The organism is Phyllobacterium sp. GQ127, assembly GCF_059758635.1.
In genome coordinates this window covers 1-111,774 of sequence record NZ_JCAXDZ010000001.1, presented here as the reverse complement: position 1 = coordinate 111,774, position 111,774 = coordinate 1, and the positions used below count along the sequence as shown (strand labels likewise).

Annotated in this window: 116 protein-coding genes and 1 tRNA gene (1 of these 117 only partly in view); 54 read left to right on the top strand and 63 right to left on the bottom strand. The window is 52.9% G+C overall.

What is annotated here, in order from left to right; translation table 11 throughout:
• From AC6CHM_RS00585 to AC6CHM_RS00575, 3 genes are all read right to left on the bottom strand, one after another.
• Positions 1–57: the 5' end (the start) of an ABCB family ABC transporter ATP-binding protein/permease gene (locus AC6CHM_RS00585; protein ID WP_370878861.1), read on the bottom strand. It extends 1,761 nt beyond the left edge of the window; the window shows 57 of its 1,818 coding nt (coding positions 1–57); the start codon lies at positions 55–57; the stop codon falls past the left edge of the window.
• A 71-nt stretch (positions 58–128) separates the two neighbouring features.
• Positions 129–488, bottom strand: a complete 360-nt coding sequence (locus AC6CHM_RS00580; protein WP_115051811.1) for an ArsR/SmtB family transcription factor — start codon at positions 486–488, stop codon at positions 129–131.
• A gap of 89 nt (positions 489–577) precedes the next feature.
• Complete coding sequence (locus AC6CHM_RS00575; protein ID WP_336440998.1) at positions 578–1,810, bottom strand: LysM peptidoglycan-binding domain-containing protein; 1,233 nt, start codon at positions 1,808–1,810, stop codon at positions 578–580.
• Positions 1,811–1,972: 162 nt separating this feature from the next.
• On the opposite strand from AC6CHM_RS00575, the gene AC6CHM_RS00570 reads away from it, so the two are divergent.
• A complete protein-coding gene (locus tag AC6CHM_RS00570) occupies positions 1,973–2,578 on the top strand; it encodes a TIGR00730 family Rossman fold protein (protein WP_115051813.1) in 606 nt (201 codons plus the stop codon).
• A 120-nt stretch (positions 2,579–2,698) separates the two neighbouring features.
• Positions 2,699–3,589 (top strand): CorA family divalent cation transporter, encoded by an 891-nt coding sequence (locus AC6CHM_RS00565; RefSeq protein ID WP_162802415.1) that lies wholly within the window; start codon positions 2,699–2,701, stop codon positions 3,587–3,589.
• Here the strand turns inward: AC6CHM_RS00565 and rarD are convergent.
• From rarD to cysS, 4 genes are all read right to left on the bottom strand, one after another.
• Entirely contained in the window at positions 3,586–4,536 is a 951-nt protein-coding gene (gene rarD, locus AC6CHM_RS00560) for an EamA family transporter RarD (protein WP_115051815.1), read from the bottom strand. The genes AC6CHM_RS00565 and rarD overlap by 4 nt on opposite strands.
• A gap of 101 nt (positions 4,537–4,637) precedes the next feature.
• Positions 4,638–6,275: a citramalate synthase gene (gene cimA / locus AC6CHM_RS00555; RefSeq protein ID WP_498171572.1), complete on the bottom strand. Its 1,638-nt coding sequence runs from the start codon at positions 6,273–6,275 to the stop codon at positions 4,638–4,640.
• On the bottom strand, positions 6,248–6,742 hold the full coding sequence (locus tag AC6CHM_RS00550) for a GFA family protein (protein ID WP_115051817.1): 495 nt from the start codon (positions 6,740–6,742) through the stop codon (positions 6,248–6,250). Before AC6CHM_RS00550 ends, cimA begins: the two co-directional genes overlap by 28 nt.
• On the bottom strand, positions 6,739–8,193 hold the full coding sequence (gene cysS / locus AC6CHM_RS00545; protein ID WP_115051818.1) for a cysteine--tRNA ligase: 1,455 nt from the start codon (positions 8,191–8,193) through the stop codon (positions 6,739–6,741). Before cysS ends, AC6CHM_RS00550 begins: the two co-directional genes overlap by 4 nt.
• Positions 8,194–8,575: 382 nt before the next feature.
• On the opposite strand from cysS, the gene AC6CHM_RS00540 reads away from it, so the two are divergent.
• On the top strand, positions 8,576–8,743 hold the full coding sequence (locus AC6CHM_RS00540; protein ID WP_162802416.1) for a hypothetical protein: 168 nt from the start codon (positions 8,576–8,578) through the stop codon (positions 8,741–8,743).
• Here AC6CHM_RS00540 and AC6CHM_RS00535 read toward each other — a convergent pair.
• The gene (locus AC6CHM_RS00535) at positions 8,720–9,334 is read right to left on the bottom strand and encodes a LysE/ArgO family amino acid transporter (protein ID WP_115051819.1); all 615 of its coding nucleotides are present in this window, start codon (positions 9,332–9,334) and stop codon (positions 8,720–8,722) included. The two genes, AC6CHM_RS00540 and AC6CHM_RS00535, sit on opposite strands and share 24 nt — an antisense overlap.
• A gap of 29 nt (positions 9,335–9,363) precedes the next feature.
• Complete coding sequence (locus tag AC6CHM_RS00530) at positions 9,364–10,128, bottom strand: SOS response-associated peptidase (protein WP_307283913.1); 765 nt, start codon at positions 10,126–10,128, stop codon at positions 9,364–9,366.
• Positions 10,129–10,226: 98 nt separating this feature from the next.
• On the opposite strand from AC6CHM_RS00530, the gene AC6CHM_RS00525 reads away from it, so the two are divergent.
• The 7 genes from AC6CHM_RS00525 (at position 10,227) to AC6CHM_RS00495 (ending at position 14,523) form a co-directional block, all read left to right on the top strand.
• Positions 10,227–10,658, top strand: a complete 432-nt coding sequence (locus AC6CHM_RS00525; RefSeq protein ID WP_336441014.1) for an NUDIX hydrolase — start codon at positions 10,227–10,229, stop codon at positions 10,656–10,658.
• A gap of 112 nt (positions 10,659–10,770) precedes the next feature.
• Positions 10,771–11,106: a TIGR02301 family protein gene (locus AC6CHM_RS00520; RefSeq protein ID WP_115052189.1), complete on the top strand. Its 336-nt coding sequence runs from the start codon at positions 10,771–10,773 to the stop codon at positions 11,104–11,106.
• Between the two features lie 102 nt (positions 11,107–11,208).
• Positions 11,209–11,466, top strand: coding sequence for a hypothetical protein (locus AC6CHM_RS00515; protein WP_115051821.1), 258 nt, complete (start codon positions 11,209–11,211; stop codon positions 11,464–11,466).
• A 20-nt stretch (positions 11,467–11,486) separates the two neighbouring features.
• Positions 11,487–12,281 carry a hypothetical protein gene (locus tag AC6CHM_RS00510; protein WP_307283906.1) on the top strand — a complete coding sequence of 265 codons (795 nt, stop codon included), beginning with the start codon at positions 11,487–11,489 and terminating at the stop codon, positions 12,279–12,281.
• Between the two features lie 90 nt (positions 12,282–12,371).
• Positions 12,372–12,827: a carboxymuconolactone decarboxylase family protein gene (locus AC6CHM_RS00505; protein ID WP_354345055.1), complete on the top strand. Its 456-nt coding sequence runs from the start codon at positions 12,372–12,374 to the stop codon at positions 12,825–12,827.
• Positions 12,814–13,704, top strand: a complete 891-nt coding sequence (locus AC6CHM_RS00500) for a sigma-70 family RNA polymerase sigma factor (protein ID WP_354344946.1) — start codon at positions 12,814–12,816, stop codon at positions 13,702–13,704. Before AC6CHM_RS00505 ends, AC6CHM_RS00500 begins: the two co-directional genes overlap by 14 nt.
• 30 nt (positions 13,705–13,734) lie before the next feature.
• The gene (locus AC6CHM_RS00495) at positions 13,735–14,523 is read left to right on the top strand and encodes a PhzF family phenazine biosynthesis protein (protein WP_354344948.1); all 789 of its coding nucleotides are present in this window, start codon (positions 13,735–13,737) and stop codon (positions 14,521–14,523) included.
• On the opposite strand, the gene AC6CHM_RS00490 is transcribed toward AC6CHM_RS00495, so the two are convergent.
• Positions 14,511–15,845, bottom strand: a complete 1,335-nt coding sequence (locus tag AC6CHM_RS00490; protein ID WP_354344950.1) for a dihydroorotase — start codon at positions 15,843–15,845, stop codon at positions 14,511–14,513. The two genes, AC6CHM_RS00495 and AC6CHM_RS00490, sit on opposite strands and share 13 nt — an antisense overlap.
• A gap of 74 nt (positions 15,846–15,919) precedes the next feature.
• Between AC6CHM_RS00490 and ygfZ the strand changes: the two genes are divergently transcribed.
• From ygfZ to AC6CHM_RS00465, 5 genes are read left to right on the top strand one after another with little or no spacing between them, the layout of a single operon-like run.
• A complete protein-coding gene (gene ygfZ, locus AC6CHM_RS00485; RefSeq protein ID WP_498171569.1) occupies positions 15,920–16,768 on the top strand; it encodes a CAF17-like 4Fe-4S cluster assembly/insertion protein YgfZ in 849 nt (282 codons plus the stop codon).
• A gap of 13 nt (positions 16,769–16,781) precedes the next feature.
• Positions 16,782–17,420, top strand: coding sequence for an HD domain-containing protein (locus AC6CHM_RS00480; protein ID WP_307283892.1), 639 nt, complete (start codon positions 16,782–16,784; stop codon positions 17,418–17,420).
• 3 nt (positions 17,421–17,423) lie between these two features.
• Positions 17,424–17,945, top strand: a complete 522-nt coding sequence (locus AC6CHM_RS00475) for a tyrosine phosphatase family protein (protein ID WP_498171568.1) — start codon at positions 17,424–17,426, stop codon at positions 17,943–17,945.
• Positions 17,942–18,901, top strand: a complete 960-nt coding sequence (locus tag AC6CHM_RS00470) for an NUDIX hydrolase (protein ID WP_336440987.1) — start codon at positions 17,942–17,944, stop codon at positions 18,899–18,901. Before AC6CHM_RS00475 ends, AC6CHM_RS00470 begins: the two co-directional genes overlap by 4 nt.
• A gap of 9 nt (positions 18,902–18,910) precedes the next feature.
• A complete protein-coding gene (locus AC6CHM_RS00465; protein WP_498171565.1) occupies positions 18,911–19,417 on the top strand; it encodes a cupin domain-containing protein in 507 nt (168 codons plus the stop codon).
• On the opposite strand, the gene AC6CHM_RS00460 is transcribed toward AC6CHM_RS00465, so the two are convergent.
• Positions 19,414–20,298, bottom strand: coding sequence for a VOC family protein (locus AC6CHM_RS00460; protein WP_498172623.1), 885 nt, complete (start codon positions 20,296–20,298; stop codon positions 19,414–19,416). The two genes, AC6CHM_RS00465 and AC6CHM_RS00460, sit on opposite strands and share 4 nt — an antisense overlap.
• A gap of 186 nt (positions 20,299–20,484) precedes the next feature.
• Here AC6CHM_RS00460 and AC6CHM_RS00455 point away from each other — a divergent pair, with 186 nt between their 5' ends.
• Positions 20,485–21,033 (top strand): RBBP9/YdeN family alpha/beta hydrolase, encoded by a 549-nt coding sequence (locus tag AC6CHM_RS00455; RefSeq protein ID WP_354344955.1) that lies wholly within the window; start codon positions 20,485–20,487, stop codon positions 21,031–21,033.
• A 23-nt stretch (positions 21,034–21,056) separates the two neighbouring features.
• Here the strand turns inward: AC6CHM_RS00455 and AC6CHM_RS00450 are convergent, their stop codons facing one another.
• The 3 genes from AC6CHM_RS00450 to AC6CHM_RS00440 all read right to left on the bottom strand — a co-directional run bounded on the left by AC6CHM_RS00450 (position 21,057) and on the right by AC6CHM_RS00440 (position 22,758).
• Positions 21,057–21,506 (bottom strand): thiol-disulfide oxidoreductase DCC family protein, encoded by a 450-nt coding sequence (locus AC6CHM_RS00450; protein WP_498171562.1) that lies wholly within the window; start codon positions 21,504–21,506, stop codon positions 21,057–21,059.
• A gap of 8 nt (positions 21,507–21,514) precedes the next feature.
• Positions 21,515–22,279: an aldolase/citrate lyase family protein gene (locus AC6CHM_RS00445; RefSeq protein ID WP_115051834.1), complete on the bottom strand. Its 765-nt coding sequence runs from the start codon at positions 22,277–22,279 to the stop codon at positions 21,515–21,517.
• A 158-nt stretch (positions 22,280–22,437) separates the two neighbouring features.
• Positions 22,438–22,758, bottom strand: a complete 321-nt coding sequence (locus tag AC6CHM_RS00440; protein WP_115051835.1) for a DUF1476 domain-containing protein — start codon at positions 22,756–22,758, stop codon at positions 22,438–22,440.
• A gap of 292 nt (positions 22,759–23,050) precedes the next feature.
• On the opposite strand from AC6CHM_RS00440, the gene purC reads away from it, so the two are divergent.
• The 5 genes from purC to AC6CHM_RS00415 all read left to right on the top strand — a co-directional run bounded on the left by purC (position 23,051) and on the right by AC6CHM_RS00415 (position 25,971).
• A complete protein-coding gene (purC, locus tag AC6CHM_RS00435; protein WP_307283868.1) occupies positions 23,051–23,815 on the top strand; it encodes a phosphoribosylaminoimidazolesuccinocarboxamide synthase in 765 nt (254 codons plus the stop codon).
• A 21-nt stretch (positions 23,816–23,836) separates the two neighbouring features.
• Entirely contained in the window at positions 23,837–24,076 is a 240-nt protein-coding gene (purS, locus tag AC6CHM_RS00430; RefSeq protein ID WP_115051837.1) for a phosphoribosylformylglycinamidine synthase subunit PurS, read from the top strand.
• Positions 24,076–24,744: a phosphoribosylformylglycinamidine synthase subunit PurQ gene (purQ, locus tag AC6CHM_RS00425; protein ID WP_115051838.1), complete on the top strand. Its 669-nt coding sequence runs from the start codon at positions 24,076–24,078 to the stop codon at positions 24,742–24,744. The genes purS and purQ overlap by 1 nt, the downstream gene beginning before the upstream one ends.
• A gap of 78 nt (positions 24,745–24,822) precedes the next feature.
• Entirely contained in the window at positions 24,823–25,482 is a 660-nt protein-coding gene (locus AC6CHM_RS00420; RefSeq protein ID WP_498171557.1) for a glutathione S-transferase family protein, read from the top strand.
• A gap of 72 nt (positions 25,483–25,554) precedes the next feature.
• Entirely contained in the window at positions 25,555–25,971 is a 417-nt protein-coding gene (locus AC6CHM_RS00415; RefSeq protein WP_440806577.1) for a hypothetical protein, read from the top strand.
• A 5-nt stretch (positions 25,972–25,976) separates the two neighbouring features.
• Here AC6CHM_RS00415 and panB read toward each other — a convergent pair whose 3' ends face one another.
• The 20 genes from panB to rpoZ all read right to left on the bottom strand — a co-directional run bounded on the left by panB (position 25,977) and on the right by rpoZ (position 43,644).
• A complete protein-coding gene (gene panB / locus AC6CHM_RS00410; protein WP_498171556.1) occupies positions 25,977–26,792 on the bottom strand; it encodes a 3-methyl-2-oxobutanoate hydroxymethyltransferase in 816 nt (271 codons plus the stop codon).
• Between the two features lie 21 nt (positions 26,793–26,813).
• A complete protein-coding gene (gene panC / locus AC6CHM_RS00405) occupies positions 26,814–27,659 on the bottom strand; it encodes a pantoate--beta-alanine ligase (RefSeq protein ID WP_115051842.1) in 846 nt (281 codons plus the stop codon).
• Positions 27,656–28,525, bottom strand: a complete 870-nt coding sequence (gene nadC, locus AC6CHM_RS00400) for a carboxylating nicotinate-nucleotide diphosphorylase (RefSeq protein WP_115051843.1) — start codon at positions 28,523–28,525, stop codon at positions 27,656–27,658. The genes panC and nadC overlap by 4 nt, the downstream gene beginning before the upstream one ends.
• Positions 28,525–30,084 carry an L-aspartate oxidase gene (locus tag AC6CHM_RS00395; protein WP_336440978.1) on the bottom strand — a complete coding sequence of 520 codons (1,560 nt, stop codon included), beginning with the start codon at positions 30,082–30,084 and terminating at the stop codon, positions 28,525–28,527. Before AC6CHM_RS00395 ends, nadC begins: the two co-directional genes overlap by 1 nt.
• 17 nt (positions 30,085–30,101) lie before the next feature.
• Entirely contained in the window at positions 30,102–31,181 is a 1,080-nt protein-coding gene (nadA, locus tag AC6CHM_RS00390) for a quinolinate synthase NadA (protein ID WP_115052192.1), read from the bottom strand.
• 226 nt (positions 31,182–31,407) lie between these two features.
• A complete protein-coding gene (locus AC6CHM_RS00385) occupies positions 31,408–31,629 on the bottom strand; it encodes a hypothetical protein (protein WP_162802417.1) in 222 nt (73 codons plus the stop codon).
• A gap of 108 nt (positions 31,630–31,737) precedes the next feature.
• Positions 31,738–32,916, bottom strand: coding sequence for a glycoside hydrolase family 5 protein (locus tag AC6CHM_RS00380; RefSeq protein ID WP_337353784.1), 1,179 nt, complete (start codon positions 32,914–32,916; stop codon positions 31,738–31,740).
• Positions 32,917–33,034: 118 nt separating this feature from the next.
• Positions 33,035–33,322 carry a PTS sugar transporter subunit IIB gene (locus tag AC6CHM_RS00375; RefSeq protein ID WP_115051846.1) on the bottom strand — a complete coding sequence of 96 codons (288 nt, stop codon included), beginning with the start codon at positions 33,320–33,322 and terminating at the stop codon, positions 33,035–33,037.
• Between the two features lie 27 nt (positions 33,323–33,349).
• Positions 33,350–33,811 (bottom strand): PTS sugar transporter subunit IIA, encoded by a 462-nt coding sequence (locus AC6CHM_RS00370; protein WP_307283839.1) that lies wholly within the window; start codon positions 33,809–33,811, stop codon positions 33,350–33,352.
• Between the two features lie 23 nt (positions 33,812–33,834).
• Positions 33,835–35,238: a PTS galactitol transporter subunit IIC gene (locus AC6CHM_RS00365; RefSeq protein ID WP_115051848.1), complete on the bottom strand. Its 1,404-nt coding sequence runs from the start codon at positions 35,236–35,238 to the stop codon at positions 33,835–33,837.
• A 183-nt stretch (positions 35,239–35,421) separates the two neighbouring features.
• The gene (locus AC6CHM_RS00360; protein ID WP_498171549.1) at positions 35,422–35,925 is read right to left on the bottom strand and encodes a PaaI family thioesterase; all 504 of its coding nucleotides are present in this window, start codon (positions 35,923–35,925) and stop codon (positions 35,422–35,424) included.
• A 4-nt stretch (positions 35,926–35,929) separates the two neighbouring features.
• Positions 35,930–36,712 (bottom strand): DNA repair protein RecO, encoded by a 783-nt coding sequence (gene recO, locus AC6CHM_RS00355; protein WP_115051850.1) that lies wholly within the window; start codon positions 36,710–36,712, stop codon positions 35,930–35,932.
• An 18-nt stretch (positions 36,713–36,730) separates the two neighbouring features.
• Positions 36,731–37,669: a GTPase Era gene (gene era / locus AC6CHM_RS00350; protein ID WP_115051851.1), complete on the bottom strand. Its 939-nt coding sequence runs from the start codon at positions 37,667–37,669 to the stop codon at positions 36,731–36,733.
• Entirely contained in the window at positions 37,662–38,378 is a 717-nt protein-coding gene (gene rnc / locus AC6CHM_RS00345) for a ribonuclease III (protein WP_498171541.1), read from the bottom strand. The genes era and rnc overlap by 8 nt, the downstream gene beginning before the upstream one ends.
• 7 nt (positions 38,379–38,385) lie before the next feature.
• Entirely contained in the window at positions 38,386–39,168 is a 783-nt protein-coding gene (lepB, locus tag AC6CHM_RS00340; RefSeq protein ID WP_115051853.1) for a signal peptidase I, read from the bottom strand.
• Between the two features lie 78 nt (positions 39,169–39,246).
• Positions 39,247–39,651, bottom strand: coding sequence for a holo-ACP synthase (gene acpS, locus AC6CHM_RS00335; RefSeq protein WP_115051854.1), 405 nt, complete (start codon positions 39,649–39,651; stop codon positions 39,247–39,249).
• Positions 39,648–40,205 carry a DUF2062 domain-containing protein gene (locus AC6CHM_RS00330; RefSeq protein ID WP_307283822.1) on the bottom strand — a complete coding sequence of 186 codons (558 nt, stop codon included), beginning with the start codon at positions 40,203–40,205 and terminating at the stop codon, positions 39,648–39,650. Before AC6CHM_RS00330 ends, acpS begins: the two co-directional genes overlap by 4 nt.
• Before the next feature lie 61 nt (positions 40,206–40,266).
• The gene (pyrE, locus tag AC6CHM_RS00325; RefSeq protein ID WP_115051856.1) at positions 40,267–40,845 is read right to left on the bottom strand and encodes an orotate phosphoribosyltransferase; all 579 of its coding nucleotides are present in this window, start codon (positions 40,843–40,845) and stop codon (positions 40,267–40,269) included.
• Between the two features lie 37 nt (positions 40,846–40,882).
• Positions 40,883–43,087 (bottom strand): RelA/SpoT family protein, encoded by a 2,205-nt coding sequence (locus AC6CHM_RS00320; protein WP_307283817.1) that lies wholly within the window; start codon positions 43,085–43,087, stop codon positions 40,883–40,885.
• Positions 43,088–43,245: 158 nt separating this feature from the next.
• Positions 43,246–43,644: a DNA-directed RNA polymerase subunit omega gene (rpoZ, locus tag AC6CHM_RS00315; RefSeq protein ID WP_115051858.1), complete on the bottom strand. Its 399-nt coding sequence runs from the start codon at positions 43,642–43,644 to the stop codon at positions 43,246–43,248.
• Positions 43,645–43,935: 291 nt separating this feature from the next.
• On the opposite strand from rpoZ, the gene AC6CHM_RS00310 reads away from it, so the two are divergent.
• Both AC6CHM_RS00310 and AC6CHM_RS00305 read left to right on the top strand, forming a co-directional pair.
• Entirely contained in the window at positions 43,936–44,511 is a 576-nt protein-coding gene (locus tag AC6CHM_RS00310; RefSeq protein ID WP_115051859.1) for a LabA-like NYN domain-containing protein, read from the top strand.
• A gap of 66 nt (positions 44,512–44,577) precedes the next feature.
• Positions 44,578–45,231, top strand: a complete 654-nt coding sequence (locus tag AC6CHM_RS00305) for a uracil-DNA glycosylase (RefSeq protein WP_498172622.1) — start codon at positions 44,578–44,580, stop codon at positions 45,229–45,231.
• A 12-nt stretch (positions 45,232–45,243) separates the two neighbouring features.
• Here AC6CHM_RS00305 and smpB read toward each other — a convergent pair whose 3' ends face one another.
• Positions 45,244–45,732, bottom strand: a complete 489-nt coding sequence (gene smpB, locus AC6CHM_RS00300) for an SsrA-binding protein SmpB (protein ID WP_115051860.1) — start codon at positions 45,730–45,732, stop codon at positions 45,244–45,246.
• A 24-nt stretch (positions 45,733–45,756) separates the two neighbouring features.
• A complete protein-coding gene (gene dapA / locus AC6CHM_RS00295) occupies positions 45,757–46,638 on the bottom strand; it encodes a 4-hydroxy-tetrahydrodipicolinate synthase (RefSeq protein WP_115051861.1) in 882 nt (293 codons plus the stop codon).
• Between the two features lie 553 nt (positions 46,639–47,191).
• Between dapA and AC6CHM_RS00290 the strand changes: the two genes are divergently transcribed.
• Both AC6CHM_RS00290 and AC6CHM_RS00285 read left to right on the top strand, forming a co-directional pair.
• Positions 47,192–49,285 (top strand): lytic transglycosylase domain-containing protein, encoded by a 2,094-nt coding sequence (locus tag AC6CHM_RS00290; RefSeq protein WP_354344974.1) that lies wholly within the window; start codon positions 47,192–47,194, stop codon positions 49,283–49,285.
• 181 nt (positions 49,286–49,466) lie between these two features.
• Positions 49,467–50,357 carry an alpha/beta fold hydrolase gene (locus AC6CHM_RS00285; RefSeq protein ID WP_498171538.1) on the top strand — a complete coding sequence of 297 codons (891 nt, stop codon included), beginning with the start codon at positions 49,467–49,469 and terminating at the stop codon, positions 50,355–50,357.
• Between the two features lie 153 nt (positions 50,358–50,510).
• Here AC6CHM_RS00285 and AC6CHM_RS00280 read toward each other — a convergent pair whose 3' ends face one another.
• The 3 genes from AC6CHM_RS00280 to AC6CHM_RS00270 form a co-directional block, all read right to left on the bottom strand.
• Positions 50,511–51,119 (bottom strand): helix-hairpin-helix domain-containing protein, encoded by a 609-nt coding sequence (locus AC6CHM_RS00280; RefSeq protein WP_498171536.1) that lies wholly within the window; start codon positions 51,117–51,119, stop codon positions 50,511–50,513.
• A gap of 159 nt (positions 51,120–51,278) precedes the next feature.
• On the bottom strand, positions 51,279–51,941 hold the full coding sequence (locus AC6CHM_RS00275) for a BON domain-containing protein (RefSeq protein ID WP_115051865.1): 663 nt from the start codon (positions 51,939–51,941) through the stop codon (positions 51,279–51,281).
• Positions 51,942–52,097: 156 nt separating this feature from the next.
• Entirely contained in the window at positions 52,098–53,171 is a 1,074-nt protein-coding gene (locus tag AC6CHM_RS00270; RefSeq protein ID WP_337353781.1) for a porin, read from the bottom strand.
• A 464-nt stretch (positions 53,172–53,635) separates the two neighbouring features.
• Here AC6CHM_RS00270 and AC6CHM_RS00265 point away from each other — a divergent pair, with 464 nt between their 5' ends.
• The 3 genes from AC6CHM_RS00265 (at position 53,636) to AC6CHM_RS00255 (ending at position 56,372) form a co-directional block, all read left to right on the top strand.
• Positions 53,636–53,965, top strand: a complete 330-nt coding sequence (locus AC6CHM_RS00265; protein ID WP_115052194.1) for a DMT family transporter — start codon at positions 53,636–53,638, stop codon at positions 53,963–53,965.
• A gap of 59 nt (positions 53,966–54,024) precedes the next feature.
• The gene (locus tag AC6CHM_RS00260; protein WP_354344982.1) at positions 54,025–55,041 is read left to right on the top strand and encodes a porin; all 1,017 of its coding nucleotides are present in this window, start codon (positions 54,025–54,027) and stop codon (positions 55,039–55,041) included.
• Between the two features lie 386 nt (positions 55,042–55,427).
• A complete protein-coding gene (locus AC6CHM_RS00255) occupies positions 55,428–56,372 on the top strand; it encodes a tyrosine-type recombinase/integrase (protein ID WP_307283787.1) in 945 nt (314 codons plus the stop codon).
• Positions 56,373–56,601: 229 nt separating this feature from the next.
• On the opposite strand, the gene AC6CHM_RS00250 is transcribed toward AC6CHM_RS00255, so the two are convergent.
• Positions 56,602–57,351: a L,D-transpeptidase gene (locus AC6CHM_RS00250; RefSeq protein WP_115051868.1), complete on the bottom strand. Its 750-nt coding sequence runs from the start codon at positions 57,349–57,351 to the stop codon at positions 56,602–56,604.
• 195 nt (positions 57,352–57,546) lie between these two features.
• Between AC6CHM_RS00250 and AC6CHM_RS00245 the strand changes: the two genes are divergently transcribed.
• Complete coding sequence (locus AC6CHM_RS00245) at positions 57,547–57,705, top strand: hypothetical protein (RefSeq protein ID WP_498171534.1); 159 nt, start codon at positions 57,547–57,549, stop codon at positions 57,703–57,705.
• 129 nt (positions 57,706–57,834) lie between these two features.
• On the opposite strand, the gene AC6CHM_RS00240 is transcribed toward AC6CHM_RS00245, so the two are convergent.
• On the bottom strand, positions 57,835–58,536 hold the full coding sequence (locus tag AC6CHM_RS00240; protein WP_115051869.1) for a glycosyltransferase: 702 nt from the start codon (positions 58,534–58,536) through the stop codon (positions 57,835–57,837).
• Positions 58,537–58,719: 183 nt separating this feature from the next.
• On the opposite strand from AC6CHM_RS00240, the gene AC6CHM_RS00235 reads away from it, so the two are divergent.
• Positions 58,720–59,277, top strand: a complete 558-nt coding sequence (locus AC6CHM_RS00235) for an AAA family ATPase (RefSeq protein WP_498171532.1) — start codon at positions 58,720–58,722, stop codon at positions 59,275–59,277.
• On the opposite strand, the gene ampC is transcribed toward AC6CHM_RS00235, so the two are convergent.
• Entirely contained in the window at positions 59,244–60,407 is a 1,164-nt protein-coding gene (gene ampC, locus AC6CHM_RS00230) for a class C beta-lactamase (RefSeq protein WP_498171529.1), read from the bottom strand. The genes AC6CHM_RS00235 and ampC overlap by 34 nt on opposite strands.
• Positions 60,408–60,517: 110 nt before the next feature.
• Here ampC and AC6CHM_RS00225 point away from each other — a divergent pair, with 110 nt between their 5' ends.
• On the top strand, positions 60,518–61,387 hold the full coding sequence (locus AC6CHM_RS00225; RefSeq protein WP_498171528.1) for a LysR family transcriptional regulator: 870 nt from the start codon (positions 60,518–60,520) through the stop codon (positions 61,385–61,387).
• 114 nt (positions 61,388–61,501) lie between these two features.
• Here the strand turns inward: AC6CHM_RS00225 and AC6CHM_RS00220 are convergent, their stop codons facing one another.
• Together AC6CHM_RS00220 and AC6CHM_RS00215 are read right to left on the bottom strand one after the other, a co-directional pair.
• A complete protein-coding gene (locus AC6CHM_RS00220) occupies positions 61,502–62,026 on the bottom strand; it encodes a GNAT family N-acetyltransferase (protein ID WP_498171526.1) in 525 nt (174 codons plus the stop codon).
• 11 nt (positions 62,027–62,037) lie between these two features.
• Positions 62,038–62,598, bottom strand: a complete 561-nt coding sequence (locus AC6CHM_RS00215; RefSeq protein WP_498171523.1) for a helix-turn-helix domain-containing protein — start codon at positions 62,596–62,598, stop codon at positions 62,038–62,040.
• A gap of 180 nt (positions 62,599–62,778) precedes the next feature.
• On the opposite strand from AC6CHM_RS00215, the gene AC6CHM_RS00210 reads away from it, so the two are divergent.
• Entirely contained in the window at positions 62,779–64,185 is a 1,407-nt protein-coding gene (locus AC6CHM_RS00210) for an adenylate/guanylate cyclase domain-containing protein (RefSeq protein ID WP_498171520.1), read from the top strand.
• A 43-nt stretch (positions 64,186–64,228) separates the two neighbouring features.
• Here the strand turns inward: AC6CHM_RS00210 and AC6CHM_RS00205 are convergent.
• Positions 64,229–64,320, bottom strand: a tRNA-Ser gene (locus AC6CHM_RS00205).
• Between the two features lie 17 nt (positions 64,321–64,337).
• Between AC6CHM_RS00205 and AC6CHM_RS00200 the strand changes: the two genes are divergently transcribed.
• The gene (locus tag AC6CHM_RS00200; RefSeq protein ID WP_337353776.1) at positions 64,338–64,862 is read left to right on the top strand and encodes a hypothetical protein; all 525 of its coding nucleotides are present in this window, start codon (positions 64,338–64,340) and stop codon (positions 64,860–64,862) included.
• Positions 64,863–65,032: 170 nt separating this feature from the next.
• A complete protein-coding gene (locus AC6CHM_RS00195; RefSeq protein ID WP_162802421.1) occupies positions 65,033–65,197 on the top strand; it encodes a hypothetical protein in 165 nt (54 codons plus the stop codon).
• A gap of 139 nt (positions 65,198–65,336) precedes the next feature.
• Here AC6CHM_RS00195 and AC6CHM_RS00190 read toward each other — a convergent pair whose 3' ends face one another.
• Positions 65,337–65,924 (bottom strand): TetR/AcrR family transcriptional regulator, encoded by a 588-nt coding sequence (locus AC6CHM_RS00190; RefSeq protein WP_115051894.1) that lies wholly within the window; start codon positions 65,922–65,924, stop codon positions 65,337–65,339.
• Between the two features lie 180 nt (positions 65,925–66,104).
• Here AC6CHM_RS00190 and AC6CHM_RS00185 point away from each other — a divergent pair, with 180 nt between their 5' ends.
• From AC6CHM_RS00185 to AC6CHM_RS00175, 3 genes are all read left to right on the top strand, one after another.
• On the top strand, positions 66,105–67,325 hold the full coding sequence (locus AC6CHM_RS00185; RefSeq protein WP_307283750.1) for an efflux RND transporter periplasmic adaptor subunit: 1,221 nt from the start codon (positions 66,105–66,107) through the stop codon (positions 67,323–67,325).
• A 122-nt stretch (positions 67,326–67,447) separates the two neighbouring features.
• Complete coding sequence (locus AC6CHM_RS00180) at positions 67,448–70,666, top strand: efflux RND transporter permease subunit (protein WP_498171516.1); 3,219 nt, start codon at positions 67,448–67,450, stop codon at positions 70,664–70,666.
• A 571-nt stretch (positions 70,667–71,237) separates the two neighbouring features.
• On the top strand, positions 71,238–71,501 hold the full coding sequence (locus tag AC6CHM_RS00175; RefSeq protein WP_115051897.1) for a hypothetical protein: 264 nt from the start codon (positions 71,238–71,240) through the stop codon (positions 71,499–71,501).
• A 53-nt stretch (positions 71,502–71,554) separates the two neighbouring features.
• Here AC6CHM_RS00175 and AC6CHM_RS00170 read toward each other — a convergent pair whose 3' ends face one another.
• Positions 71,555–72,073 carry a DUF1236 domain-containing protein gene (locus AC6CHM_RS00170; RefSeq protein WP_115051898.1) on the bottom strand — a complete coding sequence of 173 codons (519 nt, stop codon included), beginning with the start codon at positions 72,071–72,073 and terminating at the stop codon, positions 71,555–71,557.
• Between the two features lie 211 nt (positions 72,074–72,284).
• Between AC6CHM_RS00170 and AC6CHM_RS00165 the strand changes: the two genes are divergently transcribed.
• Together AC6CHM_RS00165 and AC6CHM_RS00160 are read left to right on the top strand one after the other, a co-directional pair.
• A complete protein-coding gene (locus AC6CHM_RS00165) occupies positions 72,285–73,385 on the top strand; it encodes a pyridoxal phosphate-dependent aminotransferase (RefSeq protein ID WP_498171515.1) in 1,101 nt (366 codons plus the stop codon).
• 14 nt (positions 73,386–73,399) lie between these two features.
• Complete coding sequence (locus AC6CHM_RS00160; RefSeq protein ID WP_115051900.1) at positions 73,400–73,765, top strand: DUF423 domain-containing protein; 366 nt, start codon at positions 73,400–73,402, stop codon at positions 73,763–73,765.
• 63 nt (positions 73,766–73,828) lie between these two features.
• Here AC6CHM_RS00160 and AC6CHM_RS00155 read toward each other — a convergent pair whose 3' ends face one another.
• On the bottom strand, positions 73,829–74,404 hold the full coding sequence (locus AC6CHM_RS00155; RefSeq protein ID WP_498171513.1) for a hypothetical protein: 576 nt from the start codon (positions 74,402–74,404) through the stop codon (positions 73,829–73,831).
• Entirely contained in the window at positions 74,401–74,883 is a 483-nt protein-coding gene (locus tag AC6CHM_RS00150; RefSeq protein WP_498171512.1) for a hypothetical protein, read from the bottom strand. The genes AC6CHM_RS00155 and AC6CHM_RS00150 overlap by 4 nt, the downstream gene beginning before the upstream one ends.
• Positions 74,884–75,018: 135 nt before the next feature.
• Here AC6CHM_RS00150 and AC6CHM_RS00145 point away from each other — a divergent pair, with 135 nt between their 5' ends.
• From AC6CHM_RS00145 to AC6CHM_RS00125, 5 genes are all read left to right on the top strand, one after another.
• Positions 75,019–75,675: a TetR/AcrR family transcriptional regulator gene (locus tag AC6CHM_RS00145; RefSeq protein WP_498171510.1), complete on the top strand. Its 657-nt coding sequence runs from the start codon at positions 75,019–75,021 to the stop codon at positions 75,673–75,675.
• A complete protein-coding gene (locus tag AC6CHM_RS00140) occupies positions 75,641–76,804 on the top strand; it encodes an isovaleryl-CoA dehydrogenase (protein WP_498171508.1) in 1,164 nt (387 codons plus the stop codon). Before AC6CHM_RS00145 ends, AC6CHM_RS00140 begins: the two co-directional genes overlap by 35 nt.
• A gap of 194 nt (positions 76,805–76,998) precedes the next feature.
• Positions 76,999–77,871, top strand: coding sequence for a hypothetical protein (locus tag AC6CHM_RS00135; protein WP_498171505.1), 873 nt, complete (start codon positions 76,999–77,001; stop codon positions 77,869–77,871).
• A 17-nt stretch (positions 77,872–77,888) separates the two neighbouring features.
• A complete protein-coding gene (locus tag AC6CHM_RS00130) occupies positions 77,889–79,496 on the top strand; it encodes a carboxyl transferase domain-containing protein (protein ID WP_498171504.1) in 1,608 nt (535 codons plus the stop codon).
• A 207-nt stretch (positions 79,497–79,703) separates the two neighbouring features.
• Positions 79,704–81,692: an acetyl-CoA carboxylase biotin carboxylase subunit gene (locus AC6CHM_RS00125; RefSeq protein WP_498172620.1), complete on the top strand. Its 1,989-nt coding sequence runs from the start codon at positions 79,704–79,706 to the stop codon at positions 81,690–81,692.
• Between the two features lie 30 nt (positions 81,693–81,722).
• Here the strand turns inward: AC6CHM_RS00125 and AC6CHM_RS00120 are convergent, their stop codons facing one another.
• Both AC6CHM_RS00120 and AC6CHM_RS00115 read right to left on the bottom strand, forming a co-directional pair.
• Positions 81,723–81,959, bottom strand: a complete 237-nt coding sequence (locus AC6CHM_RS00120) for a hypothetical protein (protein ID WP_354345011.1) — start codon at positions 81,957–81,959, stop codon at positions 81,723–81,725.
• A 194-nt stretch (positions 81,960–82,153) separates the two neighbouring features.
• On the bottom strand, positions 82,154–82,420 hold the full coding sequence (locus tag AC6CHM_RS00115) for a tetratricopeptide repeat protein (RefSeq protein WP_115051908.1): 267 nt from the start codon (positions 82,418–82,420) through the stop codon (positions 82,154–82,156).
• A 479-nt stretch (positions 82,421–82,899) separates the two neighbouring features.
• Between AC6CHM_RS00115 and AC6CHM_RS00110 the strand changes: the two genes are divergently transcribed.
• Positions 82,900–83,247, top strand: a complete 348-nt coding sequence (locus AC6CHM_RS00110; protein ID WP_307283717.1) for a DUF2147 domain-containing protein — start codon at positions 82,900–82,902, stop codon at positions 83,245–83,247.
• A gap of 92 nt (positions 83,248–83,339) precedes the next feature.
• On the opposite strand, the gene AC6CHM_RS00105 is transcribed toward AC6CHM_RS00110, so the two are convergent.
• Together AC6CHM_RS00105 and AC6CHM_RS00100 are read right to left on the bottom strand one after the other, a co-directional pair.
• Positions 83,340–84,461, bottom strand: a complete 1,122-nt coding sequence (locus AC6CHM_RS00105; protein WP_337353767.1) for an ABC transporter substrate-binding protein — start codon at positions 84,459–84,461, stop codon at positions 83,340–83,342.
• A 918-nt stretch (positions 84,462–85,379) separates the two neighbouring features.
• Complete coding sequence (locus AC6CHM_RS00100; RefSeq protein WP_498171501.1) at positions 85,380–86,081, bottom strand: glutathione S-transferase N-terminal domain-containing protein; 702 nt, start codon at positions 86,079–86,081, stop codon at positions 85,380–85,382.
• A 180-nt stretch (positions 86,082–86,261) separates the two neighbouring features.
• Between AC6CHM_RS00100 and AC6CHM_RS00095 the strand changes: the two genes are divergently transcribed.
• Positions 86,262–86,426 (top strand): hypothetical protein, encoded by a 165-nt coding sequence (locus AC6CHM_RS00095; RefSeq protein WP_162802424.1) that lies wholly within the window; start codon positions 86,262–86,264, stop codon positions 86,424–86,426.
• Positions 86,427–86,470: 44 nt separating this feature from the next.
• Positions 86,471–87,979: an AMP nucleosidase gene (locus AC6CHM_RS00090; RefSeq protein WP_336440951.1), complete on the top strand. Its 1,509-nt coding sequence runs from the start codon at positions 86,471–86,473 to the stop codon at positions 87,977–87,979.
• Positions 87,980–87,982: 3 nt separating this feature from the next.
• On the opposite strand, the gene AC6CHM_RS00085 is transcribed toward AC6CHM_RS00090, so the two are convergent.
• Positions 87,983–88,744, bottom strand: coding sequence for a VOC family protein (locus tag AC6CHM_RS00085; protein ID WP_498171499.1), 762 nt, complete (start codon positions 88,742–88,744; stop codon positions 87,983–87,985).
• Positions 88,745–88,812: 68 nt separating this feature from the next.
• Here AC6CHM_RS00085 and AC6CHM_RS00080 point away from each other — a divergent pair, with 68 nt between their 5' ends.
• The gene (locus AC6CHM_RS00080) at positions 88,813–89,259 is read left to right on the top strand and encodes a MarR family winged helix-turn-helix transcriptional regulator (protein ID WP_307283700.1); all 447 of its coding nucleotides are present in this window, start codon (positions 88,813–88,815) and stop codon (positions 89,257–89,259) included.
• A 14-nt stretch (positions 89,260–89,273) separates the two neighbouring features.
• On the opposite strand, the gene AC6CHM_RS00075 is transcribed toward AC6CHM_RS00080, so the two are convergent.
• On the bottom strand, positions 89,274–89,624 hold the full coding sequence (locus AC6CHM_RS00075) for a VOC family protein (RefSeq protein WP_307283696.1): 351 nt from the start codon (positions 89,622–89,624) through the stop codon (positions 89,274–89,276).
• A 467-nt stretch (positions 89,625–90,091) separates the two neighbouring features.
• Between AC6CHM_RS00075 and AC6CHM_RS00070 the strand changes: the two genes are divergently transcribed.
• Entirely contained in the window at positions 90,092–91,099 is a 1,008-nt protein-coding gene (locus AC6CHM_RS00070) for an endonuclease/exonuclease/phosphatase family protein (protein WP_498171492.1), read from the top strand.
• Between the two features lie 36 nt (positions 91,100–91,135).
• Here the strand turns inward: AC6CHM_RS00070 and AC6CHM_RS00065 are convergent, their stop codons facing one another.
• A complete protein-coding gene (locus AC6CHM_RS00065) occupies positions 91,136–92,803 on the bottom strand; it encodes an electron transfer flavoprotein-ubiquinone oxidoreductase (protein WP_498171487.1) in 1,668 nt (555 codons plus the stop codon).
• A 300-nt stretch (positions 92,804–93,103) separates the two neighbouring features.
• Here AC6CHM_RS00065 and AC6CHM_RS00060 point away from each other — a divergent pair, with 300 nt between their 5' ends.
• The 3 genes from AC6CHM_RS00060 to AC6CHM_RS00050 all read left to right on the top strand — a co-directional run bounded on the left by AC6CHM_RS00060 (position 93,104) and on the right by AC6CHM_RS00050 (position 95,937).
• Positions 93,104–93,697, top strand: a complete 594-nt coding sequence (locus AC6CHM_RS00060; protein ID WP_498171483.1) for a hypothetical protein — start codon at positions 93,104–93,106, stop codon at positions 93,695–93,697.
• A 16-nt stretch (positions 93,698–93,713) separates the two neighbouring features.
• Positions 93,714–94,598 (top strand): uracil-DNA glycosylase, encoded by an 885-nt coding sequence (locus AC6CHM_RS00055; protein WP_498171479.1) that lies wholly within the window; start codon positions 93,714–93,716, stop codon positions 94,596–94,598.
• 91 nt (positions 94,599–94,689) lie between these two features.
• Positions 94,690–95,937, top strand: a complete 1,248-nt coding sequence (locus tag AC6CHM_RS00050; RefSeq protein WP_115051922.1) for an MFS transporter — start codon at positions 94,690–94,692, stop codon at positions 95,935–95,937.
• 3 nt (positions 95,938–95,940) lie between these two features.
• Here AC6CHM_RS00050 and AC6CHM_RS00045 read toward each other — a convergent pair whose 3' ends face one another.
• Positions 95,941–96,864, bottom strand: a complete 924-nt coding sequence (locus AC6CHM_RS00045; protein ID WP_498172619.1) for a DMT family transporter — start codon at positions 96,862–96,864, stop codon at positions 95,941–95,943.
• A 366-nt stretch (positions 96,865–97,230) separates the two neighbouring features.
• On the opposite strand from AC6CHM_RS00045, the gene pepN reads away from it, so the two are divergent.
• Complete coding sequence (gene pepN, locus AC6CHM_RS00040) at positions 97,231–99,876, top strand: aminopeptidase N (protein ID WP_498171474.1); 2,646 nt, start codon at positions 97,231–97,233, stop codon at positions 99,874–99,876.
• Positions 99,877–100,126: 250 nt separating this feature from the next.
• On the top strand, positions 100,127–102,460 hold the full coding sequence (locus AC6CHM_RS00035; protein ID WP_115051925.1) for an ATP-binding protein: 2,334 nt from the start codon (positions 100,127–100,129) through the stop codon (positions 102,458–102,460).
• A 10-nt stretch (positions 102,461–102,470) separates the two neighbouring features.
• On the opposite strand, the gene AC6CHM_RS00030 is transcribed toward AC6CHM_RS00035, so the two are convergent.
• From AC6CHM_RS00030 to AC6CHM_RS00005, 6 genes are all read right to left on the bottom strand, one after another.
• Positions 102,471–105,446: a bifunctional [glutamine synthetase] adenylyltransferase/[glutamine synthetase]-adenylyl-L-tyrosine phosphorylase gene (locus AC6CHM_RS00030; RefSeq protein ID WP_498171471.1), complete on the bottom strand. Its 2,976-nt coding sequence runs from the start codon at positions 105,444–105,446 to the stop codon at positions 102,471–102,473.
• On the bottom strand, positions 105,443–106,840 hold the full coding sequence (locus AC6CHM_RS00025; protein WP_307283673.1) for a sensor histidine kinase: 1,398 nt from the start codon (positions 106,838–106,840) through the stop codon (positions 105,443–105,445). The genes AC6CHM_RS00030 and AC6CHM_RS00025 overlap by 4 nt, the downstream gene beginning before the upstream one ends.
• Positions 106,837–107,541, bottom strand: a complete 705-nt coding sequence (locus AC6CHM_RS00020) for a response regulator transcription factor (protein WP_115051928.1) — start codon at positions 107,539–107,541, stop codon at positions 106,837–106,839. Before AC6CHM_RS00020 ends, AC6CHM_RS00025 begins: the two co-directional genes overlap by 4 nt.
• Positions 107,542–107,669: 128 nt before the next feature.
• Positions 107,670–109,205 carry a Do family serine endopeptidase gene (locus AC6CHM_RS00015; RefSeq protein WP_440806664.1) on the bottom strand — a complete coding sequence of 512 codons (1,536 nt, stop codon included), beginning with the start codon at positions 109,203–109,205 and terminating at the stop codon, positions 107,670–107,672.
• A 261-nt stretch (positions 109,206–109,466) separates the two neighbouring features.
• Entirely contained in the window at positions 109,467–110,033 is a 567-nt protein-coding gene (locus AC6CHM_RS00010) for an invasion associated locus B family protein (protein WP_498171464.1), read from the bottom strand.
• 8 nt (positions 110,034–110,041) lie between these two features.
• Positions 110,042–111,774, bottom strand: a 1,733-nt coding sequence (locus AC6CHM_RS00005) for a YadA-like family protein (RefSeq protein ID WP_498171463.1), incomplete at its 5' end; no start/stop codon positions are given.

Sequence of the window (111,774 nt, the reverse complement as noted above, 5' to 3'; positions counted from 1 at the left end):
GTAGACCGTAGCCCATACGACCCGCATGCGCAGATCTGGACGTTCAACCGGCCACATATAGGGCCAAAGGTTGCGGATTGTCTGGAAAGTTTTTCCAGACTCGGATGATACGGTCTTTTCGGGCACGTCTAATCCTCAAGCATGTTTTCGCGCCAGACTTGCGGCTGCGGTGGAATGATTTTTTGTGGTGGACAGCAGAGCTCTGCCATTTTGTTTACAAGCATTGCAACGTGAGCGAATGCTGCCGGGTCAATGCTGTAATGCGAGCTTTGACCGGACTGGCGATAACGAACCAATCCAGCTTCAACCAAAATCTTGAGATGCTGCGAAACCGTCGATTGAGCAAGGTCGAGACCAGCGACAATATCCTTGCAGCACGATGCATCCAGACATGACAGTTGACGGACAATGCGCAGACGAGCCGGATGGGCAAGCGCGGCCAGGATACGGGCGTTCTCAATGTCTTCAAAAGATTTTTGGCAAGTCATCGTATATCGTCGATAAACGATATATATCGCAAACGCAATCCTACCCGCAAATCTTTTGCGTAAAACCGCCGGAATACAGCAGATATTTTCTATTGGACGGCGGGTTTATCCGTTTCAGGCAAGGCGAACACTTGTCCAGGAAAAATCCGGTTTGGATTGCGTATCTGCTCTTTATTGGCAAGATAGATGGTGGTGTAACGCATTCCCTCGCCATAGGTCCGGCGCGAAATCCGCCACAGATTATCACCCCGGCGAATAATGACCGAGCCCTCAACACTTTGCAGTGGTGCGGCAGCATCACCTGTTGCAGCTTGCGCTGTCGCGCTCTCGGCCTGTACAGGCTCATCGGCTTTCGGCGCAGCTGCGACGGCCGATACTCGCTCGCCTGCCTCACGTTTGAAAGGTACGGCAGATCTGGCAAGAACGGTAACACCGTCAGCCGCAAGCATATCGGCGCGAACGATATAGTCGCCAACTGCCAGCTCCTTTACGGTCTGAACAAGAAAACGCCCTTCCGGCGTTGTCATTGTTGATCCCAGCAAATCGCTGTTTGCGTAAACCTTCACGGTCAAGCCTGCTTCGGCAGTGCCAGCGATGAAGAGCTTGTTGCCTTCGATCTCGACAGCTTCCACAGCAATACGGGCTTTAACGGCTGGCTGAACAACGGGCTTGTCGCCCTTCGGGGCAGCAGTGACCACTGCCTGTGCGGCATCGGGCGCGGGCGTGGCCGCTGGTGTCGTGATCATGCGGCTTGGCTGGCCCGATTGCTCGACAAGAGCCAACACCTGTCCGGTTTTGGATTCAGGAATTGATACGATTGCGGTTTCAATCGAAGTCATGGCTGTCCCGCTGGCTCCGGTTGAACGCAGCACAAGCTGATAATCGCCGGGCTTCAACGGATCTTCGAGAACAATAACAAAGTCGCCACTTTCATTGGATTTTGTAGTGCCAATGACTTTAGAGCGTGAGAGCAGATCAACAGTGGCATTGGCCGACGCCTTGCCCGCAATGACAATCGACCCGGTCGGCTCGACACGCAATACATCAAAAGTGGGTGCGCCAGAGCTTGGTGGAACTGTTGTCAATTCCGGTTGCGGCATTGCTGCTTGCTGTGTCGGGGCAGTGCCCGTGGAAGGCACCGAAGCAGCCGGTTCGGCGGCTGGCTCTGTTGGTGCGGCAGGCTTCACCGAAGTGTCAATATTAGCAATTGCGGCTGGTTTATCAGCGTCTGTCTTACCCGAAATATCTGCCAGATAAAGCGCAACCAACCCCGCGGCAACAACGGCGCTGACCCCCAATAATGCAATTCGTGTGCTGAGCATTGTTTTTCTACCCTCTTGTTCTTTTTTGCTCTAGCGCCTTTTATGCTCCTCTACAAGAAACGACGCAAATCCGGCCTACTATACTTTTAATTCAGCCAAAGCGGTAGGGTGTCCCGATTTGTCGCGCTTGACTGTCAGCAAAGCAAAAGGCACCAAGAATATATGAGCAAGATTCGATCCATTTGTGTTTACTGCGGTTCCTCGCCGGGCCGTGATCCAATTTACAAACAAAGCGGCAAGCTGCTTGGAAACTCTATAGCCGAGCATGGCCTTGAGTTGATCTATGGCGGCGGCACAAAAGGTATTATGGGTGCAGTCGCCGATGGCGTCATGTCGGCAGGCGGCAAAGTGACAGGCATTATTCCGAAATTCCTTATGAACAAGGAAGCCACCGAGCATTCACTGCAGCAGCTGTCAGAGTTGATCGTCACTGAGGACATGCACCAGCGCAAACACAAGATGTTCGAGCGTTCCGATGCTTTTGTCACCCTCCCCGGTGGTATTGGAACTGTCGAAGAAATTGTCGAGATCATGACCTGGGCGCAGCTTGGCCGTCACAAAAAGCCGATGGTTTTTGCGAACATCAATGGATTCTGGAATCCGATGCTGGCTCTACTTGATCACATGAAAGCCGAGGGGTTCGTACACACGTCACATTTGGTCAATCCAATTGTAGTAGACAGGCCCGAAGATATTGTACCCGCAATCCTCAGCGCTGCGTCGAGGGGGGATCGGGAAGGCAATGAAGCGATCATCGAACGCCTCTGACGGAATGAAAGGGTCAGCATCATCGACACGCTCGATCCCAAACATTTATCGCCTCGAACCGACGATTTTGTCATAGTCCATGATTTTGATACCGGCGGCTGCCTGATTACGAAATCTGCTGTGGATAGTAGCTGGTCATGGAAAAGTTACGCGCTGGTAGATGTACGCGCCAAACGTAACCTGGAAAACGACGACGACCTCCCGGAAGCGGTCAAGGAAACCTTGCTCGCTGCGGGCGACCAATATCAGATAAGCTATGAAGACGGCTGGCTTTTCGGCGAACTTCCCGACCTGCAGCACGAGCATTATGGCGATGCACGCAAACTGGGTTATTTCCGCTTCGCTTTAAACGAGAAACTATTCATTAGCGGGCGCAGATACCCTCTGCAGTCGGTCGATGATGTCCGGCAGTTCATATTGCGGGACAAGATCAGACTTGAAACTCCGCTGGATCTGTTCCATGCCATATTTCGGCGTTTTCTTGAATTGTTGAAAGCAGAAATAGCAAAGCTTGCCGAGACGCTCGACTCAATCGAAGATCATATCGTCGGCGATAATTGGCAGGGCGAACGGGAGCGGCTTGTACCCGTAAGGCGCCAGATCGTACTGTTTCATCGCCATTTAACCGCGGCCACCGGCATTTTTCGCCATATCGACCATGCTGACCGGCGTGCATTTCCCGAGAACCTCGATGACCTGATCGAAGGCCTGTCTCGCAGAGCCGAAACGCTGCATGCAGAGGGAGAGCAATTGCAACAGCGGGCTCGGCTTTTACAGGACGAACTCATGGCAAAGCTATCCGACCAGTCCAACCAGTTTCTCTATATTTTGTCGATCATGACCGCCGTCCTGTTGCCCACAACAGTGATCAGCGGCTTGTTCGGCATGAATACCGGTGGATTGCCATTTCTGGAAAGTCCGCACGGTTTCTGGATCGTGGCTTTTGTAGCGCTGTTTATTTCAGTGATGGTTTATCTGTTTGTTCGCAAGATTGGCGGTTCGCGGCGCTAGGCCGCCGTAGCCGGGCGAGCTTTGCGCGCTTCGTGCAACATGGACCACGTATAGATGGCCAAAGCCGACCAGATCAAAGCAAAAGCGATGAACTGGATGTGTGAAAATGGTTCGCCAAATACAAAGATTGCACTCAGAAACACAATAGTCGGCGCAATATATTGCATCAGGCCAATCGTGGTGTATCGGAGCAGTTTCGCACCAAAGGCATAAAGGATCAGTGGAACGGCGGTTGCCGGACCGGCGAAAAGCAACAGGGCGATATCATGCGTATTGCCCTGCATGAAATGGCTGGTGCCCTGAATGATAGTCCAGCCGATCAGAGCAAGCGATGGGATCGACAAGATCAAAACTTCCAGCATGAATCCCTGCGTCGGGCCAATAGGTAGAGTTTTGCGGAAGAACCCATAGAATCCGAAGCTGAATGCCAGGACCAGCGATATCCACGGCAAGCCACCTGAATAAATGGTGAGGAGCAGCACGGCGCAAGCCGCCAGCGCAACGGCCACCATTTGGGGCTTGGATAGACGTTCGCCGAGAAACACTGCACCCAGAACGACATTGACCAGCGGATTTATATAGTAACCCAAGGCCGTATCGATCGCATGGCCAGAGCCGATGGCCCAGACATAAGTGCCCCAGTTAACAGTGATCAGACTGGCGGTTAGTGTAGCCATCGCCAGCATGCGCGGAGTTGTCAAAGCGACCTTGAGATCGCCAAACAGGCCAAGCCACCAGAGCAGGATACCGGCAATTGGCACAGACCAGACAATACGATGTGCGACCACTTCCAGCGCAGGAATATGAGCGACGGTCTTCAGATAAAACGGAAGGACGCCCCAAAGAAGATATGCTGAGAGAGCAAAAAGAAAGCCTTTCTTGCCATCGGACATTCCCGGCAAAGGCACGGATTGCATTGCATCATTCATTTTTGCTTGTTCGCTCATGGAGCGAAGTCCTAGACTTCAGCCTGCACTGCGTCCATTGAATTCGAATGATCGTAACATCAACCCATTTGATGTTTTGGCTCTTTTCTAGTCAAATCAATCTATTCCGCGGCAATTTTTCCTGCAAGATCGCGATTTTTCATCAATTTATAGACCACAGAGTCCATTAATGCCTGAAAAGACGCATCTATGATGTTGTCGGAAACCCCGACTGTCCACCATCTGACATTGGTGGAATCTGTCGATTCTATCAAAACCCGGGTAATCGCTTCCGTACCACCATTGAGAATACGGACCTTGAAGTCCGCCAATACGAGATCGTTGATCTCATGCTGATAGCTGCCCATGTCCTTGCGCAAGGCAAGATCGAGAGCGTTGACCGGCCCGTGCCCTTCGGCCACCGACATACGCATTTCGCCGTCGACTTCCATGCGAACCACAGCTTCGGAGACAGTTTTTATATTTCCATTGGCATCGAAGCGGCGCTCGACCATACAGCGGAAGGAATCCACTTTGAAAAACTCAGGCACTGTGCCAAGCGTGCGCCGGGCCAATAGCTCGAAGCTGGCATCGGCACCCTCATAGGCATAACCTTCAGCTTCGTGTTCTTTGACGAGCGAAATCAGCGTATCAAGACGCGGATCGGTTTTGCTGACAGAAATGCCGCGCCGCTCCAGTTCGTTGATGAAATTGGACTTGCCGCCTTGGTCGGAAACCATGACCTTGCGGCGATTCCCCACCGTTTCCGGCGGAACATGTTCGTAGGTCGCTGGCTCTTTGATCAGGGCAGAAGCGTGAATTCCCGCCTTTGTGGCGAAGGCGGAAGAGCCTACGAAAGCGCCCTGCGCGTTTGGCGCACGGTTAAGCAGTTCGTCGAAACTGCGCGACAAGCGCGACAGCCCCTTCAGCTTTTCGAGGCTGATACCGGTCTCGAAGCGATCCGCCCATGCGGGCTTGAGCATCAATGTCGGGATGATGGTGATTAGATTGGCATTGCCGCAGCGCTCTCCGATACCGTTAAGCGTGCCCTGCACGTGGCGGACGCCAGCATCAATGGCAGCGAGCGAGTTTGCGACAGCTTGTTCCGTATCATTATGCGCGTGAATGCCCAAATGGTCACCCGGAATGATTTTCGTGACCGCCTTGACGATCGCCGTCACTTCAGCAGGTTGCGTACCGCCATTGGTATCGCAAAGAACCACCCAGCGAGCACCAGCATCATAGGCGGTCTTGGCACAAGCCAACGCATAGTCAGGATTTGCCTTGTAACCATCAAAGAAATGTTCACAGTCGACAATGGCTTCCTTGCCCGCGCTGACAGCGGCTTTCACTGACGCGTCGATGGACTCGAGATTTTCTTCGTTCGTGCAGCCGAGCGCAACGCGAACGTGATAATCCCAACTCTTGCCAACGAAACAAACCGTATCAGCCGAAGAGCCAATCAGCGCTGTGACACCAGGATCATTTGAAACAGAAACGCCGGCGCGTTTTGTCATGCCGAATGCGGCAAACTTTGCATGGTTTGTGCGTTTTTCGGCAAAGAATGCTGTGTCAGTCGGATTCGCTCCGGGATAGCCGCCTTCAACATAGTCGAAGCCAAACTCGTCCAGCATAGCCGCGATTACTTTCTTGTCTTCCACCGAGAAATCAATGCCAGGTGTCTGCTGGCCATCGCGCAAGGTGGTGTCGAAAAGGTAGATGCGTTCTTTGCTCACTTGTGCGTCTCTTCCGCGGGCCATCTGTCTGTATCGAAATCCGGATGCTGATACGAAATCATGGTTTTCAGGAAATCGATGGATTCCGGATCACCTTCGGACGTATATCCGGGCAAAGACGAGAGATCATCGACATAAGGCAATTTGCCTTCGAGTCCCCATTGAACAGTCGGCGCTAGTTCTTCCGGCTCATCAAAGGCACCGATGGCAAGAGCTATACCATCGGGCGCTTCATAGGTCAGCGGTGTTCCGCAGTCGGCGCAGAATCCCCGCTTGACGTGGTTGGACGACTGAAACCGTTTTGGTTCGCCTCGCGTCCATGTCAGATCGGTATCCGTTACCGAAACCAGCGGCGCAAAGAAATTGCCGAATGCTTTCTGGCACATGCGGCAATGACAGATCGATGGGCTCCCCAACGCGCCAGTAGCGCGAAACCGTACGGCCCCGCATTGACAGCCTCCGGTGTAGACTGGCTTGTTATCCAAACTCACCGCTTCACCTCCCAGCTTGTCACACGTTCACCCGTGACCGCATCCTTGCCATCTTTGAGCTGAATGCCCTTTTCCAGCAATTCATAACGGATAGCGTCTGCTTCAGCAAAATCGCGTGCACCGAGCAGTTCTAGCCGTTGCATTACCTTAGCTTCAATCTCTGCGGCGAATTCAGACGACACTTCGTCGGCATCACTACTCAAATCAATGCCGAGTAATGCAAATATTGCCTTGTAAGCTGCGGGATCCAGTGACCGGGATTTGCGGACTGTAGCCAGCCAGTTGATGAGGCCCGGTGTTGCAAGATCATCAGACAATATCTCCAAAGCCTCATCGGGCACCCATCCGACAGCGGCAGAGCCTGCATATTCCCGCGCTTTGGCGAGGATATTCTCAGCTTCTTCTAGCCGATTGATGGTGAAATCAATCGGCTCGCGATAATTGGTCATGAGCATAGCCAATCTCAAAACATCACCCGGCCATTTGCGATCGCCAAATGTCGTCGTCTCCAGCAATTCGTTGATGGTGAAAAAATTTCCGACGCTTTTCGCCATCTTCTGGCCCTCAACCTGGAGGAAACCATTATGCATCCAGATATTGGCCATCCGATCCGTGCCGAATGCGCAGCATGACTGGGCGATTTCGTTTTCATGATGAGGGAAAACGAGATCAATGCCACCTCCGTGAATATCAAAGATATTCTTCATCGGATCATCGCAGCGCAACCCACCGCCGAAGGGCTCAAGCAGCTTGGCCATAGCCATGGCAGAGCACTCTATATGCCAGCCGGGACGACCGAGACCATCAATTCCCGCCGGTGACGGCCAACCGGGCTCACCTTCCCTGGAAGGCTTCCACAAAACAAAGTCCATCTCGTCGCGCTTATACGACGCAACGTCGACGCGGGCACCTGCGAGCATGTCATCTGCGGAGCGCCGTGCCAAAAGCCCATAGCGCGGGCCCCTCGCCGCATTCATCGCAGAGGGTGAGAACAGCACATGTCCGTCAGCAACATAGGCAACGCCGCGCTCTACCAGCCGGTCGATCATCGCCACCATTTCGGCAATATACTCGGTCGCCCGCGGCTGCGCCGATGGCTCCAGATTGCCAAGCGCTGTCACATCGGCCTGAAACTGAGCGTTCGTAGCTTCCGTCACCTTTCGAATAGCTTCGTTCAGTGGCAGATTCGGAAAATCCCGGGCGGCACGCGCGTTAATCTTATCGTCGATATCCGTGATATTGCGAACGTAAGTGACATGATTTTCGCCGTAAGTGTGGCGCAAAAGCCGAAACAGCACATCAAAGACAATGACAGGTCTGGCATTGCCGATATGGGCGTAGTCATAGACTGTCGGGCCGCAGACATACATGCGCACATTTTTAACGTCGATTGGCTCGAACTTCTCCTTCGAGCGTGTCAGCGTATTGTAGAGGCTAATGTCATGCGGCATGGGTCATCTCAATTTCAGGTTCAAGGATGTACAGAATATCAACAGACGGGTCGCTTGACCGGCATATTTGCATCTTTGGTACTGGAAATTTGAGATGAAAACGACCGGGCCAGCAGGAGCTAGCTGATAATGGTCCGACAGGTGATAATAATCGTAACTGACAACGTTTTCATGATGTCTTTATGATTGAGCGCAAGCCAATCGTCAAGCACCGGCAATCGGAAGCTGGTGTGGCAAATTTGTCGGGATCACATTGGTTAATGCAAATTAACCGGAAAGCCTAAAATCCTCCCGGAAAGTGCCTTTTTTCCGGCCAATTTGAACGGGATTCCTGTCTCTCATGCGAAAAGGGGAATAGGCCCCGCCCAAAAGGACCAGACCCATGATACCGACACAACAGACTGCAAAGCCGCGAGAGAGTATCTTTGCCGACCACCTTGCCCTGCAATACCGCGCCATCGGCCCGGCAGCCATTCAAGCCGCAGTACTCAACACTGTCCGTCAGCGTCCGCCTTTGAAGCTCGCTTCAATTGTTCAGGAAACGGACTAAAAGACTAAGCGCGATCCCCGCCATGACAAGGCCGATGATAACATCGAGCACGCGCCAGGCAGCCGGACGGGCGAACACCGGTTGCAGCAGCCTCGCACCATAGCCGAGGCCGAAAAACCAGACGAAGGATGCAATCGCCGCGCCAGCGCCATAAGCCGCGCGGTTAGCCCCTTCGAAGCGGGCCGAGAGGCCCCCAAGCAAGACAACTGTATCCAGATAGACGTGCGGATTGAGGAATGTTAGCGCCAGTACGGTGCCAATAGCAGCCTTCAGCGAGCTACTGCCAAACCGTGCAGCCTGCATTGCCTCTGGGTGCAATGCACGCCGGAATGCTACCGAGGCATACCAGAACAGGAACAGAGCGCCTCCAAGCGTTACAAATGAAATGAGTTTGGGCGACTGGGCGATCAACGTGCCAAGACCCGCAACACCTGCGGCAATGAGCAACGCATCGGACAATGCACAGATCAGGCTGAGAATAAACACATGCTCGCGCAACAATCCCTGACGCAGTATGAAGGCATTTTGAGCGCCGATGGCAATGATCAGCGATCCGCCAAGAAGAAAACCGGAAAGTGCGGCTGAAAGCATTCGAAGATATCCTGATAAACCTGGGCGAATTAAAAAAGCTTCATCTGCGTATCAGGTTCTTCGGGTTTGTTGCGAGCGGATTTTTTGGGCTCGCTCAAATTTTCAAGCACCCTTTCCTGAATATCCGGCCCGGTATTGGCAACCTTGTTGACCTTGTCGGATACGGGAATGGCTTCAAAAAAGTCCGCTTGCGCTGGCTTCAATAAATCCGAAACATGGCGTGGCTCCTGTGTCTTGCAATCGAGCCAGCGAGCAAAATCCTTTTGCTCGATGATCACAGGCATACGATCGTGAATGTGACGAATATCGTCATTGGCACGCGTCGTAAGTATGGCTCCAGTGTCCATTTCCGAGCCTTCGGCATTAGCCCAAGGCTCATAAAGTCCGGCAAAGGCAATGATGCCGCCATTGCGCGGTCTGATCCAGTAAGCTTGGGATTTTTTGTCCCCGCTGCGACGCCACTCATAAAAACCTGATGCCGGAATGAGAGCCCGGCGATGGCGCATAGCGGTCTTGAAAGAGGCCTTCTCGATTGCAGTTTCCGACCTCGCATTGATCATCAATGGGTAATCGGCAGTATTTTTCACCCAGCCCGGAATAAAACCCCAGCGGACAAGCAGCGCTTTGCGATCCGAACGATTGCTGCCAGGGGGCGGAGTTTCGCCGCTTATCACCATGAGAATTGGCTGCGTCGGGGCAATATTGAAACGTGGCGGAAAATCTTCAAGCTCCATGAGCGCAAGATAGGCCGCTATTTCTTCAGGTGTCCCAAGGAGTGAAAAACGTCCGCACATATTAACCTGCTTCCACGCTGCCGCGACCTTCGTCAATGCACCACTTGCTCAACTACCGCCATCTTGTCAAACGGACTTGCAAGGCTTACCGCTTGGATATGGACCAAATTCCACTTTCCCCAACTGTCGATGGCGTATCGGTCGTATGCATCCGCGACGGTGCATTTCTCCTGGTTGAGCGTGGGCGCGATCCTTCCAAGGGCTGGCTCGCCTTTCCCGGCGGAAGACGAGAGGATGGTGAGACGCCGCAGGAGGCGGCAATTAGAGAATTGCACGAGGAAACCGGCCTCGCTGCGGCGATGGTCACCTATCTTACGACAGTGACATTCGATTACTCCACGCCTGAATTTCCCTCCCCCAGACCATTCCGCCTTGCTGTTTTTCGAGCCCATGATGTTCTTGGGGAAGCAATTGCTGCCGATGACGCGGCAGCAGTTCATTGGTTGCGGTATGAAGAAATGACCGGATTTGACGTTACGGAAAGTGTGCTTGACGTTGCACGGGAACTTGCACGAGACTTCGAAAGCTGAGGGTATCCCACCAAACTGCCTTGAAGATGCCTTGCTTTCAGGACACAAGGGTTTGGGGAATTCAGCTCAAGGCAATTTTGTGCGTCGAACAGCGTTTATCATATTGGCATTGATGGGAATTTCGTGCGCTGTTCCAGCCTATGCAGTCGATCCTCTTTATGAAACCAAATTGATAAGACTGGCGGAAGTGCTGGGCTCGATCCACTCTTTGCGCAATATATGCGGCGAGAACAGCAGCCAATGGCGCGACAGAATGGATGCACTGCTTCTGGCCGAAAATCCAGATCCAGTGCGAAAGGCGCGTTTGATTGCCAGTTTTAACCGGGGATACAGGACCTTTAACGAGACCTATTCGACCTGTACAAGCCAGGCGATTGCGGCGATTGACCGCTATGAACAGGAAGGAACAAAGCTTTCTTCCGAAATCGTATCGGGATATGGAAATTAACCAGGCTTTAACTGTTGAAGCCAATGAACCGCATTTTAAGCAAAACCTATGGTATTGTTTAGTGGCACTTTAAGAATTGGCTTCGGCCAAGGATGGTACATCATGAACATGACCTCGACAGATATTGATAAATTGGTTGCTGAAGAGAAAAAACTCGTAGCGATCGAATATCAGAATGAAGTCTGGGCTGATGGCACGCTTGAAGGTATCGAACCGGAGATCATGGCTGAAGCAGCATTTGCCACCGCGCTGATCGAACTTATCCGCGATAACGGGGAAGTGTCCGCGTTGGCCTTGCTCGAAGCCTTGCGCGAACGTATCTCTGCTGGCGAGTTTTCGACGAATCGCATTCTGCAGTAGTTAAATTCCGGGTGACATTCATGCTTGAAAAGCATCTTTCCGCTTATCCTTTCGCCAGAACCATCATGCTGGCGACAGCGGTATGCGCATTGAGCCTACCTGCATGGTCTGCAAATTCAGGTGCGCCGGTGCAACTTGCATTGAGCGAAATCAAAAAGGAAGAACTGCCCAAGGCGGCAGAGCCTGCAAAGCCTGACGCGAGCCAGCCGACTGGCGAAACACAGACACCCCCGCCCGCATCATCAGATACGCCAGGTGCAGCGCCCACCGAGCCTACGGCGGAAGATGGCGCCGAGGGTGCCAAGGCTACCAATCCAGCAATGCCCAATGCGAAGGATGGAGCGGAAACACCAGAGGTCCAGTACGATCTCACCAAGCTACCCTTCCCCGTACAAAAGATGCATCAGCTTATTCTCGAGGCTGCGAAATCGGGCAATATTGAAGCGCTGCGGCCACTTATCGGGTCTGGTGACGATGTAACCATGCTTTCGCTGGCCGAAGTCGACGGCGACCCGCTGGCCTATCTGAAAAGTCAGGCAGGCGATCCGGATGGGCAGGAAATACTTGCAATTTTGGTTGATGTGCTGGAATCCGGCTTCGTGCACATCGATGCAGGCACAGCAGACGAATTATACGTTTGGCCCTATTTCTTTGCCTATCCGTTGGATAAGCTGGATGCAAAACAAAAAGTTGAGCTCTTTCAAATCGTTACTGCTGGCGACTATGATGAAATGAAGCAGTTCGGCACGTATGTATTTTATCGTCTGGGTATCACTCCGAAAGGCCGCTGGCGCTTTTTCGTGACCGGCGACTGATTTTTCAGATTTATTTTCATTGGATGTCACATCCGGCAATGCTGTCTCGTCTCGTATTCAGGCAACTGAATGCCACACAGGAGACAGATGATGAAAGCCAGATTAAATCCTATAAGTTTTGACGCTCTCAAGCCGATGCTTGTCATGAGTGAAGGCGTCGAAGGTAATGGCCTTGAAAAAAGCCTGCAAGAACTCGTCAAGATGCGTGCATCCCAGATCAATGGTTGCGCCTATTGCCTCGATATGCATTCCAAGGATGCGCGTAAGCATGGCGAAACCGAGCAACGCATTTATTTGCTGAACGGCTGGAGAGAATCTCCATTATATAGCGATCGGGAAAGGGCTGCCTTGGCCTGGACAGAGGCGTTGACTCTGGTCTCGCAAACCCATGCGCCCGATAGTGATTATGAAGCCCTGAAGCTGCACTTCACTGACGAGGAAATTGTGAAATTGACGATGCTCATTGTCACCATCAACGGTTGGAACCGTATTGCCATCGGGTTCCGCTCCATACATCCGGTAGCAAAATCCAGTGTCGCAGCCTGACGACACGCTAGAAGCGTTCAACCGCCTGAGGCCTCGACTGACCCGGATTGCGTATCGCATGCTCGGGTCGGTCGCAGAGGCAGAGGATATTGTTCAAGAGGGCTTCATTCGCTGGCACAAGACCGACAAGTCGAGTGTTCGCAGTGAAGAAGCTTTCCTTGTCAGCATAATTACGCGCCTTTGCCTTGATCATCTGAAATCGGCGCGTGTGCGCAGGGAAAGATATGTAGGAGATTGGCTGCCGGAACCGATATTCAATCCGCTCGAAGAAGAGACCGAAGGTGACATTACGCTAACCCTTATGATGGCACTAGAACGGCTGTCGCCCCTCGAACGTGCCGCTTTTTTGCTGCATGACGTGTTCGGCCAGGATTTCAAGCAGATTGCCCAGACTATCAATCGGGATGCTGCGACTTGCAGGCAGCTCGCAAACCGGGCGCGCAATCATATACAAAAGGCCAAGCCGCGGTTTCCAGTTTCGGATGAACAAGGCAGTAGAATTGCCGCCGCGTTTTTTAATGCGTCACGCACTGGCAACACACAGACACTTCAAACCCTTCTGGCAGATGACGTTGTTATGTATGCTGACGGCGGCGGAGTTAGGCTTTCGGTGGTCAAGCCAATTTACACAGCTGAGAACATAATGCGCTTTTTCGAGGGCGTTTCACGCCGTGCAGATTTCGAGCTTCCAACTCTGCTATTTGAAGGCCTGATTGATGGCTTGCATGGCTTTGCTACGATGGAGTCTGATGACCTGCCACAAACAACCGCTCTGGAAATCGAGAACGGGAAGATCAAGGCCATCTATGTCATGCGCAACCCGGAAAAACTTGGACATTTGCAGTTTGCGAAATTCCCGGCAAAGGGTACAGCTTGAGGCCACTCTTTTTGAATTCACAGGTGCCCAATGAAGACGCTGACAATGTACCAGGTGGATGCATTCACCACCGAGCTTTTTCGCGGCAATCCGGCAGCAGTGCTTGTTCTTGACGAATGGCTGCCGGTTGAAACCATGCAGAACATTGCCGCCGAGAATAATCTTGCAGAAACTGCCTTTGTCAAACGCAACGCAACTGGCTGGGATTTACGCTGGTTTACGCCAGTTCATGAAGTGAATTTCTGTGGTCATGCCACCCTTGCCTCATCCCATGTGCTGCTGCATGAGCTGGGCATAAAAGGCGAATTGGTTTTTGAGACAAGGGTCGGAGCCCTGCGCGTCAACAAAAAGCAATCAGTCTATCAGCTCGATTTTCCAAGCTTTCCGCCAGAGCCAGTGACCAATCTCCTCCCCGCGCTAAAAGATATTACCGCACGGGAAAATATCACGGCATTTCAGAATTTCGAGAATGTCTTCATTGAGCTTGAAAATGAGCAGGCGGTGCTTGATTTTGTTCCCGACCTGCCGAAAATTACAGAACTTGACCCGTTCGGACTGGTGATTACCGGCAAAGGTGAAGAGCATGATTTCGTATCGCGCTATTTTGTACCCCATGCCGGCATTCCGGAAGATCCGGTAACCGGATCAATACATTCAACGCTTGTGCCGTATTGGGCCGCGAAGCTTGGCAAAAATCATTTGTCCGCGTTTCAACGCTCAACGCGTGGCGGACACTTGCTCTGCGAGCTTGCTGATGATCGTGTACTGATCAGCGGTGCAGCGGTGACGTTCATGAAGGCAGAGATTTATCTGCCTTGAAGTGCCTCACCAAATAGCACCGGCTCGCCTTGTGAGGGAGTGACGATCTCCCCCTCCCACATGACTTTAATGCCGCGCACAATAGTGCCTACAGGCCAGCCTGTGACGATCTTGCCGTCATAAGGAGTCCAGCCAGCCTTTGAACCCACCTGCTCATTGGTAATAGTCTCGCGGCGCTTCATATCGACAATTGTCAAATCCGCATCATAGCCTACGGAGATGCGACCCTTGCGAGCCATACCGAACAGGCGATTTGGACCATGCGAGCTAAGATCGACAAAGCGTTCAATGGAAAGGCGTCCGGCATTTACATGATCCAGCATGATTGGAACAAGTGTCTGCACGCCGGTCATGCCGGATGGTGACGCAGGATAGGGTTTGGACTTTTCTTCCAATGTGTGGGGCGCATGATCTGAGCCAAGCACGTCAACGATTCCCTGCCCTATACCTCTCCAGACACCATCGCGATGACGGGCGTCGCGCACTGGCGGATTCATCTGAAGCAAGGTTCCAAGCGTTGCATATTGGCTGGCATCAAGCGTCAGATGATGCGGCGTTGCTTCACAGCTCGCCACATCCTTGTGTTGAGCAAGGAATTCAATTTCCTCAGCGGTGGAGATATGCAAAACATGGATACGGGCACCGGTTTCACGGGCAATCCGTACCAGACGCTCGGTGCATTGAAGAGCTGCAATCTCATCGCGCCAGACCGGATGCGAGGACGGATCATTCGGGACGCGGAAGCTTTCGCGCTCACGCAGCCGGAATTCGTCCTCGGAATGGAATGCAGCGCGGCGGCGGGTATTTCTGAGGATTGAACGAACACCCTCATCGTCTTCAACAAGAAGATCACCGGTAGAGGAACCCATGAAAACCTTGATGCCTGCGGCACCTGGCAGACGCTCCAGTTCAGGAACATCATGCGCATTGTCACGCGTACCGCCAACCCAAAAGGCGAAATCGCAATGCATGCGATGCTTGCCGCGACGGACCTTGTCTTCGAGGGTTTCGGCTGAAGTCGTCAACGGCTTGGTATTGGGCATTTCGAAAACCGCCGTGACACCGCCAAGAACGGCCGAACGGGATCCACTTTCCAGGTCTTCCTTGTGTTCGAGGCCGGGCTCACGAAAATGCACCTGACTATCGACGACGCCGGGAAGAATATGCAGGCCAGTCGCATCGATGATTTCGCCCGCCGATGCGGTGCCCAGATTGCCAATGGCCGCAATTCGCCCATTGATGATACCGATATCGCGCAAACCGACACCATCCTGATTGACAACCATTCCGCTTCGATAAATCGTGTCGAATGTTTGAGCCATTTGCATCTCCTTCACCTTGCGAACCCGTCCCGAGCGGATTACGTAACAGGAACAGATAAGGCAAGGATAATGCAATGCCATCGGCACTTTTAAACGGAAGAGCGATCCTCAACGTTACAGGCGAAGAAGCAGAGAGCTTCCTGCAAAACCTGATCACCACAGATCTCGATAATCTGCAAAGAGGCAAACTCAGACCTGGGGCCCTTCTGAGCCCTCAAGGCAAGATCATGTTCGAGTTTCTGATTTCACGATCGGCCGATGGCTTGCGTCTCGACATTTTGCAGTCTGTGATCGATGATTTTGCCAAGCGTCTGAGCCTCTATAAGCTGCGCGCCAAAGTACAGATTTCCATTGATTCTGAATCGCTTGTGGCCGTTTCATGGGGAAGTGAGTCAAGCGTCTCAGAATCTGATTCTACGGTTCGGGATGAGCGCTTTCCTGGCGACCTCAACGTTTGCCGCCACTATGGCGATACCGCTATCAATGGCGATGCCGACGCGTGGACGCGTCTGCGGATTGCTCATGGTGTGGCCGAAGCACCTATAGACTATGCGCTGGGCGATGCCTTTCCGCATGACATCAATTTCGATCAGATCAATGGTGTTTCGTTCAAGAAGGGCTGCTTCATCGGCCAGGAGGTCGTTTCCCGGATGCAGCATCGCGGAACTGCACGACGGCGAATCCTTATTGTCGACAGCCCGGTGGACCTGCCCCCAACAGGAACATCCATAACGGCAAATGGACGTGAGCTTGGTACTTTGGGAAGCGCTGCCGGACGAAGCGGGCTAGCCCTTGTCCGTATCGACCGCGTTAAAGATGCGATCGATAGTGAAACTCCCATTTTGGCAGGAGATATTGCTATCGACCTTGCCATTCCACCCGAACACCGGTTTACATTTCCCGTGACTGCGCAGGAAGCGTAACCAGGGAATTATAATGTCAGAAAGGGCCGCGCCCAGACAGGACCATTCAATCGAGCCGGAAATGCGGGCCTGGCAGCGCATGTTGTCGGGCCGACGCCTAGATTTGCTTGATCCATCGCCACTGGATATCGAGATTGAAGACATAGCACAGGGCCTCTCACGGGTAGCCCGCTGGAACGGCCAAACGACAGGCGAACATGCTTACTCCGTCGCTCAGCACTCGCTATTGGTGGAGGAAATATTTGGCCGCCTCTTCCCACAGATAACAACCGAGCAAAGACTGATCGCACTTTTGCATGACGCCCCGGAATATGTCATTGGCGATATGATTTCGCCGTTCAAAGCCGTAGTCGGAGGCGATTACAAGGCCGTTGAGTTGCGATTGCAGCACGCCATACATTTGAGGTTTTCGCTCACTCCGATCATCAGTCAGGAGCTTCGCAGGCAAATAAAACGCGCCGATGCCGTGGCCGCATATCACGAAGCGACACTGCTCGCGGGTTTTTTGCCCGATGAAGCAGTCCAGTTTTTCGGACGCCCGCGTGGTATTGACCCGCAAGGCTTGGACTTGACACCACTTCCCACACAAAATGCCCAGAACGCGTTTTTATTGCGCTTTGCTGCGTTAGATCAACAGCGCATCAAAGGATAGACTATGCCGCATCTCATTGTATCACCCGTCTCGCGTATCGCTGAAACAGCGTCACGTTTTGGTGTTAGGGATATGCTCACTCTCATGAATGTCGGCTCGCAGTTCAACCGACCGGTAGAGATTGAGGAAGCACGCCATTTATTCATTGGTTTCAATGACATCACAGAGCCATCTGATGGAATGATTCATCCCTCTGTCGATCATATCAGTCAGTTTATTGAGTTTGGGCGGCGCTGGGATCGAAAAGCTCCCTTGCTCATTCATTGCTATGCCGGAATCTCGCGTTCTACTGCTGGAGCTTACATTACTGCACTCGCACTCAATCCGGAACTGAACGAAATCAAATTGGCGCAAACACTACGCCGCAATGCTCCATCTGCAACGCCGAATGCTTTGCTGGTTGCGCTTGCTGACGATCTGCTGGATCGCAGAGGACGCATGGTGGACGCCATAAAGGCCATTGGCCGCGGCGAAGACGCCTTTGAGGGCACCCCCTTCATTCTTCCGCTAACGGCAGACACATGACGACCGCGCTCAATGCAGTTGAAATCAATCTGAGTGCAGCAATCGCTGCTGTCGCCAATAATGATCCTCTTATCTTGACGACCTCTTCCAGTGGCCAACCGGAAAGAGATGAATTGCCCTTCGGTCCATTCAACCCACTTGAACATCGCACTTTTGAAACCGGCTTGCGCGAATGGGTGGCCGAGCAAACGCCGCTCCAACTCGGATATGTCGAGCAGCTTTATACTTTCGGCGATCGGGGCAGGCACAAAACGGTCGAAGATCGCGGATTGCACGTTGTTTCTGTCGGATATCTTGCACTTACCCGCATTTCCGAAAATAGCAGCGAGCAACTTCGCAAATCAGGCGCACGCTGGCGAAACTGGTATTCCTTTTTGCCGTGGGAAGACTGGCGCGGCGGCAAGCCCGCCATGATCGACGAAGAAATTCGCCCTGCCTTGCAGGAATGGGCGGAGGCAAACGCATTGCCGTCTCGGCTAAGCCGTTTTCGCATGGCCTTTGGTGATGAGAATATAGCTTGGGATGAAGAGCGCGTGCTTGAGCGCTATGAGCTTTTATATGAGGCGGGACTTATCGAGGAAGCGATACGCGACGGGCGGGCTGACAGGACTCCTGCACGCTGCCTGCCCGGCCTCGCCATGAGCTTTGATCACCGCCGCATCTTGGCAACGGCGATCTCCAGACTGCGTGCGAAGCTGAAATATCGTCCAGTAGTCTTTGAACTGATGCCGCCCGCCTTCACCTTGACGGCACTGCAAGAGACCGTTGAAGCTATTTCCGGACGTCATTTACACAAACAGAACTTTCGGCGGCTTGTCGAAACCACGGAATTGGTGGAGCCGACCGGTGCTGAGCAGATACAAGCACGGGGGCGTCCCGCCGCACTTTACCAGTTCCGGCATAACGTTCTTGAGGAGCGAAGTGTAGCGGGCCTCAGGGTTGGTAACCGGTCATAGGAGCTGTAAATGAATGACAAGCCTACATCCATGAACGCCGACGGCATTTTCGAGCCATTTTCCTCGGAGGACGTTCCGGTTGAAGAGTGGTCGCAAGGCACACGCTTCGGCAGCACCTATCGGTATTTATCAGGATTTGGCGGCTCAACCCATGTCGGGGTTCAGCTTGAAGAACTTTCACCGGGAATGGAATCGAGCCTCAACCACTATCACATGCTTGAGGAAGAGCATGCCTTCGTTCTCGAAGGTGAAATGACTTTGAAGCTTGGCGATAAGAAATATGTCATGAAGGCAGGGCACTATGTCTGCTTTCCCGCCGGTCAAAAAGCTGGGCATTCATTTTACAATCACAGCGATGCACCCTGCCGTTTCCTGATGATGGGAGAGAAAAACCCTAATGAGGTGTTGTTCTATCCGGAAAATCAACGTGTCGGCGTCCGCCTTATGGGCGAAGGCTATGTGCGATCCTCCCAGATTGAATACTGGGAGGGTGTCGATACGGATAAGCCGGGTTAAGCTTTGGCCGGAACAATACGGATAACATTGCCCCAAGGGTCAATGATCTCACGCTCTTCCTTTGCATCCGCCGAGCTGAACTCAGCCCAAGCCAAGCCGGATCGATCATTGTCACGGCGTCCGGCTCCCCGGCTCTGCCAGGCATTTGCAGCCACGTGGTGATGATAGCCGCCTGTGGACATGAACACAGCACCAGCACCATAGGCAGCAACGGTTTGAAGACCAAGCTCCTTATGCCACCATGCTTCGGCTTCCTTGGCGTTGCCGACCCGCAAGTGGAGGTGGCCGACCATGGTTCCATCTGGAGCAGCTGTCCAAGGCTGGCCTGTGGCTTCGGTCAGGAGATTGCCGACATCCAGCGGTTCCGTTGCCATTGTCACAGCAGAGCCATTCCATGTCCATTTTTCATGCGGGCGGTCAGCGTAGATTTCAATGCCGTTACCTTCAGGATCGGTCAGGTAGATCGCCTCGCTGACCAGATGGTCCGATGCACCGACAATAGGAGTGCGCTGATCAATCGCGCGCCTCGCCCATCGCGCCAAATCAGCCCGCTCCGGCAGCAGAAAAGCTGTATGATAAAGTCCGGCGCTTTGCGGATCATCGGCACGGACGGTGGCCTGTTCTATTTCAAGCAGCGGCGTTTCGCCGGCACCCAGTATGATCGATTGTCCCTTGCGTGAGATTTCGCGCAAGCCCACCACATCCTGATAATAGCTTGAAAGCAGATCAGCATCCTTGGCTTTTATGCCAATCTTCGACACATAAGTCGGGGCTGTTGCAGCAAAAGATACGTCCGTCATTTTTGCCTCCGCGCGCGTACTGGCCACCGTTCCGACAAGGGCTAAAGTTCCACCAACCAGTTCCCGGCGTGTAAATTGCATCGTACTTCGCATTGTTCGTTTCGTTGTGATGAAAATCGGCTTTCACCACCTCCTGCACAAGAGCCGTGGCGGCGAACAGGCTGTTCGCAAATAATGAACTATGAAGCTGGCATTGTTTACCGGATCGAGAGGGATCCCGTTGTGTTCGATATTGCGAAATAGGCGCAACTTTCCTAAATACGGCACATGAAAGTTAAAGATACCGATATTCTTATCATTCCCGGCTACACAAATTCCGGTCCTGATCATTGGCAAAGCCGTTGGGAAAGCAAGCTTTCCACAGCGCGCCGGGTCGAGCAGGCCGAATGGTCAAAGCCGGTTCGTGAAGATTGGGTTGCCGCAGTCGTGAAGGCAATAAATGAGGCAACACGCCCCGTCGTGGTGGTCGCTCATTCTCTCGGCGTGCCCACATTTATCCATGCTCTTCCTCATGTCGGCGATAAGGTCAAAGGCGCATTTCTGGTTACGCCTCCAGATGTTTCCAATCCGAAAATCCGTCCGAAGCATCTCATGACCTTCGGCCCCTACCCTCGCGAACCCTTCACATTTCCGTCGATGGTGGTTGCAAGCCGGAATGATCATTATTGCAGCTATGAAGTTGCCGACGATCTGGCGGCGGCTTGGGGATCAGTTATTGTGGATGCTGGAGAGTCCGGTCATCTCAATTCGGAGTCCGGTCATGGGCCTTGGCCGGAAGGAACGATGGTCTTTGCGCAATTCCTCTCCAAGCTTTGATCAATGAAACGACCTATTGCTGATCATCCTAAAAATCGATCAGCGTCGGATGGGTCGGGCGCGTAGCAGCTATTGCGAATGCCGAACCAGTCGAGGCGATTTCGGGCTATATAATCGTAAAGCCAATCGCGAAACAAACGCGGGGCAATTCGGGCAGCACAAGCCATCGACCAGGGAAATCCCAAGAACTCCAATGCTCGCAACGAACCATCCGACTTGATCCGGATCATCCCTTTCTCGAGCAAAATGTTTGACTCATAGTCCTGAGAAACGAGCCCATAGTGCCGAAAAAGAGCACTGCCAAGCGAAGATTGCGCCGACAGGAAACGGAAACGCCGCTTCTTGTCGGCACGCAAAAGGAAATTGACGAAGCCGGAGCATAGGACGCAGCTTCCATCGAAGATCAGGATGGGGCGATCGTCAGGGAAGTCAGGTACCAAGGAATCTGCGCGATAGCTGAAGGCCTTGCGCATGGCTTGGTTTACACTTCTATCTCGTTCAATAGGCTTTGCACGCCATCAGTTAGATAGGTTGTGTCCACAGCAAGCGGCAAATAGGTAAATCCCAGACCGGAAAAACGTTTCGCCAATGCTGCATTGCCGGCATAGATTCCGGCAAGTTTACCAGCGGCTTTGGAGCGCCTTGCGATTTCGGTCAAAGGCTCAATGATCGCTTCGGAACCAGCATTGACTTCCGTGCCATTGCTCCACGCAATTGAAAAATCCGAGGGGCCAACGAAAATACCGTCGATTCCGTCGACAGCGAGAATATCGTCCAAGGCTTCATATGCTGCGCGGGTTTCGATCATGGCAAAGGCCAACGTGTCCGTGTTGGTCTGTTCGAGGTATCCGCCAGAACCGCCCGAGACATAGCCACCTGGGCGACCGCGCAACTGGCCCCAGGAACGTTCGCCCAATGGCGGATATTTCATCGCTGCGGCAAAAAGCTTTGCATCAGCCACTGTGTTGATCATGGGCGCAATAACAGCTTCAGCGCCTATATCCAAAGCCCTGCTTGCCATGTCAAAGCGGCCAACCGGCACGCGAACTGCGGTGTGCTTTCCGGCACTGCGCAACACGCCGGTCAATGCAACAACGCTGGCGGTGTCATGTGCGCCATGCTGCATATCGAGCAAGACAGCGGAAAGCCTTGTGCGGCAAAGGGCTTCCATCACCAGGGTATCGGTCATGCTGGACCAGCCGGAATAAATTGTTTCTCCGGCTCTGAGACGCGACGCTAATGACATGATTCTTACCTTCCCTGTGACCATTCATATTGCAAACGCAGAACAATGCCGGTCAAGGTCAAAGAAAACAAAAATCCTTCGCGGATTGTCGCAATTATCGCTGCAATAAAAAACCGCCCCGTAGGGCGGCTTGTATAAATAATCAGTATCGGCTCGGCTTACGAAGCGCTTTCGATCTGGCGAATAGCCTCGATCATCAGTTCTTCCATCGTCCGGCGGATACGATGATCGGACTTGTCGACGCCTGCGGCATCAAAATCTGCCCGGATCTTGCGGAAAACATCTTCGTCACCAGCTTCATGAAAATCTGCAACGATGACTTCCTTGGCATAGGCTTCGGCTTCCTCGCCGGTCTTGCCCAGCTTTTCCGCAGCCCAAAGGCCAAGCAGCTTGTTACGCCGTGCTTCTGCGCGGAATTTTACTTCGGCATCATGCGCGTATTTATTTTCAGCTGCGTTTTTGCGATCTTCCATGCTCATCTTTTATTGCTCCCGCAAATGGTTGGGTAATCCCTATATATCTGGTCTTGCGGCGTTTTTCAGGCAGAACCACATATAGATCGTGTCCAAGTCTCCTATAAACACTTCGCAAAAAATCGAAAGTCTCAATTCAACTTCATTGCCTATAGCGTCTTAGCAGCGCTTTATAACCCATAAAACAGGGGAGCTCTACAATGCATCATTGTGAAATGCTTGCTTTTGCGATAGTTAGCGCGCCAACATGACGGCTTGGACCAAGGCCGACCGATAACTCCAATACCAGAGATTTTAAATGAACCGTCGCCGCCGTGTCTACGAAGGCAAAGCCAAAATCCTTTATGAAGGACCAGAACCAGGCACTCTGGTGCAGCACTTCAAAGATGATACAACAGTGCTCCATCCGAAGAAAAGCGAAGTGATTGACGGCAAAGGTGTCCTCAACAACCGCATTTCGGAATATATCTTCACGCAATTGAACCGTATGGGGATACCGACGCACTTCATCCGCCGCCTTAACATGCGCGAGCAGTTGATCAAGGAAGTCGAGATTATTCCGCTGCAGGTCGTTGTGCGCAATATCGCCGCCGGATCGCTCGCCAAGCGTCTGGGCATCGAAGAAGGCACCGTCCTGCCGCGCTCGATTATCGAGTTCTATTATAAAAATGATGAACTCGACGATCCAATGGTTTCCGAAGAGCACATTACGGCGTTCGGTTGGGCAGCGCCGCAGGAAATTGATGACATCATGGCACTGGCCATTCGCATCAATGACTTTCTCAGCGGATTGTTTCTTGGTGTGGGAATTCAGCTTGTCGATTTCAAAATCGAATGTGGCAGGCTATATGAAGGCGAAATGATGCGCATAGTTCTCGCCGATGAATTTACGCCGGATTCCGCAAGGCTCTGGGACAGCCAGACCGCCGAAAAGATGGATAAGGATCGGTTCCGCCGCGACATGGGCGGACTTATCGAAGCCTATCAGGAAGTGGCGCGCCGTCTGGGCATCATGAATGAAAACGATCAGACGCGCCCGAGCGGGCCGGTTCTGGTTAAATAGCACTCGACGGAGAAACAGGTAATGAAGGCACGTGTCACTGTAACCTTGAAGAATGGCGTTCTTGATCCACAGGGCAAGGCAATTGTTGGCGCGTTGGGCAGTCTGGGCTTTGACGGCATCGGTTCCGTGCGTCAGGGCAAGGTATTTGACGTCGAACTCGATGGCAGCGACAAGGCGGGTGCTGAGACAAAACTCAAGGCAATGTGCGAACAGCTGCTGGCCAATACTGTGATCGAAGATTATTCGGTGGAGCTTCTTTAATGAAATCAGCAGTCGTTCTCCTTCCCGGCCTCAATCGTGACCGCGATATGATTGCGGCGCTGACAAAAATTTCCGGCGTTGAGCCTCAGACGGTCTGGCAGACGGATACCGAAGTGCCCGATGTCGATCTGATCGTTATCCCAGGCGGTTTCTCCTATGGCGATTATCTGCGTTGCGGGGCAATTGCAGCGCGCATGCCTGTCATGCAGGCTATTCGTGAAAAGGCCAACAAAGGCGTCATGGTAATGGGCGTCTGCAACGGTTTCCAGATTCTCCTGGAAGCAGGCCTTCTGCCGGGAGCCTTGATGCGTAACGCTTCGCTGAAGTTCGTTTGCCGTCAGGTGAAGCTCGAAATCACCAATGCCAATACGCCATTTACCCGCGGCTATTCGCATGGTCAGATCATCAGCAGTCCGGTGGCGCATCATGACGGCAATTATTTTGCCGATGCAGAAACGCTTGCCCGCGTCGAAGGTGAAGGCCAAGTGGTTTTCCGCTATGCCGAAGGCACCAATCCAAATGGCTCCATCAATAACATTGCCGGCATTATCAACAAACAAGGCAATGTTCTGGGCCTGATGCCTCATCCGGAAAATCTGATTGAGGCCGCCCATGGGGGAACCGATGGCCGTGCGTTGTTTGCTGGTATTCTCGGGGTTGCCGCCTGAGTAGAATCCTATACGTTTGGTGAATGCTGTTTCAGCGGGGAGTGCGTTGAAACAGCGTTTCAAACGGAGGAACCAGACATGAAACTTTATTCGCGGCCGCTATCCCCCTATTCCTCCATCGTACGCTGCATCGCCTACTACAAGAAGGCTCCAATCAAGGTTGTCGCCCCGCCCCCGGGTTTTCCAATCCCGGAAGAATTCCGGGCAATCTCGCCCTTTAATCGTATTCCGGTTTTGATAACCGGTTCGGGGCTTACAATTGTTGAGGCCTCCGTCATTGCAGAATATCTGGAAGAGCATTTTCCCGAACCATCATTGCTACCTGCCGATTCGCGCGATCGCGCCATCGTGCGCATGACGACACGCATCGCGGAACTCGAAGTTCTGGCGCCAGTCATGGAATTGTTCGAGTTGTTCCACCGGAAGTCCAAAGACGATACCCGTATAACCAAGCTGTTCAAACAGATGGAAATCGGTTTAACCGAACTTGAGAAGTTCTTGAGCGATGGTCCTTATGCACTCGGCAATGAAATGACATTGGCAGATGCCTGGCTGACCCCGACCCGATTCGTCTTCAACAATTTCCGGAAAGTATCGGGCCGGGAAGATCTTCTCAGCGCTTTTCCAAAGTTCGATGCCTATCAGCAACTGATTCTTCAGGATTCGGACCTATCACTGGTCTGGTACGAGATGTCGGATGGCCTCAAAGTTTTCCTGAACGAACTTGAGCCTGCCTGAATCCACGAGAATTAGACCCATATCCTGCCCGTGAGCGGCAGCCGGTACATGACCGGGTACTGGAGAATGAATATGAAGATACCGGGATTCGGCGTTGCCGTAGTTGTCATCCTTGCAGCACTCGCCGGATGCCAGTCCACTAGCAAGCCCGGTCCAGGCGGCTTGGCATTCTCCTCCAGCAAGGCAGCGCTTCCAACAATGGAACGCGTTGCGCTTGCCGCAAACAGCTGCTGGTTTAAATCCGGCGATTCAAGCTTCAAGCCTTATCGTCTTGCTCCCGAGCTTAACTCGTTTTCTGGCCGCCCGCGTATTCTGGTTGTACCCGGCAACAATCCTGGCGGACGCCCTCTGCTGGTGGTTCATGCAGAAGGAAATCCTGCCAAAGTGGAAGCATTTGGTCCGCTGATGAGCAATTCGCTAGGCAATCGTATCGCATCGGATGTTCGCCGCTGGGCCGATGGACAATCGGATTGCAGCGCCAAAGGCTAGCCACGCTATTTCAGCGGATAGACGTTTTCATCGCCCGGGAACTGGCGTGAGCGAACGTCGTCCGCATAGGCCTTGACCGCTTGGTCAATTGCATCACCCACCGCGCCATAGACTTTCACGAAACGCGGTGGCTTCGGGTTATAGCCAAGCATGTCTTCCAATACCAGGATTTGGCCATCGCATTCGCGCGAGCCGCCAATTCCAATCGTAGGAATTGCAATCTCGCGAGAGATTTCGGCAGCAAGCGGCTCAACAACGCCTTCAATAACGACCGAAAATGCTCCGGCTTCAGATACGGCCTGTGCGTCTGCCTTGATAAGCGGCCAAAGCGCGGTATCGCGACCTTGAGTTTTGAACCCGCCAAGAGTGTTGATTGACTGCGGTGTCAGACCGATATGCGCCATGACCGGAATGCCGCGCTGGGTGAGGAAGCGGATGGTCCCAGCCATTTGCACGCCACCCTCAAGCTTCACCGCACCACACCCGGATTCCTGCATGACGCGTGATGCGCTACGAAAAGCAGCTTCAGGGCTTTCCTCATAGGAACCGAACGGCATATCGACAACAACCATTGCCTTTTTCGAGCCGCGCATTACGGCCTTGCCATGCATGATCATCATGTCGAGCGTCACGCCCAGCGTCGAATCCATTGCATATAAAACCATGCCAAGGCTGTCGCCGACGAGAAGGATATCTGCATGTTCATCAGCAATGCGAGCAGTTGTAGCGTGATATGAGGTCAAGGCAACGATGGGTGTCGCACCCTTACGGCTCTTGATTTCCGGCGCAGTTATGCGGCGTGTGATGACTTGCTGGCTCATGATTATCCCCCCAACCCGATTTCAGCCGATAACCTGCTGATCGATTAACCGCACTTTGCCAAAGCGAACGGTTAAAAGCACAACGACGGGCTGCTTAAACTTGCCTGACACAGGATCCAGTGTTTCGGCATCGCGAATATCGACTGATTCAACGATCCCGCGCTTTTCCGTCTCAAGTACAGCGCGAACGGCATTGCGTATTGCCGGCACTGAGCGCTGGCCCTGCGCCACCATCTCTTCTGCTTTTGCAAGCGATTTTGCCAAGACAACCGAGGCCTTGCGATCTTCAGGTCTCAGCATTGCATTGCGGGACGAGCAGGCCAGTCCGTCATGTTCACGCACCGTTGCAACACCTGTAATTTCAATCGGCATATCCAGATCAGCCACCATGCGGCGTATAATGGTCAGCTGCTGATAGTCTTTTTCACCGAAGAAGGCATGATCCGGCTGCACGATGTTGAACAGCTTCGTGACGACTGTCGTTACGCCACGGAAATGTCCCGGGCGGATTTTCCCGATCAGGATTCGCGAGAGCAGCGGATTATCAACAATCGTGTGCGCGCCCGGCCGATAAATTTCAGCAACTTCCGGGGTGAAAACATAATCCACACCTTCCGCTTCAAGCTTGGCGAGATCCCCCTTCATGTCGCGTGGATAGGCAGCGAGATCTTCATTCGGGCCGAACTGGGTGGGATTGACGAAAATGGACACAACCGTAATGTCACAAGCTCGCTTGGCCTCATGAACCAGTGCCATGTGACCGACATGCAGATATCCCATTGTCGGGACCAACCCAACGGATTTTCCCTGCTGGCGTTCAGACTTCAGCGCAGCCCGAAGCTCCGCGGTTGTAGCAATGACTTTCATGTCAGTACAATATCCAGTCCAATATCCAGCGTTGGCGCTGCCATAGTGATTTTTGATGTCGATATGTAATCAACACCGGTTTCCGCAACAGCTTTGATCGTGTCGAAGGCAATATTGCCGGAAGCTTCCAGCTTGGCACGCCCTGCGTTGATTTTCACCGCCTTTTCAAGCAGTTCCGGCCGCATATTATCAAGAAGAATCACATCGGCATTCACGCTGAGCGCTTCCTCGAATTGATCGATGCCGTCTACCTCCACCTCAATTTTTACCAAATGTCCCGCATAGGCCCTCGCCGCGAGAATTGCCTTGGCTACGCTACCAGCGACAGCAATATGATTATCCTTTATCAAAACGGCATCGTCGAGACCAAAACGATGATTTGATCCGCCGCCACATTTCACCGCATATTTAGCAAAGGCACGCATGCCCGGAATGGTTTTTCGCGTGTCGCAAACCTTTGCATTCGTGTGAGCAATGAGATCGGCAAATTTGGCCGTATAGCTGGCAATACCGCTAAGATGCATAAGAAAATTCAACGCGACACGCTCGGCGGAAAGAATAGATCGCGCATTTCCCTCTATCCGCGCAATGTCCTCACCGGGCTTTACACGCGTACCGTCCTTTGTGAGAATTATAAAATTCAACGAAGGATCAATCAGCGCAAAGGCCGTGCGGGCAAAGCCCATGCCGCAAATGGTTCCTGCCTCACGGCTCGACAGAACTGCTCGCGCAGTCGCATCTTCCGGCAAGGTAGCATTGGTGGTGATATCGCCCGCCCTGCCCAAATCTTCGAGCAAAGCAGAACGCACGGCTTCGTCCACCAGCAATTGTGGCAGCGATGGTGGATAGGCGAGCTGCGAGACCATCAGGCGAACTCCATCAATTCATTTACCGTCAATTCGGCATCAGCAAGCGTCAGAAACGTCCTATGCTGCCATTCAGGACGTTTCTCGGGGAAATCGGTACGGAAATGCCCGCCGCGGCTCTCGTGGCGCCTGAGGGCGCTTACGGCGACGAGCTTGGCCGTCGCGAGCACGTTGCGGAAAGCGGCATCCCGATTGGAGCGCTCCAGTTCTACGATGATCCTCAATCCTGCCAGCATGCCGTCTCTGTCGCGGACCACCCCAAAACTCTCGCTCATTGCCTTGCGCAGGATCGTCATCGCTTCCGTATCATTTTCGGCAGTCAGATCGTCGCGATCAACTGACCCCTTAGACCAATCCTGCGACTTCCCATCATTGACTGCACCAATCTTGGCGGCAATGCGTGCAGAAAAGACTACAGCTTCAAGCAGCGAATTGGAGGCAAGCCTATTGGCACCATGCGCACCCGTGGACGTGCACTCGCCACAGGCCCACAGACCATCAATGGATGTTTGCCCATCCGCATCGGTCAAAATTCCGCCCATGAAGTAATGGGCTGCGGGAACAACGGGTATGGGCTCCGTTACCGGATCGATACCGGCGTCGCGGCAATATTTGTAGACGGTGGGAAACTCCTCAGCAAACGAAGCACCAACGGCCTTGGTGCAATCCAGCCAAGCGCCTCGCCCACTCATGACTTCGGCGTAAATTCCCCGCGCGACAACGTCGCGCGGCGCAAGTTCGGCATCTGGATCAATTTTAAGCATGAAGCGCTCGCCATTACGATTGATCAGCGTGGCGCCGTGACCGCGCAAGGCTTCAGTAGCCAAAGGCGCCGGGTCTTTGTTCACATCCAAGGCAGTCGGGTGGAACTGAACGAACTCCATATCGGCCATCATTGCACCGGCGCGGGCAGCCATACCAATGCCCTCACCCCGTGCTTCTGACGGATTGGTTGTCACAGCATAAAGGTGCCCGATCCCGCCCGTGGCAATGACCACTGTTCGCGATTGCAGCTTAACCTGTGCACCCCGACCGGCCTCTGTGCGCGCTATGACCCCTGAAACTGAACCGTGGCTGACCATGAGATCTTCCACGACATAGCCTTCCATCACGCGGATCGAAGGCGTGTTTTCAACGGTCTTGACCAGAGCCTGCATAATAGCGCGCCCTGCCATGTCGCCGCGAACCCGAACGATCCGGCTTTCGGAATGAGCGGCCTCGCGGGAAACCTGAAGCTTCCCTTCCAGATCGCGATCGAACGGCACACCATATCCGAGCAAATCATGAACGCGCGAGGCGGCTTCGCTGGCCATCAGCGAGGCGATGACCTCATCAACGATGCCATCACCTGCCGCAACTGTATCAGCGACGTGCTTATCCTTGGTGTCTCCTTCCGATACGGCAGCGGCGATACCTGCCTGTGCCCAGGCAGAAGATGCCCCCCGCCCAATCGGCGCCGCCGCAAGAATCGTGACTGGCCGGGGTGCCAGCTTCAACGCGCAAAACAAGCCCGCTAGTCCGCCGCCAATGATGATGACGGGATCGGATTGAGTTGACATGGGTGTCGCCTCCGGCGTCAGTTGTTCAGATTGACCATGCGTTCGACAGCAAGCCGCGCACGCGCACCTATCAGCGGATCGACATGAATTTCGTCACGCATGTACACAAGGCTTTCAAGGATATTGGGTAGGGTGATGCGCTTCATATGCGGGCATAGATTGCACGGCTTGATGAACTTCACCTCCGGCACTTCCGACTCGATGTTGGACGCCATTGAGCATTCCGTAACGAGCAGAACTTTGGCTGGACGATTATCCTTGACGTAATCGATCATGCCTTTCGTCGAACCGGTATAATCCGCAATCGCAACGACTGATGGAGGGCATTCCGGATGAGCGATGATCTGAATTTCCGGATCGGCCGCGCGATAGGCCAGAAGCTCGTCCGCCGTGAAGCGCTCATGAACTTCACAGTGGCCTTTCCAGGTCAAAATCTTCACATCAGTCTGGGCAGCAACGTTTTGCGCCAGAAATTCATCGGGAATGCAAAGAACGCGGTCCACGCCAAAGCTTTCGACAACCTGCACTGCATTTGCCGAGGTGCAGCAAATGTCGCTTTCCGCTTTCACCTCAGCCGAGGTGTTCACATAGGTAACAATCGGAACGCCCGGGTAAGTTTCACGCAATAGCCGCACATCAGCACCCGTGATCGACTCCGCCAGCGAACAACCCGCCTTCATGTCGGGGATCAAGACTGTCTTGGAAGGATTGAGCAGTTTCGATGTCTCGGCCATAAAGTGGACGCCGCATTGGATAATGATTTCGGCGTCGACCTTCGTGGCTTCCTTGGCAAGTTGAAGCGAGTCGCCAACAATATCCGCTACGCAATGGAAAATTTCCGGCGTTTGGTAATTATGGGCAAGGATTACTGCATTGCGCTGCTTCTTCAGCCGATTGATTGCAGCCACGTAGGGCGCATAGACCGGCCATTCGATGCGGGGAATGTGATGCGCCACACGGGCATAAAGATGCTCAGTCTCGGCAGCAACCTCAGGCGTGTAAGTAAGGTCCGGCATTTCGAGGATACCAAAGCGGTCCGCTGCGGACTGGCTTACGGAACTGCTTGCTGCAGCTTTGGTGCGGATAGTGTTGGTCATATCCATATTCCTCCTGGACATCCAATCCGGCGTAAGCCTCTCGGCACCGCCACCGATCATTTATACTCAATATGAGCATATTTATGATCAAAAGAAAAACGGCAAGGCCGCTGCGTTCTAGATAGTGGATTATTTTGTCGGCTTCAAGTGCATGATTTTTGAACTTTAGTCGAAAAACCTACGGGCGTATCAGAATATCGTCTCATACGCCGCGCAATCGAACGTTCTAACTGGATGTTTTATAGTAACGATTATTGTAATAGCGTCGGCTTTCCCGCTCACGCTTATATGGGCTGTCGCCACCCACACGCTGCGTGCAATTGGTGAACACAGTTGGGTTCATGTCAGTCGGTCTATCGCACCATACGAGCGGACTTACACTACCCGAATTGGCACAACCTGTGAGGGTGATGGCTCCCAGAACCAATGCTGACAGAGCTAATTTCATTTCATTTTCCTCGGATACTTATAATGTGCAGAACGTTCGGGATTGATACATCATCCCTATTTAGAACCTAATCACATCTGTTCAACTGCTTGGGATCATTATTACGCATCAGGGTTGCAATCGTTTGCGAATGGGTTCGAATTCGGCCGTTGGTTGTCGTTTTAATGGATCAGGCTTGTTTGCTTCGATGGCATCCCAGTATTTCCAGTTTACTTTTCCGGATCCCAGCTCGTAATCCATGCCGTCCCAGCTATCCTCTCGAAAGCTATAAAATGCCCAGTGCAGCTTGTTTGCTTCCAAAGCAGTGAGAACATCATCCAAATAGGATTTGCAGCCCGCAAGGCGTCGCATACAGCCAAACTCTCCAGCAACCAGCCGATTGAGCGGTACCCCTCGCGCCTTTGCCCAATCTACCGGCAGTGCGAGATATTGCGATACTTTTTGTGCGTTCCATTCGACTTTCTCGCCACCAAACGGAACCGTTCCCGGATAAGAATAGGGTTTCTCCCGCTTCATATTGGGTGCGCTCGTTGCTTCATAAGGTTCATACATGTGAAAGCTGTAGAGCACCCTCGTGTCGGCAAGTGCAGACGGCCAGTAACCGAAAGCATCCGCGGCGCCATACCAACCCGCATCCACCATTATAGGCGTAGCAGGATCGACCTTTCTGATTTCTTTTATCAGGAACTCATAGAAGGCTGGCAAATCGCGAGCACTACCCTTTTGTTGATCGTACCAAGCTTGCATCACATTTGCAGGAGCATGCTCACCCACACCGCCCATCTTTTCCGGAGCAGGTTCGTTGATCAGATTATAGGCCGCTATGGATGGCTCGTCTTTCAGCGCCGTAGCGAGTTCCCGCCAAAAACGCGCGGCATCCTGCCACTTCGCTTTGTCCTGCCAGAGACGGTCATCAAACTTTCCATCATTATTCTGCGCCCATCGCATCCAAGGCAAAGACAGTGGCGCAATGACAACCTTCAGCCCGGCCTTATGAGCGCGAGATAATGTTTGTTTCAGATTTGCCAAATCTTCTGGTGGTATCCCCTCGTAATGATCAGCATTTCCAATGAGAACGTCGCGCTGGGCGGGTTTCCACTTGTCATAAGACAGCCGAACCCAGGTCGCCCCATACTTTCGCAAAGCATCGAAATAGGCTTGGTCCGGAGGAAGACGATTAAAGCTATTGCCGCCATGCTGGGGATGATCCCAGAAGCCAATGAGATCGGCAGCTCTCGAATTGCCCGCCAAGCTTAGAAAAAGCAAAATTGCCGCCAGAATACGCATACAAACACCGCCTCCATAATCAAAAGCGTCGATTGCGCGAAGAGTGAGGCTTTATTTTGCCGAATACTCGCAAAACCACCGCCCGGATTAATGGGCGGCTACTCCGATTGCGTTAGAATCAAGCTTTGAGAATGGCTTCAATTTTGTCGAGGACGTCGTCCTTGCCAATGCCCGTGAGGAACGCCAGTGTTGTAATGGCTGGCTTACCCAAGTCTTTTGGCAATTGCGCTGTCGATACGACAAGATCGACATCTGCGACATGACTGGCAACTTCGGTGGTTTTGCATTGCCGCGTTGCGATGCTTATGCCGCGCTTTTTCAATGCGTCTTCAACCGCATGAGCAACAACGGTCGACGTGGCAATGCCGGTGCCGCAAGCAAATAATACAGTCTTAGGCTTGGTCATAGATCCCCCCTGATTCACACATGCAACTTAGCCGAGTAAGCGCGAAACGTCTTCCACGGATTTCGATTGGATCAAAGCTTCAATGGTCTCGGGCGATTGAATTGCACCGGCGATTTCCTGCAGCATTTCCACCTGCTTGTCCTTATCATTGAGGGCCATGAGGAAAACCAGCCTGACGGGCAGCCTCTCATCCGGATCTTCCATATTGGCGAATGCCACAGGTTGGATCAGTGTCGCAAATGCCAAACCAGGCTTCAAAACATGTTCTGGATCTGTGTGCGGAACGGCGACATTGTTCACGCCGCCAAGCGGGAGCCCGGTCGGCAACTGGGATTCCCTGGCCAGCACGGCATCTGCAAAGCTCGGTTTGACATATCCCAGGGCATGAAGTCGCTCGGCCAGAAGGCTGATAACCTCACGGTCGGTTTCGGCCCTGACCCCGAGTATAATTGCCCCGGGGTCAAGATAGTTCATCAAGGCTTGCGCCATTTGGTTACTCCACTCAATGCAGTTCAGTTGGTGTCCGGGATATCGTCTTCCGCTCCAGCGGCCCGTTCCCAGGCAGCTGTGTTGCGGCGGTAAGCCCAGAATGCACCGGCGATAATCAGGGCCAGAACCGCAAGGCCGATTGCACCCAGATTGTTGATCAGCGCCATGACGACATAGGGTATCCAAAGGAACCCATCGACCACGCTTGTGATCTGAACAGCGTTTGCGGGCATTTGGAAACCAGACGACTGTGCCGCTGCTGTAAAGAGCGGTGCCAGCGCATTGGCAACATAGAAGCCTACTGCCAGCGTGAACGTGCCAACAATGACCATGCGGAAGACATTTCCCTTCAACAGCGGGGCTGTCATCGCAACGATAAAGGGAATGACCGCCAGATCGGCAAACAGAATCACGCGGTTACCGGGCAAAATAACGGAAAGGATGATCGCGATCGGCACAAGGATCAGCGACGATGAAATTGCCGCCGGATGTCCGATCAAAATTGCCGAATCGAGGCCAACAAGCAATTCGCGATCGCCCGTCCGCTTACGAACAAACTCCTGCGCTGCATCTGATACAGGGAGCAAGCCCTCCATCAGGATTTTGACCATACGGGGCAAGAGCAGCATCACCGCTGCCAAAGTCATTCCTGTCTGCAAGACCTTTGTGAGAACGACGCCAAAATCACCGGCATTGTAGTACGCGATGATACCGAGCACCAAACCAATGATCAGGCCGAGAATGACCGGCTCACCGAAGACGCCAAAACGCTTTTCGAATGTTTCAGTATTGAGTTCAATCTTGTTGATCCCCGGAATGCGATCCATGATCCAGTTGAGCACAATAGCGATTGGCAATATCTGCGCAGATGCGAGATGCGGCACGGAAATGCCTGGAATGCCATAGAATTTTTGCACGGCCTTTGCCGACCAATCAGCAAATAACAGGCAAAGCGCAACCATGAGCGCAGCTACGATCAACCCATAAACAAGGCTATTCGTGGCCGCGACAGCAAGTGAGCCGATAAAGGCAAAATGCCAGAAATTCCACACATCGACGTTCAGTGTTCGCGTCATGCGGGTCAAAAGCAGGATGATGTTGACGGCAATTGCAATCGGAATCACCCAAAGTCCCACCGACGATCCAAAGGCGATGGCCGCAGCCGATGGCCAGCCCACATCAACGATATCCCGCTGAATACCGGTATTGGTCACGATAGCCTTTGCTACGTCGCCAATGGATGTGAGCATAAGCCCCAATACGAGATTGATACCAATGAAAGCCACACCGATGGTGACCGCAGCGCGAAAAGCTCTGCCAGGCTTGGCGCCCAATATCAAAGCGATAATAAATATCACAATAGGCAACAGGACTGTTGGCCCCATTGCGTCGACCGCAGCCTTGAGGCCGCTCAAGAAACTGTCCATTTATTTCCTCCCCCGCGATCCTCCTCGACCGCTCCCCAATAGAACTTTTGCATTCTATAATGCATTAATGTTCAGCACAGCTGCATTATCAAGTCAATGACTTCATCCGGGCACATGCCTGCCACGCGTCATTTGCTAAGAAAAAGTTGCCGATTTTCAACAAATTTTATTGAAATCAAACGGCTAAATTGTCCGAACAAGGTTTTCGAGAGGAAAAATTGAACATGTCTCCGTGCCGTGCGCCAGCAATTTCCCGTTCTGATCTCTCAAGAATGCTTCGGATGTAGCTAGCGTCCGTCCGCGGTGAATAAGCCGTCCTTCGCAGAACACCATCCCCATGTTGGCACTCAATGGGCGGACCAGATTCACCTTGAATTCTGCGGTCGTATAGGCCTCGCCCGGCTTCAGCGTCGTCATGACGCAGCAAGCCAGGGCAGAATCCATCAATGTTGCGATCCAACCACCATGGACGCCGCCCATCGGATTAAGGTGCTCGATAGAAGGCAGTCCTTTGAACACCACACGATCCTGCGCTACCTCGTGAAGCGTGAAAGATAGTGTCTTGGCGATGTGCGGCGCTGGATATTCACCGCGCAACATTGCCTGCAATATCTCCAGTCCGCTGCGTATGGCCAAGTCGCCAAGCGGAAGCTTTCCCACTCCGGCCGGAAACTCGATAGCGTTCATAATATCACTCCCCATGAGGAACCGGCCTTTCTTCGGCGGACACGACATGTCCTTCGCTGTTTTTCAATGATCTGGCGATAGCATTCAGAAAGCCGTCGCGGGCTTCAGGCGGCTTTTGCGCGCGCGGCTCCCACACATGCCGCATGAAGAAAAAACTGGTCAAACGAAATGCGTCGCTGATCTCTGCCATCGACATGGCCCGAACGCTGGAGTTGACCATGAAAGGCGGCATGACCAGCAGCTTGTCCGCCCATGGCGCACCCGCATCCCGGGATACTGCCCTACCCGACTTGGGTGACACGTAAGTCAGATCGCTGGCAACACCCGTCGCGGCGCAACTTTTCAGATCAAGGCCAAAGCCGAGCTCCTCCAGCATCAGCACTTCGAAACGCAAAAGCAATTCGCCAGCGATCATGGTGTCTTCGCAATGTTCAAGAATGACAGCGAGAATTTCGAAAAGGTTCTGGTGGGGATCACGTTCCGGCAAAAGGCGCAAATGCGAGGCAGCAAGTTGCAACCCATAAAGCGCGACGGGCTGTTCAATCAGGCGTGCAGCTGAAAAGCTGACAGGCTCAACCTGCATCATGCCAAGATGTTCATCCATACGGGCCCGCCAGATGACATCAACGCGGTTTCCGGCCTGCAACAAGGGCTGCATACGGCGTGATCGCCCACCGCGCACGAGGCCAAGATGGCGGCCATGATCACGGGTCATCAGTTCAAGGATAGCGCTGGTTTCCCCGTGCCGCCTCGTTCCGAGGATAATGCCTTCGTCTCGCCATTCCATAGCCGAGACTTGGCGCTATTATTGCGGAAATTCAAGTCCCATTTCACGGTAACGCTCGGGATCATTGCCCCAATTGTCACGAACCTTGACGAAAAGGAACAGATGAACCTTCTGCTCCAGGATTTCCATCAATTCCTTGCGTGCTGCCTGACCAATTGATTTTATCGCCTGGCCTTCATGGCCAAGAACGATCTTCTTCTGGCTATCGCGCTCGACGTAAATGACCTGCTGAATGCGAACTGAACCATCCTTCTTTTCTTCCCAGCTTTCGGTCTCAACTGTTGAAGAATATGGCAGTTCATTATGGAGGCGCAGATAAAGCTTTTCGCGGGTGATTTCAGCAGCAAGCATGCGCATGGGCATATCCGAGATCTGATCTTCCGGATAATACCACGGACCTTCAGGAAGGTTTTCCGCCAGATATTTCAGCAGATCCTTACAGCCATAGCCCTTCAGCGCGGAAATCATGAAAGTCTGATCGAATTTGACCTTTTCATTGGCTTTCTTGGCGAGTTCAAGCAGCATTGGCGCTTCAATACGGTCGACCTTATTGAGGACCAAGATCACCTTGCGCTTTTTATCCCGCAGACTATCGAGGAGAATTTCGGCCTCGTCATCAATGCCCTGTTCAACATCGATAAGAACCAGAATGAGATCGGCGTCCTTTGCACCGCCCCATGCGGTCGTCACCATGGCGCGATCCAAGCGGCGCTTTGGTTTGAAAATACCGGGCGTGTCGACCAGCACCATCTGCGTCTGATCGTGAATAACAATGCCGCGAACCAGCGCCCGCGTCGTCTGCACCTTGTGCGTAACGATTGAAACCTTACTGCCGACAAGCTGATTGACCAGCGTCGACTTGCCGGCATTTGGGGCGCCTATCAGGGCAATGAAGCCCGAGCGTGTCGGAACAGCCTGTTCGGCTTCATTTGCAGGCGTTTGATTTTGTTCAGTCATTTCTTGTGTCTTCCTGCGTCTTCTGACGAACGCCTTCGCGATAAAGCAATGCGATGGCAGCTTCTTGCTCCGCCAAGCGCTTGGAACGGCCTTTGCCTACCGCCGGTTCGAAGCCTTTTACAACCACCTGGATCGTAAATTGTGGATCGTGGTCAGGTCCGGTTCGTTCAACAACGCTGTACAAAGGTTGAGCACCATCTTGCTGATGTGCCCATTCCTGCAATTCAGTTTTAGGATCGCGCTGAGCGGAATTGCTTCCCTTCGAGCGCGCATCCCAATATCGTTCGATGAAAGGTTGCGCCGCTTCGAGGCCGCCGTCCAGATAAATTGTTGCAATCAGCGATTCGACGACGTCTGCACGCAGACTTTTGAGCCGTTTATCCGCCAGCCCTTTTACATCAGAACCCGTCTTGATGAATTCATGCAGGCCGATTTCATCGGCAACAGCGGCGCAGGTATCAGCGTTCACCAGTGAATTCAGCCGCAAAGACAATTCGCCTTCCGCAGCTGTCGGGTAAGCGCGGAACAACAGGTCCGCAATCACCAGACCGAGCACCCGGTCGCCAAGGAATTCAAGCCGTTCATAGTCCGAGCCTGCCGATGACCGTGCACTGGAGTGCGTTAGTGCGCGCTCAAGGCGTCCGAGATCACGAAATATATGTTTCGTTTTTTCTTCCAGCTTATGAACAGCGTCAGTCGAAAGGCTCATCGTCGGATCAATTGTTCTGCACGGAATTTGGTGCCGCATTGACGCTGTGCAACAAGCGGTCGAACCTCAGTTCAGACGGCCAGCGCCACAGTTCCAGCGGGCTTGCCTTGCCGGCGATTGAGAAGAAGATGATGTTCGCACGTCCGATGAAGTTTTCAAGCGGAACATAGCCCACATCAAAACGGCTATCGCTGGAATTGTCGCGATTGTCACCCATCATGAAATAATGTCCCGCAGGTACAACAAATTCGCGCGTATCGTCACCAACTCCATTGGGCGTCAGGTCGAGCGTGTCGTAGGTTATGCCATTGGGCAGAACTTCGCGGTAAACGTCCACCGGACCCTGCGCCTCGGTGATATCCGGATTGTCGATCTGGCCTACCTTTTCGCGAGGTACGGCAACATCATTGATGTAGAGCACGCCGCTGCGCATCTGAATCTTGTCGCCCGGCAGACCGATAACGCGCTTGATGAAATCGAGCGAGGTATCATTTGGTTTGCGGAACACGGCAATGTCGCCGCGCTTGGGATCACCGCTCCATATGCGACCGGAAAACAGATCAGGCGCAAATGGGATCGAATATTTCGAATAACCATAGGAGAATTTCGAAACGAAGAGATAATCGCCTTCCAACAAGGTCGGGCGCATCGAGCCGGAGGGGATGTTGAATGGCTGGAACAGCAATGTCCGGATTACCAGCGCAAGCAGAAGCGCCTGCACGATGACGCTGACCGTCTCGCCAAGACCACCGGAATTTTTCACAACAGCTTTATCGCTCACGCTTCTCATATCTCCAAAACAAAATGTGCCCCCTCTTAACCGCTGAGGGCTCGGGGGGCAATGCTGCCCATTGCCCTTTGAATGCGGCTATTCTTCGATTTTCAACGCCTCAATAATCACGAATGCTTGTGCCAGGGGGAAATCGTCAGTGATCGTCACATGAATGCGCGCAGAAAACCCAGGCGGAATAAGCTTCGCCAGACGATCCGCTGCACCATTGGTCAGTTTCATGGTCGGCGCGCCGCTAGGAAGATTAACGACGCCCATGTCACGCCAGAACACGCCCTGCGCCAGGCCGGTGCCGAGAGCCTTGGCGCAGGCTTCCTTGGCGGCAAAACGTTTTGCGTAAGATGCAGCCCTTTGTTGACGCCGCTCGGATTTCGCTTGTTCAACAGGCGTATACACCCGATCGATGAAGCGTTTGCCATGGCGCTCAAGAGTTTTTTCTATTCGCCTGATATCGATCAAATCGCTTCCGACGCCAACAATCATGTGGTTTCAGTAATCTTTTGCAGTTGAGCAACCGGACGCCTGCTTTGAAAACTCGCAACCGCCCAACGGATGGGAAAATAGGCGAGCGCTGCCGCTGCCAATCCAAGCGGCACTGCTCCAATCAACATCGGTTCAATGAGTGGATGCCACAAAACGCCAAAATCCAGATGGCGCAACATGCCGCCAAGATGCGGCGGCAATGGATCGCCACTCAGGCTACCGGTCATGACGAAACGGCCAACTTCGAGCGTTGCAGCCCAAATGAACGGCAAAATTAAAGGGTTGCCTAGAGTGGTTCCAATAACGGCCGCAGCAATGTTTCCACCGATCAACCAAGCGATCGCAAGGGCTATGGCAATATGAACACCGAGAATAGGGATGAACGCAGCAAATATCCCGCAGGCGAAACCTATCGCGATGGAATGCGGCGTGGCACGCAATCGCAGTACTCGCTTGCCAAAGTAGCGCAAAGACCTGCCGATCGAACGGCGCGGCCATAAAGCGAGACGAAGCCGTTCGCGAAAGCCGGGAACATTGCGCTGCCTGAAGAGCATTTTGGTTTGGTTCCTTTTATCCGACAAGAATCCTCAGTATCCACGTTGGATAGTTGTTCGATCAAATATTGCGGCTACCCGGTTTAACGGGCGGAATTGCGGCAAGTTCCGGTGGAAGCTTGTCAGCAGGATAAGCCGGAACTTCGTACTCCGCCAGCGCAATCAGCGGTACGCCGACATCGCTCTTTCCGGCAGACCTGTCGATAATACAGGCAGCAGCCACCACGTCGGCGCCCAATTCCTGCAGGCAGGCTACGGTTTCGCGAATGGAAAGGCCTGTCGTTACGATATCCTCGACGATAACAACACGGGCACCCTTGGCAATTTCAAAGCGGCGAAGCTTGAACGTTCCGTTCTCACGCTCAACCCAAATTGCGGGAACGCCAAGATGCCGCGACGTTTCATAGGCAGGAATAATACCTCCTATCGCGGGGCCAACGACGTAATCAATGTGACCGAGATCTGCGGTTTTAATCTTTTCAGCAAGCCCGCGACATACGCGTTCAGTCTTATCCGCATGCATGAACACACGCGCCTTTTGCAGAAAGACAGGACTGCGTAGTCCCGACGTCAAGATGAAATGACCCTCCAAAACCGCACCGGCTTCGCGAAAAACGTCCAAAACTTCATTCGTGTTCATGCTTTCCCCGCTAATTCTTGGGCTTCGATGGAATTGCTTATCCGTTGACGCGTTGGGCATCACTGACGCAATTGCTCTCTTTCAGCTTCGACAATATTCGATTGAGGTGTTTCAAATTCCAGACTTCCAGATCAACGATCATCTGGGTAAAATCCGGTGCTGTACGAACCATCGAAAGATTGTGAATATTGGTTTCATTCTCGGCGATAATCTGCGCGATTTCCGCCAATGAACCCGGCGCATTGATCGCCGAAATATTGATGCGTGCCGGAAAGCGGTCGCGGCGGCTCTCATCCACATCCCAGCGCACATCGATCCAGCGCTCTGGCTGGTCGTCATAGGCCATGAGGGCCGAAGACTGGATCGGATAGATCGTCATGCCGGAACCCGGCTGGAGAATGCCCACAATACGGTCACCGGGCACCGCGCCCTCAGGCGAGAAATGCACTGGCATATCATGGCTTGCGCCCCGGATCGGCAGTGCTTGCGGCCCGCCCGGTTCGGCGCCTTCCGGCATTTTGAAGATCATGCCGGAAGTATTGCGGAAGTTGACCCAGCCCTCTTCACGCTCGATTGCGCTCGGCTTTACCTTCGCATCCTGATATTCCGGATAGACCGCCTTCATCACGTCAGAAGAAGGCAATTCGCCACGACCTACTGCCGCCAGCACATCGTCGATTTCCTTGCGGGCCAGACGTGGCAAGCCCTTCTTCAATTCATCGCGTGAATAGACCTTCCCTGCCCGTTCGAAGGCGCGCTCCAAAATCTGCATGCCCAATCCGGAATATTGTTTGCGCACCGCAAGTCGGGTAGCGCGACGGATGGCGGCCCTGGCCTTGCCGGTTACAACAATACCTTCCCATGCGGCGGGCGGGGTTTGTGACTTGGAACGGATGATGTCGACTTCATCGCCATTGTGCAGCACGGTCATGAGCGGCATGATACGGCCATTGACCTTCGCGCCAACACAGCTATCCCCGATATTCGTGTGAACGGCGTAGGCAAAATCAATTGGAGTTGCCCCCCGAGGCAGGGCAATCAAGCGGCCCTTCGGCGTAAAGCAGAATACCTGATCCTGAAACAATTCAAGCTTGGTATGTTCAAGAAACTCTTCCGGATTATCACCTTCCGCCAGAGCTTCGATAGTTTGCCGCAGCCACGCATAGGCATTGGTTTCAGTAGAGATGACGTGCGGATTTTGCGCGCTACCACGATCCTTATAGATCGAGTGCGCTGCAACACCGTACTCGGCGATATCATTCATCTCGCGGGTGCGAATCTGCAATTCAACGCGCTGACGTGAGGGGCCAACAATGGTTGTATGTATCGAACGATAATCGTTCTGCTTTGGCGTTGAGATATAGTCTTTGAAACGTCCCGGAACCATTGACCAGGTTGTATGAATAATGCCCAGCGCATTATAGCAATCGGCCACGGTGTCTACGACTACGCGAAATCCGAAAATATCGGACAATTGCTCGAACGATAGTCCCTTGCTTTCCATTTTGCGGAAAACTGACCAAGCCTTTTTCTGACGGCTTTTAACGCTCGATTTAATACCGTTTTTCTCGAACAGGCTGGAGAGATCCGACTCGATCTGCTGCAGCGTTGCGCGGTTTTTCTCCATCAGCTCGGCAAGGCGGTTGGTGACCGCATTGAAGGCTTCAGGGTTGATGTAGCGGAACGCTAATTGCTCGAGTTCCTCGCGCATATCCTGCATACCCATGCGACCGGCCAGCGGCGCATAAATATCCATTGTCTCTTCAGAAATACGCAGACGCTTGTCTTCAGGCACATGGTGGAGTGTGCGCATATTGTGCAAACGGTCGGCAAGCTTGACCAGAAGAACGCGTACATCGTCTGAGATGGCGAGCAAAAGCTTGCGCAGATTCTCCGCCTGAACAGCTTTTTTGGAAACAAGATCAAGCTTTTTAAGCTTTGTCAGCCCCTCAACGAGCTTCCCGATATCCGGTCCGAATAATGTATCAATCTCTTGGCGGGTCGCCGAAGTGTCTTCAATAGTGTCGTGAAGAAGTGCAATCGCGATGGTCGCCTCGTCCAGATGCATGTCCGTGAGGATAGCGGCGACTTCGAGCGGATGAGAAAAATAGGGATCTCCCGACGCGCGTTTCTGGTGCCCATGTTTCTGCATGGCATAGACATAGGCTTTGTTAAGCAGCGCCTCGTTGACGTCAGGCTTGTAACGCTGGACACGCTCGACAAGCTCATACTGACGCATCATGGACGGGCACCTCACACACGGGAATTCAAATACATACCGAACAGTATGCAACCTATATGGTAATTACATTACCAAGACGCAAAAATAATGCGCCGCAGAAGCTGCGACGCATCAAAAGCCGAAACTGGCTGATTATCGCGCTTTTGCGCGATATTTGATTAGTAATCGTCGCTTTTTTCCGGGGCTACGAGGCCCTCGATGCCAGCCAGCAATTCTTCTTCCGACATTGAGTCGAATGAAACATTGTCTTCGTCAGCAGATGCAGTCTCGGCAACCTGACCTTCAATGGCGGCAACCGGTGCAGATGCAGCAGCTTCCGGCTCGTCAACTTCAACATGCTTCTGCAAGGAATGAATAAGATCTTCCTTGAGGTCGCCTGGAGAAAGTGTCTCATCTGCGATTTCGCGCAGAGCAACAACCGGATTTTTATCGTTGTCGCGATCAATAGTGATCGCAGCGCCTTGCGAAATCAGGCGGGCGCGATGGCTGGCAAGCAGAACCAGTTCAAAGCGGTTCTCTACCTTGTCAACGCAATCTTCAACAGTGACACGGGCCATGGACTGCCCCTTTCATTTTTAAACGAATTAGCGGATTAATGCCGACATAACGCGGTTGCCGCTAAAAAACAAGCAAAAGCGCATCGAAGATTAATTGTGAGAATTTGATACTAAACGGAGTTTGAGCACTTCTGTCTAGTTATGTGTACAAAATTGCAAGCAGGGGTATTGGCTTTTCTGCGAACTCGACGTACTTAATATATTAGACTTTCGTATAAGATCAGATCGGGCTACTTTACAAAACAAGCTCATTTGAAATTGACGCTCAGATTTTCGAAATGGAACCTTATTATGTTTGACCCCAGAGAAAAGATCGTCTTGTTCATTGACGGTGCAAATCTCTACGCAGCCTCCAAGGTACTGGGATTTGATATTGATTACCGCAAGTTGCTCACAGCTTTTCAAAAGCGCGGATACTTACTTCGGGCTTATTATTACACCGCGTTGGTTGAAGATCAAGAATACTCTTCAATTCGCCCATTGATAGACTGGCTAGACTACAACGGCTACAAGGTTGTAACAAAGCCTGCTAAAGAATTTACTGACTCTGCTGGCCGCCGTAAGATCAAGGGTAATATGGACATCGAACTTGCTGTCGATGCTATGCAGCTTACTGATACGGTAGATCACTTTGTTATCTTCTCCGGCGACGGTGATTTCCGCTCTCTTGTTGAAGCGCTACAGCGTAAAGGCCGCAAGGTAAGCGTTGTTTCAACGCTCTCCACACAGCCGCCGATGATCTCTGATGAATTGCGCCGTCAGGCGGATCACTTCATCGACCTGACTTCCTTGCGCAATGAGATTGGCCGCGAAGCTTCTGAGCGTGCGCCACGTCAGCGCGTTGAAGAAGAGCAAGTCGAGTATTAAGCCTTATCAACACAGTCATGAAAATGCCGCATGGAAATCCGTGCGGCATTATGCTTTTTAGCGGTTATGAGTGTTGAACCCTCCCCCGATTGCCCGATTTGCCAGCGTTTACATGACTTTATCGCCGAGTGGCGCATAAAGGAACCGAGCTGGCACAATGCGCCTGTGCCGACATTCTTACCCGTCGGCGGGATTGATTCCGTAAAGCTTCTGATTGTTGGTCTGGCGCCCGGGGTGCGCGGCGCCAACCGCACAGGACGGCCATTTACCGGCGATTATGCCGGCGATTTACTGTATGGCACATTGTCCGAATTTGGCTTCTCCCGTGGGACTTTTGCAGCGCGTCCCGATGATGGGCTCGAACTCGTCAATGCCTCCATCACCAATGCCGTTCGATGCGTGCCGCCGGAAAACAAGCCTGTTGGCGGCGAAATCAGCAATTGCCGCAGGTTTTTGACGCCAACCATAGAACAATTCACCAACCTAAGAGCGATTGTTACACTTGGCACCATTGCGCATCAATCCACGATCCGTGCATTTGGGCAACCCGTGGCCAAGTTCCCTTTCAGCCATGGCGGTCAAAACAACATCGAGAATGTTCGTATTTTTTCGAGCTACCATTGCTCGCGCTACAATACCAATACAGGGCGGCTAACAACCGAAATGTTCAAGAGCGTCTTTGCCGATGTCAGACGCTATCTTGATGATATTGCTGGTTAATTCAGAGCAAAATCAGCCACGATCACGCAGGAGCCGGGACTTTTCACGGTTCCAGTCGCGTTGTTTCTCCGTCTCACGCTTGTCATGCAGCTTTTTGCCGCGGGCGACGGCAAGCTCCAATTTCGCTCTACCCTGATCATTGAAATAGAGCTTTAGGGGAACGATTGTCATCCCTTCGCGATCCACAGATTGGCCGAGCCGCGACATTTCACGCTTGCTAATCAATAGCTTACGATGGCGTCGTGGTTGATGATTGAAGCGGTTCGCCTGCAGATATTCCGGAATGTAGGAGTTGATGAGCCAAAATTCCCCATTCTCAAAGCTAGCATAGCTTTCGGCGATGTTGGACTGGTTGTTGCGAAGGGATTTAACCTCCGTGCCAGCCAGAACAATGCCAGCCTCCAGCGTGTCGAGAATCTCGAAATTGAAGCGCGCTTTACGGTTTTCAGCAATTATTTTGCGAACCGTGATGGGTTTTGAGGCGGATTTTGGCTTATTCATGCAATTTATATGGGATTCCGTACCTTAATTAACCAGCCCTGCATGCCGCATGGCCTGATCGAGACGGGCAGCAGTTGCAGCCTCAATCTGAACCATTGGCGAACGAAGAGCATTTTGCATCTTTCCAAGCTTGGACAGAGCATATTTGGGACCGCTTGGGTTAGGCTCAATAAAGAGAGCCTTGTGCAAAGGCATCAATTTATCCTGTATTTCCAAAGCCTTGGCGTAGTCACCGCTAAGCGTCGCCGCCTGAAATTCAGCGCAAAGGCGCGGCGCAACATTAGAAGTTACAGAGATGCAGCCGACGCCACCATGAGCATTGAAGCCCAAAGCCGTCGCATCTTCACCCGATAGTTGGATAAAATCCTTGCCGCAGGTAATACGCTGCTCAGAAACACGCTCAATCTTGCCAGTGGCATCCTTGACCCCGGCTATATTCTTGAAATCATTGGTCAACTGACCCATGGTTTCTGGCGTCATGTCGATAATGGAACGGCCCGGAATATTATAGATGATGATCGGCAACGATACGGATTCGGCGATTGCCTTGTAGTGAGCATAGAGGCCGCGCTGACTGGGCTTGTTGTAATATGGGGTAACAACCAGAATTGCGTCAGCACCGGCCTTTTCCGAAAACTGAGCCAATTCAATGGCTTCACGTGTATTGTTTGACCCAGCGCCCGCAATAACAGGAACTTTTCCAGCGGCTTCCTCAATGCAGACCTCGACAACACGCTTATGTTCGGCATGGGAAAGCGTGGGAGATTCACCTGTGGTTCCGACTGGAACCAGACCATTGGTGCCCTCGTCTATCTGCCAGGACACGAAGCTGCGAAAGGCTTTTTCGTCAAACGCACCATCATCGAGAAATGGCGTGACGAGTGCGGTGATTGAGCCTTTCAGCATGGGGAAACTCCAGAATAATAAACATTGTCCCCTTTCCGCTACCGGAAAGAAGGTGGCGCACCATAGTCGGACGAGCCTTATGGCACAAGTTCATTTGCGTTATGTAAATGATCAACCTCGCGCAACTATTTTGCACGCGTGGATTGATATTTTTCGGGAAAATTCAGGGTTTTTTCCAGAGTTTTTTGATATTTTTGCGCAGTTATTTTTGAAAAACAGTTCAAGCCCTGTCAAAACACGGATTTGTAGGGGCTTTTGGCCTGTTTCACACTCAAAAACGGATCAAATTAATAGAACGAACGTTCAATTAAATGATCGCTCATATGTAAGCTGACGCTTTTTTGTTTTAATTCCGTTCACTCTTGTGTGAATGAACGCGCGTCTTTCATCAGGCAGCACATGCCAGGCGGGCCATTCTCTACGCCTGTTCAAATGCAAGCTTTGCAGATAACCTTTCGTTAATATCCCCTTCATACGTCCGCCATTATTATCTGATTTACAGGTCTCTGGATCAGGGGCCATGGATCCAACCTTTAAATAACCGGTAGTCTGTATGCTGAGAACTTCTGTTTTGCGTCTCGTTCTTTTCGGCTCCGCCTGCACTCTGGCGGTAACGACGGCTTATGCTCAAAATGCTGTTCCAACCCCGACCTTGCGCCCCTTTGCGCCCAGTCAAACCCGTGCCAATCCGGCCATGCAGGCGATGACGCATCCAGATCCGGTCACCACGTCTGGAATAGCTCAACCTTCAAAGCCATCGGCCATAGCAGGAAGCCTGAAAAGCGGACTTGATGCCATCGCTTCAGGCGATGTGCAGCGCGCTGTCGGCATACGCAATGGATTGCCTGCGCAGGCACTGGACCGCCACATTTTGACATGGGCCATCGGTCTGTCAAATGCACCGGGTCTGCCCTCTTCCGAGATTGCCAATGCTGCTGCCGAGCTTCCGGGTTGGCCGGGTATGGCAACCTTCCGCAATAATTCCGAGCGCGCACTTTATAAGGAAAATCCGGCTCCATCCGTTGTCATCAAGGCTTTCGGCAATACCGCGCCTCAAACTGTCGAAGGCGTGATTATTCTTGCACGCGCCCATGTCGCCAACGGCAATGCCCGTGCGGCTCAAGCCGTGCTTGGGCCATTCTGGCGCAACAAGAAGCTGGATGACAATCAGGAAGCGATGATCTTAAAAGAGTTCTCGCAGGTCATATCGCGCTCGGATCATCTGACACGCATGCTGACCATGCTTTATGAGGGCAAGGTCAAATCGGCCGGACGGGTTGCCAAGCTTGCCAATGCTTCCTCGCTCTATCAGGGCTTTGCTGCTGTGCTGCAAAAGTCTCCCGATGCCGCAAAAAAACTGGCAGCGGTCGATGACTCGTGGAAATCTAATGCGGCCTATATTTTCGCCAAAGCGCAATATTTGCGGCGCGCCGAGAAATATAAGGAAGCGGCAGACGTGATCAACACAGCGCCGCGCGACGCAGCCTCGCTGGTTGATCCCGATGCATGGTGGACCGAGCGCCGCGTCCTCTCGCGTGAGTTGCTGGATATTGGTGATGCCAAGCGCGCCTATCGCGTAGCTGCCATGCATAGCGCTGAAACGCCAACAGCTGCTGCGGACGCTGAGTTTCATGCGGGATGGTATGCGCTGCGCGCGCTGCGCGATCCTAAAACAGCACAGCGCCATTTCGCGCGGATTGCCGAGATCTCCTCGCGGCCAATGTCTGCTTCGCGCGCCTATTATTGGCTGGGCCGTGCAGCCGAAGAAGGAAGCGCAGGCAGCGCACGCGATTATTACGCACGCGCCTCCCGCTATGGCACGACATTCTATGGACAGCTGGCTGCCGCCAAGCTTGGACAAAATGGCCTGCAACTGCCCTACCCCAAGCCGACCGATGCCGACCGCAATCGCTTTGCAGAGCGCGAAGCCGTGCGCGCCATACAACGGCTGGAGCAAACCGGTTATGACAGCAGGGCTGCATTGCTTTACACCAGCCTTGCACAGGAAATCGACAGTCCGGGCGAGCTGGCGCTTCTCGCCGTGATGGCCGAACGCAAGAACAACCATTTTGTCGCCTTGCGTGTAGGCAAGGCCGCTGCGCAACGCGGGATTGATGTTGGTGCGCTTTCGCACCCCATCGGAGCGATCCCCGGCAATGCCAATATCTCCGGTTCGGGCACCGCATTGGCCTATGCCATTGCGCGACAGGAAAGCGAATTCAATCCAGGCGCCGTATCGAGCGCCGGGGCACGCGGGCTATTGCAGCTGTTGCCCGGAACAGCAAAGGGCGTGGCAACCCGCGCCGGGATGAGCTATTCGCAAGCCCGCCTGACCACGGATGCCGCTTATAATGCGACGCTGGGAGCAAAATTTCTTGGCGAGCAAATTGCCAAGTTTGATGGCTCGTATGTGCTTACCTTTGCCGGTTATAATGCAGGTCCCACCCGCGCCAATGAATGGAAAGCCAAATATGGCGATCCCCGTGGCAAATCGGTGGACGAGGTTGTCGATTGGATTGAGCGGATCCCCTATACCGAAACCCGTAACTACGTGCAGCGGGTAATGGAAAACTATCAGGTCTATAAGGCGCGGCTTACTGGCAAGGCGCAAATCGAAAGCGACCTGACAGCGGGTCGTCGCGGCTGAGTTTTGTTGAGCTTGAAGATTGCAAACCCCCTCTCTTGCGATTTCTAGCACTTAGCAAAAGCTAAGATCTTGAAATCGCTTTCTCTCCCACAAGGGAGAGATAATCGGCATCAGCTTTTAGATCTTCTTACAGCTTTAGCAGGCTGCTACTCAGGGAGGGGCTTTAAATGGGGCGATTATCGTGAGCAAAACTTTCACCGAGGTCTTTTACGACGCACCTGACAAGTTGACGCTTTATGCCCGGGTCTATCAACCGGCCTCCGAAACCGAAAATCTCCCGCTCATTTGTTTACCCGGTCTGACGCGCAACAGCCGCGATTTTCACGAATTGGCGTTGATACTTGCCAATCACCCGGCGACACCGCGCAAGGTCGTGACTTTCGATTATCGCGGTCGCGGGCAATCAGCCTACGACCATGAGTGGCAAAACTACAATATCCGCGTTGAAGCCGGCGATATTCTTGCCGGACTGAAAGCGCTCAATATAGATCAAGCGATTTTTCTTGGTACATCGCGTGGAGGCTTCATCATTCACGTGCTTGCTGCTGTGGCGCCGCAAGTCTTGAAGGGTGTCATTTTCAACGATATCGGACCTGAAATTGTGTCTGATGGCCTGCGGCAGATCAGCGATTACCTATCCAAATCCAAGAATCCCGCCGATTGGCAGCATGCAACAGCGCTGCAAAAAGCAGTTCATGGCAAGGCTTTTCCCGCGCTTGGCGACGCCGACTGGGACCGTTTCGCCCGAGCCATCTATCGCGACGACAATGGAAAAATCCGTTCGGACTATGATCCCAACCTATTGAAAACACTGGAAGGAATTGACTTCAGCGTCAAACTTCCCGATCTCTGGGCGCAGTTTGAACTCATGAAAGACTTGCCATTGCTGGTAATCCGGGGGGAGAACACGACACTTCTGGCACAGGAAACCGTTGATGATATGATGCGCCGTCACCCGGCTTTGCAGTTCATCAATGTTGGCGGACAGGGCCATGCGCCATTTCTGGAAACGGGGCAACTGCCTCAATTGATTGCTGCGTTTTTGGCCGGTGTGGATCTGCGTGCTGATTGAACCAAACAGCATCATGTATTGTGCATGTTTACAGTTTCTTGTTACGAAGTGGCATTCGCGCTGTGCGTGGTTCGCCCTTCAACTAGCTCAGGAGGGCTCACCATGAGAAAGGTTGGCTCTCGGCAGTACCATTCTGCAATCAGCGAAACATCCTCATGGTGAGCTTGTCGAACCACGCAAGGTTTTTTTTGCCGCTTTTTCAGGCGTCTTTTTCACCAAAGCAGCCGCCTGTTTGACCCAATTTTCACGCAGTGCCCTACCCGCAAAGCCGATTTCCGTACTGACCCAATCAGCCTGTTCGACAGTCCATGCGGCGATCTGGTCATAATGGAAAATACCAAGGGCGAAAAGTTTGGCTTCGATGCTGGCACCAATTCCGTCAATCTCACTCAGTTTGTCAGGTTTGCCACGACGCGCGCTCTTAAGAAGAGTCGGGCGATGATCATCATTCTGATTGGGGTGGCGCGTTATAACCTTGGGCTCTGCCTTCCGCGGCGATTTTTGCGCTGTCTTGACCGGTCTCGGGGGAACCGGCTCTGCCGGAGGTATCATCGAGGCAGCCTCAATAGCTGATTTTTTTACATCATCATTGACCGCCACCAGAGTGGATTGAGATGCAAGCCGCGCATCGGCAGCGCGGGTGGAGCTTTCGGCGACTGAGGGTTTTCGCGGCGACAACCTCCTGAAAACATTACCTAAAACCGCGCCAACAACAAAAGCTGCGGCGATAAGGAATAATGATTGAAGGATAAAACTCATCATCGCCGACTATCTCCTGCCCTCAAGCCTGCTCAACTTATTTCACCCTCATGAGTGGACCAGCCGACATAGAATCCCACGAGAACAGCGACAAGCAGGAAGAACCAGAGCTGCGAAATCATGTACCACATTTACAAAACCCCCTCGCCCCGGATTCAGTTGTCAGCCACCTTGACCGACGGGTGGGACCAATTTGATCTCATTTAAAGCCGCATCCCCCGGAAGCGGTTTTTTCAACGCATCATTTATAGCAGCATAATCGGCAGAACTGGCCGGAGTGCCTCTGATCGTATAGGTTTTTCCCGAGATTTCCACTTCACCATTGATCAATTGTGCAGCCTGTCCCAAGGCAAATTGCACAAGTTCAAAGAACGCTGGCGGAGCGCCCCGCGCCACGGCCATCTCATCAAGAATCTCAATACCGGGCATGGCAAGTTCTGCTGCGCTGAGGATTTTTGCCCTTGTATCTCCATAAGGAACATTGCCCGAAAGCAGAATTCCATCATCCGATTTGGTGATGACAAAGGAAAAAGGCTCGGCCAGAGACAAAAGGGTCGTCTGATTATCGACAATTCGGACACCGGGAATCTCATTGGTGATCTTTATGGCGTCGGCCAGAGCTTCCTCCGATGGTGCCACACCTTTCAAGATAAGATCGCGGCCATCCACTTCGGCACTGGCCCAGTCATTTTGCGCTGAAAGTGCTGTGTTGGCAGCTTCTGTTATGCGGGCGTCAATCGGGCCTGCAAGAAACCATCCAGCCAGAACAGTCAGAAGCGCGACGGTAATAATACCTGGCCAAAACCAGTTCTTCAGGGCGCGCATTTCAAACCTTGTCCTTTATCCAGCACATTGAACCAATGTTCTGCCTGATGTGGACAGCGATATCAACATGCAGAGCCCAGAGAATCAGGACCTGCAAACAAAGAAAAACCCGACAGCTTGCGCTGCCGGGTTTCAATCAACCAATCCAGTGAAGGATTAGAAGTTACGCTGGAAACGTACGATACCTGTGAAAGCGTCGTCGCCTGAACCACGGCTTTCGTCAAACGAAGCGTAGTTTACTTCTGGAGTGATTACGAAGCCTGGTACGATTTCGTAGTTCACGTTCAAAGCAGCAGCGAATGTGCCAGCTTCTTCGTAAGCAACCTGTGCATTGACAGTTGCCTTCTCGGAAACCTTAGCAGACAGACCGCCCCAGATTGCGTAGTCGCCGTTCCACGAACCGTAGTAGTTACCGCCTTCGGAAACTACATCCAGATCGTCTTCGTTAGACTGGTAACCACCCATTACGAAAGCGGATACTGTGTCTGTGAACTTAACGTCCAAACGAACCTTACCAGCGAATTCTTCAACAACTGAGTCGTAAGCTGCAACAGCGGAGATACCGCCCCAAGCCTGCTCAAACTTCACACCAGCAACAACGTGTGGCATGTAGTCTTCGATCAGGTGAGAAGAGTCACCCTGTTCCAAACCGACCATTGCAGAGAAACCATTGCCACCAGCAAAGGTGTAGCTGATCTGGTTTGTACGGCCGCCAGCATAAGCAATAACGTCATCGGAGATTACGTTACCAGCTGAACCGGTCCATGTATCATACTGCGAGTCGGAAACACCAACGCGGAAACCACCGAGTTCGATGTAAGCGTGTGAAATGTAGCCACCGTTGCTGTAGTAAGAACCGATGTCTTCGTTGTCACGGCCGCCGTATGCCTTGTGATCGAAACGTGTTTCGATGAACGAACGCAATGTGCCGAGTTCAGTTTCGCTACGAGCGTCGAAACGGACAGTAGCACGTGCCTGCTTTGCCCATGTGTCCAGCTCAACGCCGTTGTATGGATCGTCGCCAGCAACTGCGTCGTAACGAACGTAACCGCTGATCTTCAAGCAGGTTTCGGTGCCTGGGATGTAGAAGAAGCCAGCGCCGTATGTGTCGCAAACGCGAACATATTCGACAGGCTCTGGTTCAGCGACAACAACTGCGTCTGCAGCGCGTGCGCCTGATACTGCAACGAGGGCTGCAGCGGAGCCGAGAAGTAGGCTCTTAATGTTCATTTCTGACCTCCAGTCAAAGTTAAAAATGGGTCTGGGCATTCCAATTTGGCTGAAGGACAACCTGTCCCCATCCCCTAAGTGCAAGAAGAAATGCTGTAACGCCCTTCCTCTCGACAGACCATACTCGCCAGCGCTCGCGTTTCAACCACGAATGTCCATCGGCGGGCCTTGTGCAGGCTCTATGACCGGGGGCTGTTGCACAAAAGCCACGAAATCGCCGTTCCATCTTCAATATCTTTACCACTCATTAATATAGGTAACCCGAATTTTAATAAATTCCGCATGTTCCTGCCGGTATTGGAACGGCATTTGAACACGGAATCAGCCATTACTGCGCCCTGCAAGGCGAGTCACTGAATCGAATCAAGCCTTTAACCGGCAAATCCGCCGGTCGCCACTTGAGGGCTGCGAATCATTCTTTGAGGCGTCTGTGCGTTGCCATGCGTTCATTTGATGGTCCCCACATGACATATGTTTACCTCGTTGCTGCCATAATTTTTGAAGTCATCGCCACATCCGCGCTCAAGCAGGCTGAGGGCTTTACGCGCCTATTGCCTTCGCTTGTATGCATCTTCGGCTATGGCGCCGCATTCTATCTGCTTTCAATCCCGATCAGAACCATTCCGGTCGGCGTGGTCTATGCCATCTGGTCCGGCGCCGGCATCGTCCTTATAGCGGCTGTTGGCTGGTTCTGGTTTCGGCAAACCCTGGATCTTGCCGCGATCATTGGCCTGGCACTCATTATAGCCGGTGTTCTCGTGGTTAATCTGTTTTCGAATTCGGTTGGCCACTAAACCCAGCAAAGACGGGTTTTCGCGCGTCCCCTCCAGCGAATCTTGACTGGAGGTCAGAAATGAACATTAAGAGCCTACTTCTCGGCTCCGCTGCAGCCCTCGTTGCAGTATCAGGCGCACGCGCTGCAGACGCAGTTGTTGTCGCTGAACCAGAGCCTGTCGAATATGTTCGCGTTTGCGACACATACGGCGCTGGCTTCTTCTACATCCCAGGCACCGAAACCTGCTTGAAGGTCGATGGTTATGTTCGCGTCGATGTAAAGGGTGGCGATCTCTGGGGGCGCAACACCGACAAGAATCCCGACATTGACACTTACAAGTTCCGTTCGCGCGGCGTTGTACGTTTTGATGCCCGTTCGGAAACCGAGCTTGGTACACTCAAGTCGTATATCGCAACCGAATTCACAGTAGATGAAGGCGCCGACAAAGCAGCAGCACTTCCTCACGCCTATATCGAACTTGGTGGCTTCCGCATCGGTGTAACCGATACAACATTTGGTAGCTGGACAGATGGTGGAAACGTCATCAACGACGACATGGTTGATTATGACGGCGATAAGACTAATCAGGTCAGCTACACCTTCGCTGGCGGCAACGGCTTCTCGGCTATCATCGGTCTGGAACAAGGTGACAAGGATCACCTGATCAACGATTACCTGCCACACGTTGTTGCTGGTGCAAAGTTCGAACAGGCCTGGGGTTCAGTTTCCGGCGTTATTGGCTATGATTCCGTTGTTGAAGAATTCGCTGGCAAGGTTCGTTTGGACATCAAGGCGACTGATCAGCTATCCTTCTTCGTCATGGGCGGCTATCAGTCTGACGTAAAAGCCAATGATTACTACGGTGCGTGGACCGGCGATTATGCAATCTGGGGCGGTGTAACTGCCAAGGTTTCCGACAACGCAAAAGTTAATGCCCAGGTTGCCTATGATGAAGCAGACATTATCGCAGCATCTTTGAATGTTGCATATGAGCTGGTTCCTGGCTTCGTTGTTACTCCAGAGATCGACTATAAAGATGCCAAGGGCTCTGATGATGCGTTCGGCGGTGTGATCCGCTTCCAGCGCAACTTCTAATCCTTCGATTATCTTCTACCAACGCCGGGTTTTCCCGGCGTTGGCTTTTCCTCTCAAAATATAAACCAACAAGCCATTTTCAGCGCTCGCAATTTTGAATGGTGCAAGAACCCTGCTCAGAGCCATTGTGGTTTGGGGTCTGCACCAGCGACGCACAGACATTAAGCGAAGAAAGGATTCCAGACCGGCCATAGGCCGAGGAGATGAGAAATGGTTGGACAGAGACCTCAAGGGTTGAAACTTGATACGGCCGGTTATGGCTTTATCAAACGAAAGTCTATTAGCCTAAAGAGGCACGGCTACACGGATTGCGCTTTTCACGAAGACCGCTACAACTCGGCATATATTTCCCGGTTTAGTGTTTTATTGACCAGAGCGCGATTTTCATGACGATTTCAGCAGCCGCTATTGCCCCGCCTTCTTGTGACTCCGCGTTTGGATCTGCATTTTCCGTCCGCTTTGACTATGATCTCAACTATTCGGCAGCCGATAATGGCACCCGGAAGCTGGTCAGGGAACATTCGTTGAGTGATTTGACTGCGCAATATATCAGCATCCTTTGGGATGAAGGCTCGCACAAAACCAATGTGCGTTCGTTCCTCGGGGAGATGAGTGAAATATTGAGCGGCCAGCGTTTCAGCGTTTTTACGCAAGAAATGCTTGATTCTGTGATCGGAACCCTGCGCGAACGTGGCAATAGCAATGCGACCATCAATCGAAAGATGGCCGCATTAAGCAAACTGCTCAGGAAAGCGTCAAAAATGGGCGACATCTATAATCTGCCGGAATTCCGGCGGCAAAAAGAACGGCAGGGCCGAATCCGCTTCCTCGAAACCGATGAGGAATCGCGGCTATTCTCCGCTGTAAGGTTGCGTTGCGAAGACAGCTACCGGTTGAGCATATTCCTTGTTGATACCGGGTGCCGGCTCGGCGAGGCTATCGGCCTTTCATGGAATGATTTGCAGGATGCCCGTTCGACATTCTGGCTAACCAAATCAGGGCGCAGCCGCACGGTTCCCCTTACCGCTCGCGCACAAGAAACCGTCCATATCCCGCATGGCAGACTAAAGGGCCCTTTCGCCATGCTCAATCAAGTGCGGTTTCGGGCAATCTGGAATGAGGCAAAGGCAGAAGTCGGGCTTGGCAGTGACGATCAGATTGTTCCGCATATTTTACGCCACACCTGCGCATCGCGTCTTGTGCGCGGCGGTATTGATATCCGGCGTGTGCAGATTTGGCTCGGCCATCAAACCTTGTCGATGACCATGCGCTACGCGCATCTGGCAACCAATGATCTGGATTCCTGTGTGGCTGTGCTGGAACGTGGATAGGGGTTCGCTGTGCGGTTATCGAATTATATTGAGGACTATTCCTATTCATACGGATTCTATCTTGGGGCCCGGGGTTCAATCCGGAAAAATTGTCGAAAGCCTCGGTTCGATCATCGGATGCAGCGATTGCCATTGATATATGCCGGTCCAGCTGATTTCATCAATGCTGGACCGGGCAGAACCGTTTTGGTTGGTGTTTGGAAGACTTCCCGATGCTGACCCGCTTTTATCAAACCTGAGTTTGCGGCGCCCCAAGGGGAGATTGGTGAACGACGATTCGCGCGTGATACGGCACACGGTCATATAGATCGATCACATCCTGATTGATCAGGCGCACGCAACCGGACGACGTCGCCTTGCCAATCGAGCGCCATTGCGGTGATCCGTGAAGACGATAAAGCGTGTCCTGCCCGTTCTGGAATATATAAAGTGCGCGCGCACCGAGTGGATTTTTGACTCCCGGCTCCATTCCGCCATTTTCGACGGAGTATTTTGCGAGCTCCGGCTGTCTTGCAATCATGTCTGCCGGCGGCTTCCAACGTGGCCAATGCTGCCGCCAATGAACAATCCCCTCACCTTGCCAGGCAAAACCATCGCGGCCGATACCAACACCATAGCGCATTGCTGTTCCGCCCGGTTCCACCAGATAAAGGAAGCGCCCGACCGTATCGACAACAACCGTCCCTGCGGGCTCGCCGGTGGGGTCTGTCACACGCTGACGATAATATTTCGGATCCATCTGCTGAAAGGGTATCGCAGGAATTGAATGTCCCCCATCTTGAAGTGCGGCATATCGCAGTTCAAGTTCCGATGGGGAAGCTAATCCTGTCGGCAAGGATTGCTTTACGGGACGCGGCTTTGGCGGCGCGATTTCGGCATGCTGCGTTGTCGCTGTCGTTGTGCATCCGCCAAGAGCAGCGCTCGCGGCCATGGAACCGAAAACAAAAGTGCGGCGGGATAATTGAATGGATCTGGTCATGTTCCAACACGTTCACGGGATGAGATTCGAACGCTAAATAGTTGCGTTGCGGCCATCATGTCTAAACATATAGATGTGATCGGGACCATGCCCCAAGTCATGCTAGAGCAAGTTTTGCCCATCGAATTGTTCTGCCGGAGGGATTGGCCGGCAAGGTCGAGGGATTTAGTCAGGAACCGACGAAGGAGTGACGGCGTGGTTGCCAGCCTGTTTGGTTGGCAAAAGCTGCCGCATGGTCAAGGTTACAGCAGCATTTTGAGGACTATACGGTTTCATTCGGAAGCCGAAGTTGCTTTTCAACTTGTGGTGGAACTGCGCCAGGTCGCCGCCGTCCATTATTGCATTCCACCATAGTTGTTTGCGTGTAAAGCGTGTTTGCTTGCGCAATTCCGGACGGAAAACCGCTTCGCACTTTTCCTGGAATTGACCTTTGTCTACGCAATTCCGGACGGAAAACCGCTTCGCACTTTTCCTGGAATTGCTTTAGATCGGCTTGAATTCCGGGTCAATTTCCAATGCCTTTTTGGTCCAGATATCGCCATAGTCGACATTCTGCCAATCTTTGAACCATGGACCGCCATTGGTAAAATGCACGGCATGCGGATATCCGCTTGCTGGCTTCTCGTTCCAGCCTTCCAACCAGTTCCACTCTGTCGGGATTTCACCGATTTCGTCGTCCTGCGCCCATTGCATCCTGTGCAAATATGCGCCGCTTTCGCGATTGATCAATTCGGGTGTCAACTGGCGCGTCGAAGGATGTTCGCAATTGAACAGCATGAAGGATGACCAGTTTTTGCGTGGGTAGGTGGTCTGCACCTTGCCGTCCATCTTGACCCCGGCCTTCGGTTGATAGTCATGCTTGACGCAGGCTACAGCCTTGCTCTCGTCGCGATACTGCAAAAGCTCTGCCACATCGGAGAAGAACAGAAAATCGCAATCGCAAAACAAAGCCCAGCCCTTATAACCGGCGAGATAGGGCGTAAAAAAGCGCGAATAGGTGAATTCCGTTGAAGCGAGCGGGTCGACATCGCGCGTATAAGCGCCCTTATCAACGAGATCCTGCAACACGATCGGGTGTACATTCACCGGGATCGATGCGTTTTTCAGGATGGTGGATTTTGCTACCTCATATGCTATGGGCTCGCGGGAATCCCAGCCTATGTAGATATCAAGTGACCTATCCATGATGCTTCCTTTGCATGTTTGGTTTTAGTGCCATGCTGCGTTTGGCGAGAAAATTGTTTATATGACCGAAATAGTCAAGTCATGGTGTAGTTCGCGCAACATGCAACTGTGAGTATGTTTTTTTCATGCCATGAACCCAACCGGCGGCTTCCGGGCATGAATGAAACCTGTTTTGAGGAACGCATGAAAAATCTGGCTGGTCACATTCTGATTCTAACCGGGCCTCCGGGTTCCGGGAAAAGCACTGCCGCAGAGCTGCTTGTAACCGCATCCGGCATTCCGGCCGTTCATCTGCATTCAGATGACTTCTGGCACTATATAAAAAGCGGCTTGATCCAGCCCTACCTGCCAGAGGCACATGCGCAAAACGAGACTGTCATCAAGGTCCTGGCGGGCGTGGCTGAGGATTATGCCGAAGGCGGCTTCTTCGTCGTTGTAGACGGCATCATCGGCCCCTGGTTCCTGCAACCATTTCGCAAGGTCACTGCACCGCTCCACTATATTGTTTTGCGGCCTCTTCTGGATGAGGCGATCGAGCGATGCCGGGTGCGGGGCGGCAATACGCTGACCGACCCCGGGCCGATCAGCGCTTTGCATCAGCAATTTTCATCGCTGGGTGATCTCGAAAACCACGCTATCGATATGGCCGGGCTGAACCGCGCCCAGACGCTGGAAGCTATCAAAGCAGCGCTTCTCGATAGTAGATATTATTTGGAGTCCAGCTTGGTCAAAACTTCATAAGCAGCATTGATACGCTCTTCGTTCGGGTAATATTTGTTCGCCAGAATGACAATGCCGATCTTCTTTTCGGGCACGAATGCGACATAGGCACCAAAACCATTGGTTGAACCAGTTTTGTTGATCCACACATCAGAACGCGGTTCCGTGGGTGGATTGATCTGTTCAACAGGCACCGGCTTTGAAGAAATTTCTCGCGAATTACCCAGTCGCAAAGCACTTAACGAAACAGGATAGCTATATTGTTCCCATAATAAATCCTGGGTCATTGCTCCAACCTTGAAATAGCCCTTATGCGTATCCGCAATCGCCTGCTGCAGCTTGCTCTCCAGCTTGACCATGTTCATATTTGCTTGCATGAAACGGACCATGTCTGGCGCAGTCGTCTTCACCCCATAGGCTTCCGAGGACAGAACAGCCTTGTTTACGCGGGCAGGCTTGTCTTTGCTCGTATAGCCTTGCGCGTAATCTTTCATTTTGCTTTTCGGCACGTCAATATAGGTGCTGGCGAGACCGAGCCCCGGGAATAAAGTGCCTTCCATGAGAGAGGTGAAATCCTTGTTCATCGCTTTGGCAGTGATCACGCCGAGCATCCCGATGCTTGGATTCGCATAGGTCCGGGTTGTGCCAAGCTTATAGGCAGGCTTCCAGTTCTTCAGATAAGTTATCATCTGATCGTCATTCTTGACGTTATCCGGCACCTGCAAGGGAAAGCCCCCTGGCGTATGCGTACCCAGATGGAGCAGCGGAATCTTGCCAAATTCGGTGCCTCTAAACGCAGGAAGATAGTTGCTGGCGGGGTCGGACAGCGAAATCTGGCCATTGGCTTGCGCATAGGTTGCGAGGGTCACGACGAATGTTTTGCTGATTGATCCGATCTCGAAAATCGTCGAAGGCGTGACCGCTTTTCCTGTATCTTTTGAAGCAACGCCATATTCAAATATATAGGACTTTCCGTCAGCAACGACGCCGACAGCCATGCCTGGTATAGCATTCTTATCCATAACGGGACGGATTGCGGCGTCTACGAGAGATTTAATCCTGTTCGCATCATCGGCCGCATGGCTAAGCGTAGCCGAAACGCCCGTGATCAAGAGAGAGCCCGCCAAAGCTGTGGCAATTTTCCGTTTCATAATGCAAATTCCTTGTGCCGTGATCGCTACCAGGCAAATCTCTATTGGCACTGTAATCTGAAAACAAACGATGATATCTGGTATCTGACATAAGAAAAACTAGGTCAGATATGGTTCGTCCCTTTCTTCCCCTGAATGGTCTTCGGGCCTTTGAAGCCTCTGCAAGGCATCTGAGCTTCACACGAGCAGCAATCGAACTTTACGTGACGCAGGCTGCTGTCAGCCAGCAGGTGAAAAGCCTTGAAACGCGGCTTGGCGTACAGCTTTTTCAACGTCTTCCGCGTGGACTAAAAATCACTGCCGAGGGAGAAGCGCTCCTGCCCGTTGTAACGGGGTCCTTTGACCAGTTGGCCAATACGCTTGAGCGCATAGAGGGCGGCCATGTGCGCGAGCTGCTTTTTCTTGGCGCTGTCGGAACATTTGCCGTGGGGTGGCTGCTGCCTCGATTGCCGGATTTCCAGCGGCAATTTCCCTTTGTCGATGTGCGGATATCAACCAATAATAATCGCGTCGACACCGCCGCAGAAGGGCTCGATTTTGCCATTAGATTTGGCGACGGCTCGTGGCATGGAACAGAGGCAATTCGCCTTTTTGAGGCGCCGCTATCGCCGCTTTGCATTCCGGAGCTGGCGGAGAAACTGCAGGAGCCGGGAGATATCGCCACTCAGCCCCTGCTGCGAAGCTACCGCAAGGATGAATGGAGCCGATGGTTTGAGGCGGCTGGGGTGGCTGCCTCGCCGCAACTCAGCAAAGGGATCGTATTTGATTCCTCGCTCGCCATGATGGAGGCCGCGCTCCAAGGGATCGGCATTGCGTTGGCTCCCCCCTTAATGTTTTCGCGGCAACTTTCATCCGGCGCAATCAAGCAACCTTTCCAGACTTCGATTTCACTCGGAAGCTATTGGCTGACGCGGCTGCAATCGCGCCTCCCTACCCCGGCCATGGAAGCATTTTCAGGGTGGATTACGGCGCAGGTTTGAGGGCAGCGTCGGGCACTGAATGGCCGGAACTGCGCTAGTGCGGGCTGCTTGAACCATAACCTGCTGAAACGGCCAAAAGCAGGGGCAAACCACCACCCGCCTTGGTCGCAAGTATTAGATATGGCGAAACATGTAGGTGGTCGCGTGTTTCGCCTTTCCGTCCGGATTCCACGCAAAGTCCGGGATTATACCTGCAACCTTAAAACCAGTGGAGGCATAAAGGGGTTCAGCGACATCGCCGGTTCGTGTGTCCAGCGTGACAAGCGTTTTTCCAAGCTCACGAGCCCTGCTCAAGGCATGGTTCATAAGAGTTCGGCCAATACCAAGCCGGCGAGCTTGCGGGTGGACGATCATCTTGGCAATCTCACATCGATGGGGCTGATTATCAGGCATGGCGGTGAGAAGTTGCACGGTGCCAAGAAGATTTCCCGCACGTTCTGCACCAAAGAGGATTCTTCGTCCGGCGACGACTTCGGGTTGGACATTTTTGGACCAGAACAGGCTCGCATCCTCGACGGACAGCGGAGCCATGAAGCTGACCGCTGCGCCTTGCCCCACGGTCAGGGCGAGAATTTGTGAGAGGTCTTCTAACCTTTCCTCGATCGCGCGAGCATCAAGTTCGATAATCTGGACTTCCATTCCGAGGCTCCTTAAGCCATAGCGATAATATAATGGGCGGGTTGATCGCCGGTCGCGAAAGACGATCCGCCGCGCAATTGATAGCGAAGACAATCGCCCTTGCTCAGATCATACCGAACGTCATCGACGATCAGCGTGAGCGAACCAGCCAAGACGACAAGATGATGTTCATGGCCCGGAAAAGCCGGGCTGTCATAGACAATGTGCTGATTGGGCGCGATTTCGCACTCGATCATTTCCAGCTTCAGCCGCCCGCTTGGAGGCGAGAGGGTGCGGCGGGAGAACCCGTTTTCGCGGTCCAGCCAAATACTTTGATCAGCACGGCGCAGTAGCGGAACGTAATCCGGCTCGAGCGGCGTCAAGAGTTGTGATAGTGGCAGCGCGAAGGCGGAAGCCAAGCGGCCAAGCGTCTCCGCCGTCGGACTGACCTCGCCCTTCTCGATCCTCGATAGAGTGGCCCGGCTGACACCGCTGCTCAACGCCAGATCCTGCAATGTCAGGCCGCGTTTCATCCGCAAACTGCGCAGGTGCTCAGCAAGAGCGTGATTTTGGTCGCGTATGATAATTCCCATATTTGAGATTTAATCTCATTTATGGACAAACGCAAATGCAAAAATGTTGTCTCGTCTGGAAGGACAAAGTCGCTCGGGCGAGTAATATCCATGCCCATAGATTTCTATTGGAACATTCCCGTGTTATGATCCTGGTCCTGGCGTCGTCCGCCGTGGGTTCTGCAGACGGAGACTTGTCTAATGAGCGAAGTGGACGTACTTTTTGCGACCCTGCGACAAGCGGCTGACCCGCAGACGGTCAAATGCATCGAGAACGTTGTCAGACACGGCTCGGATCGCGATCTCAATCGCATCAATGCACTCGCCTTCGCCGATACGTACCATCTTGATCAAGAGAAAACCATTGCAGCGCTTCTCCATGCAGCCCGCATAGGCGCGTTCGAGATGACCTGGAACGTGCTTTGCCCGGGATGCGGCGGCGTCCTTGACAGCGGCGCATCCCTCAAAGGGGTCGTCCACGAGACTTACCATTGTGCGCTCTGTGCGGCCGGATACGAACCCACCCTCGACGAGATGGTCGAGGTCACGTTCACGGTCAGCCCGAGAGTACGCAGGATTGCCGCCCACGATCCTGATCGGCTGCCTCCGCTCGAATATTACCGCCAGATATTCTTCAGCTCCGGGGTTGACCTACCGGAGGACCTCGAAGCGCGGTTCGCACGCATTCAGCTGGAGATGATCGAGCTTGCTCCGGGCGAAAAGGCTTTCGTCTCGCTGCAACTGCCGGCGCAATTCGTGATCATCTTCGATGCGGTGACGCACTCAGCGCAGTTCATCGACGTGAAAGGCGAGCCGACCGACGAACGTCAAACCCTGTCGATGGTCATCAGTCGGGCGCATGCGCTGAACGAAACGATTACCCTCCGTCCTGGCTTGCTGCGGCTCACTCTCGAGAACCATACCGATCGCCGAGTGGTACCGAATGTCTGCATCGCAGGCGATGAACTGCACGATCTTCTGGGCCGCAGGCGACCTTTTCTGACAGCCAAGCGTCTGCTGACAAACCAGAGTTTCCGCGACATATATCGGATCGACACCCTTGATGTCGACCAGCGTCTCAAGATCACCAGCTTGACGTTTCTCTTCACCGACCTGAGGGGTTCGACGGCCCTCTACGAACGCGTTGGAGATCTGGCCGCCTTCGATCTCGTGCGGGGGCATTTCCGGGTTCTTCACGAGATCGTCGCCACGGAGACCGGGGCGGTCGTCAAAACCATAGGAGATGCCGTAATGGCGACCTTTCCAAGCCCGGACCGCGCGGTGGCGGCTGCGCTCAGGATGCGAGAGGCGATGCTTCGGTTAAACACCGAACACGGCAGCGACGATCTACTCCTGAAGATCGGTATTCATGAGGGACCATGCCTCGCAGTCAACCTGAACGACCGGCAGGACTATTTCGGCCAGACCGTCAACATCGCTTCCCGTGTCCAGGGCCTTGCCGATCCCAATGTGATCATGACGACGGAAGCGATTGTCGGGGATGCCCAGGTTTTAGAGATCCTCCGTGAGAGCGGAATCACATCGGCCTCCAGAATGGCGGAGCTTCAGGGTATCGGCAGAGAGGTCAGAATTTTTGCCCTGTCGTGAGCTTCATCCGCTCTTCGGCATCAAATCAATTTGAGCCGTTTAATGGCGGAGAGGAAGGGATTCGAACCCTCGAGACCGTTTAACGGGTCTACTCCCTTAGCAGGGGAGCGCCTTCGACCACTCGGCCACCTCTCCGAGGACGCTGACTAAAGATGAAACCCATTGTTGGCAAGGGTTTTGTTCAAATGCTCCTCAAAAATCGAAATCCTGCGCTGCAACGGGTTTTGAACAGAGCAAATTTGTCTCGTCCCTCGACATCGCCCGATCAGATGAATAGCCTGCACTTCTGGATGGGGGATGGTATGAGATTTTCAGGCAAGATCGTGATGGTGCTGCTGCTGACGGGCATTTGCGCCTGCACCACAACTGGTGCAAGCAAAGGTCAGGTCACCGCCGACGCAAAGGCACTGGTCATAACATCCTACCAGTGCCAGGCATCGCTTGGACGTGAACCCCATTATTCAGCCATTGAAAGCAGCGAAACTGTACTCAAAGCCATTGGCAAGTCATCTGAAGAGGCTGATCAAACCGTGCGCGGCTGGCTTAGAGATGTCATCGCATCACCAAAGCAGCCTGGCGATCTTGATTCGAAAACATGCAAGGACAAGTTGCTCACTCTCGCTGAAAAGGTCCGGATTGGCTATGAATCTCTAAATCGGTTGAAAAAACAGCCGTGATTTTTCGGCTAAAAAATCGGATGTATTTTGTAATTTTACTGCGCGGCACAGGCGATTTTCGCAACTATGCGGAGTGTAAATGAAAGCCGCAAATCTTGAATTGAGAATCAGGAACCAGCGTCCTATCTCCAACATTATAGGGGCTACAGACCTCAATTGGAGAGTGCAGAATGACGACACCTACCGTTCCGCAGGACATCTACCTCCGTCACGAAAGAGAGTGGCAAATGCTGCGTCAGGCTATCGCCGAAAAGAAGCCTTCCGTTGAAGAGAAGCAGCCGATGGAAAATTTGGCTCCCCGGCGTAAGGTCCCATTGAAAGAGCAGCATCAGTAAAATCTGAATCTCATCAAAGTTTAAAAAGCCTCGCGCGGATAACCGTCAGCGGGGCTTTTTGTTGGGCGGGTTTGAGGAACCGGAAATACAGGGCTTATTGCAGAGCAAATAGTGCGTGGAGCAATATCGATGCAGCGGCTCAATTAGACCCCGGCCAGGACCGCATGGCAATATCGACAAGGCGATGGATTTCCTCACGCCCTATGCCACTGGCAGCCTGTACCGCAGTTCCCTGCGACACGGTGAGGATATAGCGGGCCAGATCTTCCGGATTGCTATCGGATGGCAGGTCGCCCTCGCGCTTGGCGCGTTCGAACCGCCTCGTCAACGCTTTCTGGCCAATCTGCCGCCGTTCAATAATTGTTTTTTGAACCGCCTCGGCGGCCTCGCTGCATCCCATGGCAGCATTTATTCCAAGGCAACCACTCGGATTGCAATCACAGGTCTGCGCATTGGCGAAGCCAAACAAGACGTCGCGCGCTACCGAGCGCGCATCAGGTTGCTCCAGCGCTTTCCAGAAGAAGGCCATGTAATTCTGCTCATAGCGCTCAAGCGCCATACGGAAAAGTTCTTCCTTATTGCCAAAGGTCCCATAAAGGCTGGGTTTGGTTATACCCATGCCGTCAGTCAGATCGGTGATCGACGTACCTTCATAACCTTTGCGCCAGAACAGTTCCAAGGCCGTCTGCAGAGCATCGTCCGCATCAAATTCCCTCGGGCGTCCCATGGACAATACTCCCTAAAAGAATTATACCGTTCGGTATAAAATTCCATTGACAGCTACTGTACCGCAGCCTTATATCGCTGTTCTATACCGATCGGTATGGAACGTCAATGAAGAATTCGGTCAACCGGATTCCCGTTCACCATCCTCCCAATGGTGAAAAATTCAAGCAGGATGACCACGATGTCAATCAGCACACTCAAAAGAAATCTCGCCATTGGCGGCCTCGTTCTGGCGCTTGGCGTGGCCGGCGGCACCCAGATATTCGACTTTAGCAAAAGCCATGCGGAAGGCGAGCAGGCGGCCCCTGCGCAGGCGACCCCCGTTTCCGTTGCGATAGTACAGCCCAAACTTGTCAGCCAGTGGAACGAATTTTCAGGCCGTCTTGAAGCGGTTGATCAGGTCGATGTGCGTTCGCGCGTTGCTGGTGCTGTTCAATCCATTCACTTTAAGGAAGGCTCGGTAGTCCAACAAGGCGATCTGCTCGTCAAGATTGACCCGGCTCCCTATGAGGCAGAAGTTGCACGGGCAAAAGCGCAGGTAAGCGCGGCTGAATCGAGACTGGCCTTTGCCAAGAACGAGCTGGAACGCGGCAAACGCCTGATCGATTCCCGCACTGTTTCCCAGAGTGATTACGATCAGCGCCGGAATGTCGAAGCTGGCGCGCTCGCCGACCTTGAAGCTGCGCGGGCAGTGCTCAAGACAGCAACGCTCAATCTCGAATATACGGATATCCGCGCGCCGATCAGCGGCCGTGTTGGACGCATCGAGATTACGCAAGGCAATCTGATTGCCGCAGGACCTGCTGCGCCATTGCTGACGTCTCTGGTCTCGATCAGTCCCATCTATGCAAGCTTCGAAGCCGATGAAAACGTTGTGGCCAATGCCCTTGCCGATCTCCCTGAAGGGTTGAACAACCGCGATTTCGTCGACCGCATTCCTGTTCAGATGGATGTGCAGGGCAAGGCCGATGTTCAAGGCAAGCTCCAGCTCATCAATAACAGTGTCGAAACAAACAGTGGCACGGTCAAAGTGCGCGCCGTTTTCGACAATGCCAATGGTCGCCTCATGCCCGGTCAGTTCGCCAAGGTTCGCATGGGTCAGGCAAATGAACGGCAGGAATTGCTGGTGGATGAGAAAGCTGTCGGCACAGATCAGAACAAGAAGTTCGTGATGGTGGTCAACCCGCAAAATGTCGTTGAGTATCGCGAGATTTCTTTGGGCGGCAAGGCTGACGGCCTTCGGATCGTGACATCCGGCCTGCAGGCGGAAGACAAGGTGGTTGTCAATGGACTGCAGCGCATACGGCCAGGTTCTCTTGTAGCACCTGAAATGGTGGCCATGGGCGCCAATGCATCCAACCAGTTGCAGGCGCAGGCCGAGCAGGCCAACGTCAAACAATAAGATCTGCTGCGCCGTGTGCTTAAATTGAGGCACGGCATGGCAGTATTTGAAATGCGTGTAGCACCGGCCAGAAACCGAAAACGGTTTTTGGCCTTACGCGCTCATCGGCAGGCGGAATCGCTATGAACATCTCCAATTTCTTTATTGATCGCCCGGTATTTGCGGGGGTCCTGTCCTTCATCATCTTCCTCGGCGGCCTTATCGCGCTGACGACGATGCCGGTTTCCGAATATCCGGACGTGGTTCCGCCATCCATCGTGGTGCGCGCGCAATATCCGGGCGCAAATCCGAAGGTCATCGCAGAAACAGTTGCAACGCCCATGGAAGAATCCATCAACGGCGTTGAAGGCATGCTCTATATGGGCAGCCAGGCAACATCTGACGGCCAGTTGACGCTGACAGTGACCTTCGCTCTTGGCACCGATCCGGACAAGGCACAGCAATTGGTCCAAAATCGCGTTTCACAGGCAGAGCCTCGTCTGCCGGAAGAAGTGCGGGCGCTTGGCATCACCACGGTAAAAAGCTCGCCGGACCTGATGCTGGTGGTCAATCTGATTTCGCCGAACGATCGCTACGACATCACCTATCTGCGCAATTACGCATTGATCAACATCAAGGATCGCCTAGCCCGTATTGACGGTGTTGGCGATGTGCAGCTGTTCGGATCAGGCGATTATTCAATGCGCATCTGGCTCGATCCGCAAAAGACCGCGGAACTCGGTCTTTCCGCGACTGATGTTCTGAGCGAGATCAGAGCTCAGAACGTGCAAGCGGCAGCGGGTACGATCGGTGCTTCTCCAAATGAGAACGACGTCAATCTGCAACTCTCAGTGAATGCACAGGGGCGTTTGGCCACTGAAGAAGAATTTGGCCAGATCATCGTCAAAACCGCGCCGAACGGCGCGATTACGCATTTGCGGGATATTGCGCGTATTGAACTGGGTTCAGCGCAATATTCCTTGCGTTCCCTGCTTGATAACAAATCGGCAGTGGCCGTCCCTGTATTCCAGGCTCCGGGCTCCAATGCGATCCAGATCGCCGATCAGGTTCGTGCTGCGATGGAAGAGGCCAAGCTGACCATGCCGGAAGGCGTGGACTACAAGATCGTTTACGATACGACGCAGTTCGTTCGCGCCTCCATCGAGGCCGTTGTCCATACGCTGCTTGAAGCCGTTCTGCTGGTCGTTCTCGTGGTCATTCTGTTTTTGCAGACATGGCGCGCTTCGATCATCCCGCTTATTGCGGTGCCGGTATCGATTGTCGGTACGTTCGCCGTCATGCATCTGTTTGGTTTTTCCATCAACGCACTGAGCCTGTTTGGTCTGGTTCTGGCTATTGGTATCGTCGTCGATGACGCCATCGTGGTGGTGGAAAACGTCGAGCGAAACATTGAAAATGGCCTCGCGCCGCGTGCCGCAACCATACAGGCCATGCGCGAAGTTTCCGGACCGATCATCGCGATTGCACTCGTGCTGGTTGCCGTGTTCGTTCCGCTGGCTTTTATCACCGGTTTGACAGGGCAGTTTTACCGCCAATTCGCGCTGACAATTGCAATTTCAACCGTCATTTCCGCGTTCAACTCGCTTACGCTCTCTCCTGCCCTTGCCGCCTTGCTGCTCAAAGGACATGACCAGCCGAAAGACGCTTTGACGCGGTTCATGGACAAAACGCTGGGTTGGCTGTTCCGTGGCTTCAACTCCGTGTTTACGCGTGGTGCAAACGGCTACAGCAAGGGCGTACGCGGCGTGATTTCGCGCAAGACTGTTATGATGGGCATTTATATCGTGCTCATTGGTGCAACAGCGCTGATGTTCCGCACTGTACCTGGCGGTTTCGTTCCGCCACAGGACAAGCAATATCTGGTTGGCTTCACGCAGCTGCCAGATGGCGCAACGCTTGACCGGACAGAATCTGTTGTCCGCCGTATCGGCGACATGGCTCTGTCAATCCCGGGTGTGGAAAGCACGATTGCCTTTCCGGGCCTATCCATCGCCGGGTTTACCAATAGCTCCAATGCCGGCGTGGTTTTCGTCTCGCTAAAACCATTTGAGGAGCGGAAAACACCTGAGCTGAGTGCTGGCGCCATCGCCATGCAGCTCAACCAGAAGCTGGCAGGAATTCAGGAATCGTTCAGTGCAGTGTTCCCGCCTCCCCCGGTTCAGGGTCTTGGTTCTATCGGCGGCTTCAAGCTGCAGATCGAAGATCGCAATGGTCTCGGCTATGAGGCGCTGGACGGTGCAACCAAGGGATTCCTTGCCAAGGCTGCAACTGCTCCGGAATTGACCGGGCTGTTCACCAGTTTTCAGATCAACGTGCCACAGCTTTACGCCGATGTTGACCGGTCCAAGGCGCGCCAGCTCAACGTATCGCTGCCGGAGATTTTCAATACGCTGCAAATCTATCTGGGTTCGGTTTACGTCAATGACTTCAACAAGTTCGGACGCACCTACTCCGTCCGCATGCAGGCGGAGTCGAATTTCCGGGCCAAAGCAGAGGATATTGGCGATCTGAAAGTTCGCTCCGGCTCAGGAGAAATGATCCCGCTTTCGGCGCTGATCAAGGTAACGTCAACAGCCGGACCAGACCGCGCCCAGCGCTATAATGGCTTCCTTGCTGCCGATGTAAACGGCAATGCTGCGCCGGGATTCTCTTCCGGTCAGGCTCGCGCCGCTGTGGAAAAGATTGCGGCGGAAACATTGCCCGCGGGTATTGGCTTTGAATGGACGGAACTGACCTATCAGGAAATTATTGCGGGTAATTCTGCCTATCTGATCTTCCCGCTCTCGATCCTTCTGGTGTTTCTGGTTCTGGCTGCCCAATATGAAAGCCTGTCGCTGCCGCTTTCGATCATCATGATCGTGCCGCTTGGACTGCTTGCCGCTCTTAGCGGTGTCTGGCTGACGGGTGGGGACAATAATGTCTTCACACAGATCGGGCTGATCGTGCTTGTCGGGCTATCGGCCAAGAACGCCATCCTGATCGTGGAGTTTGCACGCGAACTGGAATTTGCCGGATCGACACCGTTCAAGGCGGTGATCGAGGCAAGCAGATTGCGTTTGCGCCCCATCCTGATGACCTCGCTGGCATTCATCATGGGTGTCGTCCCTCTGGTCACTTCCACAGGAGCGGGCGCGGAAATGCGCAGCGCGATGGGCGTGGCCGTGTTTGCCGGGATGATCGGTGTGACGCTGTTCGGCCTTTTCCTCACGCCGGTATTCTATGTTCTTGTTCGTGCGATGACGGGCAACCGTCCGCTCAAGAGCCATCACGCCAGCACCTTCGAAGGCGACTCCAGCCATGATTCGGGCGCAATTGCGCCTGCAGCAACCCCGGCTGAGTAACAAAATATACGGTGGCGCAGATAAATTTATTTGCCTGCGCCACTTCCTCTAAGCCTTTGGAATGACGGTCTTTATTCAACCGAAGTTTTTATCGAGGCCACGAGACAGCTGCTGGAATTCGTTTTTGTGCGCTTTTAGGGGTGACAAAAGATTTCAGGATGTTACAGTCTTGTGACCATGCCGATGTTCGGCCCTAACGATCATGACTTCAGTATTTTGAGGCCATCAAATCGGGAGATGCACATGACAAGCGCTGCTAATGACAACCGCAAAATCAGTGACGGTTTTATTCCTCTGGTTACATTTCTGGTGGTTACTCAAGTAGCTGCCACCGTTCTTCTAGCTTTGCCAAATTGGTATTGAAACCTCAAACCACTGCATCGAGTTTTTCGCTTCTGCCAGTAATGGCAGGGGCGATTGTCATTTTGATGATTATTGGCCTGCTATTTGTGTAGAGCCCTTACCGCCATTGCGGTTCCAGTCTGACACGACCTCTGATTGCTATTCGTTTCCCTAACACAATGATATAAATCTACTGCAAGAATGACTGCCATTTGCAGTGGAGGATATTATGAGATTGTTGATTGGATCGGCACTGCTCGCCGCATTTGTGATAACCGGTTGTACCACGATGACACCTGAAGAGCGCCGTGCAATCGATAGCCAAACCTGTTCATCGTATGGATTCAAGCGCGGCGGTGATGGCTTTGCCTCCTGCCTGCTCAATCTGGAACTGGATCGTCGCGCTGCATCACGCGCTCAGTTTGACGAGATGCGCTTCAATAATCCGCCTATCATCTTCTATGGCAATAGATATCATCGTAGGTGGCGATAAAAGCGCCGCCGGAATTAACCGGCGACGCTTCTCTCTCCCACTAAAATCGAGCCTTAACGCACCCAGACAACCCGGCGCGTTTCTCTTTCGACCAATGCCGGACGGTCATCCACATAGATATAAGAGTAACGAGGCTGATCCGGCACTTCAACGAGCGGAACGTCAGCAGGGACAACCACACCTGTTGTCAGCTCACCTTCGATGACAACCGGATCACTTGGATGTTTTTCGACATAGGTGATTACCTCGTCCGGAAATGCGCTACCAGCGCTTGGGCCGCCTGCATCAGACAAATATACGACACGGCGGTCGTTCATCGACACGATGACGGGGCGACCTTCCACATAAATATAGCCATAGCCCGGACTTTCAGGAATTTCCCTGACTACAACATCTTCCGGCACAACATAGCCTTGTGACAGTTCATCATCGATCACGACAGGATCGGACGGGTTGGCAATCACATAGTCCCGTGCACTTTGTGGAACTTCAACAACCACTGTGTCCTGCGCAAATGTGAGACCGGAAGTGGCAAACAACGCCGCTGCGGTCAGTACAAGAATCTTTTTCATTTCGTGGCCTCTCTGTTATCTTCATTGTCCCACTGGCTGCAAAACCTTGAAGAGACAGATTTGGTTCCAAATTTGCGGCACACGTCGTGCGACAGGCTGAAACATAAGCATGCCAAACAGATGTCGGCACAACGAAAAAATTAGCGGATTTCCTGGGATTTCAGGTTAAGTTTTGCTGGTTTAGCTCAGGAAAACTGCTATCGCTTTGCTTATGAACCCGAAGCTCGTTCCCCTCATAGATTCACTGCCCTCAACAGTGCCCTTTGTTGGGCCGGAAGCGCTTGAGCGCAAACGCAACGGCCTGTTTCGTGCTCGTCTCGGGGCGAATGAAAATGGCTTTGGCCCTGCCCCATCCGTCATCGCTGCCATACAGAAACATGCCGCCGAGTCCTGGAAATATTCTGATCCGGAAAACTTCGACCTGAAGCATGCATTGGCAAGCCATCTGCATGTTGCCCCCTCCAATATTGTCGTGGGCGAAGGCGTTGATACTTTGCTCGGGCTGGCTGTTCGTCAATATGTCAGCGAGGATACTCCTGTGGTAACGTCGCTGGGTGCCTATCCTACGTTCAATTTCCATGTGGCTGGATTTGGCGGGCGCTTGATAACTGTTCCCTATCGCGACGATAGAGAAGATTTGAGCGCGCTTCTCGATGCAGTAAAGCGCGAGAATGCGCCGCTCGTCTATTTTTCCAATCCCGACAATCCCATGGGGACCTGGTGGGACGCAGAAGACGTTGAACGTTTCATAGATGCACTCCCGCCAACGACAATGCTTATCCTCGACGAAGCCTATGGCGAGACTGCTCCTGCCAGCTCCAAACCCGCAATCGATATATCGCGGAGCAATGTTTTGCGGATGCGCACCTTTTCCAAGGCGTATGGTCTTGCTGGCATGCGCTGTGGCTATGCTATCGGCGCGCAACAGCAAATCACTGCTTTTGACAAAATCCGCAATCATTTCGGCATGAACAAGCTGACCCAGATTGCAGCGCTTGCAGCGCTCAAAGATCAGGATTATCTGCGACAGGTCGTGGGCAAGATCATAGCAGCAAGAGACCGGATAAGCGCAATAGCCGAAGCGAACGGATTGCAGGCCATCCCGTCAGCCACCAATTTCGTTACCATTGATTGCGGAAAAGATGGGGCTTACGCACTTTCCGTATTGAACGGACTGATCGAACGGGATGTCTTCGTGCGCAAACCAATGGCACCGGGGCTTGACCGTTGCATCAGGGTCAGCGTCGGTCTTGATGCTGAACTCGATATATTCGAGCAGCAATTGCCACTGGCATTGCAGGCCGCAAGCTAGACAGGGAGAAGAGCGTGGAAATAAATCGGGGGTTTGTGGGTTTGGGCGGCTTGTTCGGCGCGGCGGGCATTGCAGCCTATGCAGCGGCGGCCCACAGCACCAGCGGCCATATGGCAACTATTGCGCCGATCCTTTTGATCCATGCACCGGCATTTCTGTCGCTCTCTTTGCTCGGAAAGCTCAGCCGCGCTTCTTATTTAGGTGGACTAATCCTGATTTTGGGGCTGCTTTTCTTCATCGGCGATCTGGTTTCCCGGGATTTGAACGGAGACAGGCTGTTTGCCTTTGCCGCACCGCTTGGAGGCTCGCTGCTTATCCTTGGCTGGATCGTGGTGGCCGCAACAGTCTTCAAGGCGCTGGATTTCAAGTCACCGCGCTAACGCTCAAACACCCAACGCCCGATTGCAAGGCCAGCCCTATTCGCGAATACGTTACGATCTACGTCAAAAAATCGCAGCAATAATGGCTGGCCAGTTGTTGATAATCGCGATCGAGCCAACTGCTATAGCAAGCATACTGGCAAGTTTACCAGTGGTAGGGAGGCTTTCAACACGCCCGCGTAATTCTCCCCACTCCTGGGCAGATGGCAGACTATCGACTTTTGCTGAAAGCTCACCAAAGGCTATTGCCGAGGGCAGCGCATCAACTTTGGCTTTGAGATATGCCATGTCAATTCTGAAACTGGTAAAATCGCCTTTCAGACCACCAACATCATCTTTGAGCCCTGAAAAATCGTTTTTCAGACCAGTTACATCACTTTTCAGACCGGTTACATCACTTTTAAGGCTGGAAACATCGATTTTAAGGCCGGAAATATCGCTTTTCAGTCCAGCCACATCGCTCTTTAAAACGATAACATCGCTCCTCAAATCTGAAACATCCCGGATGACGGTGTCGAGCTTGCGATCCGTCTTCTCAAATGATTTTTCCAGAAATGCGACACGTGTTTCCATGCCATGGAATGTGCCACCACCATCGCCGGACTTCAAGCGACCTAAACGTGCAGCAGATTGAGTCATGGCTTGGCGATTTTCAATCTGTCATTGCACTGCTTGTAGTAACCACCACCCTTTTCAATCCAGCTTGTTCCGCCGAGCGTATTGGCGGCTTTGTTTGCACGGTATTGCTCCAGGCATGTATGCATTCGCGCCTTTGCCGGCTTTTCACTGGCAAATTTGGCGGATATGGTGGCCGGGAAATTTATCTCGCCAGACACTGCTTCGGCTTTCTTTTCAGCTTTTGCTGGCTTTTCTTCCGCAACCTTCTTTGAATTTTTGTCCGTCGTTGCGGCGGCATCTTCATTCGAAGATTTCAAGCACTGGGCCTTGCGGAATTCGCTCCACGATACGCCCTCCGCCTCGCCAGCGCTTTGCGCCGCCTTATACTTGACGCTGCATTCTTTCATTGTGATCGCACTTGCAGACGAAGCGAGAACAAGGGAGGCAAGTGCCGTGGCCGAAATGGCTAGGACACCACGAGAAAGGCGCGCATTTATCATTAAAAATCAACTCTCTAGAAATGAGGTTTCGTTCGCAATGAGTCCAATCCTATATGCATCAATGCGCCTTCTCCAATTGGACGAAGGTCTAATATGACCCTTGAATTAATTGAACGTTCGTTTTATTAATTCACCATGGCACGCACGACCGGATCAGATGGAGAGAAAACCCGCAGCGCTATTGATGCCGCAGCCAAACGCCTGATAGCGCGTATTGGCTATGAGGCCATGTCGATGCGCCAGCTGGCGGAAGAAGTGGGCGTTCAACCTGCCGCCTTCTACCGTTATTATCCCAACAAGCAGGAATTGCTCTTTTCAGTGATGCGGGATCATATGGAGCGGCTGCTGGGCGCATGGCAGCAGGAAAACGGAAAGGCGCAAGGAGTGCGCGAGCGTTTTGCCGCCTTTATCCGCTTCCATATCCAGTACCATGTGGAGCGCCGCGACGATGTTCACATCGCCAATATGGAACTGCGCAGCCTTTCCGCCGATAATCTTGCAATAATTGTCAAGCTCCGCTCCACCTATGAAGGCAGTCTGCGTGATATTCTGGATGAAGGGATTGAGGCAGGCGCGTTTGACATTGCCGATATAGCGCTGACTACACGGGCGATCATCGCCATGACCACGGGTGTCAATGTGTGGTTTCGTGCCGATGACCGGCTGACGGCCAGCGAAGTTGCCGAAAATTATGTCGAATTGGGATTGCGCCTTGTTGGTGCCAAGAAGATCGAAACAATCGCAAAGGGAGGACGTGATGTACCAGTCGGGCCTAAAATTCGGAGTTTCTGACGAGATCGAAGCATTGCGCGAGACTGTGCAGCGGTTTGCGCAAGCAAAGGTCGCGCCTTTGGCGGAAGAAACGGATAAGAGCAACCAGTTTCCAATGCATCTTTGGCAGGAGATGGGTGCGCTCGGTCTGCTTGGCATGACGGCTGATCCGGATTTTGGCGGCTCGGGTCTGGGCTATCTGGCCCATGCCATTGCCATGGAAGAAATTTCCCGCGCTTCGGCCTCGATCGGTCTGTCCTATGGCGCTCACTCCAATCTCTGCGTCAATCAAATCAATCGCTGGGGCACCGCTGAACAGAAAGAGAAATATCTGCCTAAGCTTTGTTCTGGCGAACATGTTGGCGCGCTGGCCATGTCCGAACCCGGTGCTGGCTCGGATGTGGTTTCAATGAAGCTGCGCGCCGACAAAAAGAATGACCGCTATGTGCTGAACGGCAATAAAATGTGGATCACCAATGGTCCTGACGCAAATACGCTTGTCGTCTATGCCAAGACTGATCCTTCTGCCGGCTCGCGCGGCATGACCGCCTTTCTGATTGAAAAAGGCTTCAAGGGATTTTCGACGGCACAAAAGCTCGACAAGCTGGGTATGCGCGGCTCCAATACCTGCGAACTGGTGTTCGAGGATTGCGAAGTGCCGTTTGAAAACGTGCTCGGCGAAGAGGGCAAGGGCGTGCAAATCCTGATGTCCGGCCTTGATTACGAGCGCGTTGTTCTGGCTGGTGGCCCAATCGGCATTATGGCTGCCTGTCTCGATGTGGTTGTTCCCTATGTGCATGAACGCAAGCAATTCGGCCAGCCAATTGGCGAATTCCAATTGATGCAGGGTAAGCTTGCCGACATGTACACGACAATGAACGCATCACGCGCCTATGTTTATGCGGTGGCTTTGGCTTGCGACCGCGGCGAAACCACACGCAAGGACGCTGCCGGGTGCATCCTCTATGCAGCCGAAAAAGCAACATGGTGTGCGCTTGAGGCTATCCAGGCGCTTGGCGGCAATGGATATATCAATGATTACCCGACCGGACGTCTGCTGCGCGATGCCAAACTCTACGAGATCGGCGCAGGCACCAGCGAAATCAGGCGCATGCTAATCGGGCGGGAAATGTTTGCCGAAAGTGCTTAAACAATTTCGGCAATCATCATTGATCAATCAAGTATTGATATGAGGACCGGCAGAAAGAGATGATCTTATCTCAGCCATATCAATTGAACCATTCCGGACACCGTCTGGAATATGCACCGTTCAGCGTTTATTTTGCTGGGCGGAAGACTATATTTTTTCGCTTTTTATTACCTATTTTCAGATCGGAATTTTTCATGAAAATCTTGCTTAACCGAAGAAAGTTACTGGCATTTGTTCCAGCATTCGCCTTCCTCTCATCATCAGGCGCGACTTTTGCCAAATCGCGAAAATTCTCCAGCATGGAAGAACTCCGCCTCTATGTGATCGAGATATTGAAGAAAATGCCGGGCATGACCGATATCACTGCCGATAAAACAATGGCTGCGCTTATTACCGGCAAATATAAGGACAAGGAATTCGGCTTTGATCTTGCCAATCTTTATGGGCGGATACAGGCGCAGGGTGACCCGGATGTGTTGGAAGCCATAAGACAGCGCGTGCAGATCTTAGATTCCGGCAAATCGACGCCGAATGATATCAACGACCTTGTGATTGTTCTTCGCTCACAGGAATATGTAGAAGAAACTGCAAAGCTCGGCGTTAAGATAAAGCACGAGCAAATCGCCGGTAAGCTTCATGCCGTCTATATGGTCGATCTTCCCGAAGCGATGTCTCCTCTTTCCGTTCAGGATTTACCCGATTATTCCTTGGAGGAATTGCGCGATATTTCGCTTGAGAATGTAACGCAAAAACTATCAGCAATTCAGAAAGACAATGTTGCAGGTGTGGTAGACCGCTTTCAGGTGGACAATAATACTTTTCTTTCCACCTCACTTGTACTGCTCGATGGTTTTTGGGATTCTCTCGACAATAAATATCCCGAGGGCGCGATCTTTGTTGTACCGCGCATGGACGAATTATTTGTCATTGACGCAGCAATTCCGGGCGCCGCCAACATAGCCCGTGACGTTATCAGGATTACCTTCAAGGAAGGTTTCAGCCTGCTGTCTGACGAAGTCTACATACGTCGCAATAACAGAATTCAGATTTTTAGGCCGTTGAAATAGCACCCTAAAGGAAACGCATGAGCATTCTGACCTCGCAAATCTCTACCGACACCGAAACCTTCAAGGCCAATGCACAGCGGATGCGGATACTGGTCAATGATATTCGCGCCAAAGCGGAAGTGGTCAGCAAAGGCGGCACCGATGAGGCGCGCGCGCGGCATAGTTCGCGCGGCAAGCTTTTGCCGCGTGAACGACTTGCGCAGCTTCTGGACAGCGGCTCACCATTTCTGGAGATCGGTCAGTTTGCAGCGTGGGATATGTATGGCGACAACATCTCCTCGGCTGGCATGATTGCCGGGATCGGGCGTGTCTCCGGCAAGGAAGTCATGATCGTCATTAATGATGCGACGGTCAAAGGCGGCACCTATTATCCTCTCACAGTAAAGAAGCATTTGCGGGCGCAGGAAATCGCCATGCAAAATAATCTGCCATGCCTCTATCTGGTCGATAGTGGCGGCGCCAATCTGCCCAATCAGGATGAGGTGTTTCCTGACCGCGAGCATTTCGGTCGCATCTTCTATAATCAGGCCAATATGTCGGCGGCTGGCATTCCGCAGATCGCTGTGGTGATGGGCTCGTGCACGGCGGGCGGCGCCTATGTGCCGGCCATGTCGGAAGAGACAATCATGGTGAAGGGACAGGCGACGATTTTTCTGGCTGGCCCTCCGCTTGTCAAAGCAGCCACAGGGGAAGAAGTTTCAGCAGAAGACCTTGGCGGAGCGGAAGTCCATACGCGCGAGTCCGGCGTGGCCGATCACTACGCAATGGACGATGCGCATGCGCTTGCCATTGCCCGCCGTATCGTTGGAAACCTGAATCGAAAGAAAGAGATAGGGCTCGACCTTCGCAAAGTGATTCCGCCGCTTTATGATCCGCATGAGCTTTACGGCATTGTGCCGACAGATCTGCGCCAGCCTTACGATGCGCGTGAACTTATCGCGCGGCTTGTCGATGGCTCGGAGTTTGACGAGTTCAAGCAAAATTACGGGACATCGCTGATTACCGGCTTTGCCCATCTTTACGGCATGCCGGTCGGGATCATCGCCAATAATGGCGTTTTGTTTTCGGAGAGCGCGCTCAAGGGTACGCATTTCATCGAGCTTTGCACCCAGCGCGGCATCCCGTTGGTTTTCCTGCAAAACATTACCGGTTTCATGGTCGGGCGCTCTTATGAGGCACGCGGTATCGCCAAGGATGGCGCAAAGCTTGTGACGGCGGTTGCAACAGCCCGGGTGCCGAAGGTAACGATGATAGTCGGCGGCTCCTTTGGCGCTGGCAATTACGGCATGTGCGGACGCGCCTTCTCCCCGCGCTTCCTGTGGATGTGGCCGAACGCACGCATTTCCGTTATGGGAGGCGAACAGGCGGCAACGGTTCTGGCACTGGTCAAGCGCGAGGGAATTGAGCGCAAGCGGGCTGAATGGTCCGCCGCAGAAGAGGCAGCCTTCCGTGCGCCTATCCTTGAAAAATATGAGCGCGAAGGCCACCCGCTCTATTCCTCGGCACGGCTGTGGGATGACGGCATCATCGATCCGGCAAAGAGCCGCGAAGTGCTGGCGCTATCCCTATCCGCCGCACTGAACGCACCAGTGGAAGAAACGCGCTTTGGCATGTTCAGGATGTAATGGGATGGCAACTCCGATGCTTGATGCAAAGCGCACATTGGCAACCCGGCTCAGCGTGGTTCGACAAGCTCACCATGAGGAAGAACTGAGGATTGCAAAGCCCCAGATACTCCAGCGTGCAGGCAAAGCGGCAACCTCCCTCATGGTGAGCCTGTCGAACCACGCAAAATGCACATGCCGAACAAGCGAGATGCAAGAATGACAAAAATGTTTTCCAGAATTCTCATTGCCAATCGTGGTGAAATCGCCTGCCGAGTCATTCGCACGGCGCAGCGCATGGGGATCGGCACCGTTGCGGTTTATTCCGATGCGGATGCGCACTCCCTGCATGTCGCCATGGCGGACGAGGCGGTCAATCTCGGACCCGCGCCGGTCACGGACAGCTATCTGCGGGCGGACCACATTATTGAGGCGGCGCTTGCCACGGGAGCCGAGGCCATCCACCCCGGTTATGGGTTTCTTTCGGAAAATCCCGGATTTGTCGATGCAGTGGTGAAAGCAGGACTGGTTTTCATCGGCCCAAGCGCCGATTCCATTCGTGCCATGGGGTTGAAGGATGCCGCCAAGCGCCTGATGGAAAAGGCCGGGGTGCCCGTTGTTCCAGGCTATCACGGCGAAGCGCAGGAACTGGTGGTTTTGGCCTCCAAAGCGCGGGAAATCGGCTATCCAGTGCTGATCAAAGCCCGCGCTGGCGGCGGCGGCAAAGGCATGCGCAAGGTCGACAATCCCGACGATTTTGCCGAGGCGCTGGGTAGTGCGCGGCGTGAGGCAAAAAGCGCTTTCGGCGATGACCGTGTGCTGGTTGAAAAATATGTTGCCAAGCCGCGCCATATTGAAGTTCAGGTTTTCGGCGATAATCACGGCAATGCCGTGCATCTTTATGAGCGTGATTGCTCGCTACAGCGCCGCCACCAAAAGGTGATTGAAGAGGCCCCTGCTCCGGGCATTACCGCCGAAATGCGCGCAGCAATGACCAGCGCTGCGGTGAAGGCTGCTTTGGCGATCAATTATTCCGGCGCGGGCACAATCGAATTCATCGTCGATGCCAGTGAAGGTCTAAAAGCCGACCGTTTCTGGTTCATGGAAATGAACACCCGCCTTCAGGTTGAGCATCCCGTTACGGAAATGATTACCGGACTTGATCTGGTCGAATGGCAATTGCGGGTGGCTGCCGGCGAAAAACTTCCGCTCACGCAAAAGCAAATCGCACTGAATGGTCATGCCGTTGAGGCGCGGCTTTATGCGGAAGACCCTGCCCGCAGCTTTCTTCCGGCAATCGGCACGCTGCACCATCTGGCATTCCCCGACAACGTGACCAATGGTGATATTCGCATCGAGACTGGCGTGCGCGCAGGCGATACGATCTCGCCGTTTTATGACCCGATGATTGCAAAGGTTGTTGTCCACGCAGCCGACCGGACAGCAGCATTGGCAGCCATGGAAAGCGCGCTGGTGCAAACCGAGATTGCAGGCACAACCACCAACCTCGCCTTTCTCGCAGCCCTGATCCGTCATGAAGGTTTCGGCAGCGGTGATGTGGATACCGGCCTTATTGATCGCGATCTTGCCAGCCTCGTGGCGCCATCAGCCACAGCTGCCGGTGCAAAAGAACTGGCAATCATTGCGGCAAGCGGATTACTGGAACAGCCAGCCTCGGATGACCCATGGGCGACCCTGCGCGGATATAGCCATCTCGGTTCCCCCGCCTATCCCGTAACACTCATTGAGGAAGAAAAGCCCGTGCGTTATGGCGTGGCTATACTCAACAATGAGCGCTTCATGCTTTCCGGGCCAGCAGGAAAAATTGAAGTGAAGGTTCGGCGTGATGCAAGCGGCTGGCATGTGACCGGAAAAGGCATCAATCTGCGCGCCAAGACAGCGGTTATACCCAATGGCATCGCCGTGCTTTCTAAAGGGGCGGTTTCAAGCTTTGCCGTCACGGACCCGTTCCTCCTTGCGGAAGCAGCGGGCAATGCCGCAGACCGTCTCAGTGCCCCCATGCCCGGCCTGGTAAAGTCAGTGCGCGTTTCAGCAGGCGATATGGTCAAAAAGGGTCAAATATTGCTGGTGCTCGAAGCGATGAAGATGGAACACACTATCACCGCGCCGCATGACGGCAAAATTGCCGAAATCGTAACGGAAAGCTCGCAAGTCAAAGAAAAATCATCGCTGGTGCGATTTGAGACGAATGAATAGCCGCCTCGGGAGGCAGCGCCGGAGTCAAACCTATCCGGACTGTTTTGGCAGGTTGGCAATAGCGGTTTCTACAGCCGCAATGTTGAGCTCAAGTGTGGCAATCTTCTGCAAAGTATTGTTGTCAGGAAAAGATTTTGATTTGGCACACATCGTTATGAGTTGTGTTTGAGCGTCAATTAAACTTGATAACAACCTCTCCAAATCGTCCAGCATATGTTTTCCGTCTTCATTATCAATAGCGCACACGCGCAGGTTGTAGCGCTTCACCGCATCTTCAATACGCGAAAAGCTTGAAAATTGTCAAAGCACTATGTCGGAAATATACCATTTATTTTACCAGTCGAACAAAATATTCGACCGAACCAAGCGCCTGCTAATTAATTTTGATTATTTTCCACAAAAATCGTCAATAAACGGCATTTGATTAAAGTTTTATACTTTTATTGCTTTATCAAACGAAGTCAGTGAGTGGTCATCCATTCGCGCGCTTCACGAAGAGCAACGGCGATATCAGCCTTTGGCATTTTTGCCCCGATCTCAGCGCGCAGCTTGGCGGCACGATCACAACCTTTGATTGCAGCGATATTGAACCATTTATGGGCAGCCACAAGATCGACGGAACAGTCGCGACCGGTCGCATACATGATGCCCATTTCAAAAAGAATATCTGTCTGAGCCGCACCAGCAATGTGGCCATTTTCCAGATTTTGAAGATCAAAGCGTGCCATTTTACCAAACCCCTGTTGAACCTATTTCGTATGCGTCAAACGAAAGCCCTGTCAGACTTCTGAGAACCGCCTGTTTGTTTTTGGCGTGCTCTTTTGATGCTTCCGATAATGAAGGAGAGGCTTGAAATTGCTGTTAAAGGGCATGATTAACCGGGATCAAACAAAACAAAAACAATTGGTAAACTTCGGATTTCGTTAAATATAATGCTCCAGGCAATACGGGCGTTTGTCAAAAATTCGCCTAAAATGCGCCAGAGCGATTTCAAGCCTTTGCTAACCACATATCCGATTGGAATATTGAGTTCCGATTTTCGGGGCCCGCCGAAGCCCAAGTCAAACCTTCTTATAAAAGCCATTGCCCCGGAGAAAATTGCCGTTTGGGCATACTTCCCTTCCTTCGCATTTTAAATTACCTTTACGTGCGCGTAAGCACTATTGCGAACAAGCGGAGAGCTGGTTCGCTTCACCGGGAGGATATTATGAAGTTCAAAATTTTACTGGCCTGCGCCAGCTTTGCCCTTATGACTGGATCAGCAATGGCTGAAGAGCCTATCGTTGGTTCCTGGAAGCGCCCTAACGGCACAATTATCCAGTATTCATCCTGCGGCGGGGACAAATATTGCGGTACGGTGATGACCGGCGAATATAAGGGCAAGTCCATCGGCTCCATGGCAGGCAAGGATGGCTCTTACAAAGGCACCGTCAACAAGCTTGATGAGGGCAAGACTTATAATGGCAAGGCCAGCGCCAAAGGCGACACGCTTTCGCTGTCCGGATGCGTGATGGGTGGTCTCATCTGCAAAAGCGAGAGCTTGACGCGTCAGTAATCTGTGGGCCGGGATTGAAAAGGGGCAGGCAAGGTAAAGAACCTGCCTGCCCATTCTTTTAAACCCAGTTCATTGAGAGCAAGGTCCCCGCATTATTCCTTTATGGGTGCGTAAGCTCCATCATGCCAAATATTAATATCGTATTTGGCATCCTTGATATCGCCCTTTTCATCAAAAACGACAGGGCCAATGACGGTATTCACGGGCGTGCCGTCCTTGAGAATTTCCGCGACCTTTGCCGGATCATCGCCGCCTGCACGCTCAATTCCTTGTGCGAAAGTTTCAATAACGGCATAGGAAAACAGCGTAAAGCCATCAGGTACAAAACCGCCAGCCTTGATCTTTTCCACTGCTGCTTTGGCTTCAGGCCGAACTTGCGGATTGGCTGGGAAGGTGAAGATAACCCCTTCAGCTGCAGGACCGGAAACGGCCCAGAAGTCTGGAGATGCGATGGAGTCGCCCATCATCAGCTGAAATTTGAAGTTCTGGTCTGCCGCTTGCCGCAGGATGAGCCCTGCTTCCTGATGATAGCCACCGAAATAAACGAAATCGGCCTTCAAATCCTTCAGCTTGGTAATAAGCGCAGAATAATCCTTTTCACCGGCATTGATGCCGTCATAAAGAATTTCCTTCAGCCCAGCTTCATTCATCTTGCCCTTGACGGCATCCGCAAGACCCTTGCCATAGGCGCCCTTGTCGTGAAGAACCACGACGTTTTTGCCCTTGTACTTCTCGGCAATCCAAGGTCCGACAAATTCGCCCTGCGCATCATCGCGCGTGTAGAGGCGCATGATCGTCGGCCAGCCATTCTTTGCAGCGGCGTCGGTCAATTCCGGATTTGACGAAGCGGGCGTCATCATCAATACGCCAGCTTCAGCATAGACCGAAGAAGCCGGAATGCTCGAACCCGAGCAAGCATGACCATCGACGAACTTGATACCGGCAGCGACAATGCGGTTGGCGATGGAAACGGCCTGCTTTGGATCGCAAACGTCATCCTCCATGACGAGCTTGATCTTGCGGCCCATAATGCCGCCCTTTTCATTGATCGCGTCGGCAGCGGCCTGAGCACCCTGTTTGAACTGATCGCCAATATTGGCAAGTTGGCCGGTCATCGGGCCGGCCACCGCAATCTCGATATCTTCGGCCATAGCCGATGAGGCGCCGAAAGCAGCGGTAATCAGACCCGCATAGAGAATTTTCTTGAAAGGCATGGTTCCCCCTTTTTCTAAAGAAAAGCGGTTGGAGCCTACATGCAATTAGAATGTGCGCCAGCAAAATTTACAGATCATGGTTGAAATGAACCGATGCAGGGCTGGCTGCCGTTCCGATATCGATCGATCAGCGTCTATAAAGCAACCGCTTTATAAGCATTTGCGCATCAAACGCTTTCATCCAGCATCTGAAATGCCAAATTCATTAAAGTGGCAGTCTTAGACTAAGGTATAATTGCGCGCGAAATCCAAGTGAAGTATAGATTGGCTACATTTTAAATGTTGCTGTTTTAGTATCAATTATAAAGATTGTTTTATTCTGCGATCGATATCTACGAGGCCATAATTTTTACGCGCATCCTCCCAGCGCGTAATTGTTAAAAGTTTCAGGGTGGCTGTGCAGCGATATTTCAAACATCGCTAGCGCTGATGGCTTCATCCGGATGTATTTTATTCGGTTGACCGAAGCAGAACCAAGGGTCTGAGCCAGTATTGCTGGTTACAGGCAAAAATTATAGGAATGCAAAGCAGTCATGGATACCCTCCATGACTGCTTTTTATTGCCTGGCATTATTGGCCGCGGACTTATTGACCGCCCGGCCGTAGATTTATTGACTCGGCTACTGCTGCCAGCTTTGCGCAGCCTCACGAGTTGATCTCGGACTTACCTGCCAACCAGATTATGGCTAATGCTACCAGTCTGGCACAGCTATCAGCTTTGCCGCAGACTTATCGCCCGGCTATAGCCTTATCAGCTCTGCTACGGCCACCCGCTTGGCGTACCCCACCGTCTGACTGCGGGCTCGTTGCATCGGCTTTACGGTCGGCGCAGAATTAATAGGTTCTCTGCCCAAGAGAACCTATTTTGTGCCTCCTTGGCCACGGCAAGCTACTGCTACTTTTTGCTATCGTCAGCGATTAGCGGGCTGTTTGACCGAACAGAATCTTTTGAGCTTCCTTATCGTCCGCGAGATTACGGCGCTCTTCCTTACCAACGGCTACGCCACGCTCGACCGCCGGACGCGCGCGGATCGCTTCAAACCAGCGCTTCAGATTAGGGAAATCATTGAGATCCTGGCCCTGGTTGGCGTGAGAAATTGTCCAGCCATAGGAGGCGATATCAGCAATGGAGTATTCGCCTGCAAGAAAATCCCTGCCTTCAAGGCGGCGATTCATCACTCCATAAAGTCGATTGACCTCGTTCGTGTAGCGATTAATGCCATACTCGATCTTTTCGGGCGCATAATTACGGAAATGATGTGCCTGACCTGCCATGGGACCGAGTCCGCCGACCTGCCAGAATAACCACTCTTCAACAGCGACCCGCTTACGTTCGTCCTGCGGATAGAGCTTGCCAAACTTCCGGCCAAGATATTGCAGGATCGCTCCAGATTCAAAAATGGAGATCGGCTGACCGTCAGGCCCTTCCGGATCGACAATGGCGGGCATGCGATTATTGGGAGCGATTTTCAGAAATGACGGCTCGAACTGATCGCCCTTGCCAATATTCACCAGCTTCACGTCGTAAGGAACACCAAGCTCTTCAAGCATGATGGAAATTTTCCATCCATTGGGTGTGGGCCAGTAGTAAAGCTCGATCGGCTTGGTTTGGCTTGTCATATCCGTCTCCATGAGTGGGTCGATTGGATTTTAAACATAGGCAGCCATTGTCCTTTCACAAGGGGCTCGCATAGCGCTTGTTGAACAGTTGATGAACAACAAGATCAGCACCAGTTCAGCTAATCCGGAGCAAAGTCGTTCTCAGACATTACTAGCCAAGCCGCTTTCGGGGAAACGACCATGTTAAATACAACTGCCAATTACTCGCTGCTGTTTTTAAGGGCATTGATATTTTCAGCCATTCTTGTCGGTCCTGTCATTGCTTTTGCCGCAAGCTATGAAAGCCGGTCGCCCTCAAATGGTGGGATAGGTTTGGTTTTGCTGGTCAGCCTGCAAAGAGTTTAAGCTGACCGCTTTTCAAATGTCGCACTGAATCACTATATTGGGTGATGGACAAACGAATCGGAACCAGGAAAACAGCCTCCATCAGCATGCCAGCCCATGTTGAGGCAGAGGAATTTACAGATGCCAAGGCCGCCGTTCAGGCACTCAGCGCGCTTTACGAACGCAATACCCAATTTTTGCGGGATGCTTTCGACAGTGTAGCAAGAGGTGAAGCGGGAGATGCAACGCATTTTCGTGCTTTTTATCCTGAGGTGAGCCTCTCAACATCAAGCTATGCGCAGATCGACTCGCGGCTTGCCTTTGGCCATGTGTCGGCACCTGGGCAATATTCAGCGACGATAACCCGGCCGGATCTTTTCGATAATTATCTCGAAGAACAGATCCGCCTGCTTATCCGCAACCATGGCCGTCCCGTTACCGTACAGGAATCAACAACACCGATTCCTATTCACTTCGCATTTCTGGAAGGCACACATGTCGACTCCTCGGTCGCCGACGCTTTTCTATTGCCGTTGCGTGATCTGTTCGATGTGCCGGATTTGGCTGCGACCGACGACCGGATCGTCAATGGCGAATACGAAACCGATGATCTCGATAGTATCATGCCGCTTTCGCCATTTACCGCGCAGCGCGTAGACTATTCATTACATCGCTTGTCGCACTATACGGCCACGCGCCCGATGCATTTCCAGAACTATGTCCTGTTCACCAATTACCAGTTTTACATTGATGAGTTCTGCGCCTTGTCGCGGGGGCTTATGGCGGCTGGCGGCGGCGGATATGAACGTTTTATCGAGCCGGGCAACCTCATCACAGAAGCGGGCGATGAGGCCCCCACATCCGGCGTACCAATCGGCAGGCTACCGCAAATGCCGGCTTATCATCTGGCGCGCGAGGATGGTTCCGGCATTACCATGGTCAATATTGGCGTAGGTCCTTCCAACGCCAAGACCATAACCGACCATATTGCTGTGTTGCGGCCGCATGCCTGGCTTATGCTTGGCCATTGCGCCGGTCTGCGCAATACGCAGGCTTTGGGCGATTATGTGCTTGCCCACGCCTATGTGCGCGAAGATCACGTTCTCGACGATGATCTGCCTGTATGGGTGCCGATCCCTGCTTTGGCTGAGGTGCAGGTTGCGCTGGAACAGGCAGTAGCGGAAGTTACCGGGCTTGAAGGCTATGATCTGAAGCGGATCATGCGCACCGGCACTGTTGCCACAATCGATAACAGAAACTGGGAACTGCGTGACCAGCGCGGCCCGGTAAAGCGGCTTTCGCAATCACGCGCGATAGCGCTCGATATGGAGTCCGCCACAATCGCTGCAAACGGCTTCCGCTTCCGCGTGCCTTATGGAACGCTCCTTTGTGTTTCGGACAAGCCATTGCATGGCGAGTTAAAGCTTCCAGGTATGGCGACTGAATTTTACAAGCGGCAGGTCGCTCAGCATTTGCAGATTGGTATTCGCGCACTGGAAAAACTTGCTGAAATGCCGCCAGAGAAGCTGCACTCGCGAAAATTGCGCAGCTTCTTCGAGATGGCTTTCCAATAGGGATTATTTACGCGGTCCGGTAAGAGCAAAATATGCGCCCTGCGGATCGCGGCCCTCAATGATCCAGGCATCACCCGGAACAGCCATGGGCTCGGTTGTCACCTGGCCGCCTTTCTCCTTGATGCGCGCGACCGCTGCGTCGATATTGTCGACGATGAAGTAGAACCGCCAGAGCTTTACATCGGCGGCGTTGGTGCTGGTCATCATGCCGCCGTACATTTGGCCGTCGACATTGAATATTTGATAGGTACCCATTGGCCCCATATCCATGGCTTCACCCTTGGTCCAGCCAAACAGCGTGGAGTAGAATGTGAAAGCCTTGTCAGCATCGCCCGACACAAGTTCATGCCAGCCAATGGTGCCAGTTGTAAAAGGCGCAGGATAATTATCGGGGGCCTGCTTGGATGGCTTGAATAGCTGGAAGGGAGCGCCCAGCGGGTCGGCGACAACCGCGAATGTCCCCACGCCAGGAATCTCCATAATATCGGTGTGAACTTTGCCGCCGGCCTCCTTCACACGCTCCACATAGTCAGCCACGTCATCAACCATGATGTAACCTGACCACATGGGCGGAACGCCCTCCACCTTCGCATCCTTTGCCGACATCAGTCCCGCTACGGGAGCCTTGTCGACGGTCAGCAATGTATATTTCACAGGAGAGTTAGCAGAATCCTCCGCCCCCCACCCTACGACATGGGTATAAAAAGCTTCGGCAGCCTGCGTATCGCTCGTCAGCAATTCGTACCAGATAAAGTTTCCGCTCATGATAATTCCTCCCACCACGATCTGTATCTGAATGTTGACAAATATGTTGATATCAACATAAATAAATCATGTCAAAGACGATCTCTGTTACTTTCGAAACCACTATTCACGTTCGCGATCACTGCATGTGCCTGACCGTTCAGCGGGCCGCTCGCTCTTTGGCGCGAATGTTCGATGAAGCGCTTCGCCCCCACGAGCTGACCAACGGCCAATTTTCCTTGCTGATGTCATTGAACCGGCCAGAGCCGCCAAATCTCAGTTCTGTTGCTTCTTTGCTTGCCATGGACCGCACGACACTTACTGCCGCGCTAAAGCCAATGGAAAGACGTGGTCTGATCACGACCATGGTCGACCCAAGCGACAAGCGGAGCCGCCTCCTGACTTTGACGGATAAGGGATTGCATCTGCTCGCTGCCGTGATGCCCATATGGGTGAGTACGCATGGCGAACTTGAACAGGTCTTGACGCCTGGCGAACAAGGGCGATTGCTCAACGATCTGAGGAAGTTGCTTTAGAGAAGAATGCGGGACTAGCTCTGCTCCAGCACATTTATGATCGCGCCGGATGGATCGCGAACATAGAAGCGGCGAACACCCCATGGTTCGTCAGTTATCTGGTAAACGATCTCATGACCGGCAGCTTTGACGAGATCGTAGATCTTGTCCACATTGTCGACTTCTATTGATATCCGGGGGACGATCGTGCCGGAGCCGCCTTGGCTCGCCACGCTCAATTGAGGCTTTGTTCCTTCCGGCGAGGCAAAAGTCAAAATCCAACCATGATCCATGACAACTTGCAGATCGAACAAAGTTTCGTAGAACGAGCGCAAGGCCTGCGGGTCTTCCGCAGGCAGGTTTGCAACAATACGTTTTACAGCCATGGCAATTCTCCATCATCGCAAGACCTAATGGATAGGTTTGCTGAGCGAAAGTCCAACCACAAGTTGCTTAGAAATAGTTCCAATGATGCTATATTTGGAAGCGGAGTGAGGGGCGGATTTCCGCCCACTCCTCTATATCTTACTATTTGAAATGGACCCGGATGCTGAGCCACCAGCTAGTCCGGGTCTTTTTCACAGTAAGAGTAACGCTAAACGGCATGTACCGCATAGTTTACCTCCAGTTTTAACGGCAAGGCTGATGCCCAGTCGGGAAGCCCATCTTCCCGATGGGCCGGTTCGCTCGGCCACACTGCTTCTGCCTCAAAACTACCCGATATTTGGCTGGAAACCCGATGGAGGACAACGAACGCACAGTTGTATAATTTGTGCCGTCAGCAGTGCTCAGGTTGTTATTATCAAACGAAAATCGCATCTTGATTGCGTCGCAATTGCCGGGTTAATGCGGAATGATGATGACGAAGAACAAGCAATCCTGGATCAAGCTCGCAGCCGTATTGATACCGGTTCTGTTTTCCATACCTCTGGTGCTTGGTTTTTTCGGTGCTGCACATCCAGCGCTCGATTCTTTTTCGCATTTTCGTATGCATCTTGCCGTGCTCATGGCTCTGTCTGCATTGCCAGCGCTGTTTCTTCGTCTTTGGCGCGAAGGAATAATGGCAATCGTTTTAAGCATGACTGCCCTGGCTACGGTACTGACACCGCCGACCGCCCCCGGCGCAGAGGCTGCGCCCACGAGCCTGGCGCAGTACAAGCTGCTGCAACTGAATCTGCGCTATGACAATGAGCAGCAGGCGGAGGTTTTCCGGTTGATCGGTAGAGAGTCGCCCGATGTCATTGCCTTGCAGGAGGTTTCCGACAATTGGCGCCCCCGACTTAAAGCCATAGAAGCGCGTTATCCTTATACGTTTTACTGCTCTAATCGCAGCCCAATAGGAGGCGCAGCGATCCTTTCGCGGCGTCCCTTCGCATTGGGCTCAACTCCGATCTGTATTGATAGTCTCGTCGCTATTGCGAGGATCGACTTTGGCGGACGCAGCGCCATAATTGCATCGTTGCATCTGGATTGGCCATGGCCTTTCGCGCAGGACTGGAATGTCGAGGAAATCCGGCCCTATTTCGAAAAACTCGAAGGACCGTTGATTGTTTCAGGTGATTTTAATGCTGTACCATGGAGCCAAACGCTAAAAAACATCACACAATATAGCAAGACACGCATTGCAGAGGGCTTGCGCCCAAGCTGGCTGGTCAACGGAACCCTGGCGCGCGCGGCCAAATGGATTGGCCTGCCGCTGGACCACATACTGGTCTCAGACAGGATTGTCTCGACACAGGTCGAAACTCTTGAGCCTGTAGGCTCGGACCACCTGCCGCTTCTGCTGCGCTTTTCAATTGCCGGTGTCGATGACGGCAACGAGCCAGAGCAGCAGACAGTGATGCTTGAAAAGTCTGAGTAGCGGCTTTCAGCATCACCGTAGCGCGTCGTTGCAGTTCTACATATTGGTGTAGACGGGACCCTCGCCACCCTGCGGCGGTACCCAATTGATATTCTGGTTCGGGTCCTTGATATCGCAAGTTTTACAGTGAACGCAGTTCTGCGCATTGATCACGAATTTCGGGCCGGTTGGTTCCTCAACCCACTCATAAACACCAGCCGGACAATAGCGTGTTGATGGTCCGGCATAAATATCGTGCTCGGAAGTCTTTTGAAGCGCCATGTTCTTGACGATCAGATGGGCTGGTTCGTTTTCTTCATGATTTGTATTGGAGAGGAATACTGAGGAAAGACGATCAAAAGTCAGGACGCCATCTGGTTTCGGATAGGCAATCGGCTTGTAATTTGCCGCTGGCTCCAGCGATGCCGCATCATTCTTGCCGTGTTTCCAGGTACCAAAAGGCGACCAGCCGCCAAAAATTGTATTGAGCCACATATCGAGACCACCGAGGGCGACGCCGCCAATGGTGCCAAGCTTTGACCACATCGGCTTGACGTTGCGGACACACTTGAGGTCCTTGCCGATTTCGCTGGTGCGCCAGGCATTTTCGTAAGTAATCAGTTCATCATTGGCCCGGCCTGTCGCCAATGCTTCTGCAACATGTTCTGCGGCAAGCATGCCTGATAGCATTGCATTATGCGAACCCTTGATACGCGGAACATTGACGAACCCGGCGGAGCAACCAAGCAGCACACCGCCCGGGAAAGATAGCTTCGGTACAGATTGCCAGCCGCCTTCGGTAATCGCACGCGCACCATAGCCAAGACGTTTTCCACCTTCGAAAATACCACGAATGGCTGGGTGGGTTTTGAAACGCTGAAATTCTTCGAATGGCGACAGATAGGGGTTCTTGTAATTGAGATGCATGACAAACCCGACCGCGACCGTGTTGTCCTCCAAATGATAGAGGAACGATCCGCCACCTGTTTTCATGTCAAGCGGCCAGCCGAATGAATGTTGCACAAGTCCAAGTTTGTGCTTTGCAGGATCAATCTGCCAGAGTTCCTTCAAGCCGATACCGTATTTGGCTGGCTCCTTGCCCTCATCGAGCTTGAACTGGTTGATAAGCTGCTTGGCAAGAGAGCCGCGCGCGCCTTCAGCAATAAGCGTGTACTTGCCCAGCAGTTCCATGCCGCGCGTATAGGCTGGGCCGTGCGAACCGTCTTTTTCAATACCCATATCGCCCGTCGCAACGCCAATGACAGCACCGCTATCATTGTAGAGCACTTCGGTTGCGGCAAAGCCCGGGTAAATTTCGACGCCGAGCTCCTCGGCCTTTGTGCCAAGCCAACGGCACACATTGCCCAGTGAAACAATGAAATTGCCATGATTGTTCATCAGCGGCGGCATGGCGAAATTCGGTAAACGCACAGAGCCCGCTGGTCCGAGCACAAGAAAATGATCCGCGGTCACAGGCGTCTTGAAGGGATGCCCCTCCTCTTCGCGCCAACCCGGCAAGAGCTTATCGACACCGATCGGATCAACGACAGCACCGGAAAGGATGTGTGCGCCCACCTCGCCGCCCTTTTCAAGGACGACAACTGAAAGCTCGGGGTTGATTTGCTTGAGCCTGATGGCAGCAGAAAGGCCGGAAGGCCCGCCGCCGACGATCACGACATCAAACTCCATGCTCTCGCGCTCTGGAAGTTCAATTGTCTCGCTCATGCATTCCTCCTGCAGTAAATTCCCTTATGCGCCGGTGGCGCGTCGTTTTTTTGATTTGTAGCGCAACAATAACTGTTTGCCACAATGAGTCGCGCCTATCAGATGCGGCCAATTGCCCTCATTCCACGACTAGCCGGCATATTTTTATACTTACTTTAACGTAAACGTCAATATATCTGCAGAAGAGGTCGCTCGCTAGTTCCTTACAGCTGTTGCGCCCCCGCTCTTTTCCGTCATAATCCTGCAATCAAATTGCCGACCACGTTGAACGCAACCGCTTGGGAGGGCCGGATGAGGTGGATGAGTCTGCGCTGGCCTTTAAGCCTGATAACCGGGTGCGTTCTGTTTTTCGCGAGCATCGCAGCCCAAGCTGAATCTGGAAAATTATGGAGTGCAGGCCGCTATACTTTTTCCGATGAAATGGGAGGCTTTACGATTATCGGCGTAAGCGGAAAAGGCACAAGGCAAGACCCGATTATCCTGACCGAAGAGTTCCATTCGACAACGCCCGCAGTCCTGATCATTCGAACCGAACAGACCAATCTTAAAGATCCTGCCGAAGATATCGGCATCCTGTTTCACGTGCGTGTCGAAGTAACCAATGGCAGTGGTCACCCTTGGGTAGAATTTGGCTTCGAGTTGCAGGAGCAATTGAATGTGCCAAGCGACTATGGCGATGGGCTGTCCTTCTATCAGCCGGGCGACAAGAAGGACGCTATCGACTCATATGGCTATGCAAGTTTCAGCGATGATTTCGAGCCCTATGACCGGATGATATTCCGCGATGGAAAGATTGATCCCGGCGAGAATGCCAGCTTTGGCTTTCCGATAGCCGACTTTACGCCCAAACGTACATTTTATCTTGTGCAGGACCCACGCATTCCCTCCTCTTAAACGTCTTGAGCTTGCAATGCACACTGCAATTTGCGACTTCAAGGATGAGAAGGATTATCCATTGTCGACGTTAAGCGAAATCTTGCACTTTTATGCCGAGGCGGGAGTCGATACTCCGCTGGTCGACACGCCTGTCGACAGGTTTTCGCAGGTTGATACCAAGCGGGCACAGCCTCAGCAGGCTCCTGTTGCCACTCGCTCAAATGCGCCCTCACCCGCCGGCTTAAAACCGCCCATCGATGCAAGCGCCTCCGCACCATCAACGCTCAGCAAGGCATCCGTGCCCGATGATGCCAAGATTGCCATGGCCCGGCAGATGGCGGCGAACGCGACGACATTGGAGGAACTGCGCGAACAGCTGGCAGCATTTGATGGTTGTAATCTTAAATTTACAGCAAAGAATCTGGTCTTTGCCGATGGCAATCCGCAAGCGGCGATCATGTTTGTCGGTGAAGCGCCGGGCCGCGAGGAAGATCTGGAGGGCATACCCTTCATTGGCCGCTCAGGCCAGTTGCTCGACCGCATGTTGGCTGCAATCGGTCTCGACAGGCAAAGCGTATATATCGCCAATACAATTCCATGGCGTCCGCCCGGAAACAGAACGCCAACGCCTTTGGAAACTGAAATTTGCCGCCCCTTTTTCGAGCGGCAAATCGAGCTGGCAAATCCGAAATTACTTGTGGCGCTCGGTGGTCCTGCGGCAAAGGCATTGACCAATGCTCCTGAGGGCATTTTACGCCTTCGTGGAAATTGGAAAACCCATTTGACAGGGTCAGGAAATCAAATTCCCGTCATGCCAACGCTCCACCCGGCCTATCTGCTGCGCAATTCAGCGCAGAAAAAGTTTGCTTGGCGGGATTTCCTCAGCGTCAAATTACGGCTACGTGCCCTTACCGATTAAAACCTGCCGCAAAACCGGAGATGCAGTGTCGTAATTTCCGGCGCGCCAAGCTGTGCTGCGCGATAAGGTTCATTGTAATCAGGATAACATCATGTTTCGCCAGCTCTTGCCCATCACGGCATTATTGACCAGCACGTTCTTGATGCTGACAGCAGGAGGGCTGGCAGGCATTCTTCTGCCGCTGCGTGCCGGCATGGAGGGCTGGTCGCCCACGACAATCGGTTGGATGGGTACGGGCTATGCGCTTGCCTTCACCGGTGGGTGTATCGTTGTGCCGCGCCTTGTGCGGCGCGTCGGCCATGTCAGGGTTTTTGCGGTACTATTGACGTTGCTGGGCATGTCTATGCTGATGCATGGGCTGATCATGGACCCATGGGCCTGGACATTATTTCGGGCACTGGCTGGTTTTTCGCTGGCCGGAAGCTACATGGTCATCGAAAGCTGGCTCAATGAGCGCGTGACAAACGCCACACGCGGCATGGTTTTTTCCATCTATATGATCGTATCCATGCTGGGGTTGCTGGTGGGTCAATATATCCTGCCCTTCGGAAATCCCGCTACCCATGTGCTTTTTATGGTCGGTGCGCTGATCTACGCTGCCGCGCTTGTCCCCACGGGCCTATCCAATGCACAGTCCCCTCGTCCACTAACGCAAGTTTCGCTTGATCTGCCCGGTCTTTACCGAAAATCTCCGGCTGCCATGGTCGGCTCCTTGCTTGCTGGCATCATTGCCGGGGCTTGGAACTTTCTTTCGGCGGTCTATGGCCGGGATATCGGCCTTTCCACATTCGGCATAGCAACCATGATCGCAAGTTCGATGATCGGTGGCGCATTGTTCCAATATCCGATTGGCCGGATATCTGACTTCGTTGACCGGCGTTATGTCATGGTTGTGGCGGGAATTGGCGGCGTGCTGATCTCAATTACGATGATCCTTGTCCAACCCAACACCCCATGGGTGATCTACACGCTGATGTTTGCATTCGGGACCGTGCTGTTTCCGATCTATTCGCTCAACGTCGCCCATGCCAATGACTTTGCCGAGCCGAGCGAATTCGTAAAGATTTCGAGCGGACTGCTGATCGTTTATGGCATTGGCAGCATGATCGGCCCGCAAATTGCCGGCCGCCTTATGGATATGAACGGTCCATCCGGCTTCTTCGTCACCATGGCAATCACCTATGCTGCCTATGGCGGCTATGCGTTCTGGCGCAGTTTGCGCCGTGCTCCGCAAGCTCCTTCCGAGCGCCCGGACTTTGCCATAGGCGCCCATGACAGACCGCAAACGCCAGAAACATTCAACCTTCATCCACTTAGTGAAGGCGTTCCTGACGAATGACACTCAACCCTGTGGCGTCGATGCCTTTTTGGCCCGGGCGCGCGCAAGCCCAAGACGATGCTCGCGGTAGATGATGAAAATACCAGCGCCGATGACGATCGTTGCGCCGATGATCATTTCCCAAGTGGGAATATCGCCGAACAGAAGATATCCAATGGCAAGGCCGAGCAGCATTGATGTATATTCGAACGGCGCAATGGCCGACATATCCGCATGGCGGTAGCTCTCGGTCAATAGGATCTGCGCAACGCCACCGGCAATTCCCGCCATGATAAGATAAGTTGCCTGCAAGCCAGTAGGCCACACCCAGCCGAATGGAAAGCTAACCAAAGCAATCAGGCTCGAAGCGATTGAAAAATAGACAACAATGGTTGGCGTTCGCTCTGTCTGTACCAGCTTTCGCACCAGCAACATGGCGATAGCCGCGAGCCCCGCCCCACCCAAAGTTGCCAAGGCACCTATGGCTTGATCCCCGCCAAACTCGCTTTCCCCGGTAAAGAACGACATGCGCGGCCAAAGAATAATGAGTACGCCAATGAGACCGACACCAACCGCCGACCAGCGATAAAGGCGCACTGTTTCTTTCAAAAAGATCGCGCTGCACACGACTGTCAGAAGCGGCGTCGCGTAGCTGATGGCAATTGCTTCCGGCAGGGGCAATTTTGTCAGACCGTAAAAGCTCAAACTCATGGCACTCACGCCGACAAAGCCACGCCAAAAATGGCTGAAAGGCTCTTTGGTTTTGAATGCCACAGCAAGTTGCCCCTGCCAGGCGATGAAGGCGATGACCGGAAAGATTGCAAAGAAGGAGCGAAAGAAGACAAGCTGCCCCGCGGGAATACCATCGGAGGCTTTAAGAAGGCTCGACATGCACACGAAGACGCATACTGATGCGATCTTCAGGCCGATTCCGAGCATGACATTCATTGTGCGAACGGTGTTCGCATTGAGCGGTTCACCTTCTTTAGGGTGAACTATCGTGGACACAGTGGAATAATCCTTGGGAGCTGGAGCATTTGTAGCGAGGGTATGGAAATTTAACTGATATATCTTTAGGACGGTTTCCAAGGCGGCGCCAGACAAAAACCAATCACGTTGCGTTTTTGCGCCATATATCGGGTGAACATCCGCATTTGTTGTGCGCGATGCAAAACACGGTTAGGGTCCGCCGCAATGAAACGGTCTGTTTCTTCATTGAAGCCCCAGTGCCGTTCCATCTTTTTATTATACGCAACTCCGGACGGAAAACCGGTTCCCACTTTTCCTGGAATTGCTTTTGAAGGACAGTTATCTATGCGTACCGATACCGGCCAGGTTTTTCATCTGGAAGACTATAAGCCAACCGATTTTCTTATCCCCGAGACACATCTCGATTTTCGTCTGCACCCGGAGCGGACAATCGTTAAGTCCACACTGAAAATCGAGCGCAGGGAAGGCGTCGCACTTGATACGCCGCTCATTTTGGATGGCGACGAGTTGAAGCTCGAATCCATTTGCATCGATGGCGTGGCGTTAGGCGATAATACCTATGTGGTTACACCCGATCGACTGGAAATTCGCGGACTGCCTGAGGCCGAAACTTTTACGCTGGAAATTACAACCGAAATCAACCCAACTGCCAATCGGCAGCTTACCGGGCTTTATCGTTCAAGCAATGTCTACTGCACGCAATGCGAAGCAGAAGGCTTCCGTCGCATTACCTATTATCTGGACCGGCCTGATCTGCTTTCAGTCTACACTGTTCGCGTCGAAGCCGAGACAAGCGCAGCTCCACTGCTGCTGTCCAACGGCAATCCGGGTGAAAAAGGCACGCTTGACGACGGCCGCCATTTCGCCATCTGGCACGATCCGCATCCAAAGCCGGCCTATCTCTTCGCTCTCGTTGCGGGTGACCTTGGCGTTATAACCGATACATTCACCACAGCGTCCGGACGACCAGTCAATCTTGGCATTTATGTTGAGCATGGCAAGGAAAGCCGTGCGCTTTATGCCATGGATGCGCTGAAGCGTTCCATGGCATGGGACGAGGAAAAATTCGGGCGTGAATATGATCTCGACGTATTCAACATTGTTGCCGTTTCGGATTTCAATATGGGCGCAATGGAGAACAAGGGACTTAACGTCTTCAACGATAAATATGTTCTTGCCGAGCCGGACACTGCGACCGACGTCGATTATGCCGGTATTGAAGCTGTCATCGCCCATGAATATTTCCACAATTGGACAGGAAACAGAATCACTTGCCGCGACTGGTTCCAGCTTTGCCTCAAGGAAGGGCTGACCGTCTATCGCGATCATGAATTCTCGGCGGATATGCGCTCGCGCGCCGTTAAACGTATTGCCGAAGTCAAAGGCCTGAAGGCCCATCAGTTTCCCGAAGACGCAGGTCCCCTCGCCCATCCGGTGCGCCCGCGCCAGTTCCGCGAGATCAATAATTTCTACACGTCCACTGTCTATGAAAAAGGCTCGGAAGTCGTACGGATGATCCGTACAATCCTTGGTGCAGAGACTTTCCGTAAAGGCATGGATCTATATTTCGAACGCCATGACGGCGATGCGGCCACCATCGAAGACTTTATCAAGGTATTTGAAGACGCTTCGGGGGAAGATTTGAGCCAGTTCGCGCTCTGGTATGATCAAGCCGGAACACCGAATCTTGCAATCACCTATGATTACGATCAGGCAACCAAGACTTTCGAGATTGAGATAGAACAATCTTTAAAGCCAACACCCGGTCAGCCCTCCAAGAAACCAATGCACATTCCAATCCAATTTGGACTGTTGGGCACCAAGGGCCGCGAGATCCGGCCACGCGCAACAAAGGGCGGATTGGTCAAGGACGATGTTATTCATCTACGCAAGCGCAAAGAGCGCTTTACCTTTTCCGGGATTACAGAGCGTCCTGTTCCCTCGCTGCTGCGCGGTTTTTCTGCACCTGTGACGATGACCAGCGAGCTGACACGTTCTGATCTTGCCTTCCTGGCTCGCAATGACCGCGATGAGGTGACGCGTTGGCAGGCTCTGACGCAACTGCTCAATTCCAAGCTCACCAGCAATTCGAAACGCGTTCGAGGCGGTAAGCCAGCGACTATTGAAAGCTCATCGATCCGGCTTCTGGGGGAACTGGCCTTTAATAATGCCTTGGACGAAGCCTTCCGTGCCCTGTGTCTCAATGTTCCTTCCGAAAGCGATATTGCGCGCGAGCTTGGCGCCAATATTGATCCGGAAGCCATTTTGGGCAGTCGCGATGCACTTATTCTTGCCGTGGCTGAAGCCCATGGGGAGAAGTTTGAACAGCTTTATAATGAGCTGGAACATCACGGCGCGTTCAATCCGGATGCGGCAGGTGCGGGTCGCCGTTCCTTGCGCAATGTCCTGCTGGATTATTTAAGTGTTGCCGATGGTAACCCGAAGCGTGCAGCCAAACAGTTTAAACAAGCAAACAATATGACTGACCGCGCTGCGGCGCTCAACGTTCTCGTCCAGCGCTTTGGCACAAGCACTGCGACCAACGACGCTTTGCAAGCCTTTGAAGCGCGATATGGAAATGATGCGCTGGTGATGGATAAGTGGTTTGTTGTGCAGGCTATGCAACCGGGTGAAAGCGCGCTCGGCAAAGTCAATGAACTGATGAAGCACCAGCTCTTTTCGCTCGACAACCCTAACCGCACACGCTCGCTGATCGGCGCATTTTCGAGCGGTAACCAGACAGGGTTCAACCGTGCAGATGGCAAAGGCTACCAGTTTTTTGCAGAGACAATCCTGACAATCGACAAGAAAAATGCCCAGCTTGCAGCCCGGCTTTTGACTGCGATGCGTTCATGGCGGTCCTTCGAACCGGAACGCCGCGAACACGCTCGGGAAGCCCTCGCCAGCATCGCCTCTGTTGCCGGTCTTTCGACGGATGTGCGCGATATTGTCGAGCGCACGCTGGCCTAAACGGTTGCGAAAAACTTATCCACCGGCCCACCACCTTATTTCCTCCGGACAATCTCCGGAGGGAATTTGAGTCTTATCAAAGGCTTATAAGCTCTTCTTTTGATTGTGATTCCGGCTGCCACAAGTGTTGATAAATATTTAACAAAGGGACTAGACACGCGGAATCAGTTTTGATTCACTACGGGTGCTTCGAATGTGCGGCGTGTCGAAGCAAATCACTGAATATAAAGGCAAATGAGGGGGCCATTCGATGGCAAATGCGGACGCGTATCGCGCGCCGACGGGGAAGAATTATGCCGGAAGCAAGTCTGGGGTGCAGTCCTCGAACAAGCTTTCAGGGCACATAAAACTTCTCGCTGACCCTGCCTATGGTAAGCTCCTTGCAGCTGAGCCCTATCTGCGCCGCGCCATTCCACCACTCATCATTATTTTTCTTGTTGTACTTGCGATCGTCCGTTCCATGTCATTGCTGGCGTGGCGTGACGATGCGGAGCGCACGGCTCGCGCGACATTGTCAATTGCCGCCAGCCATGTCGCCAGTGTCATCGATAACCGGATGAACAAGGGCGAGACGCTCAGCACGGGCGACCTGCAGAATATACTGAGCGATATGCGTACCAACGACCTTATCCCGGATGGAATGTGGTTTGCCATCGCGACGCCGGAAGCCAATATCGTTGCCGCTTCGGACGGCGGCGACCACTGGCGTAACAGGAACCTTGAAACATTCATAACAGAAGGGCAGCCGCTCTTCCTCTTTGGGGCAAGAGCGGGCGTCATGCCGGTGAAGGTTGAAGGCACGCCCTCCCTCGCCGCCTTTTCCCGCTCCGGAAACAATGCCTATTCAGTTTTGGCTGCGCATCCTGTTGAAGCGATTTTCGCCGAATGGCGCAGCACTGTTTCCATGAATGTCACCATGTTTGCAGGCACGGCAACCATCATGCTGATCGTGCTCTACGCATATTTCAGCCAATCGGCACGGGCACAGGACGCCGACGCGCTTTATCAACACGCGCAAGCGCGGGTCGACACGGCGCTTGCACGCGGACGCAGCGGCTTGTGGGACTGGGATATGGCGCGAGGGCGCGTGTACTGGTCGCGCTCCATGTATGAGATGCTGGGCTATGAGGCCTATGATTCCATTCTGTCGCTCGGAGACATTTCGGCAATCATTCACCCGGACGATGACAAGCTCTACAGCGTCGCGGCACAGGTTGCAGCGGCGGAAATTACCCAGATGGACCGGGTTTTCCGCATGCGGCATGCAGAGGGTCACTGGGTCTGGATGCGCGTTCGCGCTCAGGTTGCCGACACTGACAATCTCGGTGATCTTCATCTGGTGGGCGTAGCTGTCGATGTCAGCGAACAGCACCGCTTTGTTCAGGCAACTGCCCAAGCGGATCAACGCATTCGCGAAGCAATTGAAAGCATCTCCGAAACCTTCGTGCTGTGGGATGCCGAAAACCGGCTTGTCATGTCGAACGGCAAGTTCAATGAATATTCAGGTCTCGCCAATGAATGCCTCTTGCCTGGTATCAGCCGAGAGGAACTGGAACCCCGTATTCGCGCCGTCGCATCTGAAAAGCGTATGGCGAATGAACATGGCCGTAATGGCGCGCTTACCTATGAGCGGCAACTTGCGGATGGGCGCTGGCTGCAGGTCAATGAGCGCCGCACGCAGGATGGGGGACTGGTTTCCGTCGGCACCGATATTACTCAGCTGAAGGTCCATGAAGAGCGCTTGATCGACAGCGAACGACGTTTGATGGCCACGATCCACGATTTAAGCCTTGCGCGTAAATCGGAAGTGGAACGCACGCTGGAACTGACCGAACTCAACAGCAAATATGCCGTGGAGAAGGAACGGGCCGAGGCTGCCAACCGCGCGAAATCCGAATTTCTCGCCAATATGTCTCACGAACTTCGCACCCCGCTGAATGCCATTATCGGTTTCTCCGAAATCATGCATACGGGAACATTTGGAGCGCTGGGATCAGACCGCTATGTCGAATATGTTCAGGATATCCACACCAGCGGCAATTATCTGCTGAACGTCATCAACGATATTCTGGATATGTCGAAGATCGAAGCCGGGCACTTTACACTCGACCGTGAGGAAATCGATCTCTGCCCGCTTATCCGCGAGACGGTACGCGTTGTTTCACTGCAAGCGCAGGCAAAAAATGTGAAGGTGGAGACACGCATCGACGAATGCGTCACACTTGATGCTGACCGCCGCGCCATCAAGCAAATCCTGATCAACCTGCTCTCCAATGCGGTGAAATTCACCAGCACGGGCGGGCGCATCTCCGTGCGCGCCCGCAAGGTTTCCGGGGCACTGGTTTTAACCATTGAGGATACAGGTTGCGGTATTCCGAAATCCGCCATGAAGAAGATCGGCCAGCCGTTCGAGCAGGTGGAAAACCAATTCACCAAATCCCATGCAGGCTCTGGACTCGGCCTCGCCATTTCGCGCTCGCTGACACAGTTGCATGGCGGCGCGCTGAAAATCCGCTCACAGGAAGGCGTCGGAACAATTGTGTCCGTGCGTATACCAACGCGTAATATTGCCGAGGCAGCGTAAGACGAAGACGCTAAACCTGCCTGGATCGCTTACGCGCTTCACCCATAATGCCGTCAAAAATCTTCCGCACCGATTTTGCACTGTCTTGCAACTGGCTTTCCAAGCGCTGCAAATCCGGTAGATCGCAGGATCGGCAAAGCTGCTCCACCAGTCCTGGCGGAAAGTCTTCACGCTTCACATCACCATTCAGGCAAAGGCGAATGAGCTGGGTCACACCCGTATAGAGATTTGCCGCTTCAATCAGGTTGTCGACAGTTGCAGGCTCAGCCAAAGCCGGGCTGATCTTACCCAGCACCTCCGCAGTCGACTGCGCGATGACCGGGCCTTTTACATTGCCGGTCAGTACAGCAAATTGCGCGATAAATTCCAGATCGATAATGCCACCTCGAACCAGCTTCAAATCCCAGTCGTCACGGGGCGGCTTTTCTGCTTCGATCATGGCCCGCATCTCGGCAACATCCTTGGCGATTTTGGAGCTATCGCGGGGAAGTGCCAAAATTTCTGAAATGTCTTTTTCGATCTCGGTGAAAAAAGTGGGATCACCAGCAACAGGGCGCGCTCGGCTAAGAGCCATATGTTCCCAGGTCCATGCTTCGGTCCGCTGATATTTGCGGAACGAGTCTATGTGAGTGGCAACGGGGCCCTTATTGCCAGACGGTCGCAGGCGGAAATCAACTTCGTAAAGAACGCCCTCGGCCGTTGGAGCAGATAATGCGGCAATCAAACGTTGCGTCAGCCGCATGTAATATTGCGAAGATGCCAGGGGCTTTGCACCATCTGATTCATCGGCATCCACATCATGATCGTAAAGCAGAATGAGATCTATATCCGAGCCTGCGGTCAATTCGCGGCTGCCAAGCTTGCCCATGCCCAGAATGGCGATGCGTCCGCCGCCGATCTCGCCATGTTTGCTTTTGAACTCGTCAATCACGGCGTGGAGCGCGCTATCAATAACCAGATCAGCCAGATCGGAAAAAGCTTTGCCCGCACGTGCGCCGTCGATGGCACCAGTGAGCAATCTTATTCCGATCAGAAAACGATGTTCTGCTGCAAAGATGCGCAGCCTGTCCAGTACATCCTCATAGACCTTTGAAGGGCCGAGAAAACTCGTCAATCGTTCCGCAAGATAGGCTCGCGTCGGAACATCGGCAAAAATCGCGGGATCAAGCATGCCGTCGAAAATATGCGGCTTACGCGTGATGATATCCGCCAGCCGGGGTGCAGCGCCCATGATCAGAACCAGCAGATCGAGCAAGCGCGGATTGGATTGAAGCAGGCTGAAGAGCTGGATGCCGGCTGGCAACCCCTTGATCATTTCGTCAAAACGCATCAGCGCTTCGTCAGCACGGCTCGTTGCCCCAAATGCCTTGAGCAAGACCGGTGTCAGCTCGGTCAGCCTCTCCCGTGACTCTGCTGACTGCGTGGCACGATAGCGCCCGAAATGCCATGTGCGGATAACACGGCAAATATCGCTTGGCCGCTCAAAGCCGAAATTGGCCAAGGTTTCCAGAGTGTCTGGATCGTCGACATCACCGGTAAACACAAGATTTCCGGCCTCCCCGGCCAAATCCTGCGCCTGCTCAAACAAAGCTGCATAATGCGTTTCGACAGTTTTCAGAGTTTTTCGAAAGTCTTCAGTAAATGTGTCCGTATCCCGGTAGCCCATCATATAGGCGACGCGCCGGAAGTTTTCGTCATCTTCGGGCAATATATGCGTCTGTTCGTCGGCGATCATTTGGATGCGATGCTCGACATCGCGAAGGAAGCCATATTTCTGTGCCAGCGTGTCGCGTGCTTCAGCATTGATCCAGCCCAAGCCCTGCAATGCGCCAAGCATAGCCACAGTGCTCGAGCCTCGAAGCTGAGGAAATCGCCCGCCCGCAATTAATTGTTGGGTTTGCACGAAAAACTCGATCTCACGTATACCGCCGCGACCAAGCTTCACATTGTGACCGCGCACCGCGACTTCGCCATGACCCTTATGGGCATGGATCTGCCGTTTGATAGAATGAACATCGGCAATGGCAGCGTAATCGAGATATTTGCGCCAGACATAAGGAGCAAGTTCCGCCAGGACCTGCTTGCCAGCCTCAATATCTCCGGCCACAGGGCGCGCTTTGATCATGGCGGCTCGTTCCCAATTCTGGCCCCGCCCCTCATAATAATTCAGCGCTGCACCAACAGGGATAGCCAGCGGCGTTGAACCTGGATCGGGTCGCAGCCGCAAATCGGTGCGGAAGACATAGCCGTCTGCAGTGCGATCCTGCAGGATCCGCACCAGCCGCCGCGTCAAGCGTGAGAAAGTTTCGACACATTCATAAGGGTCGGTAATTGCGGGGCTTTGCTCGTCGATGAAAACGATCAGATCAATGTCAGACGAATAATTCAGCTCGAATGCGCCAAATTTGCCCATAGCCAGAATGATCCAGCCACAATTTTTATCTGGATGTTGAACATCCGGCAGCTTTAGCTTGCCCGCATTATGCGCGTCTCGCAAAAGAAAGCGCACTGCGGCTTCGACACAAGCTTGGGCCAGTTGAGAAAGAAAAAGTGTCGTGTCTTTGGTGTCAGACTGACCAGACAGATCACCCAAAGCGATTAAAAGGTGCCCCTCAAGTTTCTTTTGACGAAGAGCCGTCATGATTGACGTTTCGGTAGCATTTTCTACTTCGGTGACCCTCGCAATTTCCTGCATGAGTTCCTGCAGGCGAACATCGAGTGGACGATCGAAAAGAGAGTCAATTATTGCTGGCAAGCGCAAAAGAACGTTGCGCAAATAGGGCGAGAGATCGAGGACCGATGATAAAAAAGCCGCTGCTTTCTTGTTTTTCTTTAAAGCAGAGGCGGCCTTACATGTTTTTTCATCGGCACTTTCCACAAACTCCAGTAGAAATGCTGCAGCCTGCTTTTTGTCGAGTGGCGCCAGTTCACGAAGTTTTCTATCAAAGAACGGCTCTTCAGCAGTGCCCGCATCTTTCAAAATCATCCATTATCCCCTCCCGTTGGAAACGCCAGCACCGCACGCAGGCCCGGCGCATTGTCGTGCAGTTCCAATGTACCACCGTGCAATTTCATAACCGCCTTGGCAAGGCTTAGTCCAAGTCCCGAGCCCGGTTGAGAGCGGCTTTCCTCCAGGCGCACAAACCGCTCTGTAGCGCGTTCAACCTGATCTGGGGGAATGCCCGGACCATTATCGCTCACGACAATCGCGATCCCCCGATCGTGCTTTTCGACCGAGAGCCTCACTTCGACCGGCTTATCTCCGGTCGCATATTTGATGGCGTTGTCCACAAGGTTTGAAATCGTCTGCCCGATAAGCTCACGATTGGCTTTGACCGGCGTTGCGTCCATCGCACCGAGAGACAAGGTAATTCCTGCCTCTTCGGCCAGCGGCTCGTAAAGCTCAAAAACGTCTTCTACGATCACTGACAGCGGCAAAGGCTCCATCGTCTCGCTGGAGTAACCGGACTCAAGACGCGATATCATCAAAATGGCATTGAATGTGCGGATCAGAAGATCGGAGTCCGCTATCATGTCCTCAATAGCAGCGCGATAGGCCTTCGTGGTTTTCGCGTTGGAAAGAGCCGATTCAGCACGGTTTCGCATTCGCGTCAGCGGCGTCTTCAGGTCATGGGCGATATTATCGGAGACATGCCGGACGCCTTCATTCAATTCCTGTATGCGCGCCAGCATTCCATTGAGATTTTCGGAAAGGCGGTCAAATTCGTCTCCCGAACCATTGACCGGAAGCCGCCCCGCCAGATCACCGCCCATGATGCGTTGTGAAGCGACCGAAACTTCATCTATCCGGTGCAGCGCGCGCCGGCCAACAAAGAACCAGATCAGGCATGCGCCTATGCCCATCGTACCCAGCGCGGCGAAAAGCGCCCGTCTTACCACAAGGCGCACTTGCTCCGGCTCGCCGAGATCACGCCCCACCATAACGCGTATTCCGTTCGGCAATACAATGACGCGGGCTATTGCAGTATGGGTTTGCGGGTCAGTTCCCTCAGTATAGCGCTCGTAACTTATGGGGCGCGATATCCAGCCATCGGTTTGCAAGACGCCAACTTCGATACTTTGCACATTGCCGGCAACAATACGTCCTGCCGGATCCGCCACAAGATAGAGAAAAGCACCCGGCTGACGGCCCCGACGATCAATCGCACGTACGAGACTGGCTATACCGCCCCGCTGATAGGCTCGCCCAATCCCTTCGACCTCCTCATTAATTGCTGTTTCCGTTTGACTGGTAAGCAGCTTCACAGAGGAGCTGGTCATATAGAAAACCAGCCCAAGGGCGCAGATTGTAAAGAGTAGAAGGTAGAGTGCCGACAGCCTCACCGCTGTCATTTTCAGCATGGAGCGAAAGCGGCTCATCCATGGCTTCCGGCTGTAGCTTCAGTGAGGCTGGCTTTTAACATATACCCGGCTCCACGAACCGTGTGCAGCAAGGGCGTGTCGAATCCTTTTTCGATCTTGCCACGCAAGCGCGACACATGAACATCGATCACATTGGTCTGGGGATCGAAATGATAATCCCAAACATGCTCAAGCAACATCGTGCGGGTGACAACCTGACCGGAATTGCGCATGAGATATTCCAGCAGACGAAACTCGCGCGGTTGCAAAATAATAGTCTGCCCTGCCCTTTTTGCCGTATGCGATAGTCTGTCCAGTTCAAGATCACCGACGCGATAGACAGTCTCGGCTTCCTTTGGGCTGGAGCGCCGCTGCAGGACTTCAATTCGGGCAAGCAATTCCGAAAAAGCATAGGGCTTGGTGAGATAGTCATCTCCGCCCGCCCGCAAGCCCGTGACGCGATCATCAACCTGTCCCAAAGCGGAAAGGATCAGCGCTGGCGTATCGTTTCCCTGGGCGCGCAGTGCGGCCACCACGGAAAGCCCATCGCGGCGCGGCAGCATGCGGTCAACGACAAGAGCATCATACGCCCCCTGTTCGGCGAGCGCATAGCCTGTCTCTCCGTCACCTGCAATATCAGCGGAATGTCCGGCCTCGTTGAAGGCCTTTTCCAAATAGCGGGCAGCTTCGCGATCATCTTCAATAACGAGTATTTTCATGATCTTACTCTAATCGGATTGCTTCGATGAAACCAGAAAGAAAAGGGGCAACAGGTTGAAGAGACCTGTTGCCCATGCGTCAGCGCTTACGGGTGGGGTCCAGCGCCGCAGCATTTCCTTCCCACCTGTCAGCCTTGGCTGATAGGTAGGGCGACGAACCGCGATTGGTCCTTTGTCTGCACTTGCAAAAGCACAGCTTTACGGCCGCTTTTCGTGGCATCTGCGATTGCCGCATCTATATCGCCGCCGCTCTTGACCGGCTGGTTGTTGACCGAGACGATAATGTCGCCTGTGCTGATACCCTTGTCTGCAGCATCGCCCTGACGATCAACATCCGTGACAACAACACCCTGGCCGTCATCAGCGGGCATGACAGTCAGGCCATAGTCATCAAGAGCGGATGACTTTTGCTCGTCTTCCTGCTGTGGTGTTGCCGAAGCAAGCTTCTCATCACCGGGCATTTCCTTGATCGACACTTTGACGGACTTGGCCTCGCCCTTATGCCAGACGGTCAGATCAACATCCTTGCCAGGCACGACAGCCGCAATCTTTTTCGCCAGATCGCGCGGATCACTGACCTTGTCGCCATTGACAGCCGTGATCACGTCACCGGCCACGATACCGGCTTTTGCCGCAGGGCCGTTCGCTTGCGGATCAGCAACGAGCGCTCCCTTCTCTTCGGCAAGACCAAGAGATTCGGCGATTTCCTTGCTGACGGGCTGAATCTGTACGCCAATCCAGCCGCGCGAGACTGTACCGTTCTTGATCAGTTGATCTACGACCTGCTTTGCAGTCTGTGCAGGGATAGCAAAGGCAATGCCCACGCTGCCACCAGAAGGTGAGAAAATAGCTGTATTGATACCCACCACTTCACCATTCAGGTTGAAAGCCGGGCCACCAGAATTCCCTTTATTAACCGCCGCATCAATCTGCAGGAAGTCATCATAAGGTCCAGCGCCAATATCGCGGCCACGAGCCGAGACGATACCCGCTGTTACAGTTCCGCCGAGACCGAACGGATTACCCACTGCAACAACCCATTCGCCAACGCGAACTTTGTTGTCATCGCCGAAATTGACATAGGTGAACTTGCGCTTGTCATCGACCTTGAGCACGGCCAGATCGGTCCGCTTGTCCTTACCTATCAGCTTCGCATCAAGCTCGGTGCCGTCATCAAGGACGACACTATAGGCAGAGCCGTCTTCAACGACGTGATTATTGGTGACGAGATAGCCATCTTCGGAAATGAAGAAACCGGATCCCTGCGCTGTTGGGCGGACCCGTTCAGGGCGATTCTGGTCACGCGGGGATTTGCGTGGCTCCATGCCGCGACGACCATCTTGGTCTTGGCCGCCAAATTCGTAAAAGAAGCGCTTGAGCGGGTGGTCATCCGGGAGTTGATCCATGCCCGGGAAACCATTGCCATTATCGGCAGTTTCCTTCACGGCGCTTTTCACCCGAACACTGACAACTGCGGGGCTGACCTTTTCGACGACGTCAGCAAAACCGGGCTGCTGGGCAGTTTCAACACGAACTGCTTCGGCCTGCGCCGGGACAATAGCGCTGAGCGGACCCGTCGCCAAAAAGCCACCGACCAATGCCGACGACAGTAGGGCCGCAGCAATACCCTTACGGTAACGGGAAGATTTGATATTGTTAGACATCGGGATGTTCTCCTTAGGCAATGCGATCGGCTAATGATCGTTCGTACCATCAGTGATACATATAAGAAGGTTACCCCACCATTTCCGCAACATGACAAATATTTAAGGTTTGCCCGGTGGAAACGCCGGTCCGTGCCCTTAGTCGGTGCTTTATATAGCGCAAAGCCTCTAGCTGTTTTGGTTCACAGCAAGAAGTAACTGCCACAAATCATGGACAGTTATATTTCGTTTAAACCACGTGACGGGTATATTAGAGCCGCCTCAAATCGCACCCAATGCCGTCCCGAGACCATCTAAAGGCAGTTGAAGGTCTATCGCCGTCGCATCAGTTTTAAACGAAATGCGCGCTGTGCCGCCTTTGCTTATTTCCTGCCGCAGAACTGGCCCCACTGGAAGATAGGCAAGGCAATTTGTGGGGGTGCATCCCCTGACCGTCATGGAAACTTTTTCTTTGCGCGAAGGAAATGCAAGGGTAATCTCCTTGCCTTCGCCTACCGTAGCAGGCACGCGCATGATCATGGCAGGATTGCCCTTATCGTCGGCAGCCAGCGACCAACTAAATACAAAGTTGCTTTCGCCATCGAGAATAGTCTGCGTCACGTTGCAGACTTTTTTCATCGCCTTCAAATCTTCGTCGCAAATGAGGTCCCAGTTGCCAAAAGGCTGGATGGATCTGCGATATTTGCCAAGCTCCGCCCCCTCTGGCACAGAAACGTCAGAGGGTTTCAAATGATATTGAGGGACTTGGGCATCCTGAGCACCAGCTGGAATGCTGGCACCAAGAAAAAGGCCGAAAATGGCGGCCTTTTTGATGTTTAACAATTTCACACCCTATCTCAATTAAGAGTGAAGCTTAGACCGGCACCCACACCGACCTCTCCGCCGCTGGTTACGCCGGTAATATTGGCGCGAACCTTACCCGTTTCGCTTGTATAGCCAGCACCAAAGGCAAAAGCGCCCTGATCTCGCCACATACCACCGCCCACAGCAACACTCACTTTGCCCGGCCTGCTGTCAAAGCGCAACGATGATGCAGCCAATCCAATTGCTGCCGCCTGACGCGCCTCGGAACGAACTGAGGATATTTCTGAACTTAAATGATTGAAGCCATTAGCCATTTTGGTTTCCATCTTTGCAAGATCACCTCTAACTCCGCCTTGTCCATCAGTGCCGCCAATTATTTCATCCGTATAGGTCTTAGCAGTATCAATCGCCTCCTTCTTAGCATTATCCGTATAGCTCTTCGCTGCCAACTTACTTTTGGCTGCCGCGTCATCGGAATAGCTATTGGCTTTTGCTACGGATTTGTCGCCAACCTCATCAGAGTAGCTCTTAGCCGCTTGCTGGCTCTTCGTCGCTGTTTCATCCGCTTGGCCCTTCAACTGCTTGACGTTCACCGCATCCAAATCGTTGGTACCAGCGGAAAGATTGCTGATGACAACAGGCATGCTCGGATCACCGCCCTGCAGCTTGACGGTATTTGCCTTCGCGTCGCCGACAGTAGCATAAGTCACAGCGCGATCAGAAAGCTTGTCGACCTTTGCATCGACAGCATGAAGTTGCCCACCATTTACGGCATCTTGTGAACCTTGTTCAACAACACCATTAGCTAGAGCGACAATTTTATTATCTTTCTTCGCAACGGGTAAAGAAGTCTCAGGTGAACCAGTCGCAACCGGTGCTGCAGTTGAATTCTGCGGCGGGATCATATCCTGCACTTCGACAGTTGTCTGATTACCCGCTACTGAATCTCCATTTGTCACCGGCGTTATAATTGATGCCGCTCCCGATCTGCCCGTACTGTGCGAAGGGACGGAATTTGCGTCAGATATATTTTGTGCAGAGGAAAATCCATTCTTCTGCGCTTCAACTTCTTCCAGCAACTTCCGATGATGCGCTTCGGCGTTATATTTGTCAGGAGACGCGTTATAGGCTGCCTGCGAATTATCTAAACGCAATGCCGTATCGTATAGCACATTCAGGCGTTCATGATTTGCCTGTATTCGCAAATCGAATGTAGCACTGTTTTTATTTATTTCGTTAATTGCATCTCCGACACTGTTAACTACATTATCCCTATAACCAAATCCGATGTATTTTTTCTCCCCATCGTTTCCTGATGATTTAATATACTCACTCCATTCGCTATGAAAATCATAAACAAGGAAGTGGGGTGCGCTGATTATACCATTCATAACCTGCACTCCACCGCCAAATGTTTGCGCCATACTGTTAGCCATGGAATAAAACTGGCCACCATTTATAGCGTCGTGCGAATTTTCTGCAATGAGACCGCCGGCGACATTCTTTAGGGTCGTCATTCCTGAGATTCCACCCGCAACGGATGGTTGACCAAATTCAATAGTATCCATTTGAATCTCGTCATCATCTAGGATGCCATTGCCATTCTTGTCTTTCCAGGCATATTTGACCGCCCTCTTGTCAAGTTTATGCAACTGCTTGCCATTCACGGCTTCTGTAGACGTTGCGTTGACGACACCATCGGCTACACCGGTCAGAACACGATCCTTCGTCTCCAAAAGCTGCTTGCCATCCGCACCAAGGACGG

What these genes read in the sequence shown, in the direction of transcription:
- AC6CHM_RS00580 (WP_115051811.1), bottom strand. Translation starts at nt 488, where the DNA reads ATGACTTGCCAAAAATCTTTTGAAGACATTGAGAACGCCCGTATCCTG.
- AC6CHM_RS00575 (WP_336440998.1), bottom strand. Translation starts at nt 1,810, where the DNA reads ATGCTCAGCACACGAATTGCATTATTGGGGGTCAGCGCCGTTGTTGCC.
- AC6CHM_RS00570 (WP_115051813.1), top strand. Translation starts at nt 1,973, where the DNA reads ATGAGCAAGATTCGATCCATTTGTGTTTACTGCGGTTCCTCGCCGGGC.
- rarD (WP_115051815.1), bottom strand. Translation starts at nt 4,536, where the DNA reads ATGAGCGAACAAGCAAAAATGAATGATGCAATGCAATCCGTGCCTTTG.
- cimA (WP_498171572.1), bottom strand. Translation starts at nt 6,275, where the DNA reads ATGGCCCGCGGAAGAGACGCACAAGTGAGCAAAGAACGCATCTACCTT.
- cysS (WP_115051818.1), bottom strand. Translation starts at nt 8,193, where the DNA reads ATGCCGCATGACATTAGCCTCTACAATACGCTGACACGCTCGAAGGAG.
- AC6CHM_RS00540 (WP_162802416.1), top strand. Translation starts at nt 8,576, where the DNA reads ATGATACCGACACAACAGACTGCAAAGCCGCGAGAGAGTATCTTTGCC.
- AC6CHM_RS00535 (WP_115051819.1), bottom strand. Translation starts at nt 9,334, where the DNA reads ATGCTTTCAGCCGCACTTTCCGGTTTTCTTCTTGGCGGATCGCTGATC.
- AC6CHM_RS00530 (WP_307283913.1), bottom strand. Translation starts at nt 10,128, where the DNA reads ATGTGCGGACGTTTTTCACTCCTTGGGACACCTGAAGAAATAGCGGCC.
- AC6CHM_RS00525 (WP_336441014.1), top strand. Translation starts at nt 10,227, where the DNA reads ATGGACCAAATTCCACTTTCCCCAACTGTCGATGGCGTATCGGTCGTA.
- AC6CHM_RS00520 (WP_115052189.1), top strand. Translation starts at nt 10,771, where the DNA reads ATGGGAATTTCGTGCGCTGTTCCAGCCTATGCAGTCGATCCTCTTTAT.
- AC6CHM_RS00515 (WP_115051821.1), top strand. Translation starts at nt 11,209, where the DNA reads ATGAACATGACCTCGACAGATATTGATAAATTGGTTGCTGAAGAGAAA.
- AC6CHM_RS00510 (WP_307283906.1), top strand. Translation starts at nt 11,487, where the DNA reads ATGCTTGAAAAGCATCTTTCCGCTTATCCTTTCGCCAGAACCATCATG.
- AC6CHM_RS00505 (WP_354345055.1), top strand. Translation starts at nt 12,372, where the DNA reads ATGAAAGCCAGATTAAATCCTATAAGTTTTGACGCTCTCAAGCCGATG.
- AC6CHM_RS00495 (WP_354344948.1), top strand. Translation starts at nt 13,735, where the DNA reads ATGAAGACGCTGACAATGTACCAGGTGGATGCATTCACCACCGAGCTT.
- AC6CHM_RS00490 (WP_354344950.1), bottom strand. Translation starts at nt 15,845, where the DNA reads ATGGCTCAAACATTCGACACGATTTATCGAAGCGGAATGGTTGTCAAT.
- ygfZ (WP_498171569.1), top strand. Translation starts at nt 15,920, where the DNA reads ATGCCATCGGCACTTTTAAACGGAAGAGCGATCCTCAACGTTACAGGC.
- AC6CHM_RS00480 (WP_307283892.1), top strand. Translation starts at nt 16,782, where the DNA reads ATGTCAGAAAGGGCCGCGCCCAGACAGGACCATTCAATCGAGCCGGAA.
- AC6CHM_RS00475 (WP_498171568.1), top strand. Translation starts at nt 17,424, where the DNA reads ATGCCGCATCTCATTGTATCACCCGTCTCGCGTATCGCTGAAACAGCG.
- AC6CHM_RS00470 (WP_336440987.1), top strand. Translation starts at nt 17,942, where the DNA reads ATGACGACCGCGCTCAATGCAGTTGAAATCAATCTGAGTGCAGCAATC.
- AC6CHM_RS00465 (WP_498171565.1), top strand. Translation starts at nt 18,911, where the DNA reads ATGAATGACAAGCCTACATCCATGAACGCCGACGGCATTTTCGAGCCA.
- AC6CHM_RS00460 (WP_498172623.1), bottom strand. Translation starts at nt 20,298, where the DNA reads ATGCAATTTACACGCCGGGAACTGGTTGGTGGAACTTTAGCCCTTGTC.
- AC6CHM_RS00455 (WP_354344955.1), top strand. Translation starts at nt 20,485, where the DNA reads ATGAAAGTTAAAGATACCGATATTCTTATCATTCCCGGCTACACAAAT.
- AC6CHM_RS00450 (WP_498171562.1), bottom strand. Translation starts at nt 21,506, where the DNA reads ATGCGCAAGGCCTTCAGCTATCGCGCAGATTCCTTGGTACCTGACTTC.
- AC6CHM_RS00445 (WP_115051834.1), bottom strand. Translation starts at nt 22,279, where the DNA reads ATGTCATTAGCGTCGCGTCTCAGAGCCGGAGAAACAATTTATTCCGGC.
- AC6CHM_RS00440 (WP_115051835.1), bottom strand. Translation starts at nt 22,758, where the DNA reads ATGAGCATGGAAGATCGCAAAAACGCAGCTGAAAATAAATACGCGCAT.
- purC (WP_307283868.1), top strand. Translation starts at nt 23,051, where the DNA reads ATGAACCGTCGCCGCCGTGTCTACGAAGGCAAAGCCAAAATCCTTTAT.
- purS (WP_115051837.1), top strand. Translation starts at nt 23,837, where the DNA reads ATGAAGGCACGTGTCACTGTAACCTTGAAGAATGGCGTTCTTGATCCA.
- purQ (WP_115051838.1), top strand. Translation starts at nt 24,076, where the DNA reads ATGAAATCAGCAGTCGTTCTCCTTCCCGGCCTCAATCGTGACCGCGAT.
- AC6CHM_RS00420 (WP_498171557.1), top strand. Translation starts at nt 24,823, where the DNA reads ATGAAACTTTATTCGCGGCCGCTATCCCCCTATTCCTCCATCGTACGC.
- AC6CHM_RS00415 (WP_440806577.1), top strand. Translation starts at nt 25,555, where the DNA reads ATGAAGATACCGGGATTCGGCGTTGCCGTAGTTGTCATCCTTGCAGCA.
- panB (WP_498171556.1), bottom strand. Translation starts at nt 26,792, where the DNA reads ATGAGCCAGCAAGTCATCACACGCCGCATAACTGCGCCGGAAATCAAG.
- panC (WP_115051842.1), bottom strand. Translation starts at nt 27,659, where the DNA reads ATGAAAGTCATTGCTACAACCGCGGAGCTTCGGGCTGCGCTGAAGTCT.
- nadC (WP_115051843.1), bottom strand. Translation starts at nt 28,525, where the DNA reads ATGGTCTCGCAGCTCGCCTATCCACCATCGCTGCCACAATTGCTGGTG.
- AC6CHM_RS00395 (WP_336440978.1), bottom strand. Translation starts at nt 30,084, where the DNA reads ATGTCAACTCAATCCGATCCCGTCATCATCATTGGCGGCGGACTAGCG.
- nadA (WP_115052192.1), bottom strand. Translation starts at nt 31,181, where the DNA reads ATGACCAACACTATCCGCACCAAAGCTGCAGCAAGCAGTTCCGTAAGC.
- AC6CHM_RS00385 (WP_162802417.1), bottom strand. Translation starts at nt 31,629, where the DNA reads ATGAAATTAGCTCTGTCAGCATTGGTTCTGGGAGCCATCACCCTCACA.
- AC6CHM_RS00380 (WP_337353784.1), bottom strand. Translation starts at nt 32,916, where the DNA reads ATGCGTATTCTGGCGGCAATTTTGCTTTTTCTAAGCTTGGCGGGCAAT.
- AC6CHM_RS00375 (WP_115051846.1), bottom strand. Translation starts at nt 33,322, where the DNA reads ATGACCAAGCCTAAGACTGTATTATTTGCTTGCGGCACCGGCATTGCC.
- AC6CHM_RS00370 (WP_307283839.1), bottom strand. Translation starts at nt 33,811, where the DNA reads ATGGCGCAAGCCTTGATGAACTATCTTGACCCCGGGGCAATTATACTC.
- AC6CHM_RS00365 (WP_115051848.1), bottom strand. Translation starts at nt 35,238, where the DNA reads ATGGACAGTTTCTTGAGCGGCCTCAAGGCTGCGGTCGACGCAATGGGG.
- AC6CHM_RS00360 (WP_498171549.1), bottom strand. Translation starts at nt 35,925, where the DNA reads ATGAACGCTATCGAGTTTCCGGCCGGAGTGGGAAAGCTTCCGCTTGGC.
- recO (WP_115051850.1), bottom strand. Translation starts at nt 36,712, where the DNA reads ATGGAATGGCGAGACGAAGGCATTATCCTCGGAACGAGGCGGCACGGG.
- era (WP_115051851.1), bottom strand. Translation starts at nt 37,669, where the DNA reads ATGACTGAACAAAATCAAACGCCTGCAAATGAAGCCGAACAGGCTGTT.
- rnc (WP_498171541.1), bottom strand. Translation starts at nt 38,378, where the DNA reads ATGAGCCTTTCGACTGACGCTGTTCATAAGCTGGAAGAAAAAACGAAA.
- lepB (WP_115051853.1), bottom strand. Translation starts at nt 39,168, where the DNA reads ATGAGAAGCGTGAGCGATAAAGCTGTTGTGAAAAATTCCGGTGGTCTT.
- acpS (WP_115051854.1), bottom strand. Translation starts at nt 39,651, where the DNA reads ATGATTGTTGGCGTCGGAAGCGATTTGATCGATATCAGGCGAATAGAA.
- AC6CHM_RS00330 (WP_307283822.1), bottom strand. Translation starts at nt 40,205, where the DNA reads ATGCTCTTCAGGCAGCGCAATGTTCCCGGCTTTCGCGAACGGCTTCGT.
- pyrE (WP_115051856.1), bottom strand. Translation starts at nt 40,845, where the DNA reads ATGAACACGAATGAAGTTTTGGACGTTTTTCGCGAAGCCGGTGCGGTT.
- AC6CHM_RS00320 (WP_307283817.1), bottom strand. Translation starts at nt 43,087, where the DNA reads ATGATGCGTCAGTATGAGCTTGTCGAGCGTGTCCAGCGTTACAAGCCT.
- rpoZ (WP_115051858.1), bottom strand. Translation starts at nt 43,644, where the DNA reads ATGGCCCGTGTCACTGTTGAAGATTGCGTTGACAAGGTAGAGAACCGC.
- AC6CHM_RS00310 (WP_115051859.1), top strand. Translation starts at nt 43,936, where the DNA reads ATGTTTGACCCCAGAGAAAAGATCGTCTTGTTCATTGACGGTGCAAAT.
- AC6CHM_RS00305 (WP_498172622.1), top strand. Translation starts at nt 44,578, where the DNA reads ATGAGTGTTGAACCCTCCCCCGATTGCCCGATTTGCCAGCGTTTACAT.
- smpB (WP_115051860.1), bottom strand. Translation starts at nt 45,732, where the DNA reads ATGAATAAGCCAAAATCCGCCTCAAAACCCATCACGGTTCGCAAAATA.
- dapA (WP_115051861.1), bottom strand. Translation starts at nt 46,638, where the DNA reads ATGCTGAAAGGCTCAATCACCGCACTCGTCACGCCATTTCTCGATGAT.
- AC6CHM_RS00290 (WP_354344974.1), top strand. Translation starts at nt 47,192, where the DNA reads ATGCTGAGAACTTCTGTTTTGCGTCTCGTTCTTTTCGGCTCCGCCTGC.
- AC6CHM_RS00280 (WP_498171536.1), bottom strand. Translation starts at nt 51,119, where the DNA reads ATGATGAGTTTTATCCTTCAATCATTATTCCTTATCGCCGCAGCTTTT.
- AC6CHM_RS00275 (WP_115051865.1), bottom strand. Translation starts at nt 51,941, where the DNA reads ATGCGCGCCCTGAAGAACTGGTTTTGGCCAGGTATTATTACCGTCGCG.
- AC6CHM_RS00270 (WP_337353781.1), bottom strand. Translation starts at nt 53,171, where the DNA reads ATGAACATTAAGAGCCTACTTCTCGGCTCCGCTGCAGCCCTCGTTGCA.
- AC6CHM_RS00265 (WP_115052194.1), top strand. Translation starts at nt 53,636, where the DNA reads ATGACATATGTTTACCTCGTTGCTGCCATAATTTTTGAAGTCATCGCC.
- AC6CHM_RS00260 (WP_354344982.1), top strand. Translation starts at nt 54,025, where the DNA reads ATGAACATTAAGAGCCTACTTCTCGGCTCCGCTGCAGCCCTCGTTGCA.
- AC6CHM_RS00255 (WP_307283787.1), top strand. Translation starts at nt 55,428, where the DNA reads ATGACGATTTCAGCAGCCGCTATTGCCCCGCCTTCTTGTGACTCCGCG.
- AC6CHM_RS00250 (WP_115051868.1), bottom strand. Translation starts at nt 57,351, where the DNA reads ATGACCAGATCCATTCAATTATCCCGCCGCACTTTTGTTTTCGGTTCC.
- AC6CHM_RS00240 (WP_115051869.1), bottom strand. Translation starts at nt 58,536, where the DNA reads ATGGATAGGTCACTTGATATCTACATAGGCTGGGATTCCCGCGAGCCC.
- AC6CHM_RS00235 (WP_498171532.1), top strand. Translation starts at nt 58,720, where the DNA reads ATGAAAAATCTGGCTGGTCACATTCTGATTCTAACCGGGCCTCCGGGT.
- ampC (WP_498171529.1), bottom strand. Translation starts at nt 60,407, where the DNA reads ATGAAACGGAAAATTGCCACAGCTTTGGCGGGCTCTCTCTTGATCACG.
- AC6CHM_RS00225 (WP_498171528.1), top strand. Translation starts at nt 60,518, where the DNA reads ATGGTTCGTCCCTTTCTTCCCCTGAATGGTCTTCGGGCCTTTGAAGCC.
- AC6CHM_RS00220 (WP_498171526.1), bottom strand. Translation starts at nt 62,026, where the DNA reads ATGGAAGTCCAGATTATCGAACTTGATGCTCGCGCGATCGAGGAAAGG.
- AC6CHM_RS00215 (WP_498171523.1), bottom strand. Translation starts at nt 62,598, where the DNA reads ATGGGAATTATCATACGCGACCAAAATCACGCTCTTGCTGAGCACCTG.
- AC6CHM_RS00210 (WP_498171520.1), top strand. Translation starts at nt 62,779, where the DNA reads ATGAGCGAAGTGGACGTACTTTTTGCGACCCTGCGACAAGCGGCTGAC.
- AC6CHM_RS00200 (WP_337353776.1), top strand. Translation starts at nt 64,338, where the DNA reads ATGAAACCCATTGTTGGCAAGGGTTTTGTTCAAATGCTCCTCAAAAAT.
- AC6CHM_RS00195 (WP_162802421.1), top strand. Translation starts at nt 65,033, where the DNA reads ATGACGACACCTACCGTTCCGCAGGACATCTACCTCCGTCACGAAAGA.
- AC6CHM_RS00190 (WP_115051894.1), bottom strand. Translation starts at nt 65,924, where the DNA reads ATGGGACGCCCGAGGGAATTTGATGCGGACGATGCTCTGCAGACGGCC.
- AC6CHM_RS00185 (WP_307283750.1), top strand. Translation starts at nt 66,105, where the DNA reads ATGTCAATCAGCACACTCAAAAGAAATCTCGCCATTGGCGGCCTCGTT.
- AC6CHM_RS00180 (WP_498171516.1), top strand. Translation starts at nt 67,448, where the DNA reads ATGAACATCTCCAATTTCTTTATTGATCGCCCGGTATTTGCGGGGGTC.
- AC6CHM_RS00175 (WP_115051897.1), top strand. Translation starts at nt 71,238, where the DNA reads ATGAGATTGTTGATTGGATCGGCACTGCTCGCCGCATTTGTGATAACC.
- AC6CHM_RS00170 (WP_115051898.1), bottom strand. Translation starts at nt 72,073, where the DNA reads ATGAAAAAGATTCTTGTACTGACCGCAGCGGCGTTGTTTGCCACTTCC.
- AC6CHM_RS00165 (WP_498171515.1), top strand. Translation starts at nt 72,285, where the DNA reads ATGAACCCGAAGCTCGTTCCCCTCATAGATTCACTGCCCTCAACAGTG.
- AC6CHM_RS00155 (WP_498171513.1), bottom strand. Translation starts at nt 74,404, where the DNA reads ATGACTCAATCTGCTGCACGTTTAGGTCGCTTGAAGTCCGGCGATGGT.
- AC6CHM_RS00150 (WP_498171512.1), bottom strand. Translation starts at nt 74,883, where the DNA reads ATGATAAATGCGCGCCTTTCTCGTGGTGTCCTAGCCATTTCGGCCACG.
- AC6CHM_RS00145 (WP_498171510.1), top strand. Translation starts at nt 75,019, where the DNA reads ATGGCACGCACGACCGGATCAGATGGAGAGAAAACCCGCAGCGCTATT.
- AC6CHM_RS00140 (WP_498171508.1), top strand. Translation starts at nt 75,641, where the DNA reads ATGTACCAGTCGGGCCTAAAATTCGGAGTTTCTGACGAGATCGAAGCA.
- AC6CHM_RS00135 (WP_498171505.1), top strand. Translation starts at nt 76,999, where the DNA reads ATGAAAATCTTGCTTAACCGAAGAAAGTTACTGGCATTTGTTCCAGCA.
- AC6CHM_RS00130 (WP_498171504.1), top strand. Translation starts at nt 77,889, where the DNA reads ATGAGCATTCTGACCTCGCAAATCTCTACCGACACCGAAACCTTCAAG.
- AC6CHM_RS00125 (WP_498172620.1), top strand. Translation starts at nt 79,704, where the DNA reads ATGTTTTCCAGAATTCTCATTGCCAATCGTGGTGAAATCGCCTGCCGA.
- AC6CHM_RS00115 (WP_115051908.1), bottom strand. Translation starts at nt 82,420, where the DNA reads ATGGCACGCTTTGATCTTCAAAATCTGGAAAATGGCCACATTGCTGGT.
- AC6CHM_RS00110 (WP_307283717.1), top strand. Translation starts at nt 82,900, where the DNA reads ATGAAGTTCAAAATTTTACTGGCCTGCGCCAGCTTTGCCCTTATGACT.
- AC6CHM_RS00105 (WP_337353767.1), bottom strand. Translation starts at nt 84,461, where the DNA reads ATGCCTTTCAAGAAAATTCTCTATGCGGGTCTGATTACCGCTGCTTTC.
- AC6CHM_RS00100 (WP_498171501.1), bottom strand. Translation starts at nt 86,081, where the DNA reads ATGACAAGCCAAACCAAGCCGATCGAGCTTTACTACTGGCCCACACCC.
- AC6CHM_RS00095 (WP_162802424.1), top strand. Translation starts at nt 86,262, where the DNA reads ATGTTAAATACAACTGCCAATTACTCGCTGCTGTTTTTAAGGGCATTG.
- AC6CHM_RS00090 (WP_336440951.1), top strand. Translation starts at nt 86,471, where the DNA reads ATGGACAAACGAATCGGAACCAGGAAAACAGCCTCCATCAGCATGCCA.
- AC6CHM_RS00085 (WP_498171499.1), bottom strand. Translation starts at nt 88,744, where the DNA reads ATGAGCGGAAACTTTATCTGGTACGAATTGCTGACGAGCGATACGCAG.
- AC6CHM_RS00080 (WP_307283700.1), top strand. Translation starts at nt 88,813, where the DNA reads ATGTCAAAGACGATCTCTGTTACTTTCGAAACCACTATTCACGTTCGC.
- AC6CHM_RS00075 (WP_307283696.1), bottom strand. Translation starts at nt 89,624, where the DNA reads ATGGCTGTAAAACGTATTGTTGCAAACCTGCCTGCGGAAGACCCGCAG.
- AC6CHM_RS00070 (WP_498171492.1), top strand. Translation starts at nt 90,092, where the DNA reads ATGATGATGACGAAGAACAAGCAATCCTGGATCAAGCTCGCAGCCGTA.
- AC6CHM_RS00065 (WP_498171487.1), bottom strand. Translation starts at nt 92,803, where the DNA reads ATGAGCGAGACAATTGAACTTCCAGAGCGCGAGAGCATGGAGTTTGAT.
- AC6CHM_RS00060 (WP_498171483.1), top strand. Translation starts at nt 93,104, where the DNA reads ATGAGTCTGCGCTGGCCTTTAAGCCTGATAACCGGGTGCGTTCTGTTT.
- AC6CHM_RS00055 (WP_498171479.1), top strand. Translation starts at nt 93,714, where the DNA reads ATGCACACTGCAATTTGCGACTTCAAGGATGAGAAGGATTATCCATTG.
- AC6CHM_RS00050 (WP_115051922.1), top strand. Translation starts at nt 94,690, where the DNA reads ATGTTTCGCCAGCTCTTGCCCATCACGGCATTATTGACCAGCACGTTC.
- AC6CHM_RS00045 (WP_498172619.1), bottom strand. Translation starts at nt 96,864, where the DNA reads ATGAATGTCATGCTCGGAATCGGCCTGAAGATCGCATCAGTATGCGTC.
- pepN (WP_498171474.1), top strand. Translation starts at nt 97,231, where the DNA reads ATGCGTACCGATACCGGCCAGGTTTTTCATCTGGAAGACTATAAGCCA.
- AC6CHM_RS00035 (WP_115051925.1), top strand. Translation starts at nt 100,127, where the DNA reads ATGGCAAATGCGGACGCGTATCGCGCGCCGACGGGGAAGAATTATGCC.
- AC6CHM_RS00030 (WP_498171471.1), bottom strand. Translation starts at nt 105,446, where the DNA reads ATGATTTTGAAAGATGCGGGCACTGCTGAAGAGCCGTTCTTTGATAGA.
- AC6CHM_RS00025 (WP_307283673.1), bottom strand. Translation starts at nt 106,840, where the DNA reads ATGAGCCGCTTTCGCTCCATGCTGAAAATGACAGCGGTGAGGCTGTCG.
- AC6CHM_RS00020 (WP_115051928.1), bottom strand. Translation starts at nt 107,541, where the DNA reads ATGAAAATACTCGTTATTGAAGATGATCGCGAAGCTGCCCGCTATTTG.
- AC6CHM_RS00015 (WP_440806664.1), bottom strand. Translation starts at nt 109,205, where the DNA reads ATGTCTAACAATATCAAATCTTCCCGTTACCGTAAGGGTATTGCTGCG.